The 93,669-nt window shown below is 44.4% G+C and carries 87 protein-coding genes and 3 pseudogenes; 47 read left to right on the top strand and 43 right to left on the bottom strand.

Annotated features, from left to right (window positions below; genetic code table 11):
• Positions 1-243: 243 nt before the first annotated feature.
• Positions 244-1,125: a MalM family protein gene (locus AB6D80_RS03270; RefSeq protein WP_102249446.1), complete on the bottom strand. Its 882-nt coding sequence runs from the start codon at positions 1,123-1,125 to the stop codon at positions 244-246.
• Positions 1,126-1,203: 78 nt separating this feature from the next.
• Positions 1,204-2,607: a carbohydrate porin gene (locus AB6D80_RS03265; RefSeq protein ID WP_372187764.1), complete on the bottom strand. Its 1,404-nt coding sequence runs from the start codon at positions 2,605-2,607 to the stop codon at positions 1,204-1,206.
• Between the two features lie 432 nt (positions 2,608-3,039).
• On the opposite strand from AB6D80_RS03265, the gene glgX reads away from it, so the two are divergent.
• The 3 genes from glgX to AB6D80_RS03250 all read left to right on the top strand — a co-directional run bounded on the left by glgX (position 3,040) and on the right by AB6D80_RS03250 (position 7,905).
• Positions 3,040-5,007, top strand: a complete 1,968-nt coding sequence (glgX, locus tag AB6D80_RS03260) for a glycogen debranching protein GlgX (protein WP_372187762.1) — start codon at positions 3,040-3,042, stop codon at positions 5,005-5,007.
• Between the two features lie 258 nt (positions 5,008-5,265).
• On the top strand, positions 5,266-7,008 hold the full coding sequence (locus tag AB6D80_RS03255; protein WP_122046147.1) for a diguanylate cyclase domain-containing protein: 1,743 nt from the start codon (positions 5,266-5,268) through the stop codon (positions 7,006-7,008).
• A 153-nt stretch (positions 7,009-7,161) separates the two neighbouring features.
• A complete protein-coding gene (locus tag AB6D80_RS03250; RefSeq protein ID WP_372187760.1) occupies positions 7,162-7,905 on the top strand; it encodes a tRNA (adenine(22)-N(1))-methyltransferase TrmK in 744 nt (247 codons plus the stop codon).
• 149 nt (positions 7,906-8,054) lie between these two features.
• Here the strand turns inward: AB6D80_RS03250 and AB6D80_RS03245 are convergent, their stop codons facing one another.
• A complete protein-coding gene (locus AB6D80_RS03245; RefSeq protein ID WP_372187759.1) occupies positions 8,055-8,999 on the bottom strand; it encodes an acyltransferase in 945 nt (314 codons plus the stop codon).
• Between the two features lie 340 nt (positions 9,000-9,339).
• Here AB6D80_RS03245 and AB6D80_RS03240 point away from each other — a divergent pair, with 340 nt between their 5' ends.
• The 3 genes from AB6D80_RS03240 (at position 9,340) to AB6D80_RS03230 (ending at position 12,021) form a co-directional block, all read left to right on the top strand.
• Positions 9,340-10,143 carry a ferredoxin--NADP reductase gene (locus AB6D80_RS03240; protein ID WP_032500572.1) on the top strand — a complete coding sequence of 268 codons (804 nt, stop codon included), beginning with the start codon at positions 9,340-9,342 and terminating at the stop codon, positions 10,141-10,143.
• A gap of 66 nt (positions 10,144-10,209) precedes the next feature.
• A complete protein-coding gene (locus AB6D80_RS03235) occupies positions 10,210-10,542 on the top strand; it encodes a DUF1971 domain-containing protein (protein ID WP_009845875.1) in 333 nt (110 codons plus the stop codon).
• 486 nt (positions 10,543-11,028) lie between these two features.
• A complete protein-coding gene (locus tag AB6D80_RS03230; RefSeq protein ID WP_017102307.1) occupies positions 11,029-12,021 on the top strand; it encodes a 2-hydroxyacid dehydrogenase in 993 nt (330 codons plus the stop codon).
• 120 nt (positions 12,022-12,141) lie between these two features.
• Here the strand turns inward: AB6D80_RS03230 and AB6D80_RS03225 are convergent, their stop codons facing one another.
• The 3 genes from AB6D80_RS03225 to AB6D80_RS03215 all read right to left on the bottom strand — a co-directional run bounded on the left by AB6D80_RS03225 (position 12,142) and on the right by AB6D80_RS03215 (position 16,081).
• A complete protein-coding gene (locus AB6D80_RS03225) occupies positions 12,142-13,014 on the bottom strand; it encodes a patatin family protein (RefSeq protein ID WP_372187757.1) in 873 nt (290 codons plus the stop codon).
• A 230-nt stretch (positions 13,015-13,244) separates the two neighbouring features.
• Positions 13,245-14,696, bottom strand: coding sequence for a catalase (locus AB6D80_RS03220; protein ID WP_017100300.1), 1,452 nt, complete (start codon positions 14,694-14,696; stop codon positions 13,245-13,247).
• A 200-nt stretch (positions 14,697-14,896) separates the two neighbouring features.
• Positions 14,897-16,081, bottom strand: a complete 1,185-nt coding sequence (locus tag AB6D80_RS03215) for a glycerate kinase (RefSeq protein ID WP_372187755.1) — start codon at positions 16,079-16,081, stop codon at positions 14,897-14,899.
• A gap of 422 nt (positions 16,082-16,503) precedes the next feature.
• On the opposite strand from AB6D80_RS03215, the gene yiaK reads away from it, so the two are divergent.
• The 13 genes from yiaK (at position 16,504) to AB6D80_RS03150 (ending at position 27,931) form a co-directional block, all read left to right on the top strand.
• Positions 16,504-17,505, top strand: a complete 1,002-nt coding sequence (gene yiaK, locus AB6D80_RS03210) for a 3-dehydro-L-gulonate 2-dehydrogenase (protein WP_009845879.1) — start codon at positions 16,504-16,506, stop codon at positions 17,503-17,505.
• Between the two features lie 24 nt (positions 17,506-17,529).
• Positions 17,530-18,018: a TRAP transporter small permease gene (locus AB6D80_RS03205; protein WP_012600147.1), complete on the top strand. Its 489-nt coding sequence runs from the start codon at positions 17,530-17,532 to the stop codon at positions 18,016-18,018.
• Positions 18,018-19,298, top strand: coding sequence for a TRAP transporter large permease subunit (locus AB6D80_RS03200; protein ID WP_009845881.1), 1,281 nt, complete (start codon positions 18,018-18,020; stop codon positions 19,296-19,298). The genes AB6D80_RS03205 and AB6D80_RS03200 overlap by 1 nt, the downstream gene beginning before the upstream one ends.
• Before the next feature lie 21 nt (positions 19,299-19,319).
• Positions 19,320-20,294: a DctP family TRAP transporter solute-binding subunit gene (locus tag AB6D80_RS03195; protein WP_012600146.1), complete on the top strand. Its 975-nt coding sequence runs from the start codon at positions 19,320-19,322 to the stop codon at positions 20,292-20,294.
• A gap of 96 nt (positions 20,295-20,390) precedes the next feature.
• Positions 20,391-21,101 (top strand): L-ribulose-5-phosphate 4-epimerase, encoded by a 711-nt coding sequence (locus tag AB6D80_RS03190; protein ID WP_017108909.1) that lies wholly within the window; start codon positions 20,391-20,393, stop codon positions 21,099-21,101.
• Between the two features lie 10 nt (positions 21,102-21,111).
• Positions 21,112-21,975, top strand: a complete 864-nt coding sequence (locus tag AB6D80_RS03185; protein WP_269335158.1) for a Cof-type HAD-IIB family hydrolase — start codon at positions 21,112-21,114, stop codon at positions 21,973-21,975.
• Positions 21,976-22,023: 48 nt separating this feature from the next.
• Entirely contained in the window at positions 22,024-22,512 is a 489-nt protein-coding gene (locus tag AB6D80_RS03180; RefSeq protein WP_017096281.1) for a YhcH/YjgK/YiaL family protein, read from the top strand.
• Positions 22,512-24,005, top strand: a complete 1,494-nt coding sequence (locus tag AB6D80_RS03175) for an FGGY-family carbohydrate kinase (RefSeq protein WP_371701168.1) — start codon at positions 22,512-22,514, stop codon at positions 24,003-24,005. Before AB6D80_RS03180 ends, AB6D80_RS03175 begins: the two co-directional genes overlap by 1 nt.
• Entirely contained in the window at positions 23,998-24,663 is a 666-nt protein-coding gene (locus tag AB6D80_RS03170; RefSeq protein WP_371701170.1) for a 3-keto-L-gulonate-6-phosphate decarboxylase UlaD, read from the top strand. Before AB6D80_RS03175 ends, AB6D80_RS03170 begins: the two co-directional genes overlap by 8 nt.
• Positions 24,664-24,670: 7 nt before the next feature.
• Complete coding sequence (locus tag AB6D80_RS03165; RefSeq protein WP_371701172.1) at positions 24,671-25,429, top strand: IclR family transcriptional regulator; 759 nt, start codon at positions 24,671-24,673, stop codon at positions 25,427-25,429.
• 9 nt (positions 25,430-25,438) lie between these two features.
• On the top strand, positions 25,439-26,308 hold the full coding sequence (locus tag AB6D80_RS03160) for an L-ribulose-5-phosphate 3-epimerase (protein WP_017072595.1): 870 nt from the start codon (positions 25,439-25,441) through the stop codon (positions 26,306-26,308).
• Positions 26,309-26,318: 10 nt separating this feature from the next.
• On the top strand, positions 26,319-26,642 hold the full coding sequence (locus AB6D80_RS03155; RefSeq protein WP_102382788.1) for a hypothetical protein: 324 nt from the start codon (positions 26,319-26,321) through the stop codon (positions 26,640-26,642).
• Positions 26,643-26,731: 89 nt separating this feature from the next.
• Positions 26,732-27,931, top strand: a complete 1,200-nt coding sequence (locus AB6D80_RS03150) for a sugar MFS transporter (RefSeq protein ID WP_371701173.1) — start codon at positions 26,732-26,734, stop codon at positions 27,929-27,931.
• A gap of 211 nt (positions 27,932-28,142) precedes the next feature.
• On the opposite strand, the gene AB6D80_RS03145 is transcribed toward AB6D80_RS03150, so the two are convergent.
• The 3 genes and pseudogenes from AB6D80_RS03145 to AB6D80_RS03135 all read right to left on the bottom strand — a co-directional run bounded on the left by AB6D80_RS03145 (position 28,143) and on the right by AB6D80_RS03135 (position 29,356).
• Positions 28,143-28,280, bottom strand: a complete 138-nt coding sequence (locus tag AB6D80_RS03145; RefSeq protein WP_012600138.1) for a hypothetical protein — start codon at positions 28,278-28,280, stop codon at positions 28,143-28,145.
• A gap of 247 nt (positions 28,281-28,527) precedes the next feature.
• Positions 28,528-28,722: pseudogene (locus AB6D80_RS03140) on the bottom strand (ribulose phosphate epimerase); the annotation flags it as partial.
• A 4-nt stretch (positions 28,723-28,726) separates the two neighbouring features.
• Positions 28,727-29,356, bottom strand: a complete 630-nt coding sequence (locus tag AB6D80_RS03135; RefSeq protein ID WP_371701174.1) for an HAD family hydrolase — start codon at positions 29,354-29,356, stop codon at positions 28,727-28,729.
• A 246-nt stretch (positions 29,357-29,602) separates the two neighbouring features.
• Here AB6D80_RS03135 and AB6D80_RS03130 point away from each other — a divergent pair, with 246 nt between their 5' ends.
• Positions 29,603-29,812: a hypothetical protein gene (locus AB6D80_RS03130; protein ID WP_009845895.1), complete on the top strand. Its 210-nt coding sequence runs from the start codon at positions 29,603-29,605 to the stop codon at positions 29,810-29,812.
• Between the two features lie 166 nt (positions 29,813-29,978).
• Here the strand turns inward: AB6D80_RS03130 and AB6D80_RS03125 are convergent, their stop codons facing one another.
• From AB6D80_RS03125 to AB6D80_RS03100, 6 genes are all read right to left on the bottom strand, one after another.
• On the bottom strand, positions 29,979-30,860 hold the full coding sequence (locus AB6D80_RS03125) for an L-ribulose-5-phosphate 3-epimerase (RefSeq protein WP_371701176.1): 882 nt from the start codon (positions 30,858-30,860) through the stop codon (positions 29,979-29,981).
• A gap of 8 nt (positions 30,861-30,868) precedes the next feature.
• Complete coding sequence (locus AB6D80_RS03120; protein ID WP_054541612.1) at positions 30,869-31,516, bottom strand: 3-keto-L-gulonate-6-phosphate decarboxylase UlaD; 648 nt, start codon at positions 31,514-31,516, stop codon at positions 30,869-30,871.
• Positions 31,517-31,520: 4 nt separating this feature from the next.
• On the bottom strand, positions 31,521-32,342 hold the full coding sequence (locus AB6D80_RS03115; RefSeq protein ID WP_372187751.1) for a pyridoxal phosphatase: 822 nt from the start codon (positions 32,340-32,342) through the stop codon (positions 31,521-31,523).
• 111 nt (positions 32,343-32,453) lie between these two features.
• The gene (locus AB6D80_RS03110) at positions 32,454-33,146 is read right to left on the bottom strand and encodes an L-ribulose-5-phosphate 4-epimerase (RefSeq protein WP_029222802.1); all 693 of its coding nucleotides are present in this window, start codon (positions 33,144-33,146) and stop codon (positions 32,454-32,456) included.
• Between the two features lie 16 nt (positions 33,147-33,162).
• Positions 33,163-33,630, bottom strand: coding sequence for a PTS sugar transporter subunit IIA (locus AB6D80_RS03105; RefSeq protein ID WP_009845900.1), 468 nt, complete (start codon positions 33,628-33,630; stop codon positions 33,163-33,165).
• 66 nt (positions 33,631-33,696) lie between these two features.
• Positions 33,697-35,520: a PTS ascorbate-specific subunit IIBC gene (locus AB6D80_RS03100; protein ID WP_371701180.1), complete on the bottom strand. Its 1,824-nt coding sequence runs from the start codon at positions 35,518-35,520 to the stop codon at positions 33,697-33,699.
• 339 nt (positions 35,521-35,859) lie between these two features.
• Between AB6D80_RS03100 and ulaR the strand changes: the two genes are divergently transcribed.
• The 3 genes from ulaR to AB6D80_RS03085 all read left to right on the top strand — a co-directional run bounded on the left by ulaR (position 35,860) and on the right by AB6D80_RS03085 (position 38,113).
• Complete coding sequence (gene ulaR, locus AB6D80_RS03095) at positions 35,860-36,615, top strand: HTH-type transcriptional regulator UlaR (RefSeq protein WP_017096290.1); 756 nt, start codon at positions 35,860-35,862, stop codon at positions 36,613-36,615.
• A 119-nt stretch (positions 36,616-36,734) separates the two neighbouring features.
• Positions 36,735-37,802, top strand: a complete 1,068-nt coding sequence (gene ulaG, locus AB6D80_RS03090; protein WP_269335177.1) for an L-ascorbate 6-phosphate lactonase — start codon at positions 36,735-36,737, stop codon at positions 37,800-37,802.
• Positions 37,803-37,870: 68 nt separating this feature from the next.
• Positions 37,871-38,113, top strand: a complete 243-nt coding sequence (locus AB6D80_RS03085; RefSeq protein WP_009845904.1) for a hypothetical protein — start codon at positions 37,871-37,873, stop codon at positions 38,111-38,113.
• Positions 38,114-38,166: 53 nt separating this feature from the next.
• Here the strand turns inward: AB6D80_RS03085 and AB6D80_RS03080 are convergent, their stop codons facing one another.
• Positions 38,167-40,398: a hypothetical protein gene (locus AB6D80_RS03080; RefSeq protein WP_372187750.1), complete on the bottom strand. Its 2,232-nt coding sequence runs from the start codon at positions 40,396-40,398 to the stop codon at positions 38,167-38,169.
• Between the two features lie 409 nt (positions 40,399-40,807).
• Here AB6D80_RS03080 and AB6D80_RS03075 point away from each other — a divergent pair, with 409 nt between their 5' ends.
• Positions 40,808-41,707: a GyrI-like domain-containing protein gene (locus tag AB6D80_RS03075; RefSeq protein ID WP_372187748.1), complete on the top strand. Its 900-nt coding sequence runs from the start codon at positions 40,808-40,810 to the stop codon at positions 41,705-41,707.
• An 86-nt stretch (positions 41,708-41,793) separates the two neighbouring features.
• On the opposite strand, the gene AB6D80_RS03070 is transcribed toward AB6D80_RS03075, so the two are convergent.
• The 3 genes from AB6D80_RS03070 to AB6D80_RS03060 form a co-directional block, all read right to left on the bottom strand.
• Positions 41,794-42,132 (bottom strand): Fis family transcriptional regulator, encoded by a 339-nt coding sequence (locus AB6D80_RS03070; protein WP_372187747.1) that lies wholly within the window; start codon positions 42,130-42,132, stop codon positions 41,794-41,796.
• 199 nt (positions 42,133-42,331) lie between these two features.
• Positions 42,332-43,306, bottom strand: a complete 975-nt coding sequence (locus AB6D80_RS03065) for a Gfo/Idh/MocA family protein (protein ID WP_372187745.1) — start codon at positions 43,304-43,306, stop codon at positions 42,332-42,334.
• Positions 43,307-43,309: 3 nt separating this feature from the next.
• Positions 43,310-43,633 carry a putative quinol monooxygenase gene (locus tag AB6D80_RS03060; protein WP_372187743.1) on the bottom strand — a complete coding sequence of 108 codons (324 nt, stop codon included), beginning with the start codon at positions 43,631-43,633 and terminating at the stop codon, positions 43,310-43,312.
• 106 nt (positions 43,634-43,739) lie between these two features.
• Between AB6D80_RS03060 and AB6D80_RS03055 the strand changes: the two genes are divergently transcribed.
• Positions 43,740-44,597: a LysR substrate-binding domain-containing protein gene (locus AB6D80_RS03055; RefSeq protein ID WP_372187742.1), complete on the top strand. Its 858-nt coding sequence runs from the start codon at positions 43,740-43,742 to the stop codon at positions 44,595-44,597.
• A 28-nt stretch (positions 44,598-44,625) separates the two neighbouring features.
• Here the strand turns inward: AB6D80_RS03055 and AB6D80_RS03050 are convergent, their stop codons facing one another.
• The 4 genes from AB6D80_RS03050 to AB6D80_RS03035 all read right to left on the bottom strand — a co-directional run bounded on the left by AB6D80_RS03050 (position 44,626) and on the right by AB6D80_RS03035 (position 48,155).
• Positions 44,626-45,819: a winged helix-turn-helix domain-containing protein gene (locus tag AB6D80_RS03050; RefSeq protein ID WP_372187740.1), complete on the bottom strand. Its 1,194-nt coding sequence runs from the start codon at positions 45,817-45,819 to the stop codon at positions 44,626-44,628.
• A 34-nt stretch (positions 45,820-45,853) separates the two neighbouring features.
• Positions 45,854-46,501 carry a DsbA family oxidoreductase gene (locus AB6D80_RS03045; RefSeq protein ID WP_017096299.1) on the bottom strand — a complete coding sequence of 216 codons (648 nt, stop codon included), beginning with the start codon at positions 46,499-46,501 and terminating at the stop codon, positions 45,854-45,856.
• A gap of 181 nt (positions 46,502-46,682) precedes the next feature.
• On the bottom strand, positions 46,683-47,480 hold the full coding sequence (locus AB6D80_RS03040) for a Cof-type HAD-IIB family hydrolase (RefSeq protein ID WP_372187738.1): 798 nt from the start codon (positions 47,478-47,480) through the stop codon (positions 46,683-46,685).
• A 78-nt stretch (positions 47,481-47,558) separates the two neighbouring features.
• Positions 47,559-48,155 carry a TetR/AcrR family transcriptional regulator gene (locus AB6D80_RS03035; protein ID WP_102442325.1) on the bottom strand — a complete coding sequence of 199 codons (597 nt, stop codon included), beginning with the start codon at positions 48,153-48,155 and terminating at the stop codon, positions 47,559-47,561.
• Positions 48,156-48,294: 139 nt separating this feature from the next.
• Between AB6D80_RS03035 and AB6D80_RS03030 the strand changes: the two genes are divergently transcribed.
• The 3 genes from AB6D80_RS03030 (at position 48,295) to arsB (ending at position 50,453) form a co-directional block, all read left to right on the top strand.
• On the top strand, positions 48,295-48,819 hold the full coding sequence (locus AB6D80_RS03030; RefSeq protein WP_102568594.1) for an HPP family protein: 525 nt from the start codon (positions 48,295-48,297) through the stop codon (positions 48,817-48,819).
• A 134-nt stretch (positions 48,820-48,953) separates the two neighbouring features.
• On the top strand, positions 48,954-49,295 hold the full coding sequence (locus AB6D80_RS03025) for an ArsR/SmtB family transcription factor (RefSeq protein ID WP_372187736.1): 342 nt from the start codon (positions 48,954-48,956) through the stop codon (positions 49,293-49,295).
• Between the two features lie 102 nt (positions 49,296-49,397).
• Positions 49,398-50,453: an ACR3 family arsenite efflux transporter gene (gene arsB, locus AB6D80_RS03020; RefSeq protein ID WP_017108881.1), complete on the top strand. Its 1,056-nt coding sequence runs from the start codon at positions 49,398-49,400 to the stop codon at positions 50,451-50,453.
• Positions 50,454-50,538: 85 nt separating this feature from the next.
• Here arsB and AB6D80_RS03015 read toward each other — a convergent pair whose 3' ends face one another.
• A complete protein-coding gene (locus AB6D80_RS03015; protein ID WP_102339998.1) occupies positions 50,539-51,420 on the bottom strand; it encodes a LysR family transcriptional regulator in 882 nt (293 codons plus the stop codon).
• Positions 51,421-51,549: 129 nt separating this feature from the next.
• Between AB6D80_RS03015 and AB6D80_RS03010 the strand changes: the two genes are divergently transcribed.
• The 5 genes from AB6D80_RS03010 to glpD all read left to right on the top strand — a co-directional run bounded on the left by AB6D80_RS03010 (position 51,550) and on the right by glpD (position 57,755).
• Positions 51,550-51,981, top strand: a complete 432-nt coding sequence (locus AB6D80_RS03010) for a PACE efflux transporter (RefSeq protein WP_372187734.1) — start codon at positions 51,550-51,552, stop codon at positions 51,979-51,981.
• A 448-nt stretch (positions 51,982-52,429) separates the two neighbouring features.
• On the top strand, positions 52,430-53,284 hold the full coding sequence (locus tag AB6D80_RS03005) for an MIP/aquaporin family protein (RefSeq protein ID WP_372187732.1): 855 nt from the start codon (positions 52,430-52,432) through the stop codon (positions 53,282-53,284).
• Positions 53,285-53,343: 59 nt separating this feature from the next.
• Entirely contained in the window at positions 53,344-54,864 is a 1,521-nt protein-coding gene (gene glpK / locus AB6D80_RS03000; RefSeq protein ID WP_017108454.1) for a glycerol kinase GlpK, read from the top strand.
• A gap of 275 nt (positions 54,865-55,139) precedes the next feature.
• Positions 55,140-55,925: a DeoR/GlpR family transcriptional regulator gene (locus AB6D80_RS02995; protein ID WP_017100307.1), complete on the top strand. Its 786-nt coding sequence runs from the start codon at positions 55,140-55,142 to the stop codon at positions 55,923-55,925.
• Positions 55,926-56,195: 270 nt separating this feature from the next.
• Positions 56,196-57,755: a glycerol-3-phosphate dehydrogenase gene (gene glpD, locus AB6D80_RS02990; protein ID WP_372187730.1), complete on the top strand. Its 1,560-nt coding sequence runs from the start codon at positions 56,196-56,198 to the stop codon at positions 57,753-57,755.
• A 281-nt stretch (positions 57,756-58,036) separates the two neighbouring features.
• Here the strand turns inward: glpD and AB6D80_RS02985 are convergent, their stop codons facing one another.
• Positions 58,037-58,273 carry a YdcH family protein gene (locus tag AB6D80_RS02985; RefSeq protein ID WP_372187729.1) on the bottom strand — a complete coding sequence of 79 codons (237 nt, stop codon included), beginning with the start codon at positions 58,271-58,273 and terminating at the stop codon, positions 58,037-58,039.
• A gap of 667 nt (positions 58,274-58,940) precedes the next feature.
• Here AB6D80_RS02985 and AB6D80_RS02980 point away from each other — a divergent pair.
• Positions 58,941-59,978 carry a DUF1214 domain-containing protein gene (locus AB6D80_RS02980; protein ID WP_372187727.1) on the top strand — a complete coding sequence of 346 codons (1,038 nt, stop codon included), beginning with the start codon at positions 58,941-58,943 and terminating at the stop codon, positions 59,976-59,978.
• A gap of 106 nt (positions 59,979-60,084) precedes the next feature.
• On the opposite strand, the gene AB6D80_RS02975 is transcribed toward AB6D80_RS02980, so the two are convergent.
• The 7 genes from AB6D80_RS02975 to AB6D80_RS02945 form a co-directional block, all read right to left on the bottom strand.
• Positions 60,085-60,999, bottom strand: coding sequence for a LysR family transcriptional regulator (locus AB6D80_RS02975; protein ID WP_372187725.1), 915 nt, complete (start codon positions 60,997-60,999; stop codon positions 60,085-60,087).
• A 217-nt stretch (positions 61,000-61,216) separates the two neighbouring features.
• Positions 61,217-62,461 carry an NADH:flavin oxidoreductase/NADH oxidase family protein gene (locus tag AB6D80_RS02970; protein ID WP_372187723.1) on the bottom strand — a complete coding sequence of 415 codons (1,245 nt, stop codon included), beginning with the start codon at positions 62,459-62,461 and terminating at the stop codon, positions 61,217-61,219.
• 177 nt (positions 62,462-62,638) lie between these two features.
• Positions 62,639-64,087: a DUF1254 domain-containing protein gene (locus tag AB6D80_RS02965; RefSeq protein ID WP_372187719.1), complete on the bottom strand. Its 1,449-nt coding sequence runs from the start codon at positions 64,085-64,087 to the stop codon at positions 62,639-62,641.
• A 12-nt stretch (positions 64,088-64,099) separates the two neighbouring features.
• The gene (locus tag AB6D80_RS02960) at positions 64,100-64,777 is read right to left on the bottom strand and encodes a hypothetical protein (RefSeq protein WP_372187717.1); all 678 of its coding nucleotides are present in this window, start codon (positions 64,775-64,777) and stop codon (positions 64,100-64,102) included.
• A 61-nt stretch (positions 64,778-64,838) separates the two neighbouring features.
• Positions 64,839-66,377, bottom strand: coding sequence for a sulfatase-like hydrolase/transferase (locus tag AB6D80_RS02955; protein ID WP_372187716.1), 1,539 nt, complete (start codon positions 66,375-66,377; stop codon positions 64,839-64,841).
• 185 nt (positions 66,378-66,562) lie between these two features.
• Positions 66,563-67,459: a LysR family transcriptional regulator gene (locus AB6D80_RS02950; protein ID WP_172378613.1), complete on the bottom strand. Its 897-nt coding sequence runs from the start codon at positions 67,457-67,459 to the stop codon at positions 66,563-66,565.
• 17 nt (positions 67,460-67,476) lie between these two features.
• Entirely contained in the window at positions 67,477-68,628 is a 1,152-nt protein-coding gene (locus AB6D80_RS02945; RefSeq protein ID WP_372187714.1) for an anaerobic sulfatase maturase, read from the bottom strand.
• 242 nt (positions 68,629-68,870) lie between these two features.
• Between AB6D80_RS02945 and AB6D80_RS02940 the strand changes: the two genes are divergently transcribed.
• The 3 genes from AB6D80_RS02940 to nfsA all read left to right on the top strand — a co-directional run bounded on the left by AB6D80_RS02940 (position 68,871) and on the right by nfsA (position 72,483).
• A complete protein-coding gene (locus tag AB6D80_RS02940) occupies positions 68,871-70,271 on the top strand; it encodes a DUF1254 domain-containing protein (RefSeq protein WP_372187712.1) in 1,401 nt (466 codons plus the stop codon).
• A 188-nt stretch (positions 70,272-70,459) separates the two neighbouring features.
• Complete coding sequence (locus AB6D80_RS02935; RefSeq protein ID WP_372187710.1) at positions 70,460-71,572, top strand: OmpP1/FadL family transporter; 1,113 nt, start codon at positions 70,460-70,462, stop codon at positions 71,570-71,572.
• 188 nt (positions 71,573-71,760) lie between these two features.
• Positions 71,761-72,483, top strand: a complete 723-nt coding sequence (nfsA, locus tag AB6D80_RS02930; RefSeq protein WP_372187708.1) for an oxygen-insensitive NADPH nitroreductase — start codon at positions 71,761-71,763, stop codon at positions 72,481-72,483.
• Positions 72,484-72,582: 99 nt separating this feature from the next.
• Here the strand turns inward: nfsA and AB6D80_RS02925 are convergent, their stop codons facing one another.
• Both AB6D80_RS02925 and AB6D80_RS02920 read right to left on the bottom strand, forming a co-directional pair.
• Entirely contained in the window at positions 72,583-74,115 is a 1,533-nt protein-coding gene (locus tag AB6D80_RS02925) for a phospholipase D family protein (protein WP_372187706.1), read from the bottom strand.
• 161 nt (positions 74,116-74,276) lie between these two features.
• Entirely contained in the window at positions 74,277-74,840 is a 564-nt protein-coding gene (locus tag AB6D80_RS02920) for a TetR/AcrR family transcriptional regulator (protein ID WP_371707147.1), read from the bottom strand.
• 93 nt (positions 74,841-74,933) lie between these two features.
• Between AB6D80_RS02920 and AB6D80_RS02915 the strand changes: the two genes are divergently transcribed.
• Positions 74,934-75,467, top strand: a complete 534-nt coding sequence (locus AB6D80_RS02915; protein ID WP_372187704.1) for a dihydrofolate reductase family protein — start codon at positions 74,934-74,936, stop codon at positions 75,465-75,467.
• A 139-nt stretch (positions 75,468-75,606) separates the two neighbouring features.
• Positions 75,607-76,104, top strand: a complete 498-nt coding sequence (locus AB6D80_RS02910) for a hypothetical protein (RefSeq protein ID WP_372187702.1) — start codon at positions 75,607-75,609, stop codon at positions 76,102-76,104.
• 154 nt (positions 76,105-76,258) lie between these two features.
• Here AB6D80_RS02910 and AB6D80_RS02905 read toward each other — a convergent pair whose 3' ends face one another.
• On the bottom strand, positions 76,259-77,140 hold the full coding sequence (locus AB6D80_RS02905) for a LysR family transcriptional regulator (protein WP_009845937.1): 882 nt from the start codon (positions 77,138-77,140) through the stop codon (positions 76,259-76,261).
• Between the two features lie 281 nt (positions 77,141-77,421).
• Here AB6D80_RS02905 and AB6D80_RS02900 point away from each other — a divergent pair, with 281 nt between their 5' ends.
• Entirely contained in the window at positions 77,422-78,609 is a 1,188-nt protein-coding gene (locus AB6D80_RS02900; RefSeq protein WP_017062388.1) for an MFS transporter, read from the top strand.
• A 64-nt stretch (positions 78,610-78,673) separates the two neighbouring features.
• Here AB6D80_RS02900 and AB6D80_RS02895 read toward each other — a convergent pair whose 3' ends face one another.
• The 5 genes from AB6D80_RS02895 to AB6D80_RS02875 all read right to left on the bottom strand — a co-directional run bounded on the left by AB6D80_RS02895 (position 78,674) and on the right by AB6D80_RS02875 (position 83,114).
• Positions 78,674-79,237: a sugar O-acetyltransferase gene (locus tag AB6D80_RS02895; protein ID WP_004732276.1), complete on the bottom strand. Its 564-nt coding sequence runs from the start codon at positions 79,235-79,237 to the stop codon at positions 78,674-78,676.
• Positions 79,238-79,440: 203 nt separating this feature from the next.
• Complete coding sequence (locus AB6D80_RS02890; RefSeq protein WP_012600106.1) at positions 79,441-80,439, bottom strand: LacI family DNA-binding transcriptional regulator; 999 nt, start codon at positions 80,437-80,439, stop codon at positions 79,441-79,443.
• A gap of 99 nt (positions 80,440-80,538) precedes the next feature.
• A complete protein-coding gene (locus tag AB6D80_RS02885; protein WP_372187700.1) occupies positions 80,539-81,978 on the bottom strand; it encodes a 6-phospho-beta-glucosidase in 1,440 nt (479 codons plus the stop codon).
• A 170-nt stretch (positions 81,979-82,148) separates the two neighbouring features.
• Entirely contained in the window at positions 82,149-82,673 is a 525-nt protein-coding gene (locus AB6D80_RS02880) for a hypothetical protein (protein ID WP_102582586.1), read from the bottom strand.
• A 51-nt stretch (positions 82,674-82,724) separates the two neighbouring features.
• Complete coding sequence (locus tag AB6D80_RS02875) at positions 82,725-83,114, bottom strand: VOC family protein (RefSeq protein WP_017102273.1); 390 nt, start codon at positions 83,112-83,114, stop codon at positions 82,725-82,727.
• Positions 83,115-83,323: 209 nt separating this feature from the next.
• Here AB6D80_RS02875 and AB6D80_RS02870 point away from each other — a divergent pair, with 209 nt between their 5' ends.
• Entirely contained in the window at positions 83,324-84,211 is an 888-nt protein-coding gene (locus tag AB6D80_RS02870) for a DMT family transporter (RefSeq protein WP_080518041.1), read from the top strand.
• An 88-nt stretch (positions 84,212-84,299) separates the two neighbouring features.
• Here the strand turns inward: AB6D80_RS02870 and AB6D80_RS02865 are convergent.
• Positions 84,300-85,214 (bottom strand): annotated as a pseudogene (locus AB6D80_RS02865) (LysR family transcriptional regulator).
• 188 nt (positions 85,215-85,402) lie between these two features.
• On the opposite strand from AB6D80_RS02865, the gene AB6D80_RS02860 reads away from it, so the two are divergent.
• Both AB6D80_RS02860 and AB6D80_RS02855 read left to right on the top strand, forming a co-directional pair.
• Positions 85,403-87,475 (top strand): alkyl/aryl-sulfatase, encoded by a 2,073-nt coding sequence (locus tag AB6D80_RS02860; protein ID WP_371695383.1) that lies wholly within the window; start codon positions 85,403-85,405, stop codon positions 87,473-87,475.
• Positions 87,476-87,756: 281 nt separating this feature from the next.
• Positions 87,757-88,566 carry an SDR family NAD(P)-dependent oxidoreductase gene (locus AB6D80_RS02855; RefSeq protein WP_371695384.1) on the top strand — a complete coding sequence of 270 codons (810 nt, stop codon included), beginning with the start codon at positions 87,757-87,759 and terminating at the stop codon, positions 88,564-88,566.
• Positions 88,567-88,733: 167 nt separating this feature from the next.
• Here AB6D80_RS02855 and AB6D80_RS02850 read toward each other — a convergent pair whose 3' ends face one another.
• Both AB6D80_RS02850 and AB6D80_RS02845 read right to left on the bottom strand, forming a co-directional pair.
• Positions 88,734-89,435, bottom strand: a complete 702-nt coding sequence (locus AB6D80_RS02850) for a biotin/lipoate A/B protein ligase family protein (protein ID WP_371694837.1) — start codon at positions 89,433-89,435, stop codon at positions 88,734-88,736.
• A gap of 123 nt (positions 89,436-89,558) precedes the next feature.
• Entirely contained in the window at positions 89,559-90,380 is an 822-nt protein-coding gene (locus AB6D80_RS02845; protein WP_371694836.1) for a DUF2971 domain-containing protein, read from the bottom strand.
• 123 nt (positions 90,381-90,503) lie between these two features.
• Here AB6D80_RS02845 and AB6D80_RS02840 point away from each other — a divergent pair.
• The 4 genes and pseudogenes from AB6D80_RS02840 to AB6D80_RS02825 all read left to right on the top strand — a co-directional run.
• Positions 90,504-90,701 (top strand): annotated as a pseudogene (locus AB6D80_RS02840) (IS110 family transposase); the annotation flags it as partial.
• A gap of 136 nt (positions 90,702-90,837) precedes the next feature.
• The gene (locus tag AB6D80_RS02835; protein WP_371694835.1) at positions 90,838-91,737 is read left to right on the top strand and encodes a homocysteine S-methyltransferase family protein; all 900 of its coding nucleotides are present in this window, start codon (positions 90,838-90,840) and stop codon (positions 91,735-91,737) included.
• Positions 91,738-91,850: 113 nt separating this feature from the next.
• Positions 91,851-92,861 carry a Gfo/Idh/MocA family protein gene (locus AB6D80_RS02830; protein ID WP_371694834.1) on the top strand — a complete coding sequence of 337 codons (1,011 nt, stop codon included), beginning with the start codon at positions 91,851-91,853 and terminating at the stop codon, positions 92,859-92,861.
• A gap of 10 nt (positions 92,862-92,871) precedes the next feature.
• On the top strand, positions 92,872-93,669 hold a 798-nt coding region (locus tag AB6D80_RS02825), incomplete at its 3' end, for an SgrR family transcriptional regulator (protein WP_372187698.1).

The raw sequence follows: 93,669 nt of genomic DNA, 5'->3' as shown, positions 1-93,669 counted from the left end.
TTTTAGTAAGACTCGCTACACTGTGCGATCTAAACACCTTAAATGATAGGTGTTGCCTTTAAAGGAGCGTTCTATCTTTATTTCTATCTCGATCTCTATCTCTATCTCTATCTCTATCTCTATCTCTATCTAAGCGACTAAGATGCTGGACTGCTAAGCCATTAAGCCTACTAATCTATTAAACTAACTAACTAACTAACTAACTAACTAACTAACAAGCGAACAAGCGAACAAGCGAACAAGCTATTTTGCGTTGACGGCTCGCACAAAAGCTTCTTGTGCACCTTCAACATTAAGTGCCTTCGCTTCATCTAACAAACCTAAAGCTTTCGGTATATCACCTGACTTCACCGCATTTTGTATAGCAGACAAATAGAAGTCTTTTGTCTCTTGCTGCACACGTATCTGCGTGTCTGCTTTCTTCGGTACAACAGCTGTTGCAGTCGCTGCCATAGCGGCAGGGGCAGCAACGACTGGCGCTACGGCAGGTTTAGCACGGTAAGGGCGAAGTTTTAAAGTTTTAATTTCTAACTCTAAACGACCACCTAATTGATTGGTGTATACCGGATCGGTGACCATAGGCATCACCTCACCAAATTCTTTCGCTCTCACCTTTGCTGGGTGATCAACTTTCACCTTATTGCCAAGCTCATCAGCAGGCGTGTAGATAACAATATAAGGTGTCTTACTCGCATCAATACGCAAGCGCTCAATGTAACTCGTGCGAGTAAAAGCGTCTGATGCCTGAACCTTAAAGTCTTCAAACTTCAATGTTTGCACTGGCTTAAAGTTTTCATCTAGAAGCATGGCTTCTGGAGCAAAAACTGAATCATCGATCATCAAGCTCGATAGCTTAACGACCATCTCACCTGAGCGCTCGCTGAACTTGAACGCTGCAAAGTGGCTATTGCCTGTTGTAAATGTACCAACAGGTGATCCCAAGTCGATATCAAATTTTAAATCTTCATTATCATTCAATTGCGCGTATGGGAACTGCGAAAAATCGCTGCAGCATACTTCTGCATTGGTAGGTGCATCGAGTTTAGTTTGAACCTGAGCATCGGAAGCACAACCGCTTAGCAAGGCACCTAGTACCACGGCTAACATAGAGCTTTTATTTGTCATTGTAATCTCTCTCACTATTGGTTGTTGTTGGGGGAAACGGAAAAAGGCAGCCAATGGCTGCCTTATACTTTAAACGGTTTAGAACCAAATTTCAGTGTGTACACCGAATACAAATTCGTCTTTACCGTTATCGATACCAATTTGTTTAGCACTTGCTTCATCATCAGCTTTAATGTAGCTAATGTAAGGCTTAACTTGTGGACGACCGAAGTAGTCAGAGTTCGCTGTAAATGCAGTTGCAATTTCTAGGTTAAGAATATCGCTCTCTACAGCATCGCCAGTACGACCACCAAAGTAACCTTCATCACCCTCTTCGTGACCGTAAGAAGCCGTTGCTTCTAAACGAACGTTGTCGTTCAGCTTGTAAGAAGGACGAGCTGCAACTATGTAACGAGTCAAACCGTCAGCGCCAAACAATTGGTCAAGAGCCGTCAAGTAAGTCACTTCTGTACCAAGTTGCATTCTCTCTGAAATATTGAGGACACCGTAAGACGTCAAGAATAATGATTCTTCTTTATCACCGCCACCAGACCAACCACCGAAGTTAACACCCGTTTTTGCCATTACGCCAGAACCGTAACCAATTGCGTTTTGAGTCCAACCGTCTAGGCCGTAGTAGCTAGTATTCAATGTTACAGAAGCACCAAAACCATCATCATTCTCGCCTTCTTTCACCTGCTTACCAAGTTTTAGATCAAAATCTAGAGAGCCGATACCCGCATCCACGCCGTAGTAGTACAAATCGATAGAAGAGAGAGTTTCTCTTTCTTTTGCACCGTTTTTATTAACTTTACATTTATTAGGATCTGTCGATGTAGTGCCATCTTTTTGCTTACAGTCAATCGCATAAGAATCTGCAGAACCTGCATCAGGATCAGCCATTACGTAAGCGATACCAGCTGTATGTCCTGCAAGCTTAGTTTGAATACCCGCGCCGATACCCGATGATTGTTTCCAAAACTCACCAGAAAGAAGACCAGATGCACGGTTAAGGTAACGTTGACCACCCCAAATAGAGGTGTCTTCACCTAGAATACCGCCAAGCTCAACGTAAGCTTCTTTTACTTCAAATTGAGCATCACTATTCTGTTTCCGTGAACCTTCAGAAGAATAAGCGTATGAGTTACCGTTACCATATTCAGTTCGAACTACATAATCTGCCCACACACCATTTTCGTATTCACTGTGCTTTTTTAGTGAAAATTCTACTTGGTTCGTGCTTTTACCGTGAGTACCCGCAGTTTTGTAATCTTGTTTACCAAATTCAGTGTCTACTGTTTTACCATCTACAACACGAACGTTAGAAGACATGTAACCGTGAACTTCCCAGCCGTCAGTGATAACGTCAGTAGGGTTTTTCACCTCTACTTCCATTGAAGAGTCACCACTTGTTACATCAAGTGCAACGTCATTTTCTGCGAACGCTGAACCAGCGACAAGTGCAGAAGCCACTGCAGCAGCAATCAAACTTACTTTTTTCATTCTTAACTCCATTAAGGACGATTTATTTTAGGTTTTATATTTTTGCTCTCTTGCGACAACCAAAGGCAGTAATGGCGGACGTAAGATAGAGAGGTTTAGGGTTTCCCCTGATTCGTTTCAACGGAGCTAATATTAAGAGGGGATGACAAGTTTGACTTCCTCCACCCCGAACTAAATTAAGGGGGATGAGAAGGGAGTAGAGTTTATACAGAATGGTATTTTAAGGGGTTGGATCACTTAATCTAGGAGGAGTAGACAGCACACAGATCTAATTATTCAGCATAAGTGAGATCTACTTCAAATATATAATTTGAACTTCATCGATGAATTATTTTTCAACAAAATTTATTCTATGAAGTTGCTTGACCTTAATGGGACAAAGCCTTTTACTAATAGTTCACTGATGTTGATAAACGAACAAGAAATCAAGCAATGACTAGAACGCTCGCTCGCCCTTATCCACTAGGCGCAACGCTAGGTAACACTGGCTGTAACTTCTCAATTTATTCCCCTGACTGTAAATCCCTTTCTCTCGCTCTTTTTGACGAGAACGATGAGTTCACCACTTATAAATTGGAAAATGAATACGCTGATATCAGATATGTATTTGTTGATGGTATTAAAGCGGGACAAAAATACGGTTTCATTGCTGAAACTGATAATGGCCCGATCTTACTTTCCGACCCTTACGCTAAAGCAATAAACGAACCGCTCGATTACGCAACGCCATATACCAATGAAAAAAGCTTTTCGATGGCGAAGTGTCTCGTAGTTGATGATACGTTCGATTGGCAAGATGTCGAAAAGCCGCGTATTAGCCGCGAAGAGACCGTTCTTTTCGAAACCCATGTTAAAGGCCTATCTCAACTTCACCCAGAAGTCGCGACCAATACAAAAGGCCGTTATTTGGGGTTAGTTAGCCCCGAAATGCTTGCATTCTATAAACAGCAAAACATCAATTCTCTACAACTTTTACCTATTGCTGCATGTATGCATGAACCCCACCTATTAGATATGGGGAAAGTGAATTACTGGGGTTACAATCCATATTTGTTTATGGTGCCAGACCCACGCTACGCAGAGAAAGACGCCGTTAGTGAACTCAAAACCGCGATTCGAGAACTGCACCGCAACGGTATCGAAGTCATTCTCGATGTCGTCTACAACCACACAGCAGAAGGCGGTGAAGGCGGCACAACCTTCAACCTAAAAGCACTCGATAGTCGCTACTACATTAAGCATGGCTGTCATTACGCGAACTTCACCGGTTGTGGTAATACGGTCGACCTCACCCACCAACCAGCACTTAATTTAGTAATGGATACACTGCGCTATTGGGTTAGTGAGTTCCAAGTCGACGGCTTCCGTTTTGATTTGGCAGCAACACTGGGCCGCGAAGGCGATAACTACAATCCTGAGGCTGCTTTCTTCAAAGCCGTTGCCCAAGATCCGGTATTGAAAGAAACCAAGTTAATAGCAGAACCATGGGACATCGGGCCAAATGGCTACCAAGTTGGCAATTTTCCGTTGGGGTGGAATGAGTGTAACGATAAGCTGCGAGATATCACTCGTAGCTTCTGGCGTGGCGACCAAGGCTACTTGAAAGAGTTTGCGACTCGCTTAATGGGCTCTCGTGACATCTACAGTGCCGCACACTGGCCGTACAAATTAACCGTCAACTACATCACTTATCATGATGGTTTCACCATGCAAGATCTTGTTTCTTATAAACATAAGCACAATGAAGAAAATGGTGAGAGCAACCGCGATGGACACGGTGATAATCGCTCTGAAAACTATGGTGTTGAAGGCAACACAGAAAACCTTTTGGTTATCGCAACACGCGAAAAGCAAAAGCGTAACTTCATGGCTAGCCTGTTATTTGCATTCGGTATTCCACATATTTTGACGGCCGATGTGTTATCTCATTCTCAAAAGGGCAACAACAACGCGTACTGCCAAGACAGCGTCACTAGCTGGCTCAACTGGGAAGATTCCGAGCGTAAGGCTTATTTCAAGACTTGGTTATCTGAGATGATCTCCGCACGTCAGCAATACATGGTGCCGTTTATCAAAGCGTTCAGTGGCGATAAACGTAACTCTAACCGTATATTCTGGAGCCGTGTTGATGGCACAATCATGGAACATGATGATTGGAACCGTTTAAGCTCTGTAGCCTTACATTTAGGCATCGGCAAAGATGGCGACGAGTTGATTTATCTGATCAACCAAACCAACGCTCCTGCTCGATTTTCTTTACCGAGTGACCGTCAACAAGACTGGGGAACCATCTGTGATACCAACTTGAGAAACGTGAAACCGGGTCATGCCGAAGGTGAAATGCTGTTATCTCCCGTTTCAATGGCAATTTTGCACTATTCGCCAAACAAGACTGATTAGGTTTAGGTTAAAAGCCAAATCAGCTTAATAGAACACGCGAAGCCATAGAAGCCAGTTATGTTTATGACTGGCTTTTTTATTCGCTGAACGTCACAAACTCAATTTTTTATATGGAACATTTTGCATTGATGTGATTACGAAAACTGTTTAGTATGGCCGTACTATAAAAATGAATCTATAACGTCTTTGGATATCATGGCTTTACCTAAAACATTAATTCGGCTTTTTAAACCATACATTATTTTATTAACTGGAGGGATGCTCTATCTTGCTGCAGCTCAACTTGAAAAAGTAGAAACGACAGCAAAAGAACAATCACTATCAAATATTCGTATCGCAAGTTCCATCATCAATTCCAACATCGAAGCCACATTCGGCAAACTCTATTTTTTGGAAACCAGTTTAAGCTTATCTACATCAGGCCCCGTCGGTGAACAAAAATTCAGGGACATCAGTGACAATATTCTTAAGAGAACACCTAACTTCTCCGATATTGTTCAATACCAGCCTCAATCCCAACAATATATTTCAACTCGTGGCCTGCCTCTTTCTAATGAGCAGATCAATGCCATCCAGTGGAATCCAATTGATAGTGTTGTAGAAGGTTTTTACATCTCTTCTATCTATCAAAAACCCGATGGTCGTTGGGTTTTCGCGATCAAACACACGACGGAAAAGTTGAACAAAGAAATATGGATTGAGTTTGACCTTTTGCATACCACACAAGGCCTGAGAGACTTAAAGACATTAGACCGTGGCTATGTATTTGTGGTTGATAGAGCAACCGAACGACTGGTTTTCCATCCTGATCCGAAACGCATTGGCTCCAAATCCATCAGCTATCATGCAGGCATCAGCCACCAACTCTCTCAAGGTGAGACCGTCGGCCAACACGAATACTACTATCAAGATAATTTCAAAATAACGGTATTTGATGCTGACAACAGCTTAAACTGGGTATTCGTCTCGGGCACTGATCGTCACGACATACTCACCAGCTCACACCAATTTACGCTAACTGGCGTGGTACTCGGGTCACTGCTTCTATTATGGATTGGCGCACACTACCTAGCTCACCGCTTGAACATGTCGTTATCTCAACTGAATAAAGTTGATGATCTCGCCAGCTTTAAACGAGAGTTAAAAGCCATATTCAATAGCTTTACCTATCAAAAAGGCATTCAATTCTGCCTTTATCAAGCAGAGAGCCATTCATTCAGTACCATCGATTATCATGGAAACAAATCAACGGTACATTCTGACAAAGCCCTTGCTGAGCGATTTTCTCCCGAAAGCATGGCTTATCGAAGCAGCAAATACGCGGATCCATTGGCACGTAAACTCAAAATACTCCAACGCCACTACTGTATCCCTTTGCACTCTCGTAACCAGCTAATCGCGGTGATTTACGTCAATGCGCCCTTGCCGATCAGCCAAAGTATTTTACGTATGATCAAAGATTACACCGAAGTCTCGTTGTCTAACTTACTGCTCCACCATCAATTGAGCAGTAAAGATCTCATGACTCAGTTAGACAACAAAAGTAGTTTTAACATCGCGATCGACAACTACGCATGCGAACCCGATACCTATGTAGCTCTGCTCGATATCGATAACTTTGACCACGTAAATCGAGCTTACGGTGAAGCGATTGGCGACAAGATGATTAAGCTTGCCGCAGAAGCGATGCGTTCTTACTTCCCTAAGCCAAAAGGGCTTTGCCTTGCTCGAGTTGGGGATAAGGAGTTCGCCGTTTTATTCAAAGCGAATGATGCGAAGGATGCCAAGCACCAATTGGAACAATGTCGAGTCAGCATCGCCGAGAAAACCATAGTCACTCCGGATATCACATTGTCACTCAGTATCAGCGTCGGGTTTTCGCAAATAGACGGCGAAACAGACTCTGCTTTAGCCCTTGCGGAACAAGCAAAGCTTATCGCACTACAACTTGGAAAGAATCGAGTAGAAGGTCACATTAGAGGCGTAGCCAAAGCGTCGTAGACATTAGCTAACACGCTCGTATCACACCGATTGGTACGATACCGATAACGAAAAAGCACCTAGGATTAATCCCCTAGGTGCTTTTGTTTTTATGGAAAGTCATTACAATGCGCGTTCGATACAACAATACCCTTTTTTAACGACACGAGCCTTATGAAGCTAAGTAACCGACTGCAAACTCTCCACTCCCTTGTCAGCAATGACTACCAACATATTGGGGATTGTTGTTGTGATCACGGCTTCTTGGGTGTTCAGCTATTATCTGACCACAAAGCACCGCAGATTCATTTTGTCGATATTGTCCCTTCTCTGATGAATGAACTGGAAGGCAAACTAACGCGTTACTTTCCCCAAGGTGAAACCGCAAAGCAAAAGGTTACTAGCCAATGGCAAGTCTACTGCTTGGATGTCGCAGCGATTCCATTGGAAAAGCACACTGGCAGACATCTAGTCATTATTGCGGGTGTGGGAGGCGATCTAACACAAAAGCTCGTCGACGATATTCATTGTAAGCATCCAGACAAAGCGATCGATTTTTTGCTTTGCCCGGTTCATCAGCAGTTCGAGCTAAGAAATCATTTAAAGGCGCTCAATTTCGGCCTAATTGATGAAGTGTTAATTGAAGAGAACCGTCGTTACTACGAGATTTTATTGGTCAGCAATAACCAAGGTGAAAGCGACAAAAATCTAGATGATAACGGCAATAACCGAACGGTAACTGAGATATCAAACGTCGGTGACAAGATCTGGACACCAAACTGTGATGAACAAGTGAAGGTATCACAGCAATACAAAGCCAAAACATTGCAGCACTACTTGCGCATCCATCAAGGACAAGAGAAGCAAGGCAAAACCAGTCAGGTTAAGCACATCATTGAGGCTTATCAAGCGATTTAACTTCCTCACTCTTTGACCATCCTTGTTTTAGCGCTTTAAAACATAGTGAGCACTGACTGCACTGTTTGAGTAGACAAAGTCCAATCAATAAAAAAGCCGACAGTTCAATGAACTATCGGCTTTTTTGATGCTATCGATTTGGTATGATCTTACTGTTCTTGTTTCTTATAAGCGACATCAGGTTCATCAATCATTTCAACCTCAGAGGGCGTATCAAGAGCATAAACCGTATCGAGATAGTCGTCTTTCTCTTTCCACGTACTATTCAACCAACTGTGGAAACGACGTTTAAACGCTTTATCTTCAAAATAATTACCGTTCACGTTCTCATCCATTGGGTGCAGTTTAATACGCACCACCACCTTGGTCATTTTACCCTTCAGCATGTCTTCAAATGGAGAAGCCTGATTTTCTGGATAAGCCAGAGTGACATCCACAATACCATCCAAGATTGGGCCCATAGCAGACAGAGCAAACGCCACACCACCTGTTTTCGGTTTAAGTAGATGTCGATAAGGTGTTTTCGCTGTCGCCAGTTTCTCGTGGTTTGCACGAGTTCCTTCCACAAAATTTACCAAGGTTGTCGGTGCCCATTTGAACTTAGTACATGCCTTATTAATTGCATCAAAGTCATCATTGCGACGCTCAGGGTTACGAATCAAAAACTCACGTGAGTGACGTCTCATGAAAGGCATATCCAAGCCCCAACATGCCAAACCAACAAAAGGGACGTACAGCAATTCATGCTTAAGGAAGAACTTGGTCATTGGCATCTTATCTTTCAAGATCGAAGACAAGATCACGATATCCGCCCAGCTCAGGTGATTCGACATCATCAAGTACCATTGCTTAGTCGAGATGTCTTCCCCGCCCTCAACTTGCCACTCGATATCGTTATTCACATTCAACATCCAAAGATTGAGCGAAGCCCAACACCAAAATGTGAAATTCGCTAAACGAGTACATGACTTTTGAACAATAGAGATTGGAAGAATCAGTTTGATGAGGCCAAAAAAGCTCACGGTAAACGCAGTCATTGCGGTATTGATGGTCACGAACAACACGTTCAAGGCCATACGAAGATTATCAAGCATAAAACACGGCTATATTGAGATCGAAAGCCGCCATTATACTCATCTATAAAATATTCTCTTTAGTTATTGGTGAATACATTAAGGGTCAAACCACGGAACTAATTTTGGTCTGTGCCCATAAATCAATCTCTCCCCTTAATCTGAAAGTGCCACATCAAAAAACAATAAAGAGGTCATTTAGACACAGCAGTACAAAGTCTATTTGACATCATTCAAGTTAATTTTTACCGAATAACCAGTATTGATAAGCATTCTCATTAATGGCATGGTACATGCAACTCCAAAGTGTAAATAGTTGAGTATCCTTAATGAGATAACTTCTCTAAGTAAAGGTGATGATATGACAGATATTCCTCATGGTTTGGTAACTGGCAAAGTCTTACATAAAACACAATGGACAAATCAACTGTTCTCGCTGCAAGTCAGTGCTCCCGTCTCTCCCTATCAGGCGGGTCAATTCACGAAACTTGGCTTGCTTAACAGAGAGGATGAGTTCGTAAGACGGGCTTATTCAATGGTGAATGCGCCAGAGCACAAACAAGGTCACCAACATCTGGAGTTTTTGATTATTAAGGATCAGAACGGTCAGCTTTCACCTCAACTTCATGAGTTGAAGGTAGGCGATGACATCTTTGTCGGCAAAGACCCAAGCGGCTTTATGACCTTAGATGAGATCCCAGAGATCGCCGACGATCTATGGATGCTTTCAACCGGGACTGCCGTTGGGCCTTTTATCTCAATGCTCGAAAGCATGCAGATACAACAGCAAAACGGCTCAGATGTCGAAAAAGTAATGTCATTCAAAAACCTTGTACTGGTTCATGCCGTAAGAACAGAACAAGACCTGACTTATCGAGACCGTATCGCTCAACTCGTTAATCACTTCCAAGGGAAACTACAATATGTGCCAATTATTTCTAGAGAATCAGTCACCGGAACTTTGCGCGGACGAATCCCAAGCTTGTTACTTGGAGGCAACCTTGAGCAAACCACGTCTGTCGCTTTCAATCAAACCCGCAGTTTTTTCTACCTTTGTGGCAATCCGCAAATGGTTCGCGACACAAGTGAAGCACTAACCAGCTTAGGTTTCGAGAAGCACTTACGCAGAAAACCCGGCCAATTCAGCAGTGAAAACTACTGGTAATCACAGTCACCAATTCCATCAAAGCTAATGCTTGTATTCAAAATACAGACAGATAAGAGGTTTTATATGAGTCATTTACGTATTCCGTCACACTGGAAAATTCAACGTTCAACGCCATTTTTCACCAAAGACAACATACCGGCTGCATTGCTTAATCACCATAACACCGCAGAAGGCGTATTCGGCCAGATCTGCGTAATGGAAGGCACGGTCACCTTCTACGGTTTTGCCGATGCAGAAGCGACAGAACCCGAAAGTGTTATCACAATCGAAGCTGGACAATTTGCCACAAGCCCACCTCAATATTGGCATCGAGTAGAACTTAGCGACGACGCACAATTCAACATTAACTTCTGGTCAGAGAAAGAGACCAAGAAGATGTTCAACACCAGAAAGTAAGATCCATTCAATATTGATGAACTTATAAGCAAGCTACTTCGTAATGTGATTTTCAGTGTTCATAAGTGAAGAAAAAGACCAAATAACCATAGTAATTACAGTGACTAATGGTGATAGACAAGACAAAAAAACTCTAGCACACTGAACAGAGTTGCAGGGCATGTTGACCTATCGAGCTGATTTTTGCAGCCGTTTGTGGGTTATTTATACAAGGCAGAGAATTCGAGGTGTAGCTCGCCTACATGAGAATTCGATAACGCTGTAGAAAGGAACCACAAACACTGCCCGAAGGGTTCGGCTAAAATCGTTTTACTCTTTGTTGAGAGGGTTTTGCTTAGAATGACTAGGCGGCAAACCTCTCGTCGCGATTAAAACGATTTTATCTCGAACAAAACTTAACCGCGAAAGGTCAACATGCCCTTGTTTTAATCCCGTTTCAAAGAATGAATCAGTGGGTTATTTATATTTTAGGTAAGAGAGGAAGCCATGCTCAACATTGCTTTTTTTAGCTCAAAATCATACGACGAAAAATCATTTGAACTGGCAAAAGGCGAACTCAACGCCGAGTTCCATTTTCACGATTTTCGCCTCACTACAACAACAGCAAAAATGGCGCACGACAACGAAGTCGTTTGTGCGTTTGTAAACGACGACCTATCGCGAGATGTGCTAGAGATTCTAGCGAAAGGCGGCACTAAGCTGATTGCAATGCGCTGTGCCGGTTTTGATAAAGTCGATTTAGATGCAGCCAAAGAGTTTGGTCTGCAAGTGGTTCGCGTTCCGGCTTACTCACCAGAATCGGTAGCAGAACACACGGTTGGCATGATGATGTGTTTGAACCGTAAACTACACAAAGCATACCAACGCACTCGTGATGCGAACTTCTCTCTTGAGGGTTTGGTTGGCTTTAACTTCCACGGTAAAACTGTTGGTGTGATCGGCTCTGGCAAAATTGGGCTAGCAACCATGCGTATTCTGAAAGGTTTAGGCATGAACATCCTATGCTACGACCCATACCCGAACCCATTGGCAAAAGAACTGGGCGCTAAATACGTTGAGCTCGACGAGCTTTACCAAGAATCTGACGTGATTTCTCTGCATTGCCCAATGAGTAAAGAGAACTACCACCTGTTGGATGCAACGGCATTTGAGAAAATGAAAGATGGCGTGATGATCGTCAACACCAGCCGTGGTGAACTACTGGATTCAACCGCAGCAATCGAAGCGTTGAAACAAAGCAAGATTGGCGCGCTTGGCCTTGATGTCTACGACAACGAGAAAGAGTTGTTCTTCCAAGACAAATCTAACGATGTGATTGTGGATGACGTATTCCGTCGCTTATCTGCTTGTCATAACGTATTGTTCACAGGTCACCAAGCCTTCCTGACTAAAGATGCTCTGTTCAACATTGCCAATACAACGCTAAATAGTGTTGATGCCTTCTTTACAGGCAACAACAGCGGTAACGAACTCGTTTAATAGCAGATTGAGTTAATAGCTGGCTGAGTTAATAACAGACCAGATCTACAAACACAAAGCCACGCTATTCCTAAGTGAACAGCGTGGCTTTTTCGTTTATCCAGTATTCTAAAACCGTTCCTAGACGCAGAAATGACAATCTTCGGTGTCTAAACCATACACGCCTTTTCGAATAGCAAGGTGCTCTTCCCCTGCTTTAACCCCCATCTCATAACCGGCATCAAGCGTTGATTGATCCATAGTGAGTCGCTTCACTGCAAACGCTTCTGGTGGCGCAATCACCTTGATGGTCGCATCTTTTGGAGGGTTACGAATGAACTCCAAAGACTGGTTATAGTTTTCGGCACGCACCGCCATCGACTCTGCAATATTCGGGAATTTCTTTAGCAGCTTTTTCAGCATCCACTGATACTTCTGCGGCTTCATTCGGTAGCTTAATGGGTGAGAAAGAATCACCGTAATGTCTCGTGCACCACGACGATAGGCTTCGCGAACCGGAATAGAGTCGGCTACACCACCATCGGTATAGCAACCACCAGAGAAGCACGGTGTTTCACGGTAAGCGATAGGTAGAGCTGTTGTTGCTTCAACCACGTTAGAAAGGTTTTCTGGCTTGATGTGATAGTAGTCTGCACTGCCAGTATCGACGTTAGTTACAGCAGCAATTAAAGGAACACTTGAGAACAGCTCACCACAATCCAGTGGATAACGATGGTTGGATTCATCCCACAACCACTTAACGTCGACCAAATTGCCACCTTTAGCAAAGCGAGCAGGATTGAAGAACGTTTTATCCGTCGCCATGGTAGTAATCACGTTGTAGCTACGCTTCGGAGCTTGAGATAAGTAACCAACCAAATTCGACACACCCGCAGATACGCCAATAGAAAAATCATAAGGACGGAAATCGTCTTGCATAAAAGCGTCCAATACTCCTGCTGCGAAGATGCCTCTCATTGCCCCACCTTCAACGATTAATGCGCTCTTACTCATCTCAAACTCTTCTACTTTATAAACTGATAGCCGTAGGATAATCCGTTACCCTAACTAAATATAATGGGATGAGTTTATTAATTTGATAGGCAAAAACTATCAATAGAAATGGTGCTAATTTTCAAGTAATTGGTACGACTTACACGACTCACCTAATACACAGCATGATCAAAAAAGGCCGTTGAGTGATTCACTCAACGGCCTTTCATTTAACTAATCAAACTTATTGATTACGACTTAAATTCGCTTACATCGATTTCAAGTAGCTTACCAATGCCTTCTCCGTAAGCAGGGTCGGCTTTGTAACAGTGTCTTAAGTGACGCAGCTGAATCTCTTTAGGCACGCCGCCTAGGTTACGAGCAGTGTTATCAAACAGAATCGCTTGTTTCTCTGGCGTCATCAGGCGGAACAAGTCACCCGGTTGCGAGAAGTAATCTTCATCTTCGCGGTGATCCCAATGCGCTGCAGCACCATCTAGGTTCAATGCTGGCTCTGCAAAGTCTGGCTGCTCTGCCCATTGGCCTTCGTTGTTTGGCTCATAGCCAAGTGTGCTACCAAAGTTACCATCAACACGCATCGCACCATCACGGTGGTAGCTGTGGACAGGGCAACGAGGTGCGTTTACTGGGATATGCTGATGGTTAACACCCAAACGGTAGCGCTGTGCATCACCGTAAGCAAACAGACGGCCTTGTAACATCTTGTCTGGTGAGAAGCTGATACCCGGAACCACGTTTGCCGGGTTGAATGCAGACTGCTCAACTTCAGCGAAGAAGTTTTGTGGGTTACGGTTCAATTCAAACTCACCCACCTCAATTAATGGGTAATCTGCGTGTGGCCAGATCTTAGTCAGATCGAACGGGTTGTATGGCACTTTCGCTGCGTCCGCTTCTGGCATCACTTGAACTTTCAGTGTCCATTTAGGGAAGTCTTGATTATCAATGCTGTCTAGCAGATCACGTTGATGACTTTCGCGGTCATCGCCGATCACTTGTGCCGCTTCTGCATCAGACAAGTTCTTAATACCTTGCTGAGATTTGAAGTGGAACTTAACCCAGAAACGTTCGTTGTCTGCATTAATAAAGCTGAATGTATGGCTACCAAAACCATGCATATGACGGTAAGTCGCAGGAATACCACGGTCACTCATTACGATGGTGATTTGGTGAAGCGCTTCAGGTAGAGAGGTCCAGAAATCCCAGTTGTTTTTCGCACTGCGCATGTTGGTGCGAGGGTCACGCTTAACCGCATGGTTTAGATCTGGGAACTTGAGAGGATCACGAAGGAAGAATACTGGCGTGTTGTTACCCACCATGTCCCAGTTACCTTCTTCAGTATAAAACTTCAATGCAAAGCCACGGATATCACGCTCAGCATCGGCAGCACCACGCTCACCCGCCACCGTTGTAAAACGTGCAAACAGGTCGGTCTTTTTGCCTATTTCAGAAAACAGTTTTGCCTTGGTGTATTTGGTAATGTCATGCGTAACAGTAAATGTACCGTAAGCGCCTGAACCTTTCGCGTGCATACGACGCTCTGGAATGACTTCGCGGTCAAAATGCGCCATCTTTTCTAAAAACCAAACATCTTGAAGAAGTTGAGGACCGCGCTTACCCGCAGTTTGAACATTCTGGTTATGAGCAACAGGACAACCCGCAGCTGTAGTTAGTTTTTTACTCATGATCTATTCCTTAAGGTCCAAAGGTGCAGCAATAGTGAGTGCACCTTGATATTTATACTGGCTTCCTTTCAAAAGCCCCTAAAATATTATGGATATAGAATAGACCTCTAATGGCATAAAATATAATCGTTTCTATTTATCGTTATAATCTATAAAACCTATTGAGCGACTGATTTAGGAATCATATTCTAAGGCACTGACTAATCGAGTATTTTCCTTCCTAGTTTAAGCGTCGCTGCAATATTCCTAGCCGTTCTTGCCAGATTTTTTTCCGCTTCTTTCAGAACTTGGTCAAGTGACTGAGGAGAACGAACCGTACCAAACAAGCTGCTCATTTCTCCATAAAGAGTTTCTACTTCAGTTCCCAATGAGCCAGCAATAGCTATGGTTGGAATGCCTTGTAAGCTCGCTCGTTTAGCCATGCCATAAGGCGTTTTCCCTTGCAGAGTTTGGTTGTCCATCTGCCCTTCGCCAGTAATCACCAAATCGGCACCTTTCAATAGATCATCAGCTTGCAAAACATCGAGCACCATCTCAATGCCGGGTTTAATTTGGATATTGAATAACAAACCAAGTCCCATCGGCGTGCCACCAGCCGCACCATAACCCGTACGCTTGTGAACGGGGTCATCACCACCAACACAACCTTGCGATTCAGCGATTTGAGCAAAATTCGCTAGCGCCTTATCCAGTATCAATACTTGGTCAGGTGTCGCCCCTTTTTGTGGGCCGAATACGTGGCTAGCACCGTTGTCACCACACAATGGATTATCCACATCGCACGCCACAATCAACTCGACATCTGCACAGCGCGAATCTAAGCCGGTAAGATCTATTGATGCGAGTTCTGCAAGTGCAGCACCACCTCGGTTAAGCTCTTGTCCATTGCTATCTTGCCCCTTACTATCTAACAAGCGCCCACCTAGAGCTTGAACGATACCCGCACCGCCATCGTTGGTCGCACTGCCACCCAATCCAAGAATAATCGTTTGAGCGCCCTGCTCTATTGCTTCCAAAATCAGCTGTCCTGTTCCAAAAGACGAAGCAATCAAAGGATCACGCTGTTCTGGTTTCAATAAATCCAAACCAGACGCAGCAGCTATCTCTATCAAAGCCGTTCTCTTGGAGCTCTGTACTGACGGTTCTAACATCGCCCATTCAGCACTAATCAATGTTCCCAATGGCCCTTGAACTTTATTTGTTCGCTTTTGTCCGGCTAAACCTTGTAGCAATACATCTACCGTTCCTTCACCTCCGTCAGCTAAAGGTAAGGTCACGAATTCAGCGTCAGGAAAGATTTCACGAAAGCCCTTTTCAATACACGCCGCCACCGATACCGCCGATAAAGATTCTTTAAACGAGTCTGGTGCAATAACAATTTTCATAGAGGTTGATCCGTAAGTGTTACCAATGAGCCTAAAAAAGAGAAATCACATCAAATAGTATAAAAGTTCCCTAATTAGAGCGCCCCAAAGTTGCCATTTGTTGTGACGCCCCTTTTAGTTTTGACGACGGTAAAAGCAAGATCCGTAAAGTTACTGTTCCTTAATATCCCCACATTTTGCAAAGTTAGGACGAAACAACAATCAATTGACCACAGATATTTGATTGAAATCCAATATAGATCACATCATTTGTTCCACATTGCGGAATTGGTAAGTCTTTTTGTTTCACTTTTTAACTAGTTAACAGTTATTAGAGAAAAACTTAATAAGGAAATATTTCGTAACTTTGCTCACAGAATATTTTCGGAATAAAAACAATAATTGATTCCGTATTATGGAATTCAACTTATCGGAGAACACAGATGCCTTTAGTATCAACAGAAAAACTACAACAAGAATACGAACGAATCCTTTTGGCTCGCGACATGAAGCCAGAGATGGCAACCAAGCTTGCGGCTGGTTTTGTTGAGATGGCAAACGAAGGCACATACTCACATGGCATCAACCGTTTTCCTGTATTCATTGACCAAGTAGATAAAGGTCAAATCAAACTCAATGCGGAACCAGAATGCGTTAACAGCATGGGTGCACTCGAGCAATGGGATTGTAACTACGGTCCTGGCGTTCTTAACGGTCTTATCTGCGCAGAACGTGCCATGGAATTGGCTCGTGACTACGGCATTGGCATGGTCGGTATGCGTAATTCTAACCACTGGATGCGTGGCGGTGCTTACGTATTGAAAATGGCTCGCGAAGGTTTTGCAGGAATTGCATCAACCAACTCAATCGCAGTGATGCCAGCATGGGGTGGTAAAGATCACCGTGTTGGTTCAAACCCTCTCATCATGGCGGTTGCGGGCGATCCACCGGTGGTTGTTGACTGTTCAATGAGCCAATTTTCTTACGGCCAACTACAAAACTTCGTGCTTGCTGACAAAGAACTACCTGTTGTTGGTGGCTTTGACAACGAAGGTGAACTCACTAAAGACCCGCATGTACTGTGGGAAAACAAACGCCTACTTCCAATGGGTTTCTGGAAAGGTTCATCAATGGCAATCGTACTTGACATGATGCTAACGGCAATCACTGGCGGCCACTCAGTACCAGCGCTGACTGAAGATATGGGTGGTGAGTTTGGTGTATCTCAATTCCTTATCGCTATCGACTTAAGCAAGACAATGGATCAAAGCACTTACGCACAAGAGATGAAGCGCATCCGCGATTACGTGCTTGAGTCAGAGCCTGCAGAAACGGGTTCAGTGATGATTGCTGGTTCTGAAATTGAAAACTTCATTAAGAAACACGAAGCAGCTGGCGGCATTGAAATTAACGATGGAATTTGGGAACAAATTACGTCTCTGTAATTAGCCAAAGGTAGGGAAAGCGTTATGCAAAGTGTATTAAAGAGTATTTGGAAAAGTATCGATGTCATCATGGCGGTCATTCTGACCTGTATGGTTGCGCTCGTATTTACTAACGTAGTTTTACGTTATGGCTTTTCTTCTGGTCTTCGTCCCTCTGTAGAACTATCTCGCCTTGGTCTTGTATGGGTTGTCATGCTCGGTGCTGCCGTTGTGCTGCGCCGAGGTGAACACCTCGCTGTTGCGGAATTTTCTGAACGACTTTTCCCAAAAGCAGTACCCGTATTAAGACGTATCTGCTGGGTAATAGTACTGATTTCTGTCGGCATGCTTTACGTCGGTTCATACCGTCAAATGATGTCTAACTGGTCAGATATTTCTCAGCTTACAGGGCTTCCTTCAGCATTATTTTACTTAGCCGGTGTGGTGTCAGGTTTGTTAATGGGCGTGATTGCCTTTATGCGAATCTTCAAGCCCGACTGGCAGCTAGATAGCTTAGATGAGGAGAAAGAATAATGACGTTAGCCATTTTCTTATCGGTATTGATTGTCTCAATCTTACTTGGTCTTCCTGTTGCGTTTGCACTGTTATTGTCTTCAATGGCGCTGATGCTTCACATGGACTTCTTTAGTGCAGACATTCTTGCGCAGTCTTTAATTAATGGTGTCGACAGCTTCACTCTGCTTGCCATTCCATTCTTCCTCATTGCGGGTGAAGTAATGGCATCGGGTGGTTTGTCGCAGCGTATTGTTCGCCTAGCAACCACTTACGTGGGACACCGTCAAGGTGGCTTAGGTTACGTTGCAATCATGACTTCGGTACTGCTTGCTGGTCTCTCTGGCTCAGCTGTAGCTGATGCAGCAGCCTTGGTCAGTATTCTTTACCCAATGATGAAAGCAGCGAAATACCCAGAAGCACCTTCAATGGGCTTACTTGCTTCAGGCGGTATCATCGCACCCGTTATTCCACCTTCAATCCCTCTGATCCTTGTAGGTGTTGCTGGCGGTATCTCGATCAAAAACCTATTCCTAGGCGGCATCGTTCCTGGCCTGTTAATGGGTATGACATTGATGTTTGTGTGGCGCTGGACGGTTCGTAAAGAAAACTTAGAAACGTCTGAACGTGCAACAAAGGCTGAAAAACGCGCTGCACTTAAAGATGGCGTATGGGCATTGATGTTACCAGTCATCATCATTGTCGGTATTCGCTTTGGTATTTTTACACCGACAGAAGCCGCTGTAGTCGCCGCCACTTACGCTATTTTCATCTCAACGTTTGTTTATAAAGAACTCACTATTAAGAAGTTCTACCACATCGTACTCAACGCTGGTCGCTCGACCGCAATGGTTATGTTCTTGGTGGGTTGTGCAATGGTCGCTGCGTGGTTAATTACTGTTGCTCAGCTTCCTCAACAACTCGCAGAAATGTTAGGTCCACTGGTGGATAGCCCACGCCTATTAATGGCAGTAATTATGTTGCTCGTACTTTGTGTCGGCATGGTTATGGACTTGAGCCCAACGATTCTAATCCTTGTACCCCTTTTAATGCCTGTCATCAAGATGGCTGGGATTGACCCAACGTACTTCGGCCTACTGTTCGTTATCAACTGTTCAATTGGCTTGATTACGCCTCCTGTAGGCACCGTACTAAACGTAGTGTGTGGTGTAGCGAGAGTACCAATGTCGACTGCAGTGAAAGGTGTATTGCCCTTCATCGCGGCTTACATGGCTCTGCTCACACTGTTTGTCATCTTCCCAAGCATTATCACTGTGCCAATGTCGTTTGTCATTGGTTAATCCTCGACGGAGAAAATAATAATGAAAACCCTACTAAAACTTACTCTACTCGCTTCGACTATCGCAATGAGCTCTAGCGCTTTTGCCGCTACGACTCTAAAACTGGCGCACGCTGCACCAGAGTCGGATTTGCAACAAGACCTATCTTTGTTCTTTAAGAAAGAAGTAGAAGCTCGTTCAAACGGCGAAATCAAAGTAAACATCTACCCACAAGGTCAATTGGGCAGTGATAAGCAAATGATCGATGGTTCACGTGCTGGCATCGTCGATTTAGCGATGGTTGGCTTGAACAACTACAACGGCCTAATGCCTGAATCAGCGGCCTTCACTCTGCCGTTCATGTTCCCAGATCGTCAAACAGCATACAAAGTACTGGACGGCGAGCCGGGTAAAGAAGTGTTAGCGAACTTTGAAAAATTCGGTCTTAAAGGTCTTGGTTTCCCTGAAAATGGTTACCGCAACATGACCAACAACGAAAAACCTATTCGTGTTCCTTCAGATGTTGAAGGCCTACAAATGCGTGTGAATGGCTCGAAAGCGCTAAACGATATGTTCAATGAGCTCGGTGCTAACCCGCAACAGCTTCCAGTATCTGAACTTTATACTGCACTTGAAACAGGCGTTGTTGACTCTCAAGACCACCCAATTTCTGTAACGCTGTCTTTCAAGTTTGATGAAGTACAAAAATACCTAAGCCTTACACAACATGCTTACTCACCATTAGTTCTAACAATGAACCTACGTAAGTTCGACAAGCTAACTGAAGATGAGCAAAAGATTATCGAAGAAGTTTCTGCTGAAGCCGTAGCAATGCAACGTGAGCTAAGCATCCAGAAAGAAGACAAGATGATTGCTCAACTAGAAGCAAACGGCATGCAAGTAAACCGTGACGTTGATGGTGCTGCTTTCCAACAAGCTATCCAACCAGTTTGGAGCGCTTACATCGAGAAAAATGGCGATGTGATGATCAACAAGATCAAACTAGCAGCTAAGTAACGTAATTGAGTGCGATTGCCTAGTCCTCTTTTTTAGCTAGGGAATTTAGCTAGGCAATCCGCTCGTCATTCACTCAATACAACATGGGCAAACACAATGTCTCAAGAACAAAAAACATACCAAGAATTAAAAGAACGCGTGTTCGCAGCAAACTTGCAACTTCCTAAATATGGCTTAGTGACTTTCACTTGGGGCAATGTCTCTGAGATCGACCGCGAACGTGGCGTGATTGCAATAAAACCGTCAGGTGTTGAATACGATGTAATGACGGCAGATGACATCGTTGTTCTCGATTTAGAAGGCAACCGCATTGAAGGCAAGCTGAACCCTTCAAGCGACACGGCTACGCACATTGAGCTTTACAAAGCCTTCCCAACCATTGGCGGCATCGTTCACACGCACTCTCGTAACGCAACAATTTGGGCACAAGCCGGCCGAGACATTCCAGCGCTGGGCACAACACACGCCGATTACTTCTACGGTGATGTACCTTGTACTCGCCTGCTAACAAAAGCTGAGATCGAATCTGATTACGAGAAAAACACAGGCTTGGTGATCATCGAAGAATTCAACCAACGTGATATCGACCCGCAAGCAATGCCAGGTGTCATCATCGCAGGCCACGCACCATTTACATGGGGCAAGGATGGTTCAGATGCAGTGCACAATGCAGTGGTAATGGAAGAGATTGCTGCCATGGCAACAGCCACTCGCGCTATCAGTCCAGAAGTAGCGATTCAACCTGAGCTGCTAGATAAACACTACAACCGTAAACACGGCAAGAACTCATACTACGGACAGAAGTAAGGCCTCGCACATGCATAAGTCATCACCGCATAAGTCCTATAAACATAAATTGTATAAGCACAAGCTATTGGCGTTAGATCTCGATGGGACGGTGCTCAACTCGCAGCACACTATTAGCCAAGAGTTAGTTGAAGCCATCAAGCAAGTCGCTCAACACACTCATGTGGTTATCGTTACGGGTCGCCATCATGTCGCGGCAAAACCTTATTACGATCTGCTTGGTTTATCGACTCCAATAATTTGTTGCAATGGCACTTACATCTTTGATTACCAGAACGATACGGTCATTCAAGAAAACGCAATCGACAAAGAAATTGCGGCTGAGTTTATCACCCTATCTCAAGCTCATGATCTGAAGATGGTGATGTATGTGCGTGATGCAATGCTCTACTCGAGAGCACGCCCTATTGAATACATGGAAGCGCTACTGACGTGGTCTCAAACCTTTCCAGAAAGCCAGCGACCAAACATTCAAAAGGTCGACGACTTCCAACATGAAGCACAAATTTCAGAGTATGTGTGGAAGTTTGTCGTTGAAGGTGAAGTAAACACATTCGCAGAGATTCCTTTTGTGAAAGAGAACTTCAACGGCGAACGATCTTGGATTGATCGTGTCGATTTCGCAGCAACAGGTAATAGCAAAGGTAATGCATTGACTCGCTACATTGAGCCGCTCGGTATCAGCCTAGAGCAGTGTGTCGCGATTGGTGATAACCACAATGACATTTCGATGCTTAAAGCAGCAGGACTTGGCATCGCAATGCAAAACGCAGATGACACCGTAAAAAGCTCAGCCAACCTAATCACGCCCAAAAACAATGATGATAAGACAGGGTTAGCGACGCTTTTACAAGACCTATTTAGTGCCCATTAATTTAAAGCATTGGCTTAATTAAGCTGTTTATATTTAAAGAGAATTTTTATGTTAGTCGGAAATACTCAACCTACGCAGATCAGCAAGTCGTACCCTGTCGTTATTCAAAACGTGCTTGAGTACTTGAACAGTCTCGACCAAGAAAAACTCGCATTAGGTCGCCATGAACTCCCTGGTTTTGATTCAAAACAAGCATGGTTTGTTGTATTGGAATATGACAAAGAGCCTCTAGGAAACTTCCAACCTGAAGTCCATAAATACCATTCTGACTTGCAGATCATTCTCGAAGGTTCTGAAGTGATGGCATGGGCTATAGACACTGGCGAACACAGCAACGCACAACCTTATAACCAAGAACGTGACCTTCAGTTTTACGAATACCCGGGGGTTGAGCTCAGCTTCATTCATGCAAAACGCAATCAATTTTATTTATTCACGCCAAATATCGTGCATATCACCAATATTGAAAATGATGACAGCCAACCGGTAAGAAAACTGGTGGTGAAGATTCACAACGATTTACTGGAAGCCAAATAATGAATTACTACATTGGAATTGATTCTGGCGGCACTTTTATGAAAGCCGCGTTGTTTAACGCAAAAGGTGAACAACAAGGTCTTGCCCGCGTATCGGCGAGCGTCATCAACGAAAAACAAGGTTGGGTAGAACGCGACCTAAACGCACTATGGGGTAACGCTGTCGATGTCATTAAGCAGCTTTTAGAGACCACAAAAGTAGAACCAACCTCTATTAAAGGCTTGAGCATTTCAGCCCAAGGCAAAGGCGTTTACCTTCTTGATAAAGAGGGACAAAACCTCGGCCACGGTATTATGTCTTCTGACTCTCGCTCACTGCCTATCGTTAAAGAGTGGCTAGAACAGGGTAAAGCACAAGAGATCTATCCAACCACACTGCAAACACTGTGGACAGGTCACCCTGTATCGATTATTCGCTGGATCAAAGAAAACGATGCCGAACGATACAACAACATTGGCGCAGTGATGATGTCTCACGACTACCTTCGATATCGCTTAACGGGCGAAGTCGCAGCAGAACTGACCAATATTTCAGAAAGTAATTTTTTCAACTCCATCACTGGTGAGTATGACAAAGCACTTTTGGAAACCTTTGGCATCGAAGAAATTTGGGATGCGCTACCACCCGTTGTAAAACCTCAACAGCAAGCAGGGAAAATCACTGCGGCCGTTGCCAATGAAACCGGACTAGCAATAGGTACGCCGGTGTTCGGCGGGTTATTTGATGTGGTATCAACAGCGATCTGTTCTGGAATCAACTCTGCTGAAGATACTCTGAATTACGTAATGGGCACATGGGCGGTCACGTCTGGTATCTCAAAACAAGTGACTCAAGAATCACACAATTTTGTTTACGGCCATTACGCCGTCGATAACGAATACATCATTCACGAAGCGAGCCCGACTTCTGCGGGTAACTATGAATGGTTCGCCGACTACCTTGGTGAAAATGGCCAGATTAACCACCAGCAAAATCAAGCGTTAGTGGAAACATTAGATCCGGCATCAAGCAGTATCTACTTTGTGCCATTCCTTTACGGTTCTAACCAAGGGCTTGGCCTAAAGTCAGGCTTCTATGGCCTGCAATCGCACCATACTAAAGGGCACCTAATTCAAGCCATTTGGGAAGGTATCTTATTCTGCCACAACATTCACCTAGAACGTATGCGTCAGCGTTTTCCAAAAGCCAACATACTAAAAGTGACAGGCGGCCCTGCATCTAGCCCTGTATGGATGCAAATGCTGGCTGACCTTACCGGCATGACCGTTGAAATATCAGACGTGGATGAAACCGGCTCATTAGGTGCCGCAATGATGGCAATGGTCGGCGCAGGTGAGTTCGCTTCATTAGCAGAATGTACTCAAGCGATCACTAATTCTACGTCACGTGTCGAGCCGAATCCTGAACACTACGATATATACCAAAAGAAATATAAGCACTATCAAAGACTGGTGCAGTTGTTTAAACAATTTGAGGATGAAATAGATGTCTAGCACTGTATTAAAACCATCTAAACCACTGCTACAAATGGCTCTTGATGCCACAGATATCGACACGGCATTAGCCTCAATAGAGCATGTTGCAGATAAGTTAGATGTGATTGAAATCGGGACGATCTTAGCCTTCGCCCACGGCGTAGATAGCGTAAGAATCCTACGAGAAAAATACCCAAATCACATCATTGTCTGTGACATGAAAATCACCGATGCCAGCGCCATTTTAACGCGTCTTGCGATGGATGCCGGCGCTAACTGGGTAACAGTAAGTGCAGCCGCACACATCGAAACTATTCGTTCAGCGAAGAAAGTAACGGATGAATTCGACGGCGAAGTGCAAATTGAGCTGTATGGACACTGGACAATGGAAGATGCGCAAGCTTGGGTCGACATGGGCATTAAACAAGCAATTTATCACCGTTCTCGTGATGCGGAACTTGCTGGTGTGAGCTGGACCGAAGAAGATTTGATAAAAATGCAGAAATTATCGGATATTGGAATTGAACTATCCATTACTGGTGGTATTGTTCCTGACGATCTGCATTTGTTTAAGAATCTGTCTGCAAAATCGTTTATTGCTGGCCGAGCGTTAGCTGGTAGCGATGGACGTGACATCGCAGAAAACTTCCATACTGAAATAGGTAAACACTGGTAGCACATATATGAGTGAGCAAATTAAATCGTTGTCTAAAGCACTGACCGTATTGGAATTCCTTGGGAATTATCCTAATGGCGTTTCGCTACAAAAAGTGTCTGAAGGGACTGGCTTCAACAAGTCATCTGTCCATCGTATTTTAGCAACGTTTGAAGCCTCTGGTTATGTTGCTCAAATGTGTTCAGGTAAAGAATATCGCTTAACAATGAAGTTGGTTCAGCTTGGACACGCTGCTATCAACTCTGATGTCACTGGCACCGTTAAGCCATACCTATCTGAGCTACTCGACGATGTGAATGAAACGGTTAACTTCCTCTCTTTTGATGCTGACAACATCATTTTTAAAGACAAGTTTGAACCCGTTAATTCTTCCTTTAGAACTCGAACCTACGTAGGGCTGCATTCTCCAATGTACTGCTCAGCGGCAGGAAAATGTTACTTAGCATTTAGCTCTGACAGCGTTCGAGAAACCTATTGGAAACGCAATGTCAGCACAATGAAGCCGTTAACTGAAAACACGATTCTCGACAAGTCTCAATTTTTTGGTGTTCTCGATAAAATTAAGAACCGTGGTTATGCGCTCGATGATGAAGAGAACGAAGCAGGTATTTCTTGTGTTGCTGTCCCTATTTTTGACAAGAACAATTCTCCTGTATACGCGGTTAGCGTCTCTTCGCTTACGCCAAAAATGAAAGCACTTGGCTACGAAGAGATCGCTGGCAGAATTCAAGACATAACAACGCGTATAGAACAACAACTCTTTTAAGGAAAAAGAATGTTTGATTCTAAAAACAAATTCAGATTAGGTATTTACGAAAAAGCGATGCCAACCACCCTTACATGGGAAGAGCGTTTGATTCACGCCAAAGAAGCTGGCTTCGACTTTGTAGAAATTTCAGTAGATGAAACCGATGAGCGCCGCGCTCGTTTAGATTGGTCAGACGAAGAAATTTATGAGCTTCGCCGTCTATGTGAAAAGCACCAAATGCCTTTCCAATCAATGTGCCTAAGCGCACACCGTAAGTTTCCGTTTGGCTCAATGGATGATGCTATTCGCACTGAATCGCTGATCATCATGGAAAAAGCGATTTCATTGGCTTACAAGCTTGGTATTCGCTGTATTCAAATGGCGGGCTACGATGTGTACTACGAGCCGCAATCGGCTGAAACTCACGCTCGCTTCATTGAAGGCATGCAGCAAGCCACCAAAATGGCAGAACGCGCAGGTATCATGCTAGGTGTTGAGATTATGGATACTCCGTACCTCAACTCGTTAAGCAAGTTTGAAGTTCTTAAACGTGAAATCCCGTCACCTTACTTTATGGCTTACCCAGATGTCGGTAATATTTCTGGTTGGAACTACGACGTGTGTACCGAACTAAAGCTAAGCCGTGATCACCTAGTACAAGTGCACCTAAAAGATACACTGCGAGTTTCAGAAACCTGCAAAGGCCAGTTCCGAGATCTTGTTATAGGCGAAGGCCAAGTCGACTTCCCAGCTATTTTCAAAACACTCGCTGAAATTGATTACAGCGCACCATTAGTGATTGAAATGTGGGCTCAAAATGACAACTGGTTAGACGATATCAAACAAGCAAAAGCAACGTTGAAATCTATCGCTAACCAATCTGGCTTTGAACTGTAAGGAAACGACCATGACTATTTTCCGCACTGCTTTTTTCGAAGCTGATTTAACTGAAGATCAAAAACAAGACTTCTACCAATACATGGAAAACGAAGTCGCGCCTATTATTCGCACATTTCCGAATAACCAAGGGCTAACGCTCAACAAGCCTGAAGCAATTGAAGCTGAAAGCCATAAAAACCTACTGCTTATGATGCAACACAGTTACGAGAACGAGTCAGCAATGGCTGCTGCTTTAGATTCTGAGCAACGAATCAAAAGTATGCATGCGACCAAAGTGATTATTGAGAAATACAACATTCATGTTCATCACATCAATTTTGTTCGTGATTAACAGCTTAATAGGCAATACACCGTAAAGTCTCAATCGAAAAGCAGAAGATCATCTTCTGCTTTTTTTATCGCTATCAATAAGGAATCACTATGAGAGTATTCCCGTTAAAAGATGCCCCACTGGTCTTACTGTCTCTGATCTTTTTTATCTGGGGTTTAATTACCGTTTCAAGTAATTCGCTAATTCCACATTACAAAGAAGCTTTCTCTCTCGATTATAAAATGGCGATGCTATTTCCCATGGCCTTTTTTATCACCCGAATTACGGTGTCGCTTCCAACGTCATTTGTCATGGCAAAAATTGGCTATAGAACTACGCTGAAGTTCTGCTTGATATGGTGCCTTCTGGGCTGTCTAGCCATGGCATATTTAGTACGAGGAGAAGAGCTTGTTCCAACACTCATCGGGATCTTATTGATGGCCTCAGGTGTATCAGCAATTCAAGTTGTGAGTTCACCTTACGTATCACTACTCTCGACACCCGATAAGAGTGTTATACGTCAAAGTGTGGCAACGGCATCGAACTCTGTTGGCACTGTGCTTGGTCCGCTAGTGCTTACCGCTGTCATTCTCGTGGCTACAAGTTTTAACGTCGACAACACCGCCCATCAAGTTTCGTATCTGTTCTTATTCATCGCCCTGTTCTTTTTCGGCTTACTGGTATTTTTTAGCAAAATGACGCTTCCAGATATCAAACCAAAACAGATGACTGGCTTTTGGCGAGGGTTAAAGCTTCTAATTAAAAATCAGCAGTTTATGAAGTTAGCGTTGGTACTGTTGCTGTACATCGGTGTAGAGGTCAGTTTTGGTACTTTTACTATTGCGTATCTTGCCGACCAGCAATATGGCGACCTTGGTTTGGTCTTCGCAACACAGATCATCGCTCTTTATTGGGTATTAATGTTTGTTGGAAGAGTGTTATTCGCCAAGTTTGGAAACACTGTAAACAAGCACTATCTCTTCTCACTGTCTTGCGTTATTGCCGCTTTGATTAGTGCCGTTGCGGTCTATCAAAATTATGTTTGGATTGGCTATTTGATGCTTGTCGTAGGGCTATGTAATTCTGCGCTCTACCCTATCATTTACGCACAAGCGCTACATGCATCAGGTAAGCAAAACTCACAAGGAGCAGCAATTCTCATTATGTGTTCAATTGGAGGGGTTGTTTTACCATTCGTACAGGCGAGTTTGATTGATGAGCTTTCGCTGAGTACGAGTTATATTGCGCCCGCATTAGCGTATGTATTAATGATAGTTTTGTACTGGTCTAGTTTAAAACACCGTGTTTAAACTGTTGGTTTAGATAGGTAACTTGGTTTAGTCAATCACTTGATTCAGTAACTAAGTCGATGACTAAAAAGTCAGCCTGATTGGCCTAGAAGATAGAGAAAGTGAACTGGAGAAAGATAAGGAAATGAATTTGGTGCTTCTGACGTTAGTTTGAATCAGTGAGTGGCTAATCACCACCACTGATCACACTTAACGCGGGTTATTTTAGAAATTAAACCCAAGCAGAAGCAACAAGTAGGATAATTGCACCCATGATAACGGTAGACTTAGCAAAAAATAGAACTTCATTCATTACTGAAGGTTTTGCTAGTGATACGTTGTTTTCATTCGTGATTACTGTAGCGTTCATACTGTGTTCTCATCGTTATGTGATCTTAGGTCAATTTTGCGCCGTTATGTGACCAAAGTCAATATTAACTGTAGTTTTATTACACAACAAAAAAGCTATAACTGAAAAGAACTCCAACAACGCAACCTCCCCTGACTCCACGTAGTTTTCCATTAAATCAACATCTATTAGATACAAAAAAGCTCGAAGCCTGGTCTACAGAATACTTCGAGCCTTTATACATCAGTAGATACACTACTTAATTCAATTAAGCTAACTCAGCTCGCATTGAATCGATAGCTTGTTGATAATCTTCACTATCAAAAATAGCAGAGCCCGCAACGAACATATCGGCACCCGCTTCAGCAATCTCTTTTATGTAGTTAACTTTCACACCACCGTCGACTTCTAAACGAATATTTCGGCCTGATTCATTAATGCGCGATCTGATTGAACGCAGCTTAGTTTCAGAGCTCAGGTCCGCTACCCACTTCCAAACCATTCGCTGGAACAAATTTAGTTATCTGCCCGTTTTCAACCATGTAGCAATCCATGCCTGCCGATGTCGCTGCGTGCTGGCCTATAATCGTATCTTCAAACACCACACAATCGCTCGGTTCAAGCTCTAACTGGCTAGCGACTTTCAGAAAAGTATCCGGGTTAGGTTTGTGATTCTCTACGTCATCTGAAGTCACAATCGTACGTATCATTGATGGGATATCGGTCGTCTTTAAAATCGCCCTTGCATGCTTGGCTTGAGCACCAGTTCCGATGCCTATCTTTTTCAACTGATACTGTTGCTGTAAGAGTGCGTATGTCTCTGGAATAACATCCCCTTTGTGCTCAATAGCCTCAAAGTTAGCGATTTTGTCCGAAGTAATTTGTTGAGCATCAAGAGTTAGATCGTAACGCTTAAGGATCTCTTGAGTCACTTTTCGCGATGGCATCCCACCAAGTTGATCGAGCCACTCTTTGTCGTAGGGAATACCAAACTTCTGACAAGTTTGTTGCCATGCATGAGCGTGTGCCACCATAGAATTGACCAGAGTCCCATCGAGATCAAAAATAATTCCTTTATATTTATCTAACTTTGGCATCGTCAATCTCTCATATTGTTTTGAGACTCATACTACTAATCACCATACATAAAACCTATTCATGATCGTCTTAATATGATCTTATTCAACAATCCGACAATTAAACGAATTGATGCAATAAAAGCCGTTGTTTTACTATTGAAATCATATTTTGAGCACATCTCACCCATTTTTACTTAAACCAAGTAGAGTTGCATAAATTGAAGATGATATAGTCCACGAAAATCAAATACCTTGGACACGACCATGCATTCTAGCGACATCATCAAATTAGCAAATTTAGGCGTTAATATCGAAATTTCAAAAGACTCTTCATTGCATCCTTCTGATGCGTTGGAAGTGGTAAAGATTGTTGCTGAAATCGGTAGCCAAATCGTCATCAAGAAGAAATACCACACGGACTACCTGATTCAGATGGCTGAAGTGGGCCGTGATCATGTGACGATCGCTGTTTAAACACTGTAGCTATTGCGAAATTGACATCATTTCTGCTGCTTTAAATGGCTTAAAGTGCCGAGTTGATATAAAAATGCAGCATATTGGGGGCAATATGCTGCATTTTCTCTTTTCGTTAGGAGCATCGAGAACGCAAAGAGAAACCAGTTAATCATTCTAAGTAGAGTTAGTGGTCAAACAATCTCGGAACACCCGTTTGCACACAAACATCATTCAAACGTTTTTGTGCCGTGAGAATGTTCTCTTTCCAACGTTCATCTTGAGCCCACATCTCGATCACGAGTGGTACGACGCACTCAGTCTCCTTCAACGTTTCAAAAATGGCATTGAAGTCAACTTCACCATCACCAATCACTAAGTCTCGAAATTGCCCTTTGTACTCGCCAGTCACTTTATAAGTGTCTTTGAGGTGGATCTGAGTGATACGAGGCTTACTCAGTTTTAGCTCAGTCACTATGTCGTAATTCCAACCAGAGATATTGCCCACATCCGGATACGCCGTGAAATACGGTGAATTGACTTCGCGACTCAGCACTTCGAACTTACTCAAAGAGTTCAAGTAATCGGTATCCATGATTTCCACAGCGAGCATTACCCCTGATCTTTCCGCCAACAGCGCCGAAAGCTTCATTCCTTCAATGAACCTCTGGTGAGTCACTTTATCGGCTGGCTCGTAGTAAACGTCATACCCAGCCAGTTGGATGGTACGAATACCCAATTTGTAAGCCAACGAGATCGCTTTCTCCATATGGATGACAGCTTGTTCACGAATCACCGGATCTGCAGACCCAAATGGGAACTTACGATGCGCGCTTAAACACATGGACTGCAACGGTACGCCGTGCTTTTCACAAAGACGACGCAAGGCATACACTTCTTCGTCATTCCAATCTAATCGGCTGCGACGCTCGTCTGATTCGTCTACCGATATCTCAAGAAAATCAAAGCCGAGTTCTTTGGTTTGCTTAAGTTTATCTTCCCAGCTGAGTTCGTTAGGTAGGGCCTTTTCATAAAGCCCTACACGGTGGCGTAACAGGTTTTGATACATAACGCCTCCTAGTTCCAGTAACGGTCGATCTGAGCTTTTAGCGCTTCTGCTGTCTCTTTACCTTTATCGCCTGCAAGTGCGCGGCCTGCGATAAAGGTTTTCGCTTTAATGCCTTCAAATAGGTAAAGGTCTTCAGGCACGATGCCACCTGTGATAGAAAGCTCGATGCCCATTTCAGACAATGCACGCATCTTCACAAGATCTTCTTCTGTCCAACCCACACCGGCTAATTCAGCGTCACGAGAACGGTGATAGATAGCTTGAGAGATACCTAAGTCTACCCATGATTTAGCGTCGTCCATTGTCCAATTGCCGTAAATTTCGATTTGGATTTCACCGTTAAATTCATCAGCGACTTTCTTACATGCACCAATGGTTGCGATGTGTGCAGCAGCAGAAACGGTAATCCAATCAGCACCGGCTTCGAATGCCATGCGAGCCAAAATAGCGCCACCATCGGTGGTTTTCATGTCGCATACAAGGATATGGTCTGGGTGGTTTTTACGAAGCGTAGAAACCGCCGTCATGCCTTCTGCGAAAGCCAAAATAGTGCCCACTTCAATCACATCAACAAAGCTCTCTACATTGTTTGCCACTTCAATGGCAGCAGGAAGGTTTGTTTGGTCTAGGGCGATCTGAATCATTGGTTTAGTCATGTTGTTATCCTTTAATTTGTTCGCGTATTAGACGGGCTAAGCCATCATGGTTGTTATCTGTTGAACACACGCGTTGGACGTGTGACTTGACGATGTCATCAGCATTGGGCATCGCTACACCTAATCCGGCGTACTTGAGCATGGATATATCGTTATGGTTGTCACCGACGGCAATGACGTCATCGGCGTGATAACCGAGTTCTGCGATGTATTCAGCAAGGCGTAGGCCCTTACTGTTACCTTTTGCAGCAAAGTCGATTCGATTTGACCAAGAACGCTCACCGTTGAAGTTCTCTTCTATCCATGGGTGTTGCATTAAACGGTCTACTGAGTCTTGGCTACCTTCCACCACAAACTTCCAAACGTGTTCGGCTTGCTGAGCCGTTTCAATGAATGATTCCACTTGGTAAATTTGAGGGCGATGTTGCTCTGGTGCCGTTTCTGCCCAACTTTCCAATGCCAACATGTAGGCAAATGGGTTGTAGTGTGAGTACGTCATGGCATGCGTGATGTACATGACCATTTTGAGCTGAAACTCATCAGCCATATCGATGAAGGTCAGCGCTTTGTCTTTATCTATCGCGTTTTGAGTCAGTACTGTTTCAGTTTGATAGTCATAAACATAAGTGCCGTTACAGCAAATGATTGGCGTATCTAACCCCAATTCGTAGTAATAAGGTCGTGCTGCTGTGTGGTGTCGACCAGTCACTATCACGACATGACAACTTTGTTTGGCTTCTTGGATCGCCTTTTTCAGTTCTGGATGAATCGTGTGATCATCCTTTAACACGGTTCCATCGAGATCTAACGCCAGCACTTTATACATAGAGTCCTCTCACTTATTCCCTGCAGTCGGGCCTAATCAATATTGAAACTACTTAGAGCCGAAGCTCGTTAAACGGCTTACTTAAACGGCTTATTTAAACAAAAAGCCGATTTACTGTTGGCCGTAATAAGCATTTTCACCGTGCTTACGTAAGTAGTGTTTGTCGGATAGTTCTGGCTGAATTTTGATGCCGCTGTTCAAGGTGCGCGTTGCCAACGCCATTGCAGAAACTTCTTCTAATACCACCGCGTTGTGAACAGCATCGTTGGCGTCTTTGCCCCAAGAGAAAGGCGCATGTCCTGCAACAATCACGCTTGGAACTGCCATTGGATCGATTCGACGCTGCTTGAACTCTTCAATGATCACCAAGCCGGTATTTTTCTCATACTCTTCAGCAATTTCAGAGTGAGACAATCGACGTGTACATGGGATGTCACCGTAGAAATAGTCAGCATGAGTAGTACCCAAGGCTGGAATATCGATACCAGCTTGTGCCCAAATTGTGGCACTGCGTGAATGAGTGTGAACAATGCCACTCACTTCCGGGAAAGCTTTATAAAGCTCTAAATGAGTTGCGGTATCACTTGAAGGATTAAGTTTCCCTTCAACAATGTTGCCTTCTAGATCGACGACCACCATATCTTCAGCTGTCATATCGCAGTATTCGACACCTGATGGCTTAATCGCTATCACGCCATTAGTACGGTCAAACTCAGAGACATTGCCCCAAGTGAATGTCACCAAACCATACTTCGGAAGCTGCAAATTGGCTTCTAAGACGCGTTGTTTCAATTGGCTATATATAGACATAGTTGTCTCCTTACGCAGCTTCCGCTTGCAGTAACGCAGCATCAATTAAACGCGCCACTTCTTCTGGGCTTTTGCATGCGCGAAGTTTTGAGAAATCTTCATCGAACTCAATCAAGTTCGCCACTTGCATGGTACCGTCGATGTGTTCTTCTGAATCTTTACCCGCTAGCGTGATCAGTACATCAACTGGCTCATCAACACCTTCAAACGTAATGGGCGTTTCAAGCACGGTTAACGCAAACCCGGTACGAATCACACCATCTTCAGGGCGGCAATGAGGCAGAGCGAACGCATCGTGAATACAGATATAAGGGCCTTCTTCACCAATCGCTTTGGTAATCGCGTCGTAGTAACGCTCTTCAGCAACACCGGCTTTAACCAATGCATCAGTACCTAGCTTGATCGCCGCTTTCCAGTCAGTTGCTTTTGCGTTCAGTAGGATAGAGTTATTCTTGATAAGAGATTCTTTTAAGTTCATGTTATTGCTCACTTATATAATTATTTTTATTGGCTCAGCAGTGCGATACCACTGAGCCGTTTATCATTATTTGTGGAAGTTGTTCTCGATGATGGAAACAAGCTCGTCGCCGAAAGTTTTCACCATAATCATGTTCTTAACCGCTAACTGTTGCTTACCTTCCGGCAGACCCGTAATCTTCGCTGCAAGCGCAACCGAAGTAACGATGATGTCGAATGAACCAAGGTGCGATTTGTAATCAGTGATAGCGCTGTTAAAGGTCGAACTAGGAATGCCTTTCTTGTCCAAGTACTCTTTGATTTTCTTAGAGCACATCATTGAAGAACCTTGCCCTGAACCACAGCACACTAAGACACGAACCGGTTTCTGTTCAGCTGCTGGTGAGACGCGAATTTCTGACGTTGTAGGAGCTGATAGAGATTGAGCAGTTGCTGTTGATTGTTGTGGTACTGCGACTTCAACCTCAATGCCCTCAGGTGTTACTGCGGTCATTGTTTCAGCGGCAGCTTCTGCGTCTTCTTCAGCTCGTAGTTGTTTAGAAGCGAAGTACATGTAGACACCAGCTAAAGCCAAAATCCCGAAGAAGAACATGTTAGTGCTCGAAATACCTTGCATGATAGGTGGGAAGACGAGAGCCCAGTCAGCCATACCCATCCAGCCATTAAACTCTGCTCCCGATTGAGCAAAGATATGAATTGCCCAAGCAGAACCAACCACCTCGATGATGCCCATCACGAAACAGATCTTCATTACCGCTTTCCAACCACCGAAGTGGTTCGCAAACACACCAATCGTCGCGTTCGAGAAGAACATTGGGATAAAGCCAGGAATGATCATGATAGGAGAATCAAAGGCTAACATTGCAAGAACGGCTGTGAATTGACCAACAGCGCCCCACATGAAACCGAACACCATTGCATTTGGAGAGTATGCGTAGATAGCCGCACAATCGATTGCTAACACAGCGTTAGGAATAAGGCGTTGAGAAATACCATTAAATGCCTCAGACAATTCCGCTACGAACATACGGACGCCGGTGACGATAACTTGAATAGCCACTGCGAATTTCAACCCAGTTTCGAAAATATAGATAAACCAGTGTGTTTTTCCTGCCATGTCTTGAAGGTTATCAAGACCAAATGAAAGAAGAATAATGCCGAAGAAAGCAGTCATGACTAGCGTTGTCGCTGCGATACTGTCGTGGAAAATGTGTAACCATTTAGGCAGTTTGATGTGGTCAACGCTGTCATTTTTGTCGCCAAGCTTAGGAGCAACCTTTGTCGCTACCCATGACGCAAACTGTTGTTGGTGACCAATAGAGAAACCCGCCCCGCCAGTAACCTCTTGGGTAGGCTTGAACATGATGTTAGACGAGATACCCCAGTACAACGCCATCAATATTGCTGAATAGATGATGGTTTCCCACATACCTGCACCAAGCACGAAGTAGAAAACAGCAATGAGGCCAGCTTGTTGGAACATGATATGTCCCGTAAGCATGATGGTTCTGATGCCCGTGATGCGGCGGAAGGCAACAAGAAGAATATTGAGACCAAGTGCCAGTAATACGGCATATCCAACCCAAGAATAATTGTCTCCCATGGTCTCCATGGTAGACATCATGGTTGTGTACGGATCTATCACTGACCCCGTCAATCCATGAATCTCACTCATTTTCAGAATCACTGGTTTGAAACCCGCTACCAATGTTCCTGCACCTACCTGCACTATCATGAAACCAACGATGGTTTTGATAGAGCCGGAGATAATAGTTGTTGCGTCACGCTTGAGTAGAATGTAACCCAGACAAGTAACAAGACCGAGTAGCAAAGGTGCTTTGGTCATTACCTGACTGTAAAAAATATAGAAAATATCGTATAAGAATTCCATATCTTTACCCCTGATTAATTTTAATTTTAATGGTATGTAGGATGTGATGATGTCTATTTTTGCTCACGAATTAGACTTTACCAATCAAAAGTAATCATTCAATGCTCACTTGTGATTACTTTGATTTATATCAATTAACCACACCCAGAATGTGCCTAATTGAGCTTCGGATCACACCAAAAAACAACAAATCAAATAAAATCAATAACTTATAAATCATTGTGATTAAGATCTAGTTTTTATAGCAATGTAGTTTGACAATCATGATGGTGATTATTAGAATCAAAACAAATCAAAAGTAATCATAAAATTGTCACAACGACATAAAGAGTGATAAATATGAATGAAGTACAAAGACATAACGGCATCGTGTCGCTATTAGAAGATATGCAGACAATAAACGTCTCACATATTATTGATAAATTTAGTGTTTCACCTGCTACTGCAAGACGTGACATCGCTAAATTAGATGAAGTTGGCCGACTTAGAAAAGTTCGAAATGGCGCTGAGCGAGTAGAGAATCAGAAGAGAAAGTGGTCACCACTCAATATCAACAGCACTGAGTTCTATGAAGAGAAAGCAGAGATTGCGCAAGCAGCAGCAGGACTTTGCGAGGCTGGAGATACAGTTGTGATCAACTGTGGTTCTACTGCGTTCCTACTTGGACAACAGTTATGTGGGGAAGATGTACAGATCGTAACGAACTACTTCCCACTCGCAAGCTACTTGATCAACGAAGATCATGACGATGTCATCATCATTGGCGGTCAATACAACAAAGCGCAGAACATCTTTTTAAATCCCGCGCCCAATTCGCTGGGAGGCTATGCCGGAAACTGGATGTTTACCTCTGGTAAAGGCTTAACCGATGCTGGCCTCTACAAGGCCGACATGTTAACTGCTGTAGCAGAGCAGCAAATGCTTGAACAGATCGATAAACTCGTTGTTGTTGTCGACAGTTCAAAGGTTGGACAACGTACCGGAATGCTCTTTTGCAGCACCAAGCAAATAGACATCGTCATCACTGGTAAAGATGCCAACCCCGAAGTCGTCAAGCGGATTGAAGCTCAAGGGACGCAAGTCATCCTAGTTTAAATCGAAGGCTAACTAGCCCACCAATAATAATAAATTTAGCTCAGTGCCTTAATCAAAATTAAGGCGCTCGGCTCCCTACATCCAAAATTAATCAAATTATTGAAATAAAAGGTATTATCATGAGCAACGTAAACGAAATCACTCGCGAGTCTTGGATCCTAAATACATTCCCTGAGTGGGGCACATGGTTAAATGAAGAGATCGAGCAAACCGTCGTGCAACCAAATACATTTTCTATGTGGTGGCTTGGCTGTACAGGTATTTGGCTAAAATCAGAAGGTGGTGCAAACCTATCAATGGACTTCTGGTGTGGTACTGGTAAAAAAACACAAGCTGTTCAAAAAATGAAAAAACAGCACCAAATGATGCGTATGGGCGGTGTTGAAGCACTTCAGCCAAACCTACGTACTGCAATCTTCCCATTGGACCCTTTCGCTATTAAAGAGATCGATGCGGTTATGGCATCTCATGATCACGGCGACCACATTGACATCAACGTTGCTGCAGCCGTTCTACAAAACTGTGGCGAGCACGTTAAATTCATTGGTCCTAAAGCGTGTGTTGATTTATGGATGAAATGGGGTGTGCCAGAAGATCGTTGTGTTATCGCGAAAGTTGGCGACGAGATTAAGATCAAAGACGTCAATATTAAGGTTCTTGATGCATTCGACCGTACTGCTCTAGTGACACTTCCTGAAGGCACTTCTTCTTTAGACACTGATATCTTAGGTGGCATGGACGATCGTGCAGTGAACTACCTAGTAGAAACGACAGGCGGTTCAGTTTACCACTCTGGTGATTCTCACTACTCAAACTACTACGCTAAGCACGGTAATGACCACAAGATCGACGTTGCACTGCTTTCTTACGGTGAAAATCCACGTGGCGTAACTGACAAAATGACGTCTTCAGACATTTTACGTGCCGCTGAATCTTTGGATTGTGAAGTCGTTGTTCCTTTCCACCACGATATCTGGGCTAACTTCCAAAATGACCCACGTGAAATTGAAATGCTGTGGAACATGAAGAAAGAACGTCTGCAATACGGCTTCGCACCTTTCTTCTGGCAAGTCGGTGGCCGATACACTTACCCTACAGATAAAGGTCGCATGCACTACCAACACTTCCGTGGTTTTGCAGATATCTTTAAAAATGACCCAGAACTGCCATACCGCGCATTCTTGTAATCATTAGTACCAACATTAATTAGGGAGCGATTCGCTCCCTTTTTTAATCATCGAATAAGGATATTGAAATGGTATTACGCGAATTTAAGGAGCATTTCAAACGTGGCGATTTAGAATCAGCAATTGCCGTAAACTCTCCAAACAATGATGGCTATTACTTGATGGTTCTAAGCAGCAAATGGGGAATAAATAGTTTCTTAGAGTCCGACCGAAAGCTGAAACCAAGGGTATTCAAGACCCAACAAGCTCTACTAAATGCGGCAAAATCAATTGGCTTCAGTCATCAATCAGTCGATATGCAAAATTTCTAGAGCCTTCTGCCTCCTGCTCTATCAAATGATCCCCTTCGTCTATCTAAATAATTCTAATAAAGCAAGAACAGCCCTTCATAACCGCCAATATGAATTTCAGTCACATACTCTCCGATGTTGCCGTTTTCATCGACAGGCTTCATCGGCACGTCCAATACAATCATCAGCTTCTCTGCCTCATATAAGCTCGAATTCTTACCGTGGAAATCCGTGCGATACAACACACGACCATTGCTGAACTCTCTCGCTAACACCATATCTTCAGGGCCACCAGAGACCACCTGATTTTTAGATTGATACATAAAGTACGTGAACGTAGGTAGAACGTGAGTCATACCATTAGGCAGATCAGCATGCACCACTTCACTCATCGATGAATCACCAACGATGGTGTAGTCTGCGGGTTGAGGTGTCGTTGTCGACAGCATCAAAGGAATTGGCTCAAATCCCTGTAGGACCTGATGACTCGGCTCTCCCAAATCAACGGCTAATAACGAACTTGGTTGATAAGCGATATTTTTAGGGACACCACTTTGCCAGAAAGTGTCTGCAGTCGTGTTATCACTCCCATAGACGTAACTATTGTTCCACTGATTAAAATAGCTGTGTTGAGCATGTCGATTGAGGTGGTAAATCGCTAGGGTCGAGTATTGGTCTTTCTTCCAATTCTCTTCACTATTTCCAAGATACTGGACTCGCCCGTAACGCGTTGTCGCCTGAAAAATAACTCTTTGTCCATTGTAGGCGAGCGCAGAATTATCCCAGAATTTAGAGATCCCCGAGTAACCACTAAATCCAGTAGACGGAAAAATGTAATGCTCTCTCAGATACAAAGACCCGGCTTCGCTAAGATGAGACTGCCCATTTCGACCCAGCAAGTTCGCCGTACCAATGTTCAACCCAATAGACGCATCACTTTCTAAAGCAGATAGATTTTTGAGAAACGCTGAAAATTGTTGCGTGTAGAGAGCATCCGCTTGATTTGAACCCGCAACAGATCCTAACTCTTGAACATGTCCGCCAGAATGGACATAGAACTGGTTCGAGCCAATGAGTTTATTTGTGTCGTCGTTGTATGCACCATTCAAACCTTGGATTACCCAGCTTTGCTTGTAGTAGCGATGAATGGCCGATAAATAATCCGCGTTTGCGACGTTCGTTAACGACCAAGATGAATTCGTGCTCCACATTCGACCAAATGGCACCACTCTTGATTCCCAACGAAAACGCGCTGTCGCATTCTTATTGGTTCGATTTCGATACTCGCTTGGCGACAAGTAGTTATCGCCATTCAGGTCTGCAGACACGTCAAAGCCACGAATTTTTCGCCATTGGCTGATAGCATTGCCATCCGGAGTTGTGGTCGGAGCGTCGGTTAACTTAACGGTTGGAAAGCTGTTTTTGAGTTTTACTTCTTTTAACCGCGGCCTGTCGTCTGCATTCTCACTTTGCCAACGAACTCTCACAACGTATAAACGGCCACCCTCTCTCAAAAAGGTTGAACCAAAATACTGGCCGCCACCATAACTCACCCCACTGCCATCATGATTTGTGGCTCTTACCCAGTTACCCGGAAGGTTCCAAATCACCGATTGGTTTCTGGTCATATTGAGCGTTTTGTCTTTCTTTACATCGAGCCTTTCCCACTGTGAAACCCTTCCGTGAGAGTCAATAGCTGTTGGGTATTCAATCCAGAATTCGCCGCTGACAGCAAACTGTGAGAACTTAAAGGTCAGACGTTCGAACTGTTCAGCATGATAGACATACAAAGCCCCGCCCAGTTCGAAATTCTCAAACACATCAGCATCCCACGGAGGCTCTTGATACAGCCAAAAGCCAGCATGGTCTTCACTGGCTGTATAGCCCAAGATCATAGGCTTTCCACTTAAGAGAGTATTTTCACCGTGGGTGTTATCGACTTCTGCGAGCACTGTATCTTCAGAAAAATGGAGAAAGAAGTCTTCAAAATTAACGCCATGCAACTCTGCGTTATTACGAAGGTCGTTCTCCAACCAACCAGAATTGAGCTCCAATTTTTGGTTATACATATACCCAATTGTCGTAGCTCGCTTATTGTCGGTTTTATCTGCATAAGAGCCAAATACGAGGTCACTGTTCGCAATTTCCCAATCAATGACGGCATTCGCAGACAATGGGGAGCCCGAAAGATCAACACCAGCTTCATGTTGCCCTGGCAGCACAACCGCTGTACCAACAGCAAAAGTGTAGCCAGCGATTAAACATGACGGTATAAGTGCGAGCAGCCCAGAAATGTAAGTTTTCATGATTCAAACGTCCTAATCGATACCATTACCACTCAAAATACTTCGTTTAAAATCAACATATTAAACATCAACTTTGGGGACAATGTACGAAAAAAGTATCGTCTAGAAAAGTTCATAGTTCAAGCGTTAAGCCACCCGGTTCGACGAGCATTTAAGTGTGCCATCGAATGCCCGAATGAAGACAATCTGAAACTACCGCCAGCTTAAGGGGGAAATGACGGCTTCAATACAAATACGACCTAATTTTGAGGTTAAATACTCGCGTTAGTAGATAGAGGAACATAACGAGATGATTGGATTAACGCATCTAATCTCAGTTTCAAGGCTCCTCTATTGAAACTCAACTTAGATAAGCTAGTCTCGGTGATCTAAACACGAACGATGACAACAGAGAGTGGTAAATAAAGCAATGTACGTTGACTATCATAAACGGCTAATTCCCGTTGTCCGCTATTTAGAGAAACACTTTAACGAGCAACTCAACCTAATCGAAGTCGCGGCGTTAGCCAACTTTTCACCTTACCATTTTCATCGCACTTTTAAGGCCATTCAAGGCGAGACGCTTGCTGATTTCATCAGGCGACTGAGGCTTGAATCCGCAGCTGATGATCTTTTCAAATCCAAGCAACCAGTCCTGAATATCGCACTGGAATATGGTTTCTCGTCCTCGCAAAGCTTGGCCAAAGCATTCAAACAACACTTTGGAGTAACTCCTACGGCATTTCGTGATTGTGAAGATTACCAAGCGTTTTCTGAGTTGACGCGAAATAGCAAGATTGGACACACGTTGCGCAAGAATGGAAACGCGGCAACCGCAAGCAATTCATATACTGACTCCGAACCAACAACATGGAGTAGGACAATGAAAACGCAACAATTCGAACCGTCAAAACTAGCGTATGTACGAGTGACAGGCCCCTATGGACAGGGTTATGAAGAACCAAGCGGTCGTCTTTATCAATGGGCAGAAATGAAAGGATTAACAGGTAACAGCTGCATCTTTATCTATCATGACAATCCAGAAATCACGCCGAACGATAAATGCCGTACTGACATCTGCTTGATGGTTTCAGACGACACTGAAGTACCAAATGGGATCGAATTGAAAGATTTTCCCGGCGGACAATATGCAGTGATGCGACAAACCATCACCGAGCCAAGCCAATACGCTAAAGCGTGGGACGACCTGATGAGTAAAGTGATAGAGTCCGGTATCGAAACCGAAGATCGCCCTTGCTTTGAGCTTTACCACAGCTACGATCAACAAACTCAGCATTCAGACGTTAGCTTCTGCACCGCAATTAAATAACAAAACAAAATTCAGTAACAAAGCCTACCTCGCGTAGGCTTTCGTTCTTTAGTTAACGAACCAATAAGGACTCTTACGAAAGCTTCTTAAAGTCTATGGTTCCACTTCCCTTGATGGTCGCGGTCGCAATTTTCTTGTGTATCGAAACTGACGTGCTTATCGATATTCTTCAATGTAATCCCAACCTGACTAAACGCCTTTTGGATAGCAACAGAGACACTCTGCTGACCTTCGCCATTTAGAAAATTCGTTCTATCCTGATTGGTATCGAATACGCAGACGATTTTCAAACTTTGGGGGAATGAAGAGAAATTAACCGTATGAGTCACCCACAGAAAACCATCGAAGCCTTTTAACGTGTCTTCACACACGTCCGTTAACACGTCTCTGATTTGATTTTCGATCTTCTTATCTGATTTACGCATGAAGTAAGCATCCTATTTAACACCTTAAAAAATAAGGTTTTTCGGTCAATATTGTCTTAACCGACATTGGACACTGTGGCTGTTTCAAATGCAAAGTATTTATTGGGAAGAGTCTACTGGAAGATATAGAGGAAACGCCTCATGCTTGATCACTGACGAGGCAATCAAACATGAGTCGAATATGGAATTTAGGAAGATCTTAGCTCGCCGCTTGTTCCCATTCAGTCAGTAACTTAATGATCACGCGAGAGTCTTGGTGACTCGCCATTGGCGCAGCAAGCTGTGTCTTACCTTGCTCAACCGCTTGGCGGATATTGCGTACTTGATAATGGAAGCCATCGCCTTGCGCTTCGACTTTCACTTCACGTGTCGACGTCTCATAGATCTCTACCGTAAACGTATTTTCTGCCGTCGGTAACCATGGGTTAGTATCAAGAGTAATACAGCCTTTGCTGCCTAGAATCGTGAAGCCATGCTTTAAGCCGTGGTCTTCTGCGGTATGGATTTGCGCGGTAAAATGGTCGTTGAAGCGCATCATCGCCGATGATTCACAGATGTTGCCATCTTGGCCACGTCGGCCGATTGCTGAGATCTGCAGATCATCAAACACACTTTCACCAAACTGGTGTTGTGCGACAGAGTGAATCAGCGACATTGGGTAGCAACCTAAGTTGTATAGCGCGCCCTTGCTCGCAGGGTTCACAAACTGATCAATCGCAGCAATGTATGAACCTTGAATAGAGCGTACTTCACCAATCTCACCAGTTGCCAGTTCTTGATGAAGCTTGGCAATCAATGGATGGTGTAAGTACATCAAACCTTCTGCGAAGAACACGCTAGATGCTTTCACCGCTTGCAGAGCTTGCTCGGTTTTTTCCATATCAACCGATAACGATTTTTCACACAGGATCGCTTTGCCTTTTTGAGCCGCTTTAATCACGTATTCGTGGTGAACGTGATTTGGTAGAGCGATGTAGATAATGTCGACTGACTCATCTTCAATCAGGGCTTCATAGCTGTTGAAGGTTAGTGTTGGTTGATATTGGGCTGCAAACTCGTTAAGTGTTTTTTCAGTACGACCAGCGACGGCATACAGCTCGCTTTGAGCATCGCCTTTAATCGCATCCGCCATTACACCTGAGATAAAGCTGGTTCCTAGGATTCCCCATTTCATGGCTTAGATCTCCTGCTCTTGTGTTTTGATAGGTCCACGTTGCGTTTCAAATGCTTGTACTAATTCCGTTATATCACGCTCAATAAACGCTTGAGTATGAGGCGTCACAAAATGCTGATTGATCGCCTCACGGTTTGCGTATTGCTCAAGCAAGATAACTCGGTCGCTTTGGTTTTGATCATAGGTTGCTATCGCCTGTAAGCAGCCCGGCTCACTCTGCATATCTAGGCAAAACTGTTCGATGGCTTCAATCGCAGCGTCACGATCAATGTTGGTTTTAATCTTAAGTTCTGCAGTAACAAAGATGGTTTCATTCGTCTGAGGCATTTCACGCTCTTATTTTAGTTAATTATCGGTTTACCATTAATATAATTAACCCCTAATAATTGATAAACTCACCTTTTGTTTATTGTTTATCAACCAAGAGTGTTCAATGGATAAGTTAACCAGCATGAAGGTCTTCGTTTACGTGGTCGAGCAAGGCAGTTTTCGCAGTGCCGCCAACCACTTCAACCTGTCGGCAACCATGATCAGTAAACATGTCCACCATCTCGAAACGAGCCTCAACTCTCAACTGATTCATCGCACCACGCGTAAGCAGTCTTTAACCGATTCAGGTCAACTTTATTATCGAGAATGTAAACGAATTCTCGAAGACATCAGCAATGCTGAAAACCTGATTCAAACCTTGGAAAATCAGCCACAGGGGACGGTAAAGATAAACTGCCCCGTCACCTATGGGAACAAGGTGCTTGCCCCGATTGTGGCTAAGTTCCTCGCGCATCACCCAACGATTAATGTCGAACTCGTGCTGAACAACGACCTTGTCGATCCTTATTCATCCGATATTGATTTGATTGTGCGAATCGGTGACCTGTCTGACTCCAGTTTAGTCGCCAGATACTTAGGGGATTATGAGATGTGTTACTGCGCGGCTCCTGAGTACCTTAACCAACATGCTGAGATTCGTGTGTTGGAAGACCTTGCACAACACCCATCGCTTGGATTCAGCTATAGCAGCCAAGCCCCTCACGCCACACCGAATAAAGAGCGTGTGCGCTTGATGTCGAATAATGGTGATGTGTTGCGATATGCCGCTCTACAAGGCGTAGGCGTGTTGTTACAGCCGACTATCTTAGTTGCCGAAGAAATTGAGCGTGGGATGCTATTGGAGATCTTGCCCGGCATGGCGCCGTTACCAAAGCCGATTCACTTGCTCTACAAAACTAAGCAACTTTCTTTAAAGAACCGAACTTTTGTCGAATTTTTATTAGCCGCTCTTTCTGAGTAACTAACCGCTTTCTAAACAACAAAGACCGCTAGACTGTTTGCCAATAGCTCATCAAGCGTTTACCAAACTCAGAAGGTGTGGTGTTATGGACGATCATCTCATCACATTGGTTGAACACCATGAAGTGCTTTAGTTCTTCGCACAAAGCGTAAATCAATGACTCATGAGTTTTAACTCTGTCTTCAACAACCAAGTTACGAATATTGAGCAAACCACTCTTCCTATCGACCTTACAATCCATTCGTGCCACCAGCCCACCTTGCCAGAGAATCGGTAAGCTAAAATAACCAAACTGACGCTTAGCTTCTGGAACATAGCACTCAAGAAGGTAATCAAAGTTGAACAATGATTGCATTCGCTTTCGTTGAATCAGCAAGTTATCAAACGGAGACAGTATCTTAAGCTTGGTTCTGGAAAGAGGTTGATTCAGCAGATCAAAAGCACCTGGCAGAACATAGTAATCAGAGCCTTGAATATCTACTTTCATCAACTGCTTATCTTCAAGCATCTGCTGGAGTGTTGTCTGAATCAGAGGTTTTGTGTTCTTGAGTAGATAGCTCATTTCCGACGCTATTCCCACACCATTAGCTTCTAAATAACGCGTAATTAGATGCTCGATGTACTCTTGTTCCGTTGGTTCTGAGGTATCAATGCCACTCGGCAAAACTCGCTCGGTTAGGTCATACACCTTATGGAAGTTCACTCGGCTCGGCACCATTAAGTCACCTTGCATAAACAAAGTCTCTAGTGCCTGTTTGGCAGGTTTACCGCCCCATCCGCCGGGGTTTGGTCTATCCCCTTCAAAGTCTTTCGCCATTAATGGCCCTTCGCTCTCAATGCGTTTGAGAACATGCGCCATCAGTGCATCATCCTTTTTATACCAATGCTTAAGCTTACCGGTCGCAAACCCGTTCTTTCGATGCAGGCTGAAGCGGTAGTCGCGCATAGGCAGATAAGCAGCAGCGTGCGACCAATACTCAAACACTTCTCGACGCTCTAGCAGCTTGTCGAGATGATCAAGCTTGTAGTCTTGATTACGATTCCACAGCGTATGGTGGTGAGCTCGCTGAATCACAGAGATGGTATCAATTTGAACATACCCAAGGTTTTCAATCGCAGACAGCGTGTTCGCCAAAGTTCCTCCATTGCGTTGCTTTTTAGGTGGCAATTTTTGCGAAAGCAGTACAATTTTTTGCGCTTGAGCGAGTGACAATGATTCCATGTAATTCAGACTCTAATTGATACCAATAATCGGCTTATGATTCAGCAATAAGTTCTTGAAGAATTTGCTTGTACGTTTCGACCGTCTGCGCACCAGTGACCGCACTCTTGCGGTTGAATACCACGGTAGGAACCGCTGAGATTCCCATGCGTTGCCATTCAAACTCTTGCGCTTCAATTTGCTTCAAGTTATCGATGTTCTTTAGGCGCTTCAGTGCTTTCGTTGAGTCTAAGCCAACTGCTTCAAGTTCTTGCGCGATAACCTCAAGATCGGACAAATCTTTCTGCTCTGAAAAATGAGCAGTAAAGAAGCGTAGCTTTAACTCAGTCTGTTTGCCATGCGCCAACGCGAAATCGAGCAGCACATGTAGGTGACGTGAATTCACCATTCTCATGCTGTCATAGAAATTGAAATCGAAACCAACCGCTTTGCCACGCGCCGCAAGCTGTTCGCGTGAACTTTGACTCTCTTCTGCGCTAGAGCCGTATTTTCTCATGATATGGTCACGCAGGTTTTCACCTTCTTGCGGCATATCTGGATTCAACTCAAACGGCTGCCATTCAAGTTCAATTTGCTCCGCTAAACCAAGTTCTATAATGGCTTGCTCTAAGTTTTTGTAGCCGACTACGCACCATGGGCACATTACGTCAGAAATAATATCGAGTTGAAGTTTCTTGCTCATCGTCATTCCAAGTGATCATTGATAAGGCATGTCTGCAGTAAAAGCAGGCATCCAATTTATCTTCAGACTACAACAACCTGAACAATCGTTCAAATTTAACTAAATTCAACACTAACGAACAAAAAAGCCAACTCATGTTCACGAGTTGGCTTTGACAAAAATCGGGTCGAGCTTAAGAGCGTTACGCTAGCAACTTCTCAAGTACTTGGAACACACCCGCGTCAACGTTACTTGGCGCGCCAAAACGCGCAATCTCTTTCAGCTTAGGATGGGCGTTTTCCATCGCGTAAGAGTGGTAGCTCTCTTTTAGCATTTCCAAGTCATTGAGGTAGTCACCAAAGCTCATGGTCTGCTCGTAAGTGAAACCTAATGTGTTCTGTAGATGTTTAATCGCCGCACCTTTTGACGCTTCAGCGTTCATTACATCCAACCAAATTTTTGCACTGACAACCACTTGGTAGTTCTCACCGAATTTGGCATCAATAGTTGGGTTCACTTTCTCTTGTGAACCGTCGAAGTGACAGATAGCCACCTTGATGAAATCGTCTTCTACCGCCAGTAAGTCTTCTACTTGCTCTCGGCGATGGTAGTACTTAGAGATCTCCGCTAAAGCACGCTCATCTTTGGTTTCAATGTATGCAGACTTTTTACCACAAAGTACAACGTGTGCACCTTCAATCGCACGCGCTTCTTTGATGATGTCTTTGATGGCATCAGTATCAAGTAAGCAGCTGTAGAGCTCTTGCCCTTTGTGCATCACTAATGTGCCGTTTTCAGCAACGAACATCATGCGATCTTTTAGCGGAGAAAATGTTTCCATCAGGCTGTAATACTGACGACCCGATGCCGCAGCAAAAATAATGTCTTGGGCTTCTAGTCGCCCGTAAAGGTTGAAAAATTCTGGGTCTAACTTTCCGTGTTCATTAAGCAGAGTGCCGTCCATATCAGCAGCGATAAATTTGATGTTCTGTTGTGGCATTTCAGGGCTTACCTATTAGTAAAAATTAAAGTGCAAATTATGATTTTTCGTTATCTTGTGTAACGGTTCTGCGTTCGATTATATCGCTAGAGTAGCCAGTGAATGCAATGCTTTTCGATAGGCTTTTTTCTTTGAGTCAGCGCCTAAATCTGAGTTTGAATCTAAGCTCGCGTCTAACTCACCAAACTCACTTCTCACGATAAGTCCTTCAATGAAGGTCATGACTGATTCACTGCGTAATTCTAATGTTGCAACGTCTACCTCTTCGCCACCACTGACTACTTTGTAAATAGTACTCTTGAGCCAAGCCTTGTGCTGTCGCGAGAGCATCGCAATGTCATCTTCCGACTCTTTAAATTCGGCTAGTGCGTGCATGAACATGCAGCCTTTGAAGTCAGGTTGTTCAAACCACGCAAGATGCCAATCTAACAGCGCATCGAGTTGGTTTTGCAATCCTGAGGTTGATGACAGTTCTGCTTCTAAACTCGACTCGAAACGCTGATGACGCCTTTCTAACACTGCTTCAATCAGCTTAGTTTTTGAACCAAAATGGCGGTACATGGAGGTTTTAGATACCGCCGCCTCATCACGAATCATATCTACCCCAACAGCGGTATAGCCATACTGATTAAATAGCGATTCCGCTACATCCAGAATCAAATCTTTTTTACTCATCGTTAATCAACCTTAAAATCGCTCTGAAATCGTAGAGCTCAATTTCTCGTTGCAAGAAGTGTACAGATCTGTATCATTCAAATCAAACAGTACAGATCTGTACACTTGCAATAAAAAGAGATAACAAGAGGAAATGATTATGATCGGTAAACTATCTGGTGGTGGAGCTCTTCCTCCGAAAGCAAGCATAAGCCAACTGATTAAAGGTTTTATTGGCGGTACGCTAGGTATCTTAATCTTGTGCTTATTAGCAGAAAGTTCTGGGGTTGCGTGGCTAATGGCTCCATTTGGCGCCACTTGTGTGCTTCTATTTGCTGTGCCTACATCGCCGTTAGCTCAACCTAGAAACGTCATTGCGGGCCACTTTATTTCGGCTGCTGTTGGCCTAATCGCGTTATATGGTTTTGGGGATGCCTATTTAACCATGGCAATCGCAGTCGGCTCATCCATCATGCTAATGCAATACTGTCGAGCGGTTCACCCACCTGCTGGCGCTAATCCTATTGTGATAGCTTTAGCAGGTACTGCGCATGTGGATTGGACGTTCTTATTTACTCCAGTATTAATCGGCAGCATCGCTTTGGTCGGTATTGGTGCGTTATTGAATAACAGCGATTCACAACAAAAATGGCCGTTATACTGGTTTGGTTCATCTAAGTCTTAGTCCGTTGAATTTCAATAGTAAGTAACGGTTTTCGTATCCAACTTAAGAGCAAATTGAAAGATCACATTGACCCTTGTATAAAATGGGCTTACTATTAATCGTCTTTTAACGATTATGGAAAGCGAAACATCAATATGAACGAAACTTGCTCTACAACTGCTGGCTGTGCTCTGCCAATCGGACATGGTGATGTCGAAGCTGAAAAGCAAATGGCAACTCTAGCGAAAGCGCTCGCTCACCCGGCAAGAGTTCGTATATTGAGTATCCTTTCAACGTTAGAAAAATCGGGCGGCTGTTTGAACAGTGACTTGGTGAGTGAATTAGGCTTGGCTCAATCAACAGTATCAGAGCACCTAAGAATCTTGAAAACCTCAGGCTTCATCACTGCTGAATCGATACCACCGAAGATGTGCTATCGCATTAACCGAGGTAATATTCAGCAATTTGAATCGCTTATCGACATTATTTTAAAATAGATTAACCACGCTTAGTTTGTCGAAAACAATAAACTAAGCGTATTTTTTGCCTTTAAATATCGCTTTTCGACGATTAACGATACCAACTAAAGAGATAATATCATGAAGCCAAAATTAGGTTTTCTCGATCGCTACTTAACGCTGTGGATCTTCATCGCCATGGGCATTGGTGTACTGCTTGGCACCTTATTCCCACAAATCGAACAGTGGAACGAATCAATGTCTGTTGGCACAACCAACATTCCACTGGCAATTGGCCTTATCTTAATGATGTACCCACCTCTGGCTAAGGTTAACTACAACCTGCTAGGCACCGTGGTAAAAGATAAGAAAGCCATCAAACTATCTTTGATCATGAACTGGCTTGTTGGCCCAATTCTGATGTTTGTGTTGGCGCTAACATTCTTAGGTGACCACCCAGGTTACATGGTCGGCGTGATTCTGATTGGTCTTGCTCGTTGTGTGGCAATGGTTCTGGTTTGGAACGACATCGGCGGCGGTAACAAAGAATACGGCGCGGCGTTGGTTGCCTTGAACAGTGCATTCCAAGTGGTGAGCTATAGCTTTATGGCGTGGCTATTCATCAGCGTTCTACCACCGGTATTCGGTTACGAAGGCATGATGGTTGATATCTCAATGATCGATATTGCACACAGTGTACTTATCTACCTAGGTATCCCATTCCTAGCAGGCTTCCTAAGCCGTAAGATCCTAGTGTCGATGAAAGGCGAGCAGTGGTACAACGATGTGTTCATTCCACGTATCTCACCAATCACACTGATTGCTCTACTGGCGACTATCGTGCTGATGTTCAGCCTAAAAGGCGAGATGATTGTTGAACTGCCAATGGACGTATTGTTGATTGCGGTTCCTCTAACCATCTACTTCACTGCGATGTTCTTCATCAGCTTCTTCATTGGTAAGAAGATGGGCATTGAATACGACAAGAACGCGTCAATCGCATTCACAGCGACCGGTAACAACTTCGAGCTAGCGATTGCCGTTGCTATCTCAGTATTCGGTATCAACTCAGACCAAGCGTTTGCAGGCGTTATCGGTCCACTGATTGAAGTACCCGTGCTGATTTATCTAGTGAACGTTGCGCTTAAGATGAAAGACAAGTACTACAACGGTCTGACGGTTAAATCTAGCATCTAGCATCTAGCATCTAGCAGAAGATTAGAAAAACTAAGGGCTTACTTTTCGGGGTAAGCCCTTTCATTTGTCTACGGTTTGGAAAAGATCAATCGAGTAAGGTTTTGAGATTGTCTTCCAACCACAGCAAGCCCGGCCCTTTCATCGCTTTCTTGGAGATCACTAAATCGACAGGAGGCGACCATGTTTTATGGTCAAACGAGACGTTTATCTGGTTAAGCTTCCCTTGTTGAATCTCATGTTCCACCAAATAACTCGGTAAGTATGCCCAACCCACCGAGCTATGTACGATCATCTCCTTGATAGCAACAAAGCTGTTCGCCCACCACACCTTGCCCGCTACCACGGGAAAATGGTCAATCACCTTACCTTTGTTGCCTCGTAGAATAAGCTGTCGATGAGAAATAAAGTCGGGTAACTTCGCAACCGACACTTCAGCTAAAGCATGACTTGGATGACACACAGCAACAAAAGGCAGATTACCGATAAAGCACGGCTCTGAATCGGCATGAAAAGCGAGGTCAGTAAACATCAGGCCGATATCTGCGCGGTCTTGTGACACCAAGCGATTCACATCGGTACTCGCCGCAGCCATTAACTCTACTTCGGTAGCTGGGAATGTTCGGCTGAACTTATCCAACACCTTCGGCAATGAAGGAAGTAACAAGGCATCATCTAAAGCGATACGCAGTAGCCCTTCCTCTTGATTATTGATGGCATTGACCGATGAATTGAGATCTTCCACTTGTAGAATAATCGCTTTGACCTGTTTGAAGATCTGCTGACCTTGCGCCGTCAGGGTTGGTTTACGTGTCGAACGGTCAAAAAGTTGAACATTAAAATCTATTTCAAGATTACTGATACCTTGGCTTACCGCCGACTGGACCTTGCCCAACTCACGAGCACTGGCAGAAAATGACCCTAATTCAACGGCATACACAAACATCTTCAGCTGTTCTATGTTGTACATTCGGTATCTCCCACACTTACTATCACCATATGTGATGCTAACTATCTTTATATTATCAGTTAAATAGATATTATCTAGGCAAGTCATTAGCCCATCGGCGGCTATTTAATCGTAAAGAGAGTTAGAAAAATGTCACATAAAGAACGCATGTTGCACATGGTGCTATTTGAATTAGCAGCTTTGATTTTGATGGCAGGGCTTGCAACCTATATTACAGGAAACGGCGCAGGCGAAATGGCAGGCTTAGCGCTCGCAATATCATTGATAGCGATGGCGTGGAACTACGTTTACAACTATGGCTACGACAAAATTTACGGAGCAGACCGAAGCAAAAGAACCAAGAAAATACGTGTTCTGCACGGATTAGGTTTTGAGCTTGGCTTAATGACAGTGACTTTGCCTGTCTTGATGTGGGTTCTACAACTCGATTTCCTAACCGTACTGATCATGGACATCGGCCTAGTTATTTTCTTCGTACTTTACGCGATAGCATTCAACTGGGCGTATGACTCAATCCGAGCTCAATTGGTTTCGAAAGGAAAAGTGGCAGCTCTGGTTTAGAGCGGTAAGTTCATCTCGTATAACAAGAACATACACCCAAATGAAAACTGCCAAACTACAACATAGTTGGCAGTTTATTCATTTATGCATATAAGCTCATTTGTTAACGCCCTTGTTACATAGCAAAAACATCACACTGCCCTCCCTAATTAAGTCTAATAATCCGCCACTCACGAAGTAGCATCACAAATCCAAACATAAACTCCTCGTACCAGTTGCGCATTCATTTACATATAGGTAGTTTGAGCGACTTCGCAACCTATCAATTCGAGCAATGACGTTCATGCGAGCATCTTTTTCGAGCAAAAGTGTTCGGATTAACATTTCAAGTGACTTTAATTAACAACTTTATGCTCAAACGCTCACTTTTGATGTTCGTTTATTTTCGAGTTAGCAAATATATGCACAATACACGTGCTAGATAAGCAAAACTAAAAAGGACTCGAACATGACAACAAACAAACACCCTTCTTTATTTGGGCAATGCTTGGCTGAATTTATCGGTACAGGATTACTCATATTCTTTGGCGTTGGCTGTGTGGCCGCTCTGGTATTAACTGGTGCGACATTCGGACAATGGGAAATCAGCATCATCTGGGGCTTCGGTGTTGCGATTGCAATTTACTGTACTGCCGGCGTTTCAGGCGCACACATCAACCCAGCCGTAACGATTGCACTGGCCATGTTCCATGGTTTTGATAAAGCGAAAGTGGTGCCTTACATCATTTCGCAACTGCTTGGCGCTTTCTGCTCTGCAGCATTGGTTTACAGCCTGTACAGCAACCTATTTACTGACTACGAAATCGCACATAACTTTGTTCGTAGCAGCCAAGACGCACTATCAACTGCTGGTATCTTCTCGACTTACCCACATGCTTCACTCTCTTTCTTCGGCGCTTTTGCTGTGGAATTCGTGATTACTGCAGTGTTGATGTTTGCCATTTTAGCGTTAGGTGATGAGAACAACGGCGCATCTCGCGGTGCAATGAACCCTCTACTGATCGGTATTCTTATCGCGGTTATCGGTGGTTCTTTAGGTCCACTGACGGGCTTTGCAATGAACCCTGCTCGTGACTTCGGACCAAAACTGTTCGCTTACTTTACAGGTTGGGATTTCGCACTAAGCGGTGCTCGTGATATTCCTTACTTCATCGTTCCAATTCTTGCTCCAATTGCTGGTGCGTGTTTTGGTGGTTGGTTGTACCCACGTGTTATCGGTGCTTACCTACCAGTAGAAGGCCAAGGCTGCACAATTCCAAACCAATGTGAAACAGAAGAAGAAGCTGAACAAGCTCAAGCTTAATCACTAAGCGCCCCTACATTTACTAAAATATAAATAACAAAAGAAAAAGGATTCTTACCATGACCGAGCAAAAATACATTGTTGCCCTAGACCAAGGCACCACAAGCTCTCGCGCTGTAATCCTCGACCACGATGCAAACATCGTAAGCTCTTCTCAACGCGAATTTACTCAGATTTATCCTAAAGCAGGTTGGGTTGAGCATGACCCAATGGAAATCTGGGCAACTCAAAGCTCTACATTGGTTGAAGCACTTGCTAAAGCAGGCATTCGCAGCGACGAGCTAGCGGGTATCGGTATCACTAACCAACGTGAAACCACCATTGTTTGGAACAAAGAAACGGGTAAGCCGGTTTATAACGCCATCGTATGGCAGTGTCGCCGTACAGCAGACATCTGTGAAGACCTTAAAGCACGTGGCCTAGAAGACTACGTACGTGACAATACAGGCTTAGTCCTTGACCCGTATTTCTCAGGTACCAAAGTAAAATGGATTCTAGACAACGTTGAAGGCGCTCGCGAAGACGCAGAAGCTGGCAAACTACTGTTCGGTACAGTTGATACGTGGTTAGTTTGGAAGATGACTCAAGGACGTGTTCACGTTACGGATTATACCAACGCGTCACGTACTATGTTGTTCAACATCAATGACCTATGCTGGGATCAGAAGCTACTTGATGAAATGGGCATTCCAGCAGTCATGATGCCAGAAGTAAAACGCTCTTCAGAGGTATACGGTCAAACGAACCTTGGTGGTAAAGGCGGTACGCGTATCCCAATCGCGGGTATTGCGGGTGACCAACAAGCTGCACTTTACGGTCAAATGTGTGTAGAAGCAGGCCAAGCTAAGAATACTTACGGCACGGGTTGTTTCCTTCTAATGAACACAGGCCAAGAGAAAGTAACATCGAAGAATGGTCTACTAACAACGCTAGCATGTGGCCCTAAAGGCGAGCCTGCATACGCGCTTGAAGGTGCGGTATTCATGGGTGGCGCATCTATCCAATGGCTACGTGATGAAATGAAGCTACTGGCTGGTGCAGAAGACTCTGAGTACTTCGCAACCAAAGTAGACTCTTCAAACGGCGTTTACGTGGTTCCTGCATTTACTGGCCTAGGCGCACCCTACTGGGATGCTTATGCTCGCGGTACGATTGTCGGCCTAACTCGTGGTGTTAACTCTAACCACATCATCCGTGCAACGCTGGAAGGCATTGCTTACCAAACGCGTGACGTACTAGACGCGATGCAAGCGGATTCAGGCATCAAGCTAGCGAAACTACGTGTTGATGGCGGCGCAGTAGCGAACAACTTCCTAATGCAATTCCAATCAGACGTGCTGGATACTGAAGTTCACCGCCCGGAAGTAACAGAAGTAACGGCTCTTGGTGCCGCTTACCTTGCTGGCCTAGCGGTTGGTTTCTGGGACAGCATTGACGAGCTTCAAGACAAAGCCGTTCTTAACCGTACCTTCATGCCACACCACGACGAAGAGAAGCGTAACCGCCGTTACAAAGGTTGGAAGCGTGCTATCAAGTGTGCACAGGTTTGGTCTGAACTGCACGATGACGACGAAGAGTAATCTAAGCGTGAGTTAACAGAGGAGCACGAATAATCCCTTATTAATCGATTCGATTGTTCGAACCTCAGCAAACGAAACTAAAAAGAGCACTATTTTGTGCTCTTTTTTGCGTTTCAGGCTCAAATTCCATGTTTTGAGCAGCGTTTTTGCGGTTTAGACATGATTCCTTACCATCATTACTTCTCTCTTTTCATCAATTCGAGCACAATAGTGTGAGTTTATATTTTCGATTTTGACGCGCTAGAGCCCTTTGCGCGCAGGGAGTGGTAAGTTAAGTGAAGCAGATACCAAGACACCAGCAGATTGTAGATCTGGTAAAAACACAAGGATATGTGAGTACCGATGAGCTCGTTGAAAAGTTCGATGTTAGCCCACAAACCATCAGACGAGACCTCAATGAACTTGCCGATAGCAACAAAATCCGTCGCTATCACGGTGGTGCAACCATTCCTTTAAGCTCAGAAAACACCTCTTATAACACGCGTAAAGCGCTTAACTTCAACGAAAAAGACGTGATCGCCGACGAGCTGGTTAAACATATCCCAGATGGCGCAACCTTGTTCGTTGATATCGGCACCACACCTGAATCGGTTGCTCGCGCACTCAACAAAAACCACAAACAGCTACGAGTTGTGACCAACAACATTAACGTTGCAAGCATCCTTCTACCGAACCCTGAGATCAAGGTTATCTTGGCGGGCGGTGAAGTACGTAACCGCGATGGTGGCATTGTCGGTGAAGCGACACTCGATTTCGTGAAGCAGTTCCGCCTCGATTTCGGTATCTTGGGCATCAGTGGCATCGACTTTGACGGCTCGTTACTCGATTTTGACTACCACGAAGTTCGAGTGAAACAAGCCATCATCGAAAACAGTCGCAGCATCTTCTTAGCCGTCGACCACACTAAGTTTGGCCGTAACGCGATGGTTAAGCTCGGTAATATCTCTCAAGCCCACATGGTGTTTACTAATAAGCAGCCACCAGAAGAGATTCTCAACATCCTTAAAGATTCCGCAATACCATTAGAAGTGATCGATACCGCTCGTCCTATGAGCGAATAACTAAACATAAGAGCTCAGTGACGCCACTTTCTTAAATGATTCACGATTCTTTATAGAAAAGTTAATAAAGTAAAACTTGCTCGCTGTCACTGTCGCTTCTATGCTCGAATTAGACTTATTTGAACCTCTGCCTTCATAAGCAGAGGTTTTTTTATGCCCAAATCACATAAAACGCGCATAAACGAAAATAATAAATGACCGCAAACGAAAGTTCATATAGGATTCAATTATGTTCTAAAATGCTCGTTCGCTCAGAAAGAGGTCAAAACCATGAGTGCTCAACAAAATAATTCAAACAACAGTACACCTTCCACTTTAGACTTGATCGTGATTGGCGGCGGCATCAATGGTGCAGGCATCGCGGCAGATGCAGCAGGTCGTGGTCTAAACGTTGGCTTATATGAAGCAAATGATTTCGCGTCTGCAACGTCTTCCGCTAGCTCAAAGCTTATCCACGGTGGCCTACGCTACCTTGAACATTACGAATTTCGTTTGGTTTCGGAAGCACTCGCTGAACGTGAAGTCTTGTTAAGAAAAGCGCCTCACGTTGCTCAGCCAATGCGTTTCCGTTTACCTCATCGACCATTTTTACGCCCAGCTTGGATGATTCGCTGTGGCCTATTCCTTTACGATAACTTGGGTAAGCGCACCACTCTTCCTGGAAGTAAGACAGTCAACCTAGCAAAATCAGGGCTACTGAAACCAGAAATGAAGACAGGCTTCGAATACTCAGATTGCTGGGTTGATGATGCTCGTATGGTATTGCTCAACGTGTTGGCAGCAAAAGAAAACAACGCAGAAGTACGTAACTACTGCCGTGTTGAAAAAGCGCACCGCGAAGGTGGTGTTTGGCATGTAACGATCCTTGATGTGATGACAAACCAACGCTTTGAACGCAAAGCAAAAGCGCTTGTTAACGCTGCTGGTCCTTGGGTTAAACAGTTCTTTGATGATGGATTAGAGCAGGCTTCGCCTCGTAACATTCGTCTTATCAAAGGCTCACACATTGTTGTGCCACGCATTCATGACGAACCACAAGCGTACATTCTGCAAAACAAAGACAATCGCATTGTGTTCATGATCCCTTACCTAGATAAGTTCTCGATCATCGGCACCACCGACCTTGAATACAAAGGCGACCCACGTAACGTCGCAATTGATGATGTCGAAGTGGATTACTTGATTGATATCGTTAACCAGCACTTTGTTAAACAGCTTGGCCGTGAAGACGTGGTTTGGACATACAGTGGCGTAAGACCACTTTGTGACGACGAATCTGATTCACCACAAGCGATCACTCGTGACTACACATTGGAATTGGACGCAGAGCTAGATCAAGCACCACTGCTTTCGATCTTCGGTGGCAAATTAACCACTTACCGTAAGCTAGGCGAAGCGGCACTTAAGAAGCTTGAGCCACACCTAACCAACATGGGTGCGCCATGGACAGCGAACGACACGCTTCCAGGTGGTAACTTTAGTTGCAGCAGAGAGCAACTTGCGAAGATGATCCACACTAAATACCCTTGGGCATCTGAAGCGTTGTTACTTCGCTACGTGACTCAATTTGGTACTTACACGTGGAAGCTACTGGAAGGCGCGAATAGTGAAGCAGACCTTGGCAGCCAATTTTCAAACGAAGCGCATGGCGTTTATCAAGTTGAGATCGATTACTTGATCAATGAAGAGATGGCGATGACTGACGAAGACATCTTGTGGCGCAGAACCAAGCTTGGCCTGTACATGAGTGAATCAGAGCAGCAAGCAGTAACGGATTACCTGAAAGAGAAACTACAAAGCAAGGTAGTGAGCTTTTCTCAAGTAGGCTAACCCCACCAGCCTAAACATGGTTCAAGAACATACTTAACTACGAAGCTTAGCGTCCCCCGCGCTAAGCTTTTTTATATCCACCCTATTTACAAAACCTTAGTGCTAACTGAGTTTGTCTATATCTACGGTTTCTTATATCCAAATATTCTTATGCGTTCAGATAGAGACTGGAATGCAGAAACGAAAAAAAACTCCCGAAGGAGTTTTTATTGTCTAAACCTGCAGTAACCGTTTAGCGATCTAACGATTTAACTTAGCTAGTCAGCAAAATTACCAACTCACTAGCCCGTTAAACGAGCATGCAGTGAATCTTTAAGCTCAGAACGATCATGTTTCAATTGGTGCATCGAGCCGTCATCAATGGGTGAATCTTTCAGCTCTAGTTTACGAATCTCTTTATCAAGGTTGTCGTATGTCTTCATATCTTCTGCAAAGCCATCGTCAGTTTTAGCAAGCTCAGCAATTTTGTCTTTCATTTCAGGACATTCGTGAACAAGAGAGTGATTTTCACCTAGCATAGAAACCTCTTAAGTTGAGTAAAGTGATTGGTAGTACACATTCATTATTTACCTTAGCAAGGGACTCAAATAACAAATGAGATCCAGTACACAGCCTAGAATATAGACAGTTCAGATTCACAAATTTACAACATAAATCGGTAGGGATGCGTTGTTTTACATAGAAGAAAGCCTCACGTAATCGCAAGGCTTTGTAGAGGTGAGTTATTTATAAGAACAGTGACAGAAATGATAATAACAGCAGCTAAAAAGTATTTTCAAAAAAGGATTAGCTGCTACACCCACCAGAATGAACTCGATTCATTTGATCATGTGAAGATGTGTCAGAGCCTGTCGATTGGCATCCCGCCACAAACAATAGCGTTACAGATAAGATAAGCCATTTCATAATTAATCCTCTTTTAGTCATAACTAAAGCATAGTGCTTAAAAGCGCGAATACCTCAGTCATTAACTAAAGCCTTACCTGCCGATAAAGCCTTAGTTAATGAACAAAGCATCGCTTCATTAATTAACGACCAGTCTCCGTGCAAAAAACTTTCACCAAACGAACAAAAAACAGTCACAACTCTCTCTAAGCTTCACAATAACCGGCCCTTCAATTTCTTTCAGTTATTATCTAAATAACATCAATTCATTTTTAGAATCACCACCAAACCGATACATTAGTGTCATCTCCTAATGACGACCTCAAGGTAAACGATATGAAAAAGACCATTTTAGCAACACTGATTACCATCACATCAATGCAAACAATGGCAGCAGTTGAAGTAACCGACGAAAACTTCGCTCGTGCAGAAAGCGACCTTTACTTCACTCAACAGTTAGAGCATCAACCGGTTAATGTTTTTGAGCATAATCGCGAGAACGTAACGGTAGAGAACCAAATGATTATCCGCTCTAACACCGACCTGCTCTATTCAACCGCGGTTGTCGATGTCTCAGAAGGCGCAACATTCAAGCTGGCGAAAGGCGATGCGTACCAGATCATGCATATCTTCAATAACAATCATGATAACCACATGGCCATTTATGGTGGCGAAGAAATTTACATCGACTCAGAAATCGCAGGTTCAGACTACATCTACATACTGATGCGAACTGCAACAAGTGCTGGCGCAGATGAAGCGCATCGACTGCAAGATGCGGCGGTCATTAATGCGAAATCAGCTAAGCCTTTTGAACCTGCTTCAGATTGGGATGATGCTTCTCGAGATAACGTCCGAGCAAAATGGGAGAAGCTAGTTAATGACATCAAGACAGAAGAAGCCTTCACACCAAACATCACAGCCACATCAGATAACAAGCAGTTTATGATTGGTACTGCGGTAGGTTGGGCTGGTATGCCGGCAGAGCATGCTGTGTATACATCACGAGCGGGCACAGGTAAAACAGAATGTGCAAACATCACGTTTGAAGCACCCTCATTACGTTATGACGAAGGCGGTTATTGGTCAATTACGGCCTATTCAAGCCAAGGCTGGTTGATGACGAACAACAGTGCTGATTCAACGACATCAACACCCAATAAAGACGGTTCTTACACGATCCACTTTGCGCCCAAAGGGCAAACCTGTGACGCTGCAAATAACGTAATTGAAGTAAACGATGATGGCTGGAACTTTGCGGTTCGTGCATACCGTCCTAGTGATGAAGCGGTAGCATCAGGTGAGATGCACAACTTCCCACAGGTCACTACTCAATAGCGGGGAATAACGACTGAATTGCGAGTGATTAGTGTTAATTAACTGGCAATAACAGCTGCTAACAATAACAACTACTAACAATAACCTAGCCTCTCATTTGAGAGGCTTATTGCTTTTCTTTTATGATGGCTTGGGAGGTAGTGATAATTTTACGCTTAAGCCATTGATTCATCGGGTGCATTCTCTTGTTATGAGATTCCACCAACACGATTTTTTTGAGCTCTTCCGGTGCATAATCAGGAAAAGAGAGATAATCGAACTCTTCATGAAGATAAAGAGCAAGCTGCTTGGAACACGGTAGAATCATGTCACTTTGTTTAATGACCTCTAATAGCGTGTGCAAATACGAGCTTCTTGCTTTGACTTTAAGCTGCTCTGTCGACAAATGCTTGGCGATATAAGGCTGAATATCATTCCACCCCGGTATCACCAAACTCGCGTATTCCGCTTCATCTATCTCTTGCTGTGAAATCACTTTGCCAACTAATGGATGGCCGGTTTTAACCAACCCGACAAAGTCATCCTCACCGATAATCTGATGGGTAAACTGCTTATTCGTGTCGATTGGAGAAAAGTTGATAGCTGCTTGTATCTCGCCATCCAACAATTTTTTCAGCGTTTGAGAGCCCCAATTAACAATATTGACTTGAGCATTGGGCGCTTCTTGAATGAGACCAAGGCATAAACGCGCACCAAGCCAGTTCGAGATAAAACCGTTAATCGCAATCGTGATGTTGCCTTGATACTCGGCAGGGTCAAAGCTTGGAGTTTCAAGAATCACGTCGTCTAAGCTTTCCATGATCATTGGCAGCCGTTCACCAAGCTCTAACGCACGTGGAGTTGGCTTCAAACCTGAATGGACACGAGTAAACAATTCGTCATCAAAGTATTCTCTCAATCGCCCTAGTGCTTTACTCACTGCGGGCTGACTCAGCGCCAATTTATTGCCAGCAATGCGAGTATTTTGGGTTTCTAGCAAAACCAGAAATACGCGGATTAAATTGAGATCCAATTGTTTCATAGTTACCTGTCATTAAAGTTTGGTCAGGGAGATATTTAGCCTTCTGGCTATAAAAGCTAACTTAGCGAATATCTCTCTCATTATGGCTCATTTGACGATTGATTCGCTTAACGATCTTTAACTCTTTCTTACTATCTAGACAAACTAAACAATAAATCATCATAGAAAAAGCGGAACTTCAATTCCTTAAAGTTCTGCTTTAACAATCCATGACTGCTTACGCTCTGCGCTTTTTGAAGGCGTGCCAGCCAGCGCTGAAAATTGTTTTTAACACCACACCTAATGCGCTTAGTTTAGGGTCGGCATTCTTGCCAGAGGCGATGCGCCACATTTGATGTTCATACCAAACCAGCCCGACCATCGCCATCCTGTCTAAAGCGGGCTTTCCTGTGGTTGGCACCGTTAGCGGCATACCGTGGCTAGGGTTTTCAATTAACTTGTTAGGGAAATCTGGATCAACCGCCATTGTGCGCGCAATACCAATAAAATCGGTCGCCGAGGTGTTTAATGCTTCATTCATTGCTTGCGCGGTTCGAAAACCACCCGTGACCACCAGCGGTGTGCTGACGAGTTTTCTCGCCTTCACCATGTAATCCATAAAATACGCTTCACGCTTTACTGTGCTGGCCTTGATTGATTCAGCCTTATTCTTTGAACCCATCATTGATGGGCTTTCATAGGTGCCGCCGGAGATCTCAATCAAGTCGATACCGTTATCACTCAATGTTTGTACAACCTGCATCGACTCTTCTTCAGTGAAGCCACCTTTCATGAAGTCGGCGCTGTTGAGCTTAATTCCGACAGGGAAATCTTCACCGACCTCTTTTCGAAGCGCGCGATAAACCTCAAGCACAAAACGAAGTCTGTTTTCGAGTGAGCCACCCCATTTGTCTTGGCGTTGATTGTGTCTCGAAGACAAAAACTGACTCACGAGATAACCATGAGCACCGTGAATCTGCACGCCAGTAAAGCCTGCTTGTTTTGAAAGCTTTGCACTCAGCGCGAATTTATCAATGATTGCGATTATTTCCGTCTCAATCAGAGCTCGTGGCGTATTGAAGCCTTTCTCTAACCCGCGCTCTAAAGAGATCGCCGAAGGAGCAACGGGGCTATCACATAAGAATTTAGGAATTTGCTTTCCTGGGTGGTTCAATTGCATCCATATCTGCGAACCATTTTGTGTTCCAGCCTTCGCCCACTCACGAAATACGCTTAAGTCACTTTGCTCATCCAACACAACGTTTTTAGGTTCACCAAGCGCACCTCTATCGACCATCACGTTGCCCGTCATGGATAGGCCAATTCCTCCTTGAGCCCAACGCTGGTAAAGCGTGACTAAACCTTGCTTAGGGTTATGATGTTTATCACCTAGCTGTTCACTCATTGCCGATTTGAACAGGCGATTTTTGATCACTTGGCCATTAGGAAGAGAAAAAGGGTCGTTGAGGCAGATTGGATTCATGCGCGTGGTTACTTTCTTTGGTCTATATATTGCGTCCAGTATGCCCTATTTTATTCGACAGTTCTGAGCATTTAGTGCCTATTTCGAAGCAAATTTCACTCAATAATAAAATGCCAGCGGCATAGCCGCTGGCATTAATTGATTCTAAACAAAACCTTAAACAGGCGATCTAAGTCATCACTTTATCGTGGATTTCTTGACCTTAGTGAACGGTGTCGATTTCCATTTATCGGTTCTTACCTCTTCACCGGGCGTGTACATGCGTAACACTGAATACCATTGGTGAGCGGGGATAGGTAAGAAGTTAGGATCATCTTCATGCCCTTTTACATCGCTACTCATGTAAATGGTGTAGCTGCCATCAACATTAGGCGTTAGCGTTCTGTCTCCACGGGAATGACGGTTTAAGTCATTTTTCTCCATCAATCGGCTTTCACCACTGTAGGCCGTGTATGACCAAAAACCACCCTCTTCTAGCGGTGGCGAATCGAAGGTCACCGTGTAATCATACTTACTACCGTCGAGCGCACCACCTTCACTATCGAAGAAGTCACCGCTGTACATAGTGTGTTTTGCAGGCAGCCCCCATTGGCCCATTAAGGTGCCGTAGGCGTGCTGAAAGCTTGGAACCTTAGTCATTTCATCGCGAGAGCCTAATACGTCTCGTGAATCATCAAAGCCCGCATTGATGATTCGTTCCAGTCCGTCTTTTTGACCAGACTCGATCATACTAAGCTGCTCTGCCGTAAATGGATGACTGGCTTTGCCTAATTCAACATCTCCTAAACCAATGTACTCAAACAGTTCAAGCAGCTTTTGGTCATGTGCCTTCATGGTTCCTTCAGACAGAATGAAATTGGTTCGCTCGACCCAATTAGAGTCTTCAGGATCTGGATACTCGCGCTCAATAGGAACTGGCCCTTTCTGACCTAAGTATTCCGACAACGTCCTAACATTCCATTGATCCATTAACTTTTGAGCAGTTGCAGAATCGTCACCGCCAAGGTCCATGATTCGACCCATCATTTTGACCAGCGGGTGCTCGACATAGATGACTTGATCGACACTCGCAGGCACTTCACCTTTCCACCCTTCAACTGCATACATGAAACTGCCGCCTTTTGTGCCTCGCTGTGGAGAGCCAAAAGCCGAGTCAGTAAAGTGCTGCATATTCATGGTATGGAACAACCAGTATCGATTGTCATCATGGTCTGGAATCGTAACGATGACAGGCTCTGCTGCTAGGTCCATCCAACCCATCAAATGTAACGTGTCATTGTTAATCGTCGGGTGCGCAGTGTAAGTGTCGTCAGCAAGTATTCGAATATTTTGGAATCGATTCAAAGGGTAGTCTTGCTCAACGACGGTTTTGTAAAAGTATTTGTAGGCTTCATCTATCGAGTACGCGTACTCATAGGCAAGTTGGGCCAATAGCTGATTATCCTTTTTGAGCGACGCTAAACTCGCCATCTCAATGGGTAGAGTTTCCGTCTTTATCTCCATTGCTGTTTTTGTTGCCACAGCTACGCTCGTCGCGTCCACGGATTGGCTCGCGAGTACCGGAGACGGAAGTGCAACCATGAAAGCACAAGCCAGTGCTGTCGCAAGTATGTTTTTTTTCATCATTTAATGTCCTAACTAAAAACGAGTACGGAAGGTGATCCAAGTGTTGTTGTCAGTATCACCACTAAAGATGATGATGTTGTCAATATCGACCTTGTAGCCCAGTTGCATTTCAGCAGAGAAATCTCGAGTGTTCTCACCATCTAATCCGTAGGTGTATTGGGGGGCGAGTAGAAGATAAAATTGGTCAGCAAAATCGTACTTTAGATAGTTGATACTGCTGATGATTTGCGTGTCCTCAAACTTATTATTCTCCTCCCACATTTGTCCGTACGTTATGGCGCTATAGAGTTTAAATTTGTCGCTTAATTTGAATGCTTGCATCACACCAATAGAGGCGTAGTTCGATGTTAGATCGTCGTTGGAGAAGTCGTGTCCAGCATCAACAAATAAGCCGGTGCCCGTTTTCTTATTGGGTGTGAAGAATCGTGCTCGATAGTTTTCAAAGTTGTTTTTGCCTTCCAGCTTACCCAACACACCCCAATCGCCACGATTCACGCCAAACTGGAAGGTAGCGCCAAGCCCTTTATTGCCCGCAATAATTTCACCTCCCGTATAAACAGCCATTGGATCAGCCATGTCACTTGCAGGTTCTTCTTGAGCGGAAACACAAAATGCAAAGGGGATAAACGTAAAGATAGAGAGTGTAAAACTGGAAAAGGTGCCCGTGAGCAGACGTAACGGTTTCTTCATATTGTTGTCCGGTAGTAAGGTGCGCTTGTTACAGCACACCTTGCATTAGTCGTATTTGGCGTTAGTCAGCAACCACTGATTTGTCTGCCATACCAATACCACCGGCTTTCTGTCTTGGTGGAAACGCTTTGAGTGACTTCTGATATTCCGCCGCTGATTTTTGCAGCTTTGGTAATACCCAAGACTTCTCTTTCATCCATAAGAACCAACCACGAGTATCAGGGCTACGCTCGTAAGGATCAGCCTTGATGTTGATGAGCATCCCTAGTGGCCACTCTTCAGGAGGCGCAATCCACTCCGTTTTGGTTTTTAGGTGCACTTTCCAATCATCAACTCGGAACGCATTCAAATCTTGCTCGTTGTAGAAGAAGAACTCATGACGTTGACTCGGCTCGCCTTTGGTCAACATATCCAGCTGGTTATAACCATCCAAGTGGACTTGGTAACGCTCGCCGTTTAACTCTTTTCCATCTAGCAACTCTTGCTTAATGTCGCCTTCACCCACTGCAGCCATAATGGTTGGCACCCAGTCTTCAGATGTCATGAAGCCATCGGTGTATTCACCTTGAGGGATTTTATCTGGCCAGCTGACCAACATTGGCACACGGAAACCGCCATCCCATGTCGTGCCTTTTTGTCCTCTGAATGAGGCAGAGCCTGAATCAGGCCAGTGATCTAGGTTTACGCCATTGTCAGATGTGAAGAGAATGATGGTGTTGTCGATTTCGCCCAAATCTTCAAGCTTGTCGAGTAGCACACCGATCTGGTCATCCAGTTCGATCAAGCCATCGTAGTAGGTGTTGATTTGGCTCGCACCTTGATATTCCGGACGTACGTGCGTTTTTTGGTGCATACGAGTCGGGTTGTACCACATGAAGTAAGGTTGTTCGTCTTTCTCCGCTTCATGTCTATCAAGCCAATTTGTAGCAAACTCCAAAAATTCGCCATCAACGGTTTGCATGCGTTTAGCACCTAAAGGACCTTTATCTTCAATCGTTTGCTTTCCAACCACACCAAATCTTGGGTCTTCTTGCATGTCCACACTCTCGGTAGCAACAGTGTGAAGAACATTGCGAGGGCGACCTCTGAAGTTAGGGTCTGTTGGGAATTCCGGCTGTTCAGGCATCTCCATAACATTAAGGTGGTAAAGGAAACCGAAGAATTCATCAAAGCCGTGCACCGTTGGCAGGTGACTATTGTTATCGCCTAAGTGACTTTTACCGACATGCACGGTCGCATAGCCTTTGTCTTTCAACATTTCGGCTAGGGTTGGATCTTCTTTTTGAAGGCCAAGTGAAGAGCCCGGCTGACCGACAGACGTTAAGCCTGTTCGGAATGGATATTGCCCCGTGATAAAGGCAGATCGACCTGCAGTAGAGCTGCCTTGTGCGTAGTAATCGCTGACCATCATGCCGCGTTCGGCAACTCGATCAATGTTCGGCGTATCCACCGCGCCTAAACCACGGTGGTAGGCTGACAGATCCGTTGGGCTCACATCATCGAGCATGATGGCAACCACATTGGGTTGGCTCGCTGCATGTACGTTGACGCTCGCCAGTACTGAAAGCGCCAGAGCGGATTTAACAAAAGACTTATACATTTATAACCCTCATTCACTATGAGTAAATCGCTGAAGTCACAACGAAAATTGTGCATGTCTCAGCGAACCATTGTTGAGGTAAATGGTATAAGAAAGACGCCAAAAATGGCTTGATAGCCACTATTACGATTCTTAATAGTGGCCGTTAAAAAGGGGAGTTATTTAAAGGGAATAGTAGCGTGATGCTAGGATTGAATAATCGACGTGATTTCTTTTTGAAGCCAATCCGTGAACGGATTATTGCGGTTTGCTTGATGAGTAAACAGTGCCAATTCTCGACGATAGGTGTCTTTCAACAGTTCCGGCGGTAAATCGATACAACGATAAGAGTGATCAAGCAAATAGCGGCATTTCGACGATGTTACATAGATGAAGTCGCTGTCCTTAACGACTTCTAGCATCAAATTCATATTGTTGCTTCTGAGCCCGATGTGTTTATCTAAGTCGTATTTTTTGATCAACATTTCCGTCTTGGTCGGCTGAATATAACCAGGGATCATATTGATACAGAGTGGGTATTTCAGAATGTCCTCAAGGGAATTGCCTTGAATTGGGTGGTCAGCTCTTAGCACCAACATGAACTTATCAAAGCCAACTGGGCGCTCAGTCAGGGTTTTATTGACGTCCATAGGAAGATAGCTCACTCCCCAACACATTCGGTTGGTCTCTAGGGACTGGACGCCGTTATCTAACCAAGGTGAACATTGAAACGTCACTTGCGGCGCTTCTTTGGTCAGCTTTTTGATTAATGGCACACCCACTGGGATCAACAACGGGGAAGGCAACATGATTTGAACCTCCCCTCTTAAATCTTCCAAGCCCCACTCATCATTGGGTATGTAAAGGTTATCTAGCTGCTCTAATAGCAGAGGCAAGGTTTCGATAAGCTTCAAGCATTTCGGGGTGGGTTCAAGCCTTGCTTTATCTCGAACAAACAACTCATCATCAAATTGTTCTCTGAGCTTACGAAGCATGACACTGATCGTCGGCTGACTTACGTTCAAGGCTTTGGCTGCACTCACCGTTTGACGAGTTTCATTAAGCACCAAAATGAGCCGTAGTAAGTTTAGGTCTTTGGTCATGCCCTACTCCAAATGATTTAGAAAAGTGGAAAGTACGCTGGCGAATACCCTTTTTTCATCGCTTCTACCATAGGCAATAATTTGGGTAATGCGTGACGAAAAAACATTTCATACCCTTGGCACAAATGATTCATCGGACTGCCATCTTCAGTTGTTGCTATCCTGTTTTTAGGACAACCACCTTGGCAGAGTTCAACAAAATCACAACGTCGACAAGTGCTGTTTAACTCTTCATATTTGTTGGTGCCAAACGCGATTTGTTCTGGTGAGCTCGCCATAGTTGCAAGCTTATCACTGTTCATGGTGCCCAATTGATGATCTTGATACCCATAATGGTCACAACTGTAAACATTGCCGTCATGCTCAACCATTAATTGCTGCCCACAAGTCGCGCTGTGATGGCACATTTGGCTTTGGTAGCCCATCAACACCATTAAACAGTTTTCAAAAAACTGGATATACACTTTACCGACATCATTGGCGCTCCATGCATCAAACAAGTCACAAAGAAATTGCCCCCACTGCTCACCGGTTAACGACCAATCATGCCCTGTTCGTCTGTCTAACTCATGATCGATACAAGGCTGAAACTGCATGTAACCACTGCCATTTTCAACCAAAAACTGATAGATCGTTTTACCGTGTTTGTAGGTTTTATTGTTCACGACCGTTAACGTATTAAAATCAACATTGTGCTTCTTTAGATAAGACATCCCACGCATTGTGCGTTCAAAAGACGACTCGCCATTTTTGTCGATCCGAGCGATGTCATTCAGAATATTGGGGCCATCGATACTGATGCCCATCATGAAATTATGTTTAGCAAAGAAACTCGCCCAGCGATCGTTAATCATGGTTCCGTTGGTCTGCATCGTATTCACGATGCGCTTTTTCGTCGCTTTGCTTGCCTGTGCTTTCATCGCCGTTTCATAGAAATCGAGCCCTCTTAACATAGGCTCGCCACCGTGCCAGATAAAATCCACTTGTTGATCTTTCATTGGCTGCGCGTCGATATGATCACCGACAATTTGCTCCATCATGTCCAGAGACATTGACGATCTTTTATCGCCATCTTGTCTATTGAGATAATAGCAGTAGCTACAATCCAGATTGCACTGAGCCCCTTCTGCTTTAATGAATAAGCTAAAAGGATAAGTAGATGTGTTCATATCGATTCCCGTACTTTTTTGCCAACATATCAACCGAAAATCAATCAAACAATAGCGCCTCAAGCACCCTACTCGCACACGTCGTAGGGGTACTTCACCACCCTAAATCAATGTTAATTAAAACAACCAGTTGAAAGGTAAAAAGAGACTATTAACATCCTTAATATCGGCTATTACACTCCTTAATCTCACTTGCTCATATGATAAATGCCTAATTCTGTTCCTACGATCTAAGGTGTTCTATGAGAAAGCTCCTCTATAAGAAAAGTGTACTGACCAGTTTAGTGTGTTCTTTATCCAGTATTATCGCGATGCCATCCCTTGCCCAACAATCTATTAATCCTGAAGAAGAGCTCGCTTACAATCTAGGTGTTCAAGCATTTATCTATGGTACGGGTCCATTAACCGTGGCTGCGGTTAGGCAAACGACCACATCTGTTGATGCGCCGATGGACAACGCTATGGCACCATTGAATGAGATGGGTAAAACACGCGTTCTATCCGGACCTCAGGATAGGATTGTACCGACCGTCAACAACGATACGCTCTACTCACAAGCTCACTACGATCTGGATTTATCAGGTCCAATGGTGATTGATATTCCTCGCACCGATAACCGTTACTACATTGTTCAGCTATTGGATGCTTACTCAGATTCGATTGAAGATCTGCACGTGAAGAATGTAGGCGACCAAGGTTCCAAAGTGCTGTTGGTTAACAAAGGATGGGCTGGTGAAGTACCAGAGGGAATTGATCGTGTCGTAGAATCTCGCACTCCTATGGTTTGGTTGATTCAACGAACGGGCGTGTTTGGCGAGCAAGACCTCAATGACGCACTGGTTATTCACGATAAATTCCTCAGCTACCCACTCGATCAACTCGGCGCAGAGCATGACATCGTAGAGCTCAAAGCTTCGACAGGTCGTATCCCACCCATGGCGAGGCCTGAAGGGTTAGAGTGGTATTCGCTAATTGACCGTGAACTACGTAAAAACCCGATTCCAGAAGATGCTGCCATCGTTGATCAATTCCAGCAAATTGGTATTGGAGGATCGACCCCCTTTAACCCTGAAGCACTAACTTCAGCACAGAAAAAAGGGCTAATGCGCGCGATTGAGTCTTCACAACAGATCATTCAATACGCAGGTCGAAGCATCGGTGATGTCAATAATGGCTGGTCGATGATGTACGAGGGTGGCCGTTACGGAAATGATTACCTGAGCCGAGCGAGCATCAATATGCGTGCGGCTGGTTTGAATGTACCAGAGCGAGCACTCTACCCAAATCGATACACAGACTCGAATGGCGAGCAACTGTCGGGATCCAATCAATATCGAATGACCATGCCTGCCGATGCACCCGCTGACGCCTTTTGGTCTTTGACCATGTACGACGCTAAAAACCTGTTCATGGTTGAGAACTTCATTCAACGCTACTCCATTTCAACCAATCGTAAAGATGAGCTGAAATACGCAGAAGACGGCACCTTGCCAATATGCATTCAATACGTAAAACCGTCCGATCCAACGTGTAACTGGCTGCCAGCCCCTCAAGATGACTTCTATCTTCACATGCGCCTGTATGAGCCAACTCAAGCCGTTCTCAACAATGAGTATCCGCTGCCACAAGTTGAAAAGCTCTAGCCTCAATTAAGTTAATTACTTCGATTAATCCAACTAAGGCAATTAAGTCGATCAAGTCAATTGCCACGGCGTTCTTAGTGTTCGCTCGTGGCAATGACTTCTCTCTCTAAGAGCATGGCTCGAACTGCTAGAAACATCACCCAAATTACTGGAAACATAACTCATACACTGAAAATAAGGTTCTATTCTTGAAAACACCTTTCATCACACTGTCTCTGTTAGTAACAGGGATAGTCAGCTCTCTTGCTCACGCGGGAGGGTTAAATCTATCTCAGATTGCGACCACTAAAAGCGTCGGCACGGCAGGCGCAGGGAACGTCACCGCGAACGATGCATCCGCCGTGATCACCAATGCTGCGGGGTTATCGGCTATTGAAGAAAGCGCTTGGATTCTCGGCGTTCAATACCTCGATGTTGAAACCACTTTTGTCCGTGACGATAACTCGGCTTCGACCACGGGAAGCAGCGCCGATGTTCTCCCTCATTTGTCTTACGCATCAAGACTCAACGATCAATGGGTCGTTGGCGCAGCATTGCACGCAGCTGGCGGCACTGGCGTTGAATACTCACACGGCGTTGGCGCACACCCTGCTTTATTGATCAAAGAAAATAGCATTTCGGCACTCAACTTTACGTCGTCATTGTCATATCAGGTCAATGAACAACTGTCTCTTGGTGGTTCTTTGATATTGCAGCACGCAGCGCTTGAAACTCAAGCATTGAATGGTCGAGAGCTTCAAGGAGATAGCCTCGACCTAGGATTCGGCCTGAGTCTCAATCACCACATCAGTGACAACACACAATTGGGTGTCAGTTATCAGGGCCAATTTGATCACGACCTTTCCCTTGATAACGCCAACGCTTTTGGCATTAGCTCTGAACTAACATGGGTTCGAAGCTTAAACTTAGGGTTGAAGCATTCATTAAATGAAGACTTAAACCTTCTACTCAGCTCCAACATGGAGACATGGCAAGATTATGATGACAAATACTCAACCACCTATTCTCTTGGGGTTGGTGTGGAATACGCATACGAGGATTGGTTGCTGTACAGCGGAGTGAGCGGTGACACGAGCCCTGTAAGCAGTCAAAACAGAGATGTGTTACTCCCGCTCGATAAACAGTGGCGTATCGGATTCGGCGCTGAGAAGAAGATATCCAACGACTTACATCTAGGATTGAGCTACCAATACCAAGATTTAGGCCATGGTGAAATTAATGCTGACTCAGGACTATTTCAGCCTTCTGGCAGCTATTCGACCAACAGAGTTCACTTCATCACTTTGTCTCTTCGCCATTAAAGCGAACTCTTGAGCGTTATTCGCTTCTAGCAAGAAACCGTACAAAAAAGGATTGGCTGTGACAGCAATCCTTTTAAATTCATGAATATCATTCTGCCAACCAGAAAGGCTCGAACACCCTTTACGCTCATGGTAATTGTCGTTATTGTGATTCTCTACGTCATCATCACAAGGACTGTCTGAGAGTTATGAACAGCACGATTGAAACTATTCTGGGGCACCGCTCCATTCGTCAATATACAAATCAACCGATTGAAAAAGCACAACTTGATGTGATTATTCAAGCTGGTCTCGCGGCTTCGTCATCGAGCTTACTGCAGGCTGTTTCTATCGTGAGAGTGACAGACAAAGAAAAGCGCAAACTGTTAGCCGAATACGCAGGCAACCAAGCTTACGTTGAGAACGCGGCAGAGTTTTTGGTGTTCTGTATCGACTATCAACGCCACGCGCAAATCAACCCTGAAGTGAAAACCGACTTTACTGAACTGACCCTGATTGGCGCGGTAGATTCTGGCATCATGGCGCAAAACTGCATGCTGGCTGCTGAGTCTCTAGGTTTGGGTGGCGTTTACATTGGCGGGCTGCGTAACAGCGCACAACAAGTCGATGAACTGTTAGAACTGCCACTGCACACTGCCGTGTTGTTCGGGATGTGTTTAGGCCACCCTGCACAACAACCAGAGGTTAAACCTCGCCTTCCTGCCCACGTAGTCATGCACGAAAACCAATACCAACCGCTGAGCCTAGATGACATTGCTAGCTACGATGATTCAATACAGAGCTACTACGCAAGCCGTTCAAGCAACCAAAAGCAGAGCAGTTGGTCACAACAGATCACTCAAAAGCTGTCTGGCGAATCTCGCCCGCATATCCTGCCTTACTTGAACAGCAAGCAGCTGACCAAGCGTTAAGCCGTTAAGAGCTTGCAACAAACCACAGCAAACAGCAGCACAAACAAAAATGTCAGCGTAATATACGCTGACATTTTTATTTATCCAGAGGCGGCTAGCTTACAGATATTTCTCAATCGGTAACAATTGTAGGAAGCCAGACTGCATTCGTTCCCACTTACCCGTTTCTGGTTCGCTGTCCCAGCTTTTCTCGCCTGAATACCAATACACATCACCGTCTTCAAGCTCTAATCGCCAGCTGTTTTCTTCGCTCATTGCTTGCTCAATGGTTTCTGCTAGTTTTTCGGCAATGACTTTATTTTCGATGATCAAAACCGATTCCGTGTTGAGATAGGTAGAGCGCAAGTTGAAGTTAAATGAGCCAATGCTCGCGATGCTGCGGTCGAATACGACTGATTTAGCGTGCAAGCCATAGGCCGTCTCAGGTGCACATTTAGAGACGTCTTGAGTCGATGCTTCACACAGCTTAGATTCTGGTTTTAGCTCAAACAGGTCGATGCCATGCTCCAACATGTCGTAACGTCTGCCCGCATAAGCGGAGTGATTAGTCACCAGATCATTAGAGGCCATAGAGTTCGTTAGCGCTTTTATCTCAACGCCCTTGTTGTTCAATACCTGCCACTCTTCAAGCTGACCATCATCGAATACAAGGTAAGCGGATTCCAACAAGATCTCTTGTTTCGATTCACTCGCTAACTTCCCTAGAAGAATCGCAGTCGCTTTCGGTTCATCAGTATTATCGGAGTCATCAGGGACGGGTTGATCGTAAACAAAACGCGCATTCACCCAAGTCATCTCACCAATCACCTCTTTCAGTAAACTATCAGCAGCCTTGCGATCTAATGGTAATTCAGGATAATTTTGATAATGCGGAACGACAATATTATCTATCTTCGAGAGATCAGGTTGTTCGTCATCACCCAGCATATCGACAGGGTAAGAGCAACGGCTGTTCCAGTATTCAACAAAACTGGTTTGGATGGTGTTAACTACCGAGCCCATGACTAATACATCGCGGTCTCGGAAATTGATTTCATCAGAAAGGTCGAAGTATTCATCACCGATATTACGGCCACCCACCACAGACAAGGTGCCATCGACGGTAAACGACTTATTGTGCATACGGCGATTTAAGCGAGAAAAGTCACCGACAAAGCTCAACCATTTACTGAAGCCACGACGTGTTGGCGTTGGGTTGAAGATACGAATCTCGACATTAGGGTGCGCATCCAGTGCCGACAACAAACCTTCACGCTCATTGAGATTGATATCATCCAGCATTACGCGAACCTTCACACCGCGCTCAGCCGCGGCTAATAAACGGCTGGCTAAGTAACTGCCCGATTCGTCAGAGTTCCAGATGTAGTATTGAATGTCGATGGTGTGCTCGGCACTTTCGACCAGCGCTAATCGCTGTGCTAAAGCATCCCAACCCGACTCTTGCAGACGAACCGCAGTGGTGCCTTGCTCTAAAGCTTCAGGCTGAAATTCATTGGTTAGAACCGATAAAGAACTAGGTACAGGAGAGGTTGGCGGTTCTGTTGGATGATCGATGCCTTCAGGAAGTGAAGAACACCCACCTAAAACGGCGATTAAGATTAGCGTTAAACTGATGCGTTGGAGCACAGGCATGTATCTGACTTCCTTTTCACGATGACGTCTTTAGAAACTTTCCGTACAGCTTTTCAATGAACAAGCTATTCCGATCTATTCATTGATTATTACTGCTAAATCCTGAAATTTATAGGTAATTATCCAGTATAAATTTAAAGGTCGTTAAATTGGCCTACAGATCACTTAAGTTGAGTGAGCGCCAAACAGTATAAACTCAGCGGCTTTTCGACCATTTCAATGGTGAGCTCTGTTCGGTCTGGGTTACAGTTCAACGCCAAAGCGTAGCCGTGTAAATAATCCACCAGCAAGTCCAACGCATTTTTAGTTTGCTGTTCGGTTAACGCTAACGGGCTCAACACCGCTTCAAAACGTTCGCTAAAAACTTCCATCGGCCCGAGGGATTTCATGGTCAATAAGGTCTCTAACAAGCCTCTATATTCGTTGAGCATCGACAAGTAACTCACACTGAGCCGATAAAGGTTATCTCGCCAGTCTTGGATCAGCTCTGGCTGCGCAACTTCTTCAATCAAAGAAACCGTGATTGCCTCAAGCAGATCGTTTTTGTTTTTGAAGTAATGGTATATGGCCATCGCATCGACCCCGAGTTCTGTCGCTAATCCTCGAATGCTTGGCACTTTGCCACTCTCTCGCATCATGCTTTTAGCGATGGTGAGAATTCTCTCGGCGCTGAGTTGGCTTGATCCACTCTTTGGTCGACCTCGTTTCTGATCCTTGACAGTCATACCGTCACCTCTTAAACTTTATTTCTACACTGTAGAATATTTTAATTTATTACCGTGTAGATGCCAAGTTTCTCATCGATATCGGAGTTAAAAATGTCAAATATTGTATTCATCGCAACCAGCCTTGACGGTTACATTGCAGACAAACAAGGCGACTTAGATTGGCTGCAAGCGATTCCAAATCCTGACGGTGACGACATGGGTTACAACGCCCACACCGATCGTATCGATGCACTGGTCATGGGACGTAATACAATGGACATGGTGCTGAGCTTTGGTATCGATTGGCCTTACAGCAAGCCAGTCTATGTACTGAGCAACACTTTAAATGAAGTGCCTCAAGAACTTGAAGGCAAGGTATTTTTGATGAAGGGCGAGCTTAAACAGATTGTCGCGGATTTGAATAACAAAGGCCTAAAGAACTTGTACATCGATGGCGGCATCACCATTCAAAACTTCATGAAAGAAGACCTGATTGATGAGCTGATCATCTCGACCATTCCTATCGTGCTTGGTGGTGGATCCCCGTTATTTGGTGACTTAGTGTCTCCGGTCGACTTTACGTTGAAAGGCGTCACGACGTACCTTGATGAAATCGTGCAAACTCATTACTTACGTAAGCGTTAAAGCTGTTGTTGCTCTAAGGCCATGAAAGGATCAACACCGAAAACATTGTTCACGCGACGTAAGCTTTACCGTCTCTACACAAGCCTCCCCTAAAGTAGTACCCTTTATCGTCTCTCATTCTTGATGGTAGCTGGATATTATGAAGATTTTGGTCGATCGCACTGGTGAACAGTTTTTAGAAATTCTGCAAGAATCGGGAGACACGCTGACGGTTCAATTCATTACCAATGAAGGTAATCGAAAGGGTAAGCCGTTCCAAGATAACTTAAGTGGATTGTTCCTCACAGGGTGGAAGCTGCGCACTACTTCAACCGCCATCGGATTAGAACGCTTTAAGCAAGGCAAACTTGAAGATCCCAAAGTGAGTTTCGCATTGCACCAACTCTACCCGCTCGGCCGAGATGTAAAATTACCCTCTGGCGATATCGCCACAATCGCGAGTTACGCCAATACCCATACCGATGGCTACTATATGTTTGTGCGCCTCAACGATGAATTAACCCGACTCAAGATTACGCCCGATTGGGAACTGCAACCTTCCGCTCAAAGGTTAGCCTTGCCTTATTACCCTGTGCCAAGAAGCCAGCAAGAACTCGACAATATTGACGATTTTGATGCGTGGGCGGGCGGTTTTTAAACACTGAAAGTCAGTAAACGCTATTGAGATCACATCCACCTATCGAATCTCAATACAACAATATGTGCTCTCTAAACATTGATACGAATACCCGTTCTCAAACGATTCAAATAACGGCTTGACTGTGTGCTGCTAAAGAGTGTTTCATTCTTCCCTACAAGCTCAAACGGGGCTGTATAAAATCGATAAACGCCGAGATACGTTTAGAGACAGAGGACGACTTGTAGTAAACCGCATTCACTCGCTCTCGATCTGTATTCGCAAGTTTGTCTTGTTCCAGAATAGGGATTAGACGCCCTGCTGCCATATCTTCCTGCACCATAAACCCCGACAGACAAGCAATCCCATTTCCAGCTAAGACTAGTTGACGCACGGTTTCACCATTACTGGCTGTCACAGTAGGCGCGACGTCACTTTGGTTTGGTAAAGGCCAATGGTTAAGCACTTTGTTACCCGCAAATCCCACAATTTGATGCGAACTCAAATCTTCAGGTTTGGTGGGTAGCCCACGCTTAGCGAGATAATCAGGTGACGCCACAATATGGAGTAAACTTTTTCCTAACGGTCGAGCGTGCAATGTTGAATCCGACAACTTACCGATTCGAATCGCAACATCGGTTCTCTTTTCGAGAAGATCAACGAAGCCTTCGTTGGAAGTGAGTTCCAACTCAATGTCTGGGTAAGCCTCTTTGAATGACTGCACCAACGGCACTAGCTGATGGAATACGAATGGACTGGCGGCATCGACTCTTAAACGACCTTTAGGCAACTCACCGCGCGACACGATTTCTTCTTCCGCGCTCTGGATCATTTGTAATCCCACCCTGACTGAATCGACAAACTGCCGCCCTTCCTCCGTCAATTCCACGCGTCTCGTTGTTCGGTTGAATATTGAGACGCCGAGTTGCGACTCAACCTTACTCACCGAACGAGATACCTTGGCGACTTGCACATCCAACGTCTCTGCTGCCGCAGAAAAACCACCAGCATCGACGACGGTGAGTACCATTTCTAAATCATCTGAACGGGTTAACATGAGGCTCCTTCGCTATCTTAATTTTGTTTAATGTCATCACGCTTGTGCTCATCACAGCTCAAATCATCTGAGTCTTTTCGATCTCATCAGCTTAATCCAATGATCGGCTAACTCTCCAATTATTGCAAATAGCACAAAGGTTATTTGTTAATGATGGCATTTTTCACAAATATATTTTGCTAGATAATCCTCGCCATCAAACGAAGCGCTCCTATTGCAGTCACAAGCTGCCCCATTTTATCGCGATCGGTATTTAACAAAGAACAGTAAGAGAGATGATTATGCCATTAGCATTACTTGCATTGACGCTCAGCGCCTTTGCCATCGGAACCACAGAATTTGTCATCGTAGGCTTGATTCCTACCATGGCGAGCGACTTGAATGTATCTCTGCCATCGGCAGGCCTATTAGTCAGTTTATACGCGCTTGGCGTTGCTATTGGCGCACCAGTATTAACGGCATTAACCGGAAAGTGGAATCGTAAAGCGGTATTGCTAACCGTGATGGCATTGTTTGTCATTGGTAACTTATTGGCGTGGCAAGCTCCAGGCTATAACACGCTGATCGCCGCACGAATTTTGACCGGCCTCGCCCATGGTGTGTTCTTCTCGATTGGATCGACCATCGCGACAGGTTTGGTTTCAAAAGATAAAGCAGCCAGTGCCATCGCGATCATGTTTACGGGTTTAACGGTTGCATTGGTGACCGGCGTACCACTGGGCACTTACATCGGTCAAACCTTTGGCTGGCAAGCGACCTTCTTGATCGTTGCTCTGCTTGGTCTTATTGCTCTTATCGGTAGCGCTATCTTGGTTCCAAGCAACCTTAAGCAACCACCTGCGGCGAAGATTTCGGCACAACTAAAGGTTCTAACTCAACCACGATTACTGTTGGTTTACGCTATCACAGCACTAGGTTATGGCGGCACATTCACAGCCTTTACCTTCCTTGCTCCAATACTGGAAAACGTATCAGGGTTTGATTCGAGCTCAATCAGCCTCATCATGTTGGTTTACGGTGTGTCAGTGGCGGTGGGTAACATCTGGGGCGGAAAAATGGCTGACAAGATGGGCCCGATTAAAGCGCTGACCGTTATCTTCTCTGGTTTAGCCGCAGTACTGGTGGTATTCAACTTTACCGCTGTAAACCCTTATGCAGCCGTTGCGACTATTTTGGTTTGGGGTGCATTTGCATTCGGTAACGTTCCGGGGCTACAAGTGTATGTTGTGAAACTGGCTGAGAAATACACACCAGACGCAGTCGATGTCGCTTCTGGATTGAACATTGCCGCCTTCAACGTCGGTATTGCATTGGGCTCATGGGGCGGTGGTTTGATTGTCGCGAAATCTGGATTAATGAACACCCCTTGGGTAGGTGCGGTGATCGTTTTGATCGCTCTTGTTCTGACTCGATTCAGTGGTGCGTTAGATAAGAAGCAAGCACAACAAGCTGTTCCATCTAGCATCTAGCATCTAGCAAGGATAGAAAAAACAAAGCCCGAACCTAGGTTCGGGCTTCGTCATTTACATCTGATTATTGTCCGTTATCGATCGATTTCAGCACTTTACATGGGTTACCGACTGCAACCACATTGGCTGGGATGTCTTTAGTTACCACACTGCCCGCGCCAATCACACTGTTTTCGCCAATGGTCACGCCAGGGCAGATGATCACACCACCACCTAACCAAACATTGTCACCAACGTTAATTGGCGTGCCAAACTCAACGCCTTCTTCTACACGGCCTTTCACATCGAGTGGGTGACCTGCGGTCAGGATTTGAACGTTCGGACCAAGCAGCACATTGTCGCCAATGGTCACTTCAGCCACATCCAAAATCACGCAGTTAAAGTTAGCGTAGAAGTTCTTGCCCAGCTTGATGTTCGAGCCGTAGTCACAACGAAATGGAGGTTCTAGATGCGCGTTTTCACAGCCCGGAATGAGCTCTTGCGTTGCCGCTTCCCATTCAGGAGTGTCAGGAATACTGTTATTGAGTTTTTGAAGCACCTTACGACACTCGATACGAGCGGCATAAAGCTCTTTATCCCAAGCCTGATAAGGTTCGCCTGCTAGCATTTTTTGTTTTTCTGTTTTCACGTTACTTACCTGTTTTCGCATCACTCAGCTATTTTCATATTACTTAGCTAGTTTCACATTACTTAACTAATGGTGGTCAATTCATCGACCAAAAAACGCAATATCGCACATCTAAATAACAGTGAATAAGGAGTGTTTGAGCTTGGTTTAAGAGATGCGCAGCTCGTCACTTTTTGTAGGTGAAATATGAAATTCGAACGGTGCTAATTTAGCTTCGCTATCGAATCACGTAACACCAAACTGCCAGTGGTATTGATGGTGGTCGCTTGCTCTGTTTCACCGACAATTTGCAGGATCGCCTTTTGCGTCATTTGCTCTAATGGCACACTGACAGACGTTAAGCTTGGCGTTAAAAACGCCCCCACTTTGCTGTTATCAAAACCAACGATAGAAACATCTTGAGGCAATGAGTACCCAAGTTCGGTTAACGCCTTAATCGCACCAATCGCCATGTCATCGTTTTCAGACAAGATAGCGGTGAATGTTGCTTTGCTTTTTACCAGAGCCTGAGCCGCATGATAACCGCTCTCCATCGTCCAATCACCTTGAACAACCTTGGACTCATCCAATGCAATACCCTGTTTAGTTAGCACATCTTGATAGGCTTGGTAACGCAACTCATCGGTCGAAGAACCGGCTTTACCACGAATCACTGCAATGTCTGTATGGCCTTGCTCGATGATGTGCTCAACCATCAAACAAGCGCTCTGATAATGGTCGGTGGTAATGGCATGATTAGGCTTCGACGGCATTTCTCGGTTGAGTACCAGAATCGGTGTGTCAGTACTTTCGATGATCTTTGCAATCTCGCTTTCGGTTAAGCATTGCGGATAGATGATGATGCCCGCGCACTTCATATCCAGCAGGAAGTTGATCGCCTTTCTTTCGTCTTCAGCGCTGTGTTTGCCATCGGTGATCACCAATTGGTGATTCGACTTTTCGCTATAAGAAGCCGCGTGATACATCAAGGAAGAAAAGTAAGGGCCATTGAACAACTCATTGGTGATTACAAAGCCGATGAAATTGGTCTTCTTGGTCGCCAATTGCTGAGCCAACAAGTTCGGTCGATAACCTGTTTCTTGAATCGCATCGAATACCTTTTTCACCACATCTGGGCGCACGATGTTCTTGCCATTTAAGACACGAGAAACGGTCGATTTAGATACGCCTGCGCGGTTCGCGACATCAAGCATGGTTACCATTCGCTTCTTTTCCTTTATAAAAAATTAGCCGACATAGGCCGACTAATTCATTGCAAAATGACAGCTCACAGTTCACATAACTGCGCTGGGAAATGCATTCTAAATAGTGGTACCGTTAAATGCAATCACGCCTTTATACCACTCGAACGACTTCTTGCGTTTGCGTTCTAGTGAGCCAGATTGATCATTGTGCTTATCTACGTAAATGAATCCGTAGCGTTTTTTCATCTCGCCCGTGGTGAATGAAACTAAGTCGATACAGCCCCAAGGGGTGTAGCCCATCAAGTCAACGCCATCAATCGCTACGGCTTTTTTCATCTCTTTGATGTGGTCACCAAGGTAAGCAATGCGGTAGTCATCATTAATGCTGCCATCTTCTTCAATGGTATCAACAGCGCCAAAACCGTTCTCAACAATAAACAATGGCACTTCATAACGTTCATACAGAGACGCTAAACAGAAACGTAAACCTGTTGGATCAATTGGCCAGCCCCAATCGCTAGACTGGATAAATGGGTTATCGACCGAGTTCTCATGACCGCCGTCCATCGCTTCTTCGGTTGACTGATGCGAAGAAGAATCCAAGGTATTCGACATGTAGTAGCTAAAGCCTAAGTAATCCGCTTTACCTTCTTTCAAGATTTGCTCATCTTCTGGCTGCATTTCAATATTGAAGCCTTTGATTGCCCAGTCACGCTTAGCGTAATTTGGGTAATGACCACGAACCATCACATCTGAGAAGAAGTAACGATCACGCATCGCTTGCTGTGCCACCATGATATCTTCTGGCTTTGAAGAACGAGGATAGAAAGGCACCATCGCACACATTGCACCAATCTGAAGTTCTGGGTTGATCTCGTGACCTTTCTTAACCACCAAAGCACTTGCCACAAACTGATGGTGAACCGCTTGATACATGGCTTCTTGCGGCTTTTCACATTGCGGGAACTTAACACCAGAGCACAACCAACCGAAGATGTCTGCCGAAGTGTTCATCTGGTTATTTATCTCGTTAAACGTCATCCAGTACTTCACCTTGTGCTGGTAGCGTTCCATTACCGTAGTCGAGTACTTAACGAAGAAGTCGATCACTTTACGGTTCATCCAACCGCCGTATTCTTTGGCTAGATGGTAAGGCATTTCAAAGTGACTCAGTGTTACCACTGGCTGAATATCGTATTTCAACAGCTCATCAAACAAATCATCGTAAAACGCTAAACCCGCTTCACACGGCTCGGCTTCATCGCCATTTGGGAAAATACGCGTCCAAGCAATACTGGTTCGGAAGCACTTAAAGCCCATCTCAGCAAATAACTTAATGTCTTCTTTGTATCGATGGTAGAAATCCACTGCGACTTGGTTGGGGTAGTTTTCGCCATCAATCACACCATCGGTAATTCGACGTTGTACACCATGAGCGCCCGCTGTTAAAACATCAACAACACTGACACCTTTACCATTCGCATCCCAGCCGCCTTCTAGCTGATGCGCCGCAACCGCACCACCCCACAAAAAATCGTTCGGAAATTCGTTGTTCATACCATTACTCGCTACAAGTTATTCGCAAAAAAGATCAGGATTAGAGAGCTCACCGCAGCCCTGAAACCGATTTCAATAAATGCAAAGATACAGATTGAAACCGGTTTCAGAAATAACTAAACGATCTTTTTCTGATCGAACTACAGACTAATCAAAAGTCAGCGTTACGATCAGTGCTCTTCAAAATATTGATCATGTGTGTGTTTGCTAGATTGGTCTTGAGTTCCGGGATAGAACTGAACCAAAGTCTGATCGGCTAGTGTGAGGTGAATCCAACCCTCTTTGACTTTCAGCCAATTGGTGCCGTTGGTCTCGTAGACGGCAGGAAAAATGCCCCAGCCTGATTCTGATACCTGCAACTCTTGAAAACGGTCAATTGGAGTGAGTTTATTGCTGTTGAAATCAGCATCGGAGTAAACCAACAGAGTCTTGATAGCATCGTTTGGCTTAAACGTATAACAGCTCACAGAGGCTGAAGTGCGATCAAACCACTGGTAAGGTTGTGCGCCTGTTAAATCATAGACCGTACAGTCGTTAAATTGAATGGCCCACTCTTGGTGAGCTTTAAAACCGAGGTAACCTATGGGTTGTGATGGTTCAGGTTTCGAGTCCGTCTCCTGCTCATACACCGGTTCTGAGGTAGCACATCCCATAAGCCCAAGACTAAAAAGGAAAGTCACAGCAAGCTTCATCATTGTCATACCTCAGTTCCGTTAGTAGATGAGTAACTCAATTAAGTCTCTACATTAAACGGTAAGTTCCAAGCGATTACCATCCGGATCGAGCACACAGCTCTCATAATAGCCATCACCTGTTCTTCTTGGGCCATCTAAGCGCTCATAGCCGTCTTCGACCAAGCGTTGAGTCAGTTGATCGACCGCTTGTTCCGAACCTAGTGATATCGCCATATGAATGAAGCCTGTGAACTGGTCATAGATATCGTCTTTCGATTCAGGGACAGAGTACATTTCCATGATCTCTAAGCGACTACCGCTTTCAAAAGACAAGAAATATGAAGAGAAGCCTTTGCTTGGATTGTGATATTTCTGGTTGGACGTTGCACCAAAGTAATCCTCATAAAAACGTTTAAGCACTTCGAGTTGTTTGGTCCAAATTGCGATGTGTTCAATCTTCATTTTTATCACCTAATGTTTACATATGACACTAGATTACTCGTCAGACAAGGAAGGATAAACAGAACATAATTCATCAAAAGTGTTCCTATTTAATAGTCAGTTCCGTTATCAAAATGCCAACAATTAGCTGCACAGTATTAACATCTAAATTTGTGCAATACGTAGCTTTGATCCATAGTCGGTGTTTTACACAATCTGAGATTCAAACTGTGAGCTTTTTAAAACTGATACTACTTGCGGCTATATGGGGAGGCTCGTTTCTTTTCATGAGAATGGCGGCTAATCCATTAGGGCCCGCAGTCTTGATTGAAGCGCGAGTTCTGTTTGCAGCACTTACTCTGCTTTTAGTTTCTTTTTATTTAAAAAAGAAGCTCTCTTTTCATGATCACGCTAAACACTTCTTCATTCTCGGGCTGTTTAACACCACACTTCCTTTTTTGCTTTTCGCTTATGCCGCGCAGACACTTAACGCCTCGACACTCGCCATCTTGAACTCTACCGCGCCAATATGGGCGGCAATCATTGGTGCGATATGGACTAAAACAGCACTCGAGGCGAAAGTTCTATTGGGACTTGGGATTGGGGTAACGGGAGTTGGCGTGTTAGTCGGTTGGGATGCGATGAACATTGGCCGTGAGGCTATGCTTCCTATATTTGCAGCAGTGATGGCGGCCTTTAGCTACGGAATAGCGTCAAACTATACCAAACAAGCCCCTAAAGTTGAGGCATTCAACAATGCTCATGGCAGCATGTGGGCTGCGGTGTTGCTGGTTTTGCCATTTGTATTTTTTATTCCGATGAGAGAAACACCCGACGTTACGATCACTACGTCAGTTATCTTATTAGGCGCGGTATGTACTGGGTTAGCGTATCTACTTTACTTCAATCTAGTCTCTGAACTCGGCGCACCTTCAGCCCTGTCCGTGACCTTCATCATTCCGGTATTTGGTATTCTCTGGGGTAACTTGTTCTTAGATGAAGCAATTGGCATCAATACGATTGTTGGTTCAATTCTGGTTATCACCGGTACCATGTTGGTGACAGGAATGTCGCCAATGAAAATGCTCAAAGCCGCTCGTCAGAAACGCGCACAATAAGTTGATTGAATCCAAAAAACCTAATTAAAACCCTCAAGTAACAGAGACAAAAACGGCCTCCAAATGGAAGCCGTTTTTCATTGAATCGTTAACAGCTTTGAGAGCTCGTCATGTATTGTTGAATCTTGGTTCTTAACCATTGATGTGCGGGGTTTAAGTCTGTTCGTTTATGCCAAATCATATACTATTTCATCGGCAAGACCTCAAAAGGCTGCTCGAGCACTTGCAGTTGGAATCGCTCCGCAAATTGATTAGCAAAACCTCTAGATGTACTACCAACACAGTCGGAGCCAGAGACCAACACACACATCGTCATCAATGAATCACATTCGGAACTGACTTTTCGCTGCTGTATCGGATTTTTTGTAAAGTAATCCGCGGTGTAAAGGTGAGAGCGACGCATTCTGAAGGTGATGTGTTTCTCATGATAATACTGCGCTTCCGTTACCGATCCATCAATCCTTGGATGCCCTTTCTTGGCGATCAGCACGAGCTCATCTTCAATCACTTGCTGGTTCATATAACCATTCACTTGTGGATAGTGAATATCGATCGCTAAATCGGCTTGCTGCATGCTCAAACTCTGCAGCAGATCTTCTTCATTACTTGGCACCATATTGAATTCAATTGAGATGTTACCAAGCGTCTCGTCCTTTTCCACAAGGGGCTGAAGCTTGGTTAAACCGATCTCGTTGACCAAAATTCGAAACACATGATGCTGCTGATTATCGAACTGCTTTAGCGTGCTGACCGCGCTGGTTATCCCGTCCAATGCGGGCTCTACACGTAACGCCAACTGCATCGCTGCATTGGTCGGCGTTATACCTCTACCCTCTCGAATAAAAAGGTCTGTACCCAATTGTGCTTGAAGCCGTTTCAAAGCGCCGCTGACTCCAGGTTGAGTCATACCAAGCGATTCTGATGCAAGCGTGATCGACTTTAATCGGTACACTTCTAAGAACACGCTCAGTAGATTTAAATCCAACTTTTCCATGTCGCTCACCGTTACTCTCCCTGTCAATGTGCTCTTAATCAATCATGGGTCAGGTTTTATCTTCGTTCCCTAACCATTGTACGACTCAATACATAGCCAATCGTGATGTGTTAACTAAAGCTTACTTTATTTTTTGCTATATGTCTTAGGCATATAATTTCCTCAACGAAACGAAATCCCGAATTGAAGAGGCACCTATGACTCCATCACGCACTTTCAAAAATGCATCACTGTTCCTAGCAATCTCTCTTGCGTTTCCTGCTATTGCAGCTAACCATGACCACGCACACTTTAGCGATATAGGCGATCAAGGTGGCAAAGACGCGACTGAGATGACGACGAAAGCAAACCAAGAATTCGCGAAAACGCTGAACTTCGAAGACACTCGCGCGTTCGACAATAACAACAAAGGGTTGATCGCGAGCTTCGATCAAGAAACTGGCGATATTATTCGCAACAGCTTCAACTTCATCGACCCTAGCGTGAACAATGCCGATCAAGCACCCGATTCAGTAAACCCTTCGCTTTGGCGTCAAGCCGTGCTAAACCAAGCTGCTGAAGGTTTGTACGAAGTTGTCCCAGGTAAAGTGTATCAAGTTCGTGGTGCTGATCTGGCGTCTATTTCTTTCATCCGCAGTGACAATGGTTGGATTGCTTACGACGTTCTTCTCACAAAAGAATCCGCGGCTAAGTCATTAAAGTTCTTCAAGAACAACGTGCCTGATGGTGGTGACTTACCTGTCGTAGCGATGATTTACTCACACTCACATGCCGATCACTTTGGCGGTGCACGAGCAATCAAAGAAGCTTACCCAGACGTAAAAGTGTACGGTTCTAAAAACATTACTAAAGAAATCGTCGACGAAAACGTATTGGCGGGTAATGCGATGTCTCGACGTACCGCTTATCAATATGGCGCAACACTGAATCGTCATGAGCACGGTATCGTGGATGCGGCACTCGCGAAAGGCTTGTCGACAGGCACCATCACTTACGTATTGCCGGATTACGAACTTAACCATAGCGAAGAAATTGAAACGCTGGTTATCGATGGCCTAGAGATGCAATTCATGGATGCATCAGGCACTGAAGCGGCATCAGAAATGGTGACCTACATTCCGAGCATGAAGGCACTTTGGACTGGTGAGCTAACGTATCAAGGCATGCACAACCTCTACACATTGCGTGGTGCAAAAGTACGTGATGGCTTGAAGTGGTCTAAGAAGATCAACGAGATGTTGGTCACTTGGGGTGAAGATACCGAGGTATTGTTTGCCTCTCACTCATCGCCAATTTGGGGCGAACAAGAAATATCTGACTACCTAAAAATACAACGTGACGCTTACGGTTTTACTCATAACCAAACACTTCGCCTAGCGAACAATGGTGTCGTTTTGCAAGACATTGGCGACGAGATATACAAAGTCATGCCAGACAGCATTCAACAGTCTTGGCACACCAATGGTTACCACGGTACTTACTCTCACAATGCTCGTGCGGTGTACAACATGTACCTTGGTTACTTCGACATGAACCCAGCCAATCTGAACCCACTACAAATTCACCCAGAGTCAGTTAAGTTTGTTGAATACATGGGTGGCAGTGACGCAGTGATTGAGAAAGCGCAGCAAGATTTCCAAGAAGGCGAATATCGCTTCGTTGCAACGGCACTGAACAAGGTTGTCCAAGCAGAACCAGAGAACAAAGTTGCACGCGGCTTATTGGCCGATACTTATGAACAGCTAGGCTACCAATCAGAAGGTGCTGGGTGGAGAAACATCTATCTAACAGGTGCTCAAGAACTGCGTATCGGCACACAACCGGGCGCACCAAAAACGGCTTCTCCGGATGTATTGGCGAACATGACCATCGAAAACTTGCTGGATTACTTAGCGGTAAAAGTGGACTCTTTGAAGGCGCAAGACACGCCGTTTACCATGAATATCCAATTACCTGATGTGAAAGAGTTCTACTACGTAGAGATGTCGAATGGCAACCTGAACAACATTCAAGTGAGCGAACTGCAAGATGCCGATACCACACTGGTCATCAACAAATCAGATGTATCAGACATCGTACTGAAGAAAACGACACTCAACCAATTATTGGAAGATGGCCAAGCGGGCGTGAAAGGAGACAAAACATCGTTGAACAAACTGCTGTCTTCATTGACTGAAGCTGATACCTCTTTTGAGATTGTTCCTCGTCCAAACAAAGGCGAAGAAGTGGATGCAGAGTTGTACCAAGATTCACACGAGCACGCTCACTAAGCAGCTCTAAGGTAAAATAATCACAACGTCAAACTGGCCTAAATAGGCTGAAACAAGGCTAATACGACCAAGCCTCAACCATTAAACTGGTTGAGGCTTTTTTGATTTGAGCTTTATTCGATATCAAGAAAATAAAATGAAAAACCACACCCTTGTTTCACGGTTTCTCAATCGTAATACACATCCGTACTTTCTATATCTCAGCATGTGAAGTAGTAGAGACTTTGTGCAATCAAACTTTGTTATAAAAGTTGTCCGGACTCTTTATTCAAGGAAGGAAGATGCGAAAAAAGATCATGATTACAGGTGCGACAGATGGTATCGGTTTAGAGACCGCGAAAATGTTAGCCCAACAAGGGCATCACATCCTTATACATGGACGTAACCCAACAAAACTCAGCAAAGTAGAAACCGGCCTTTCTCGATTATCCAAGGATGCGATTATCGAAAATTATGTTGCTGATCTCTCTTCTCTTTCTGAAGTTAAAGCCCTCGCCAACCAAATAAAGTCGAAGCATGAACAGCTCGATGTACTCATTAACAATGCTGGCGTATACAAGGTTTCGGAAGTCACCACCTCAGACAACCTTGATGTACGTTTTGTTGTGAACACCATTGCCCCTTATTTACTGACTCAAAAGCTGCTACCACTTTTTGATGCCAACGGTCGCATCGTCAATCTATCTTCAGCCGCTCAGTCATCGGTCGATCTCGAGGCACTTGTCAGCCCAAATCCTGACGCTTTAGATGGCCCCATCTACGCACAAAGTAAGTTGGCGTTAACGATGTGGTCAATCCATCTTGCGCACCAGTTAAGAGATCAAGGGCCTCTAATCATTCCCGTTAATCCGGCCTCATTTCTTGGCAGTAAATTGGTTAAAGATGCGTATGGTTTGGAAGGTAATGACTTAGGGATTGGCGCTGATATCTTATGCCGAGCCGCACTATCGGAAGAGTTTTCTAACGCTTCAGGGAAGTATTTTGATAATGATTCGGGGCTATTTAAAGCCCCTCATGCTGATGCATTAAATACGGGGAAAAATCAGAAACTGATGACGACTCTCGACCAGTTACTTACAGAACTGCTCTAGCCAATGCCACGCTCACTAGTCAGATACAATGAGAGCTCCGTATTTAGGAGCACTCCACAACCCAAAGTTGTCAGATGTGGTTACGACAGAACTCCAGCAATTGTTTAGATAGAATTGAAATGGTTCATCCACCCGACAAGTTAACAGGTGTTAGCGAAAGGAAGGCATTACGCATACTTGATGAAAGCTTGGCTTAACCGCTGAAAGAGTGAGTCTACGTTGGGAAGGCTCGTCAAATGCGCGGACAAGGGAGTATGAACCTGCGCATCCACTACGGTTGGATTCCCGCAAACTTGATTATAAAAATGCACTGGCGCAACGATGTTCTCTAAGTCGGCATCTAACAAGATACAAGCTTGCGAAAGTACAATTTGGCCGCCCCCTTTTTTAAGCAATACGCGCTGCGCAGTACCCACTATTTTTTGTTTATTGATATTGAGGTTGTAGTCACCGTCACAATAAGAACCGGGGGTTGCGTGTACATCCACATCGATGCCCAGTTCCTTAAAAAACAGGGTTAATACATCGCATAAATGTCGATACGCTTTTTGGATGTTGTAGGCTTCATCACGAGGCCAATGATAAATGTGCGATAGGTTAATGATCCCCGGTAGTTGAGGAACGGGAGCGCCACCTGTTTTTCGTGAGGTGAGCTGCCAGCCTTGTGCCGTAAGTTGCTTTCTAGACTCTAGTGTCACAGGCCACTTTTTACCCGCAGGCAAAACGAGTGTCGGCGTTTTTGCTTGCCAAAGCATTAAGGCTTGCACAATCTCACCCGCCTGTATTTGCTGCAATAACTCATCTTCTTTTTCAAACGCACGATCAACATCAATGTGCGGGTAACGTACGAGTTTATTCGTTAACTTCAATGCACTTTTCCTCTACAGATTGTGGTGACCTACCATTTAACGTTCTGCAATGGTTGATGACATATGGGACTATGTGAGATGAAAACAGCGCCAAAAGTTAGTTATTGGCGGCATAGTCGTTTGTTATGCAACATTATCAACAATTTCAATGTTGAAAGTATTCGGAATGAGCCGAGCCGTCTTTATTTTTGCATTTGGATACTTAGACTTAGCAATAGACAACACTAACTCCCTGTGCCGCTTAGACATTTTGTCACCTAATACGATTTCCTCTAACGTTTCCGGTGAGTAACCATATGAATTAACGCTAGAATCCAGCGTCATAATGCGCATTTCATTCTCGTATTTCCATGCACTAGACTTTGTTGCAATTGTTTCTGTCACCGTTTGTATGTAATTTTGTTTATTCTCATTAATCCACATATCAGAACGTAAATATTCAGACACACTAAGTTTATTCGGCTGATCTTGATAAATAATCCTAATGCCTCTCATTCGTTGGTTTGAAGCCTCGTTGATATCTTTTTGTAACCCATCATTATTAAAAACCAAACAGAACCCACGAAGCCCTTGTGCATAATGAGACCACATTAAATTTTCATATATTGGGTCTGTGCTTTGATCTCTTTGAGAAAGACAAAGAAACTTTGATTCATGGACAACTTTAGTCAAAATCCCTAAATCAAACCGCAAACCTTGCAATATCAGTAGTTTCTCATCTGTCATATTTGGGTCTAATCCTAGTACCTCACACAACTCGACAAACTTATTGTCTTTTGGGTCGATTTTCATCGTCCAATTTACGTTAGCTCGCCACAGTTCATAATCAGATTCATCTAAGGATTCGTCTAGAATTAGTGTTCCCTCAAAAGGATCGTTAAAATCCTCTTTCGATGAAAACCATAGCTCCCCATTTGCTAAAGAGGACAAGCTATTTGTATCCACTTCTCGAAACTTATAAAGTCTATATATGCTCAATTTTTACCTCTATTGCATAACGAATAGCATGGATTCCCCCTCCCGAGGATCTGCCACACTTATGTGGTACTTAAATGCATCGGAGGCACCATGTCTGATTATTCTTATTTCTGCAGTATCGACCTAGCTAAAAACCACTTTAGTCTTCATGCCGTAGACCAAAATGGTAAAGTCTTACTTCATAAGTCGGTAACTCGCTCTAAACTGCTGACTACAATAGCAAATATGCCACTCATGCGTATAGATATTGATGCGTGTGGTGGTACACATTATTGGGAAAGGGTAATCTAAATTATGCCGTGGCTATCTCCAAAACAGTCCGACACCTTTTCTCGATAACTCAGGGGCTTGATGGCTTCTGTCTGACAAGGTTGTCTGATATGGTGGCGGCAGAACTTCAGCAATTGTTTAGATAGTATTGAATATGAAAACACTAACCATACTTGATGGCGGCATGGGCCGAGAACTCAAAGAAATTGGCGCGCCATTTTCTCAACCGCTTTGGAGTGCTCAAGCGCTGATTGAAGCACCCGAATTTGTTAGCCAAGCGCATCAAAATTTTGTCGATGCAGGTGCTGAAATCCTGATCACCAATAGCTACGCGTGTGTACCTTTTCACTTGGGTGAAGAGCTCTTTGAACAACGAGGCTTTGAACTCGCAGCACTATCTGGCGAACTGGCTAAAGCAGTTGCTGACAATGCTCCTCACACCGTGAAAGTGGCGGGCGCGATTCCACCGCCATTTGGCAGCTACCGACCAGATTTGTTTAAGGTAGAAGAGGCAGCGCCAATCATTCAAACCCTTTACGATGCGCAAGACCAAAACATCAACCTTTGGATAGCAGAAACCATCTGTAGCCTGCAAGAATTCGAATCCATTCATGCGATTCTTAAGCAGTCAGATAAACCTTGTTACTACGCATTCAGTTTGGAAGACACCAAGGGCGATTGTGCCAATATTCGTTCTGGCGAAAGCGTAACATCCGCGATCAAACTTGCCTGCCAATCAAACGCGACAGGCATAATGTTTAACTGCTCAGTGCCTGAAGTGATGGATCAAGCCATTATCGATGCTAAGAAAGTGATTGGTGAGCTAGGTAGTGATTTAGAAATTGGTGTCTACGCCAATAACTTTGCACCTATCAGCAGCGAACATGAAGCTAATGATATGCTTCAAGAGATACGTGAACTGGATGGCCAAGGTTATTTAGTTTACGCAAAACGCTGGCACGCGCTGGGAGCGAATATTATCGGTGGTTGCTGCGGTATTGGACCAAAACACATTCAAGCCCTAGCCGATTGGAAACGCCACACACAGAGCTGATCCAGATCTTCAACTAGAATAAAATAAATAGAGAACAGGTTGAGAAATCTGTTCTCTATTTGTATGTGGCGTCTCTGAGTACACTGATACAAAACAACGATTTGGAGCAACTGATGAGCGACACGCAACGTAAAATTAAATGGGGTATCGCTGGGCTAGGCAATATCGCCAATCGATTCGCAACAGCTGTAATCGAGCACTGTCTGCATGGTGAATTGTATGCCGTTGCCGCAAGAGATCACTCACGCGCAGCGACGTTCGCCAATAAGTTTGGTTGCGACAAGGCTTATGGGTCTTATGAAGCCATGGCGAATGACCCTAGTGTTGAAGCGGTTTACATCGCTACGGTTCATCCTTATCACAAGCCTTTAGCTGAACTGTTTCTAAGCCATAAAAAACACGTATTGGTCGAGAAGCCCGCTTTCACCAATCTTGATGATTGGCTGGAGATGAAAGCTCTCGCAAATCAAAATGGTGTGATGTTGCTAGAAGCGATGAAAACCGTGGTGTTTCCCGCGTATCGTGAGCTTCAATCATTCTTGGTCTATAACAACATTCAGATAGATTCAATCGAAGCCAGCTTTGGTAACCATCATGACTATGAGCCGGGCTTATTTATCTTCAATCCGGATTTGTCAGGCGGAGCAACGCTTGATGTTGGGGTCTATGGGCTTTGGTTCTTTTACGATCTGTGCAGAACACTGGGGGTGACCCCTTCAGAACCTCAGGTAGAGATGTCGTGTCTGTATGAGGGCGCGAATGTCGATACCGATGCGTGCTTTACATTCTCTGGTGATATGAACGGTAAGATATCGGCATCAACCGTGCAAAATCTTCCCCGGTCAGCACATTTGAGTGGGCCAGATACCAAGATCACCATTCACGAAAAATGGTGGAATCCGGCCTTTATTGAGATTGAACATCAAGGGCAGAAGTCGACCATCAACAAACGAGTGACGGGCAATGGGTTCGAATTTGAAATCGACCATTTTTCAGATTTGGTGCTTCAAGGCAAAACTGAGTCGAATATCCTAAGCTCAGAGATAACCTCTCGAGTTCTCGATACGATGGAAAAAGCACTCATTGACTCTGGCTATCCACATTTAACTCAACCTCGTCGTTAGGAAAAGCAAATTGGGCAACCTTAAGCGCAAGCTTGAACTGTATGAAAAGATATTTCAGGCTTTTGGGCCTGGAGTATCGCATTGTCAGGTCAACCAACTGGCTACACTGCTGCATGTGAGTGAACGTCATGTTCAGACCTTAATAAAAGCGATGACAGCACAAGGTTGGATTGAGTGGCAAGCCAGCTCAGGCCGAAGCAAGAAAGCACAACTCACGTGTCTGGTTGAGCCCATTGAGGCGTGTTACCAATACACACAAACCCAAGCTGACGCAGGTAACATAGAACAGGTGTTTAGCACCTTGAGCTTCAATGGCCGCAATGCTGGCGCTGAGTTGCAAGCCTTTCTAAGCAATACCAATTCGTCGGCGCAGAATATCGCGTACACCCCCTTTCACCGAGAGCTCGAGGCTCTTCACCCTCAAAGAGTGCTTAGACGCACCGAACGTTTCTTAGTGATGCAAATTTGCCAACGCCTAACCTCTGTTAAGCACGGTAAACTCAGCGGCGATCTGGCTTATCATTGGCAGCCTAATGAAGATGCGACACAGTGGCACTTTCAAATACGCAATGGCGTTCGCTTTCATAACGGTCGAACACTCGAACCTCAAGACATAGCGCGCAACCTTAACTCACTCTGCCAAAGCAAAATATGGCGTCGCTGTTATCAGCATATTGATGAGGTCTCTGCCTCGGCAGGTAATGTGGTTGTCGTGAAATTGAATCAACCTGATTGGCACTTACCACGCCTACTTGCCAAAGCAAAATATGGCGTCGCTGTTATCAGCATATTGATGAGGTCTCTGCCT

Source organism: Vibrio sp. 10N.247.310.17, assembly GCF_041466605.1.
Classification (GTDB): Bacteria; Pseudomonadota; Gammaproteobacteria; order Enterobacterales; family Vibrionaceae; genus Vibrio; species Vibrio tasmaniensis_A.
Note: the sequence above shows the minus strand (reverse complement) of the source record. Positions and strands in the feature narration are given on the sequence as shown.

Excerpts from the sequence above, each read along its gene's own strand:
- AB6D80_RS03085 (WP_009845904.1), top strand. The coding sequence starts at position 37,871 with ATGGTATTACGCGAATTTAAGGAGCATTTCAAACGTGGCGATTTAGAA.
- nfsA (WP_372187708.1), top strand. The coding sequence starts at position 71,761 with ATGAACAGCACGATTGAAACTATTCTGGGGCACCGCTCCATTCGTCAA.
- AB6D80_RS03030 (WP_102568594.1), top strand. The coding sequence starts at position 48,295 with ATGATCGGTAAACTATCTGGTGGTGGAGCTCTTCCTCCGAAAGCAAGC.
- AB6D80_RS02950 (WP_172378613.1), bottom strand. The coding sequence starts at position 67,459 with ATGACCAAAGACCTAAACTTACTACGGCTCATTTTGGTGCTTAATGAA.
- AB6D80_RS03120 (WP_054541612.1), bottom strand. The coding sequence starts at position 31,516 with ATGACTAAACCAATGATTCAGATCGCCCTAGACCAAACAAACCTTCCT.
- AB6D80_RS03060 (WP_372187743.1), bottom strand. The coding sequence starts at position 43,633 with ATGCCTCAGACGAATGAAACCATCTTTGTTACTGCAGAACTTAAGATT.
- AB6D80_RS03240 (WP_032500572.1), top strand. The coding sequence starts at position 9,340 with ATGACAGATATTCCTCATGGTTTGGTAACTGGCAAAGTCTTACATAAA.
- AB6D80_RS02880 (WP_102582586.1), bottom strand. The coding sequence starts at position 82,673 with ATGATGAAGCTTGCTGTGACTTTCCTTTTTAGTCTTGGGCTTATGGGA.
- AB6D80_RS03155 (WP_102382788.1), top strand. The coding sequence starts at position 26,319 with ATGACTATTTTCCGCACTGCTTTTTTCGAAGCTGATTTAACTGAAGAT.
- AB6D80_RS03010 (WP_372187734.1), top strand. The coding sequence starts at position 51,550 with ATGTCACATAAAGAACGCATGTTGCACATGGTGCTATTTGAATTAGCA.
- AB6D80_RS03050 (WP_372187740.1), bottom strand. The coding sequence starts at position 45,819 with ATGGAATCATTGTCACTCGCTCAAGCGCAAAAAATTGTACTGCTTTCG.
- AB6D80_RS03235 (WP_009845875.1), top strand. The coding sequence starts at position 10,210 with ATGAGTCATTTACGTATTCCGTCACACTGGAAAATTCAACGTTCAACG.
- AB6D80_RS02875 (WP_017102273.1), bottom strand. The coding sequence starts at position 83,114 with ATGAAGATTGAACACATCGCAATTTGGACCAAACAACTCGAAGTGCTT.
- AB6D80_RS03075 (WP_372187748.1), top strand. The coding sequence starts at position 40,808 with ATGTACGTTGACTATCATAAACGGCTAATTCCCGTTGTCCGCTATTTA.
- AB6D80_RS02860 (WP_371695383.1), top strand. The coding sequence starts at position 85,403 with ATGACTCCATCACGCACTTTCAAAAATGCATCACTGTTCCTAGCAATC.
- AB6D80_RS02985 (WP_372187729.1), bottom strand. The coding sequence starts at position 58,273 with ATGCTAGGTGAAAATCACTCTCTTGTTCACGAATGTCCTGAAATGAAA.
- AB6D80_RS02905 (WP_009845937.1), bottom strand. The coding sequence starts at position 77,140 with ATGTTAACCCGTTCAGATGATTTAGAAATGGTACTCACCGTCGTCGAT.
- AB6D80_RS03245 (WP_372187759.1), bottom strand. The coding sequence starts at position 8,999 with ATGCTTGATAATCTTCGTATGGCCTTGAACGTGTTGTTCGTGACCATC.
- AB6D80_RS03100 (WP_371701180.1), bottom strand. The coding sequence starts at position 35,520 with ATGGAATTCTTATACGATATTTTCTATATTTTTTACAGTCAGGTAATG.
- AB6D80_RS03025 (WP_372187736.1), top strand. The coding sequence starts at position 48,954 with ATGAACGAAACTTGCTCTACAACTGCTGGCTGTGCTCTGCCAATCGGA.
- AB6D80_RS02960 (WP_372187717.1), bottom strand. The coding sequence starts at position 64,777 with ATGAAGAAACCGTTACGTCTGCTCACGGGCACCTTTTCCAGTTTTACA.
- AB6D80_RS02885 (WP_372187700.1), bottom strand. The coding sequence starts at position 81,978 with ATGAACAACGAATTTCCGAACGATTTTTTGTGGGGTGGTGCGGTTGCG.
- AB6D80_RS02945 (WP_372187714.1), bottom strand. The coding sequence starts at position 68,628 with ATGAACACATCTACTTATCCTTTTAGCTTATTCATTAAAGCAGAAGGG.
- AB6D80_RS03150 (WP_371701173.1), top strand. The coding sequence starts at position 26,732 with ATGAGAGTATTCCCGTTAAAAGATGCCCCACTGGTCTTACTGTCTCTG.
- yiaK (WP_009845879.1), top strand. The coding sequence starts at position 16,504 with ATGCCTTTAGTATCAACAGAAAAACTACAACAAGAATACGAACGAATC.
- AB6D80_RS03215 (WP_372187755.1), bottom strand. The coding sequence starts at position 16,081 with ATGAAAATTGTTATTGCACCAGACTCGTTTAAAGAATCTTTATCGGCG.
- AB6D80_RS03045 (WP_017096299.1), bottom strand. The coding sequence starts at position 46,501 with ATGAGCAAGAAACTTCAACTCGATATTATTTCTGACGTAATGTGCCCA.
- AB6D80_RS02955 (WP_372187716.1), bottom strand. The coding sequence starts at position 66,377 with ATGTATAAGTCTTTTGTTAAATCCGCTCTGGCGCTTTCAGTACTGGCG.
- AB6D80_RS03175 (WP_371701168.1), top strand. The coding sequence starts at position 22,512 with ATGAATTACTACATTGGAATTGATTCTGGCGGCACTTTTATGAAAGCC.
- AB6D80_RS03170 (WP_371701170.1), top strand. The coding sequence starts at position 23,998 with ATGTCTAGCACTGTATTAAAACCATCTAAACCACTGCTACAAATGGCT.
- AB6D80_RS02835 (WP_371694835.1), top strand. The coding sequence starts at position 90,838 with ATGAAAACACTAACCATACTTGATGGCGGCATGGGCCGAGAACTCAAA.
- AB6D80_RS03165 (WP_371701172.1), top strand. The coding sequence starts at position 24,671 with ATGAGTGAGCAAATTAAATCGTTGTCTAAAGCACTGACCGTATTGGAA.
- AB6D80_RS03190 (WP_017108909.1), top strand. The coding sequence starts at position 20,391 with ATGTCTCAAGAACAAAAAACATACCAAGAATTAAAAGAACGCGTGTTC.
- AB6D80_RS03255 (WP_122046147.1), top strand. The coding sequence starts at position 5,266 with ATGCTCTATCTTGCTGCAGCTCAACTTGAAAAAGTAGAAACGACAGCA.
- glpK (WP_017108454.1), top strand. The coding sequence starts at position 53,344 with ATGACCGAGCAAAAATACATTGTTGCCCTAGACCAAGGCACCACAAGC.
- AB6D80_RS03135 (WP_371701174.1), bottom strand. The coding sequence starts at position 29,356 with ATGCCAAAGTTAGATAAATATAAAGGAATTATTTTTGATCTCGATGGG.
- AB6D80_RS02830 (WP_371694834.1), top strand. The coding sequence starts at position 91,851 with ATGAGCGACACGCAACGTAAAATTAAATGGGGTATCGCTGGGCTAGGC.
- AB6D80_RS03035 (WP_102442325.1), bottom strand. The coding sequence starts at position 48,155 with ATGAGTAAAAAAGATTTGATTCTGGATGTAGCGGAATCGCTATTTAAT.
- AB6D80_RS03080 (WP_372187750.1), bottom strand. The coding sequence starts at position 40,398 with ATGAAAACTTACATTTCTGGGCTGCTCGCACTTATACCGTCATGTTTA.
- AB6D80_RS03200 (WP_009845881.1), top strand. The coding sequence starts at position 18,018 with ATGACGTTAGCCATTTTCTTATCGGTATTGATTGTCTCAATCTTACTT.
- AB6D80_RS02890 (WP_012600106.1), bottom strand. The coding sequence starts at position 80,439 with ATGGTAACCATGCTTGATGTCGCGAACCGCGCAGGCGTATCTAAATCG.
- AB6D80_RS03270 (WP_102249446.1), bottom strand. The coding sequence starts at position 1,125 with ATGACAAATAAAAGCTCTATGTTAGCCGTGGTACTAGGTGCCTTGCTA.
- ulaG (WP_269335177.1), top strand. The coding sequence starts at position 36,735 with ATGAGCAACGTAAACGAAATCACTCGCGAGTCTTGGATCCTAAATACA.
- ulaR (WP_017096290.1), top strand. The coding sequence starts at position 35,860 with ATGAATGAAGTACAAAGACATAACGGCATCGTGTCGCTATTAGAAGAT.
- AB6D80_RS02910 (WP_372187702.1), top strand. The coding sequence starts at position 75,607 with ATGAAGATTTTGGTCGATCGCACTGGTGAACAGTTTTTAGAAATTCTG.
- arsB (WP_017108881.1), top strand. The coding sequence starts at position 49,398 with ATGAAGCCAAAATTAGGTTTTCTCGATCGCTACTTAACGCTGTGGATC.
- AB6D80_RS02925 (WP_372187706.1), bottom strand. The coding sequence starts at position 74,115 with ATGCCTGTGCTCCAACGCATCAGTTTAACGCTAATCTTAATCGCCGTT.
- AB6D80_RS03205 (WP_012600147.1), top strand. The coding sequence starts at position 17,530 with ATGCAAAGTGTATTAAAGAGTATTTGGAAAAGTATCGATGTCATCATG.
- AB6D80_RS03055 (WP_372187742.1), top strand. The coding sequence starts at position 43,740 with ATGGATAAGTTAACCAGCATGAAGGTCTTCGTTTACGTGGTCGAGCAA.
- AB6D80_RS02900 (WP_017062388.1), top strand. The coding sequence starts at position 77,422 with ATGCCATTAGCATTACTTGCATTGACGCTCAGCGCCTTTGCCATCGGA.
- glpD (WP_372187730.1), top strand. The coding sequence starts at position 56,196 with ATGAGTGCTCAACAAAATAATTCAAACAACAGTACACCTTCCACTTTA.
- AB6D80_RS03125 (WP_371701176.1), bottom strand. The coding sequence starts at position 30,860 with ATGTATCAAAACCTGTTACGCCACCGTGTAGGGCTTTATGAAAAGGCC.
- AB6D80_RS03115 (WP_372187751.1), bottom strand. The coding sequence starts at position 32,342 with ATGTATAAAGTGCTGGCGTTAGATCTCGATGGAACCGTGTTAAAGGAT.
- AB6D80_RS03185 (WP_269335158.1), top strand. The coding sequence starts at position 21,112 with ATGCATAAGTCATCACCGCATAAGTCCTATAAACATAAATTGTATAAG.
- glgX (WP_372187762.1), top strand. The coding sequence starts at position 3,040 with ATGACTAGAACGCTCGCTCGCCCTTATCCACTAGGCGCAACGCTAGGT.
- AB6D80_RS03220 (WP_017100300.1), bottom strand. The coding sequence starts at position 14,696 with ATGAGTAAAAAACTAACTACAGCTGCGGGTTGTCCTGTTGCTCATAAC.
- AB6D80_RS03250 (WP_372187760.1), top strand. The coding sequence starts at position 7,162 with ATGAAGCTAAGTAACCGACTGCAAACTCTCCACTCCCTTGTCAGCAAT.
- AB6D80_RS03160 (WP_017072595.1), top strand. The coding sequence starts at position 25,439 with ATGTTTGATTCTAAAAACAAATTCAGATTAGGTATTTACGAAAAAGCG.
- AB6D80_RS03065 (WP_372187745.1), bottom strand. The coding sequence starts at position 43,306 with ATGAAATGGGGAATCCTAGGAACCAGCTTTATCTCAGGTGTAATGGCG.
- AB6D80_RS02965 (WP_372187719.1), bottom strand. The coding sequence starts at position 64,087 with ATGATGAAAAAAAACATACTTGCGACAGCACTGGCTTGTGCTTTCATG.
- AB6D80_RS02915 (WP_372187704.1), top strand. The coding sequence starts at position 74,934 with ATGTCAAATATTGTATTCATCGCAACCAGCCTTGACGGTTACATTGCA.
- AB6D80_RS03180 (WP_017096281.1), top strand. The coding sequence starts at position 22,024 with ATGTTAGTCGGAAATACTCAACCTACGCAGATCAGCAAGTCGTACCCT.
- AB6D80_RS03145 (WP_012600138.1), bottom strand. The coding sequence starts at position 28,280 with ATGAACGCTACAGTAATCACGAATGAAAACAACGTATCACTAGCAAAA.
- AB6D80_RS02940 (WP_372187712.1), top strand. The coding sequence starts at position 68,871 with ATGAGAAAGCTCCTCTATAAGAAAAGTGTACTGACCAGTTTAGTGTGT.
- AB6D80_RS02970 (WP_372187723.1), bottom strand. The coding sequence starts at position 62,461 with ATGAATCCAATCTGCCTCAACGACCCTTTTTCTCTTCCTAATGGCCAA.
- AB6D80_RS03005 (WP_372187732.1), top strand. The coding sequence starts at position 52,430 with ATGACAACAAACAAACACCCTTCTTTATTTGGGCAATGCTTGGCTGAA.
- AB6D80_RS03015 (WP_102339998.1), bottom strand. The coding sequence starts at position 51,420 with ATGTACAACATAGAACAGCTGAAGATGTTTGTGTATGCCGTTGAATTA.
- AB6D80_RS03105 (WP_009845900.1), bottom strand. The coding sequence starts at position 33,630 with ATGAACTTAAAAGAATCTCTTATCAAGAATAACTCTATCCTACTGAAC.
- AB6D80_RS03230 (WP_017102307.1), top strand. The coding sequence starts at position 11,029 with ATGCTCAACATTGCTTTTTTTAGCTCAAAATCATACGACGAAAAATCA.
- AB6D80_RS03225 (WP_372187757.1), bottom strand. The coding sequence starts at position 13,014 with ATGAGTAAGAGCGCATTAATCGTTGAAGGTGGGGCAATGAGAGGCATC.
- AB6D80_RS02975 (WP_372187725.1), bottom strand. The coding sequence starts at position 60,999 with ATGAAACAATTGGATCTCAATTTAATCCGCGTATTTCTGGTTTTGCTA.
- AB6D80_RS03130 (WP_009845895.1), top strand. The coding sequence starts at position 29,603 with ATGCATTCTAGCGACATCATCAAATTAGCAAATTTAGGCGTTAATATC.
- AB6D80_RS03070 (WP_372187747.1), bottom strand. The coding sequence starts at position 42,132 with ATGCGTAAATCAGATAAGAAGATCGAAAATCAAATCAGAGACGTGTTA.
- AB6D80_RS02920 (WP_371707147.1), bottom strand. The coding sequence starts at position 74,840 with ATGACTGTCAAGGATCAGAAACGAGGTCGACCAAAGAGTGGATCAAGC.
- AB6D80_RS03040 (WP_372187738.1), bottom strand. The coding sequence starts at position 47,480 with ATGCCACAACAGAACATCAAATTTATCGCTGCTGATATGGACGGCACT.
- AB6D80_RS03195 (WP_012600146.1), top strand. The coding sequence starts at position 19,320 with ATGAAAACCCTACTAAAACTTACTCTACTCGCTTCGACTATCGCAATG.
- AB6D80_RS03265 (WP_372187764.1), bottom strand. The coding sequence starts at position 2,607 with ATGAAAAAAGTAAGTTTGATTGCTGCTGCAGTGGCTTCTGCACTTGTC.
- AB6D80_RS02855 (WP_371695384.1), top strand. The coding sequence starts at position 87,757 with ATGCGAAAAAAGATCATGATTACAGGTGCGACAGATGGTATCGGTTTA.